General features: G+C 45.4%; 93 protein-coding genes, 1 pseudogene and 1 riboswitch. Of the genes and pseudogenes, 43 read left to right on the top strand and 51 right to left on the bottom strand.

Going from position 1 to position 115,343, the window contains the following annotated elements; translation table 11 throughout:
* Positions 1 to 116 precede the first annotated feature (116 nt).
* From QUA36_RS04010 to QUA36_RS04000, 3 genes are all read left to right on the top strand, one after another.
* Positions 117 to 1,052, top strand: a complete 936-nt coding sequence (locus QUA36_RS04010; RefSeq protein ID WP_333455697.1) for an NAD-dependent epimerase/dehydratase family protein — start codon at positions 117 to 119, stop codon at positions 1,050 to 1,052.
* 155 nt (positions 1,053 to 1,207) lie between these two features.
* On the top strand, positions 1,208 to 2,146 hold the full coding sequence (locus tag QUA36_RS04005; RefSeq protein WP_333455696.1) for an Rpn family recombination-promoting nuclease/putative transposase: 939 nt from the start codon (positions 1,208 to 1,210) through the stop codon (positions 2,144 to 2,146).
* A 75-nt stretch (positions 2,147 to 2,221) separates the two neighbouring features.
* Complete coding sequence (locus tag QUA36_RS04000; protein WP_333455694.1) at positions 2,222 to 4,318, top strand: tetratricopeptide repeat protein; 2,097 nt, start codon at positions 2,222 to 2,224, stop codon at positions 4,316 to 4,318.
* Between the two features lie 67 nt (positions 4,319 to 4,385).
* Here QUA36_RS04000 and QUA36_RS03995 read toward each other — a convergent pair whose 3' ends face one another.
* Positions 4,386 to 5,123 carry a hypothetical protein gene (locus QUA36_RS03995; protein ID WP_333455692.1) on the bottom strand — a complete coding sequence of 246 codons (738 nt, stop codon included), beginning with the start codon at positions 5,121 to 5,123 and terminating at the stop codon, positions 4,386 to 4,388.
* Positions 5,120 to 5,446, bottom strand: coding sequence for an MgPME-cyclase complex family protein (locus tag QUA36_RS03990; RefSeq protein ID WP_333168452.1), 327 nt, complete (start codon positions 5,444 to 5,446; stop codon positions 5,120 to 5,122). Before QUA36_RS03990 ends, QUA36_RS03995 begins: the two co-directional genes overlap by 4 nt.
* Positions 5,447 to 5,560: 114 nt before the next feature.
* Between QUA36_RS03990 and QUA36_RS03985 the strand changes: the two genes are divergently transcribed.
* From QUA36_RS03985 to QUA36_RS03975, 3 genes are all read left to right on the top strand, one after another.
* Positions 5,561 to 5,692 carry a hypothetical protein gene (locus QUA36_RS03985; RefSeq protein ID WP_333455690.1) on the top strand — a complete coding sequence of 44 codons (132 nt, stop codon included), beginning with the start codon at positions 5,561 to 5,563 and terminating at the stop codon, positions 5,690 to 5,692.
* A 278-nt stretch (positions 5,693 to 5,970) separates the two neighbouring features.
* Entirely contained in the window at positions 5,971 to 6,129 is a 159-nt protein-coding gene (locus tag QUA36_RS03980; protein ID WP_333455688.1) for a hypothetical protein, read from the top strand.
* Between the two features lie 28 nt (positions 6,130 to 6,157).
* On the top strand, positions 6,158 to 7,357 hold the full coding sequence (locus tag QUA36_RS03975; protein WP_333455687.1) for a glycosyltransferase: 1,200 nt from the start codon (positions 6,158 to 6,160) through the stop codon (positions 7,355 to 7,357).
* Between the two features lie 165 nt (positions 7,358 to 7,522).
* Here the strand turns inward: QUA36_RS03975 and QUA36_RS03970 are convergent, their stop codons facing one another.
* The 3 genes from QUA36_RS03970 to QUA36_RS03960 all read right to left on the bottom strand — a co-directional run bounded on the left by QUA36_RS03970 (position 7,523) and on the right by QUA36_RS03960 (position 11,131).
* On the bottom strand, positions 7,523 to 8,431 hold the full coding sequence (locus QUA36_RS03970) for a MoxR family ATPase (protein ID WP_333455685.1): 909 nt from the start codon (positions 8,429 to 8,431) through the stop codon (positions 7,523 to 7,525).
* Between the two features lie 178 nt (positions 8,432 to 8,609).
* The gene (locus QUA36_RS03965) at positions 8,610 to 9,824 is read right to left on the bottom strand and encodes a bifunctional riboflavin kinase/FAD synthetase (protein WP_333168444.1); all 1,215 of its coding nucleotides are present in this window, start codon (positions 9,822 to 9,824) and stop codon (positions 8,610 to 8,612) included.
* Positions 9,825 to 10,228: 404 nt separating this feature from the next.
* Positions 10,229 to 11,131, bottom strand: a complete 903-nt coding sequence (locus QUA36_RS03960; protein WP_333168443.1) for an MBL fold metallo-hydrolase — start codon at positions 11,129 to 11,131, stop codon at positions 10,229 to 10,231.
* 1,115 nt (positions 11,132 to 12,246) lie between these two features.
* Between QUA36_RS03960 and QUA36_RS03955 the strand changes: the two genes are divergently transcribed.
* Entirely contained in the window at positions 12,247 to 13,200 is a 954-nt protein-coding gene (locus QUA36_RS03955; RefSeq protein ID WP_333369493.1) for a hypothetical protein, read from the top strand.
* On the opposite strand, the gene QUA36_RS03950 is transcribed toward QUA36_RS03955, so the two are convergent.
* Entirely contained in the window at positions 13,168 to 13,782 is a 615-nt protein-coding gene (locus tag QUA36_RS03950; protein ID WP_333369495.1) for a hypothetical protein, read from the bottom strand. The two genes, QUA36_RS03955 and QUA36_RS03950, sit on opposite strands and share 33 nt — an antisense overlap.
* Positions 13,783 to 14,311: 529 nt before the next feature.
* Between QUA36_RS03950 and QUA36_RS03945 the strand changes: the two genes are divergently transcribed.
* Positions 14,312 to 15,217 carry an alpha/beta hydrolase gene (locus tag QUA36_RS03945; RefSeq protein ID WP_333455682.1) on the top strand — a complete coding sequence of 302 codons (906 nt, stop codon included), beginning with the start codon at positions 14,312 to 14,314 and terminating at the stop codon, positions 15,215 to 15,217.
* Between the two features lie 168 nt (positions 15,218 to 15,385).
* On the opposite strand, the gene QUA36_RS03940 is transcribed toward QUA36_RS03945, so the two are convergent.
* Positions 15,386 to 15,910, bottom strand: a complete 525-nt coding sequence (locus QUA36_RS03940; RefSeq protein ID WP_333165398.1) for a DUF4330 domain-containing protein — start codon at positions 15,908 to 15,910, stop codon at positions 15,386 to 15,388.
* Positions 15,911 to 16,282: 372 nt separating this feature from the next.
* Between QUA36_RS03940 and QUA36_RS03935 the strand changes: the two genes are divergently transcribed.
* The gene (locus QUA36_RS03935) at positions 16,283 to 17,134 is read left to right on the top strand and encodes a M48 family metallopeptidase (RefSeq protein WP_333165395.1); all 852 of its coding nucleotides are present in this window, start codon (positions 16,283 to 16,285) and stop codon (positions 17,132 to 17,134) included.
* Positions 17,135 to 17,450: 316 nt separating this feature from the next.
* On the opposite strand, the gene QUA36_RS03930 is transcribed toward QUA36_RS03935, so the two are convergent.
* From QUA36_RS03930 to rfbF, 5 genes are all read right to left on the bottom strand, one after another.
* Complete coding sequence (locus QUA36_RS03930; protein ID WP_333165392.1) at positions 17,451 to 18,221, bottom strand: metallophosphoesterase family protein; 771 nt, start codon at positions 18,219 to 18,221, stop codon at positions 17,451 to 17,453.
* Positions 18,222 to 18,550: 329 nt separating this feature from the next.
* On the bottom strand, positions 18,551 to 19,297 hold the full coding sequence (locus tag QUA36_RS03925; RefSeq protein WP_333455680.1) for a DUF1995 family protein: 747 nt from the start codon (positions 19,295 to 19,297) through the stop codon (positions 18,551 to 18,553).
* 109 nt (positions 19,298 to 19,406) lie between these two features.
* Complete coding sequence (locus QUA36_RS03920; protein ID WP_333455679.1) at positions 19,407 to 20,138, bottom strand: cyclase family protein; 732 nt, start codon at positions 20,136 to 20,138, stop codon at positions 19,407 to 19,409.
* A gap of 91 nt (positions 20,139 to 20,229) precedes the next feature.
* A complete protein-coding gene (locus tag QUA36_RS03915; RefSeq protein ID WP_333455677.1) occupies positions 20,230 to 21,294 on the bottom strand; it encodes an acyl-CoA dehydrogenase family protein in 1,065 nt (354 codons plus the stop codon).
* Between the two features lie 202 nt (positions 21,295 to 21,496).
* Positions 21,497 to 22,273 (bottom strand): glucose-1-phosphate cytidylyltransferase, encoded by a 777-nt coding sequence (rfbF, locus tag QUA36_RS03910; protein ID WP_333165384.1) that lies wholly within the window; start codon positions 22,271 to 22,273, stop codon positions 21,497 to 21,499.
* Positions 22,274 to 22,629: 356 nt separating this feature from the next.
* Here rfbF and QUA36_RS03905 point away from each other — a divergent pair, with 356 nt between their 5' ends.
* Positions 22,630 to 23,169, top strand: a complete 540-nt coding sequence (locus QUA36_RS03905; RefSeq protein ID WP_333455675.1) for an RNase A-like domain-containing protein — start codon at positions 22,630 to 22,632, stop codon at positions 23,167 to 23,169.
* On the top strand, positions 23,166 to 23,465 hold the full coding sequence (locus QUA36_RS03900; protein ID WP_333455673.1) for a contact-dependent growth inhibition system immunity protein: 300 nt from the start codon (positions 23,166 to 23,168) through the stop codon (positions 23,463 to 23,465). Before QUA36_RS03905 ends, QUA36_RS03900 begins: the two co-directional genes overlap by 4 nt.
* A gap of 95 nt (positions 23,466 to 23,560) precedes the next feature.
* On the opposite strand, the gene QUA36_RS03895 is transcribed toward QUA36_RS03900, so the two are convergent.
* From QUA36_RS03895 to QUA36_RS03885, 3 genes are all read right to left on the bottom strand, one after another.
* Positions 23,561 to 24,889 (bottom strand): GH39 family glycosyl hydrolase, encoded by a 1,329-nt coding sequence (locus QUA36_RS03895; RefSeq protein ID WP_333455671.1) that lies wholly within the window; start codon positions 24,887 to 24,889, stop codon positions 23,561 to 23,563.
* Between the two features lie 73 nt (positions 24,890 to 24,962).
* The gene (locus tag QUA36_RS03890; RefSeq protein WP_333455669.1) at positions 24,963 to 28,469 is read right to left on the bottom strand and encodes a glycosyltransferase; all 3,507 of its coding nucleotides are present in this window, start codon (positions 28,467 to 28,469) and stop codon (positions 24,963 to 24,965) included.
* 136 nt (positions 28,470 to 28,605) lie between these two features.
* Entirely contained in the window at positions 28,606 to 31,173 is a 2,568-nt protein-coding gene (locus QUA36_RS03885) for a glycosyltransferase (RefSeq protein ID WP_333455668.1), read from the bottom strand.
* Between the two features lie 160 nt (positions 31,174 to 31,333).
* On the opposite strand from QUA36_RS03885, the gene QUA36_RS03880 reads away from it, so the two are divergent.
* The 3 genes from QUA36_RS03880 to QUA36_RS03870 all read left to right on the top strand — a co-directional run bounded on the left by QUA36_RS03880 (position 31,334) and on the right by QUA36_RS03870 (position 40,725).
* The gene (locus QUA36_RS03880; RefSeq protein ID WP_333455666.1) at positions 31,334 to 33,652 is read left to right on the top strand and encodes a tetratricopeptide repeat protein; all 2,319 of its coding nucleotides are present in this window, start codon (positions 31,334 to 31,336) and stop codon (positions 33,650 to 33,652) included.
* A 180-nt stretch (positions 33,653 to 33,832) separates the two neighbouring features.
* Positions 33,833 to 35,125, top strand: a complete 1,293-nt coding sequence (locus QUA36_RS03875) for an ATP-binding protein (RefSeq protein WP_333455664.1) — start codon at positions 33,833 to 33,835, stop codon at positions 35,123 to 35,125.
* Positions 35,126 to 35,529: 404 nt separating this feature from the next.
* Positions 35,530 to 40,725 carry a PAS domain S-box protein gene (locus tag QUA36_RS03870; protein ID WP_333455662.1) on the top strand — a complete coding sequence of 1,732 codons (5,196 nt, stop codon included), beginning with the start codon at positions 35,530 to 35,532 and terminating at the stop codon, positions 40,723 to 40,725.
* Between the two features lie 152 nt (positions 40,726 to 40,877).
* Here the strand turns inward: QUA36_RS03870 and QUA36_RS03865 are convergent, their stop codons facing one another.
* Positions 40,878 to 41,441: a Uma2 family endonuclease gene (locus QUA36_RS03865; protein WP_333165364.1), complete on the bottom strand. Its 564-nt coding sequence runs from the start codon at positions 41,439 to 41,441 to the stop codon at positions 40,878 to 40,880.
* A gap of 263 nt (positions 41,442 to 41,704) precedes the next feature.
* On the opposite strand from QUA36_RS03865, the gene QUA36_RS03860 reads away from it, so the two are divergent.
* A complete protein-coding gene (locus tag QUA36_RS03860; RefSeq protein WP_333454156.1) occupies positions 41,705 to 43,090 on the top strand; it encodes a lipid-A-disaccharide synthase-related protein in 1,386 nt (461 codons plus the stop codon).
* A gap of 223 nt (positions 43,091 to 43,313) precedes the next feature.
* Here QUA36_RS03860 and QUA36_RS03855 read toward each other — a convergent pair whose 3' ends face one another.
* Both QUA36_RS03855 and tnpB read right to left on the bottom strand, forming a co-directional pair.
* On the bottom strand, positions 43,314 to 44,105 hold the full coding sequence (locus QUA36_RS03855) for a 2-phosphosulfolactate phosphatase family protein (protein ID WP_333165359.1): 792 nt from the start codon (positions 44,103 to 44,105) through the stop codon (positions 43,314 to 43,316).
* Between the two features lie 89 nt (positions 44,106 to 44,194).
* Positions 44,195 to 45,355: pseudogene (gene tnpB / locus QUA36_RS03850) on the bottom strand (IS200/IS605 family element RNA-guided endonuclease TnpB).
* Positions 45,356 to 45,486: 131 nt separating this feature from the next.
* Between tnpB and QUA36_RS03845 the strand changes: the two are divergent.
* A complete protein-coding gene (locus QUA36_RS03845; protein ID WP_333455660.1) occupies positions 45,487 to 46,380 on the top strand; it encodes an EI24 domain-containing protein in 894 nt (297 codons plus the stop codon).
* A 3-nt stretch (positions 46,381 to 46,383) separates the two neighbouring features.
* On the opposite strand, the gene QUA36_RS03840 is transcribed toward QUA36_RS03845, so the two are convergent.
* A complete protein-coding gene (locus QUA36_RS03840; RefSeq protein ID WP_333455659.1) occupies positions 46,384 to 46,638 on the bottom strand; it encodes a hypothetical protein in 255 nt (84 codons plus the stop codon).
* A 307-nt stretch (positions 46,639 to 46,945) separates the two neighbouring features.
* Here QUA36_RS03840 and QUA36_RS03835 point away from each other — a divergent pair, with 307 nt between their 5' ends.
* The 4 genes from QUA36_RS03835 to QUA36_RS03820 all read left to right on the top strand — a co-directional run bounded on the left by QUA36_RS03835 (position 46,946) and on the right by QUA36_RS03820 (position 52,165).
* Complete coding sequence (locus tag QUA36_RS03835) at positions 46,946 to 48,451, top strand: MBOAT family O-acyltransferase (RefSeq protein WP_333455657.1); 1,506 nt, start codon at positions 46,946 to 46,948, stop codon at positions 48,449 to 48,451.
* 10 nt (positions 48,452 to 48,461) lie between these two features.
* Entirely contained in the window at positions 48,462 to 49,415 is a 954-nt protein-coding gene (locus tag QUA36_RS03830) for a hypothetical protein (protein WP_333455655.1), read from the top strand.
* Between the two features lie 170 nt (positions 49,416 to 49,585).
* Positions 49,586 to 50,317 carry a DUF7873 family protein gene (locus QUA36_RS03825; RefSeq protein WP_333455654.1) on the top strand — a complete coding sequence of 244 codons (732 nt, stop codon included), beginning with the start codon at positions 49,586 to 49,588 and terminating at the stop codon, positions 50,315 to 50,317.
* A gap of 918 nt (positions 50,318 to 51,235) precedes the next feature.
* Positions 51,236 to 52,165, top strand: coding sequence for a serine/threonine-protein kinase (locus QUA36_RS03820; protein ID WP_333165350.1), 930 nt, complete (start codon positions 51,236 to 51,238; stop codon positions 52,163 to 52,165).
* On the opposite strand, the gene QUA36_RS03815 is transcribed toward QUA36_RS03820, so the two are convergent.
* The 3 genes from QUA36_RS03815 to QUA36_RS03805 form a co-directional block, all read right to left on the bottom strand.
* Positions 52,159 to 52,785 (bottom strand): J domain-containing protein, encoded by a 627-nt coding sequence (locus QUA36_RS03815; protein WP_333454160.1) that lies wholly within the window; start codon positions 52,783 to 52,785, stop codon positions 52,159 to 52,161. The two genes, QUA36_RS03820 and QUA36_RS03815, sit on opposite strands and share 7 nt — an antisense overlap.
* A 130-nt stretch (positions 52,786 to 52,915) precedes the next feature.
* A complete protein-coding gene (locus QUA36_RS03810; protein WP_190741966.1) occupies positions 52,916 to 53,509 on the bottom strand; it encodes an ATP-dependent Clp protease proteolytic subunit in 594 nt (197 codons plus the stop codon).
* 262 nt (positions 53,510 to 53,771) lie between these two features.
* On the bottom strand, positions 53,772 to 54,431 hold the full coding sequence (locus tag QUA36_RS03805; RefSeq protein ID WP_333038231.1) for an ATP-dependent Clp protease proteolytic subunit: 660 nt from the start codon (positions 54,429 to 54,431) through the stop codon (positions 53,772 to 53,774).
* A 405-nt stretch (positions 54,432 to 54,836) separates the two neighbouring features.
* Here QUA36_RS03805 and QUA36_RS03800 point away from each other — a divergent pair, with 405 nt between their 5' ends.
* From QUA36_RS03800 to thrB, 4 genes are all read left to right on the top strand, one after another.
* The gene (locus tag QUA36_RS03800) at positions 54,837 to 56,072 is read left to right on the top strand and encodes a VWA domain-containing protein (RefSeq protein ID WP_333165343.1); all 1,236 of its coding nucleotides are present in this window, start codon (positions 54,837 to 54,839) and stop codon (positions 56,070 to 56,072) included.
* 590 nt (positions 56,073 to 56,662) lie between these two features.
* Positions 56,663 to 57,229, top strand: coding sequence for a Uma2 family endonuclease (locus QUA36_RS03795; protein WP_333455652.1), 567 nt, complete (start codon positions 56,663 to 56,665; stop codon positions 57,227 to 57,229).
* Positions 57,230 to 57,232: 3 nt separating this feature from the next.
* Positions 57,233 to 57,724, top strand: a complete 492-nt coding sequence (locus QUA36_RS03790; protein ID WP_333455650.1) for a tetratricopeptide repeat protein — start codon at positions 57,233 to 57,235, stop codon at positions 57,722 to 57,724.
* 89 nt (positions 57,725 to 57,813) lie between these two features.
* Positions 57,814 to 58,746, top strand: a complete 933-nt coding sequence (gene thrB, locus QUA36_RS03785) for a homoserine kinase (protein ID WP_333455648.1) — start codon at positions 57,814 to 57,816, stop codon at positions 58,744 to 58,746.
* A 282-nt stretch (positions 58,747 to 59,028) separates the two neighbouring features.
* Here the strand turns inward: thrB and QUA36_RS03780 are convergent, their stop codons facing one another.
* Positions 59,029 to 60,300: an ATP-binding protein gene (locus QUA36_RS03780; protein WP_333450735.1), complete on the bottom strand. Its 1,272-nt coding sequence runs from the start codon at positions 60,298 to 60,300 to the stop codon at positions 59,029 to 59,031.
* Positions 60,301 to 60,766: 466 nt separating this feature from the next.
* Here QUA36_RS03780 and QUA36_RS03775 point away from each other — a divergent pair, with 466 nt between their 5' ends.
* Both QUA36_RS03775 and QUA36_RS03770 read left to right on the top strand, forming a co-directional pair.
* Positions 60,767 to 63,469: an endonuclease MutS2 gene (locus QUA36_RS03775; RefSeq protein ID WP_333455767.1), complete on the top strand. Its 2,703-nt coding sequence runs from the start codon at positions 60,767 to 60,769 to the stop codon at positions 63,467 to 63,469.
* Between the two features lie 159 nt (positions 63,470 to 63,628).
* Complete coding sequence (locus tag QUA36_RS03770; RefSeq protein WP_333455647.1) at positions 63,629 to 64,570, top strand: DNA methyltransferase; 942 nt, start codon at positions 63,629 to 63,631, stop codon at positions 64,568 to 64,570.
* Here QUA36_RS03770 and QUA36_RS03765 read toward each other — a convergent pair.
* The gene (locus tag QUA36_RS03765; protein WP_333455646.1) at positions 64,533 to 65,081 is read right to left on the bottom strand and encodes a hypothetical protein; all 549 of its coding nucleotides are present in this window, start codon (positions 65,079 to 65,081) and stop codon (positions 64,533 to 64,535) included. The genes QUA36_RS03770 and QUA36_RS03765 overlap by 38 nt on opposite strands.
* Positions 65,074 to 65,286, bottom strand: coding sequence for a helix-turn-helix transcriptional regulator (locus QUA36_RS03760; protein WP_333044298.1), 213 nt, complete (start codon positions 65,284 to 65,286; stop codon positions 65,074 to 65,076). Before QUA36_RS03760 ends, QUA36_RS03765 begins: the two co-directional genes overlap by 8 nt.
* A 384-nt stretch (positions 65,287 to 65,670) precedes the next feature.
* Between QUA36_RS03760 and QUA36_RS03755 the strand changes: the two genes are divergently transcribed.
* Both QUA36_RS03755 and QUA36_RS03750 read left to right on the top strand, forming a co-directional pair.
* Positions 65,671 to 66,276 (top strand): DUF3038 domain-containing protein, encoded by a 606-nt coding sequence (locus tag QUA36_RS03755; protein ID WP_333165329.1) that lies wholly within the window; start codon positions 65,671 to 65,673, stop codon positions 66,274 to 66,276.
* A gap of 66 nt (positions 66,277 to 66,342) precedes the next feature.
* Positions 66,343 to 67,917, top strand: a complete 1,575-nt coding sequence (locus QUA36_RS03750; RefSeq protein WP_333455644.1) for a DUF4335 domain-containing protein — start codon at positions 66,343 to 66,345, stop codon at positions 67,915 to 67,917.
* A 76-nt stretch (positions 67,918 to 67,993) separates the two neighbouring features.
* On the opposite strand, the gene QUA36_RS03745 is transcribed toward QUA36_RS03750, so the two are convergent.
* Together QUA36_RS03745 and QUA36_RS03740 are read right to left on the bottom strand one after the other, a co-directional pair.
* Entirely contained in the window at positions 67,994 to 69,352 is a 1,359-nt protein-coding gene (locus tag QUA36_RS03745) for a DUF3370 domain-containing protein (protein WP_333455642.1), read from the bottom strand.
* A gap of 137 nt (positions 69,353 to 69,489) precedes the next feature.
* Positions 69,490 to 70,413, bottom strand: coding sequence for a nucleoside hydrolase (locus QUA36_RS03740; protein WP_333455640.1), 924 nt, complete (start codon positions 70,411 to 70,413; stop codon positions 69,490 to 69,492).
* A gap of 79 nt (positions 70,414 to 70,492) precedes the next feature.
* Between QUA36_RS03740 and QUA36_RS03735 the strand changes: the two genes are divergently transcribed.
* Positions 70,493 to 72,436: a S9 family peptidase gene (locus tag QUA36_RS03735; protein ID WP_333455638.1), complete on the top strand. Its 1,944-nt coding sequence runs from the start codon at positions 70,493 to 70,495 to the stop codon at positions 72,434 to 72,436.
* 211 nt (positions 72,437 to 72,647) lie between these two features.
* Positions 72,648 to 72,866, top strand: a complete 219-nt coding sequence (locus QUA36_RS03730) for a hypothetical protein (RefSeq protein WP_333154753.1) — start codon at positions 72,648 to 72,650, stop codon at positions 72,864 to 72,866.
* Between the two features lie 211 nt (positions 72,867 to 73,077).
* Here the strand turns inward: QUA36_RS03730 and QUA36_RS03725 are convergent, their stop codons facing one another.
* The 4 genes from QUA36_RS03725 to ntrB form a co-directional block, all read right to left on the bottom strand.
* Positions 73,078 to 73,863, bottom strand: coding sequence for a universal stress protein (locus QUA36_RS03725; protein WP_333455635.1), 786 nt, complete (start codon positions 73,861 to 73,863; stop codon positions 73,078 to 73,080).
* A 46-nt stretch (positions 73,864 to 73,909) separates the two neighbouring features.
* Positions 73,910 to 74,749, bottom strand: coding sequence for a nitrate ABC transporter ATP-binding protein (locus tag QUA36_RS03720; protein WP_333455633.1), 840 nt, complete (start codon positions 74,747 to 74,749; stop codon positions 73,910 to 73,912).
* A 215-nt stretch (positions 74,750 to 74,964) separates the two neighbouring features.
* Entirely contained in the window at positions 74,965 to 76,395 is a 1,431-nt protein-coding gene (locus QUA36_RS03715; protein ID WP_333455631.1) for an ABC transporter substrate-binding protein, read from the bottom strand.
* Between the two features lie 146 nt (positions 76,396 to 76,541).
* Positions 76,542 to 77,390, bottom strand: a complete 849-nt coding sequence (ntrB, locus tag QUA36_RS03710) for a nitrate ABC transporter permease (protein WP_333455629.1) — start codon at positions 77,388 to 77,390, stop codon at positions 76,542 to 76,544.
* 99 nt (positions 77,391 to 77,489) lie between these two features.
* Positions 77,490 to 77,702, bottom strand: a riboswitch (cyclic di-AMP (ydaO/yuaA leader).
* A gap of 169 nt (positions 77,703 to 77,871) precedes the next feature.
* On the opposite strand from ntrB, the gene QUA36_RS03705 reads away from it, so the two are divergent.
* Entirely contained in the window at positions 77,872 to 79,065 is a 1,194-nt protein-coding gene (locus QUA36_RS03705) for a sensor histidine kinase (protein ID WP_333455627.1), read from the top strand.
* A 135-nt stretch (positions 79,066 to 79,200) separates the two neighbouring features.
* Here the strand turns inward: QUA36_RS03705 and QUA36_RS03700 are convergent, their stop codons facing one another.
* On the bottom strand, positions 79,201 to 80,538 hold the full coding sequence (locus QUA36_RS03700; RefSeq protein ID WP_333455625.1) for an ArsB/NhaD family transporter: 1,338 nt from the start codon (positions 80,536 to 80,538) through the stop codon (positions 79,201 to 79,203).
* A gap of 284 nt (positions 80,539 to 80,822) precedes the next feature.
* Here QUA36_RS03700 and QUA36_RS03695 point away from each other — a divergent pair, with 284 nt between their 5' ends.
* A complete protein-coding gene (locus tag QUA36_RS03695; protein ID WP_333455623.1) occupies positions 80,823 to 82,031 on the top strand; it encodes a HAMP domain-containing sensor histidine kinase in 1,209 nt (402 codons plus the stop codon).
* Between the two features lie 34 nt (positions 82,032 to 82,065).
* Complete coding sequence (locus QUA36_RS03690; protein WP_333455622.1) at positions 82,066 to 84,255, top strand: VWA domain-containing protein; 2,190 nt, start codon at positions 82,066 to 82,068, stop codon at positions 84,253 to 84,255.
* 84 nt (positions 84,256 to 84,339) lie between these two features.
* Here the strand turns inward: QUA36_RS03690 and QUA36_RS03685 are convergent, their stop codons facing one another.
* Entirely contained in the window at positions 84,340 to 84,669 is a 330-nt protein-coding gene (locus tag QUA36_RS03685) for a PEP-CTERM sorting domain-containing protein (protein ID WP_333455620.1), read from the bottom strand.
* Between the two features lie 550 nt (positions 84,670 to 85,219).
* Between QUA36_RS03685 and QUA36_RS03680 the strand changes: the two genes are divergently transcribed.
* Together QUA36_RS03680 and QUA36_RS03675 are read left to right on the top strand one after the other, a co-directional pair.
* Positions 85,220 to 85,948 (top strand): Bax inhibitor-1 family protein, encoded by a 729-nt coding sequence (locus QUA36_RS03680; protein ID WP_333166984.1) that lies wholly within the window; start codon positions 85,220 to 85,222, stop codon positions 85,946 to 85,948.
* Positions 85,949 to 86,197: 249 nt separating this feature from the next.
* The gene (locus tag QUA36_RS03675; RefSeq protein WP_333455618.1) at positions 86,198 to 87,781 is read left to right on the top strand and encodes a tetratricopeptide repeat protein; all 1,584 of its coding nucleotides are present in this window, start codon (positions 86,198 to 86,200) and stop codon (positions 87,779 to 87,781) included.
* 98 nt (positions 87,782 to 87,879) lie between these two features.
* Here QUA36_RS03675 and QUA36_RS03670 read toward each other — a convergent pair whose 3' ends face one another.
* Together QUA36_RS03670 and QUA36_RS03665 are read right to left on the bottom strand one after the other, a co-directional pair.
* Positions 87,880 to 88,320: a hypothetical protein gene (locus QUA36_RS03670; protein ID WP_333455616.1), complete on the bottom strand. Its 441-nt coding sequence runs from the start codon at positions 88,318 to 88,320 to the stop codon at positions 87,880 to 87,882.
* Positions 88,308 to 88,616 carry a Uma2 family endonuclease gene (locus tag QUA36_RS03665; RefSeq protein ID WP_333166978.1) on the bottom strand — a complete coding sequence of 103 codons (309 nt, stop codon included), beginning with the start codon at positions 88,614 to 88,616 and terminating at the stop codon, positions 88,308 to 88,310. Before QUA36_RS03665 ends, QUA36_RS03670 begins: the two co-directional genes overlap by 13 nt.
* A gap of 260 nt (positions 88,617 to 88,876) precedes the next feature.
* Here QUA36_RS03665 and QUA36_RS03660 point away from each other — a divergent pair, with 260 nt between their 5' ends.
* Together QUA36_RS03660 and prfB are read left to right on the top strand one after the other, a co-directional pair.
* A complete protein-coding gene (locus tag QUA36_RS03660) occupies positions 88,877 to 89,896 on the top strand; it encodes a PCRF domain-containing protein (protein ID WP_333455765.1) in 1,020 nt (339 codons plus the stop codon).
* Between the two features lie 66 nt (positions 89,897 to 89,962).
* A protein-coding gene (prfB, locus tag QUA36_RS03655; protein WP_333455613.1) for a peptide chain release factor 2 occupies positions 89,963 to 91,079 on the top strand; the annotation gives its coding sequence in 2 pieces (ribosomal slippage) (positions 89,963 to 90,034 and positions 90,036 to 91,079; 1,116 coding nt in all).
* Here prfB and QUA36_RS03650 read toward each other — a convergent pair.
* Positions 91,080 to 91,226, bottom strand: a complete 147-nt coding sequence (locus tag QUA36_RS03650) for a hypothetical protein (RefSeq protein ID WP_333455612.1) — start codon at positions 91,224 to 91,226, stop codon at positions 91,080 to 91,082. It lies immediately after the preceding gene.
* Positions 91,227 to 91,274: 48 nt separating this feature from the next.
* Here QUA36_RS03650 and rpsU point away from each other — a divergent pair, with 48 nt between their 5' ends.
* Positions 91,275 to 91,469: a 30S ribosomal protein S21 gene (gene rpsU, locus QUA36_RS03645; protein WP_006632476.1), complete on the top strand. Its 195-nt coding sequence runs from the start codon at positions 91,275 to 91,277 to the stop codon at positions 91,467 to 91,469.
* Between the two features lie 11 nt (positions 91,470 to 91,480).
* Here the strand turns inward: rpsU and QUA36_RS03640 are convergent, their stop codons facing one another.
* The 13 genes from QUA36_RS03640 to fbp form a co-directional block, all read right to left on the bottom strand.
* Complete coding sequence (locus QUA36_RS03640; RefSeq protein WP_333455610.1) at positions 91,481 to 92,944, bottom strand: AtzE family amidohydrolase; 1,464 nt, start codon at positions 92,942 to 92,944, stop codon at positions 91,481 to 91,483.
* A 24-nt stretch (positions 92,945 to 92,968) separates the two neighbouring features.
* Positions 92,969 to 93,145 (bottom strand): DUF4089 domain-containing protein, encoded by a 177-nt coding sequence (locus QUA36_RS03635; protein WP_333123882.1) that lies wholly within the window; start codon positions 93,143 to 93,145, stop codon positions 92,969 to 92,971.
* A gap of 118 nt (positions 93,146 to 93,263) precedes the next feature.
* On the bottom strand, positions 93,264 to 93,755 hold the full coding sequence (locus QUA36_RS03630) for a KGK domain-containing protein (protein WP_333455608.1): 492 nt from the start codon (positions 93,753 to 93,755) through the stop codon (positions 93,264 to 93,266).
* A gap of 168 nt (positions 93,756 to 93,923) precedes the next feature.
* Positions 93,924 to 94,376 (bottom strand): hypothetical protein, encoded by a 453-nt coding sequence (locus QUA36_RS03625; protein ID WP_333455606.1) that lies wholly within the window; start codon positions 94,374 to 94,376, stop codon positions 93,924 to 93,926.
* An 11-nt stretch (positions 94,377 to 94,387) separates the two neighbouring features.
* Positions 94,388 to 94,696: a hypothetical protein gene (locus QUA36_RS03620; RefSeq protein WP_333455604.1), complete on the bottom strand. Its 309-nt coding sequence runs from the start codon at positions 94,694 to 94,696 to the stop codon at positions 94,388 to 94,390.
* A 26-nt stretch (positions 94,697 to 94,722) separates the two neighbouring features.
* Positions 94,723 to 95,007 carry an amidohydrolase family protein gene (locus QUA36_RS03615; protein ID WP_333455602.1) on the bottom strand — a complete coding sequence of 95 codons (285 nt, stop codon included), beginning with the start codon at positions 95,005 to 95,007 and terminating at the stop codon, positions 94,723 to 94,725.
* Complete coding sequence (locus QUA36_RS03610) at positions 94,992 to 95,912, bottom strand: FkbM family methyltransferase (protein WP_333166962.1); 921 nt, start codon at positions 95,910 to 95,912, stop codon at positions 94,992 to 94,994. The genes QUA36_RS03615 and QUA36_RS03610 overlap by 16 nt, the downstream gene beginning before the upstream one ends.
* 102 nt (positions 95,913 to 96,014) lie before the next feature.
* Positions 96,015 to 96,506, bottom strand: a complete 492-nt coding sequence (locus QUA36_RS03605) for an ureidoglycolate lyase (RefSeq protein ID WP_333455600.1) — start codon at positions 96,504 to 96,506, stop codon at positions 96,015 to 96,017.
* Positions 96,507 to 96,724: 218 nt separating this feature from the next.
* Complete coding sequence (locus QUA36_RS03600) at positions 96,725 to 98,278, bottom strand: cobyrinate a,c-diamide synthase (RefSeq protein ID WP_333455598.1); 1,554 nt, start codon at positions 98,276 to 98,278, stop codon at positions 96,725 to 96,727.
* Positions 98,279 to 98,653: 375 nt separating this feature from the next.
* Entirely contained in the window at positions 98,654 to 100,018 is a 1,365-nt protein-coding gene (gene opcA / locus QUA36_RS03595) for a glucose-6-phosphate dehydrogenase assembly protein OpcA (RefSeq protein ID WP_333455596.1), read from the bottom strand.
* A 177-nt stretch (positions 100,019 to 100,195) separates the two neighbouring features.
* A complete protein-coding gene (zwf, locus tag QUA36_RS03590) occupies positions 100,196 to 101,725 on the bottom strand; it encodes a glucose-6-phosphate dehydrogenase (RefSeq protein ID WP_333166953.1) in 1,530 nt (509 codons plus the stop codon).
* 261 nt (positions 101,726 to 101,986) lie between these two features.
* Entirely contained in the window at positions 101,987 to 103,141 is a 1,155-nt protein-coding gene (tal, locus tag QUA36_RS03585; RefSeq protein WP_333455593.1) for a transaldolase, read from the bottom strand.
* A 189-nt stretch (positions 103,142 to 103,330) separates the two neighbouring features.
* On the bottom strand, positions 103,331 to 104,404 hold the full coding sequence (gene fbp / locus QUA36_RS03580) for a class 1 fructose-bisphosphatase (protein WP_333166999.1): 1,074 nt from the start codon (positions 104,402 to 104,404) through the stop codon (positions 103,331 to 103,333).
* Positions 104,405 to 104,728: 324 nt separating this feature from the next.
* Here fbp and QUA36_RS03575 point away from each other — a divergent pair, with 324 nt between their 5' ends.
* The 5 genes from QUA36_RS03575 (at position 104,729) to QUA36_RS03555 (ending at position 114,410) form a co-directional block, all read left to right on the top strand.
* Entirely contained in the window at positions 104,729 to 104,863 is a 135-nt protein-coding gene (locus QUA36_RS03575; RefSeq protein WP_333455591.1) for a DUF4058 family protein, read from the top strand.
* Positions 104,864 to 105,068: 205 nt separating this feature from the next.
* Positions 105,069 to 107,594 (top strand): ankyrin repeat domain-containing protein, encoded by a 2,526-nt coding sequence (locus tag QUA36_RS03570; RefSeq protein WP_333455590.1) that lies wholly within the window; start codon positions 105,069 to 105,071, stop codon positions 107,592 to 107,594.
* A gap of 29 nt (positions 107,595 to 107,623) precedes the next feature.
* Positions 107,624 to 108,982, top strand: a complete 1,359-nt coding sequence (locus QUA36_RS03565; protein ID WP_333455588.1) for a serine/threonine-protein kinase — start codon at positions 107,624 to 107,626, stop codon at positions 108,980 to 108,982.
* Between the two features lie 416 nt (positions 108,983 to 109,398).
* Positions 109,399 to 111,678 (top strand): AAA-like domain-containing protein, encoded by a 2,280-nt coding sequence (locus tag QUA36_RS03560; protein ID WP_333455586.1) that lies wholly within the window; start codon positions 109,399 to 109,401, stop codon positions 111,676 to 111,678.
* Positions 111,679 to 111,713: 35 nt separating this feature from the next.
* Positions 111,714 to 114,410 (top strand): WD40 domain-containing protein, encoded by a 2,697-nt coding sequence (locus tag QUA36_RS03555; protein ID WP_333455584.1) that lies wholly within the window; start codon positions 111,714 to 111,716, stop codon positions 114,408 to 114,410.
* Here QUA36_RS03555 and QUA36_RS03550 read toward each other — a convergent pair.
* Both QUA36_RS03550 and QUA36_RS03545 read right to left on the bottom strand, forming a co-directional pair.
* Positions 114,383 to 114,559 carry a hypothetical protein gene (locus tag QUA36_RS03550; protein WP_333455583.1) on the bottom strand — a complete coding sequence of 59 codons (177 nt, stop codon included), beginning with the start codon at positions 114,557 to 114,559 and terminating at the stop codon, positions 114,383 to 114,385. The genes QUA36_RS03555 and QUA36_RS03550 overlap by 28 nt on opposite strands.
* Positions 114,560 to 114,636: 77 nt before the next feature.
* Positions 114,637 to 115,176, bottom strand: coding sequence for a hypothetical protein (locus tag QUA36_RS03545; protein WP_333455581.1), 540 nt, complete (start codon positions 115,174 to 115,176; stop codon positions 114,637 to 114,639).
* Positions 115,177 to 115,343: the final 167 nt, after the last annotated feature.

The following is a 115,343-nucleotide window of genomic DNA, read 5'->3' as shown; positions in this document are numbered from 1 at the left end:
TTTTTGTACCAGGGCTGATCGCTGCTAATATGTGTTTTCTTAAAAAGCCAGGTTTCTCCGTAAGGCATAACTTTATTGTAAGATATTTACACTAACTGTAAGGAGCATCGAAAATAATGCGAATTTTAATGATGGGCGGTACTCGGTTTATCGGGGTTTATCTTACTAAGATTTTAGCAGCACAAGGGCATGAAGTGGTGTTGTTTAACCGGGGCAACAAGCCTGTACCGGTTGCGGGCGTGAAACAGATTCAGGGCGATCGCACAAATGTCGAACAACTAAAAGAAAAGTTATCGACGGTCGAGTTTGACGCTGTTTTTGACAACAATGGCCGCGAACTCAGCGATACAAAGCCTTTAGCTGAAATATTTAAAGGGCGGGTGCAGCACTTTGTTTACATGAGCTCTGCGGGGGTTTATTTGAAGTCGGATCAAATGCCTCATATGGAAGGGGACGCTACTGATCCTAAAAGCCGGCATTTGGGTAAATGCGAAACCGAAAATTACTTGGCCACATCGGGTTTGCCTTGGACTTCGATTCGCCCAACTTACATTTACGGCCCCCAAAATTATAACGATTTAGAGGCTTGGTTTTTCGATCGCATTGCGCGCGATCGCCCGATTCCGATTCCCGGTAACGGAATGCACTTCACGCAGTTGGGGCACTGTCAGGATTTGGCTAAAGCAATGGCGGCGGTTTTGGGCAACGAAAGGGCGATCGGGCAAATTTACAACGTTTCGGGCGATCGATTTGTCACCTTTGACGGTTTAGCCCGCGCCTGCATTCAAGCGGCAGGCAAATCCCCTGATGCTATTAAGATTGTACACTACGATCCGAAACAATTTGACTTCGGCAAAAAGAAAGCTTTCCCGATGAGATTACAGCACTTTTTCGCTTCAGTTAATAAAGCTGTCACCGATCTTAACTGGCAGCCGGAATTTGACTTAGTTTCTGGACTAAAAGATTCTTTTCAGAATGATTATGTAGTTTCGGGGCGGGACAAAGCTGAGATAGATTTTTCAGTCGATGACGAGATTTTGAAAGCCGTTTGAAGTTAAGTTATAGTGGGAGCATCTCACTAGCAAAAATCTAGCACCCGCCCTAACCCTCCCCTTAGTAAGGGGAGGGAACAAGAAACATACCAAACAGACTGTCACAGTAAGGTTTGCAGCCGTGTTAATTCCAAATCTCTAAGGAGAAAAATAACATGAGATTTATCAATCCCAAAATAGATTTTGCATTCAAGAAAATATTTGGCTCCAGCCAAAGTACAGAGATTTTGATTAGTTTCTTAAATGCCATACTCTATGAAGAAGAATCGATCATTAAAAGCTTAGAAATCCTCGATCCTTATCTTGGCCCTCAAGTAGCCGGAGCTAAAAATAGTTACTTAGATGTCAAAGCGCTACTTAATGACGGCACATTTGTGATTATTGAAATGCAAGTTTTGAAGGTACAGGCATTTGGCAAGCGAGTTTTGTACAATGCAGCAAAAACCTATGCACTCCAATTAACAAGGGGAGAACTATACAAGCAATTGCGACCTGTGATTGCTTTGACTATCACTGATTTTGAAATGTTTCGCGGCGAGCAAGATGTGATTTCGCATTTTGTCTTCAAAGAAAGAAATCGCTTGTCTGATTATCTACAAAATGACATTGAGTTAGTATTTGTAGAGTTGCCAAAATTTAAGAAAGAATTGGATCGACTGGAAACTCTTACGGACAAGTGGATTTACTTTATCAAAACTACTGGCACTTTGGATGAAGTACCTCAAACAATGGTCACAGTCCCGGAAATTCAGAAAGCCTTTGAAATTGCCAATCAAGTTAGTTTGACACAGGAGGAATTTAACATATTACAACAGCAAGAGTTTTTTGCTCAAGATCAAGAGGGTTCAGTGGCTGTAGGCCGGGAAGAAGGCAGACAAGAAGGCAGACAAGAAGGCAGACAAGAAGGCAGACAAGAAGCACAAATAGAACTGATTACGCTTTCGCTGAATCGCCTTTTAGGTCAAATAAACCCGGATATTGAAAGCCGCATTCAGCAGTTGTCGATTGACCAATTAGATGATTTAGTAACAGCCTTATGGGATTTCTCAAGCTTGGAAGATTTGACAACTTGGTTGGAAGCTAATTCTCAATAAGTTGATAACGCACCCTACCAGTTAAATAAAAGTAAGGTGCGTAGTTCACAGACTAAGAAATATTAGGTAAATTTCATGCTTGGAATCACACTCAGCACGCGCTACAGCATTATCCGTCACTTGGGAGGCGGCGGATTTGCTCAAACTTATTTAGCTGAAGATAAACAGCTACCAGGCAATCACCTCTGTGTCGTCAAGCAGCTTAAACCTCAAGCAACCGATCCGGAAACTCTACAGATAGCCCGACGTTTGTTCGATACTGAAGCACAGGTTTTGTACAAGTTGGGAAATCACGATCGCATTCCCCAACTTTTTGCTTATTTTGAAGAAAATCAAGAGTTTTATCTCGTTCAAGAATTTATCGAAGGTCACGATTTAAGTCAAGAAATTACGCCCGCTTCTCCGGGAAATGCCGGAGGGATGAAGGAAGATCGAGTCATTTGTATATTGGAGGAACTTCTCGAAATCTTAGATTTTGTACACCAGCAAAATGTGATTCACCGCGATGTAAATCCTCGCAATATCCTGCGCCGAGAGCGAGATAATAAGTTAGTGTTAATCGACTTTGGAGCAGTCAAAGAAATCACTACTCAAATTACTAATCCTCAGCCGAAGAATAGCTTAAGTGTGAGCATCGGAACTCCCGGTTATATGCCCAGCGAACAAGCTCACGGCAATCCGAAACTCAGCAGCGATATTTATGCTGCAGGTGCGATCGCAATTCAGTTCCTCACTGGCATAAATCCTCACCAAATGCCAAAAAACCCCGATACAGAGGAAATTATTTGGCAGGACAAAACATCCGTTAGTCCTGAATTTGCAAACATTTTAGATAAGATGGTAAAGTACGATTTTCGGCAACGTTATTCTAGTGCAGGCGAAACGCTGCAAGCTATTAAAGAATTGAAAAATTCTTTCAGCGGTACAGTTCCTGTATTGCCTCCGGTTGCTGCTGCGAATAAGTCGGTAAAATCCCGAAAAAAACTGTATTTAAAAATATTGTCGATCGCGAGTTTGATTGGCATCAGTATTATAGCATCTATTTATGGTGTAAACACTTTTAATTCTGCCAATGCAACTGACCTGTACAACCGAGGCAATACTCTTTACAATTTAAGCCGATTTGAAGAAGCTCTTGCCGCTTACGATCGAGCAATAAATCTCAGGCCAGAGTACGCGGAAGTCTGGCAGGAAAAAGCAAAAACTTTGTACAAATTAAAAAAATACCAAGAATCGCAGGCAGCTTATGATCAAGCCATAGAATTAAAGCCGGAATACTTAGAAGCTTGGACGGGACGCGGTTATGCTTTGGATAAGTTGCAACAGTCTCAAGAGGCGATCGCATCTTTTGATAACGCTTTGAAAATCCAGCCCGACTATGCCGCCGCCTGGGAAGGCAGAGGCGATAGTCTGTTAGATTCGCAGCGGTACGAAGAAGCGATCGCATCCTACGAAAAAGCGGTACAGTTTCAGCCCAATTTGTACGGTGCTTGGTACAATCGGGGACAAGCTTATCAAAAATTAAAACAGTACGATCGAGCCGTAGAATCCTATGAAAAAGCAGTTGAAATTAAATTCGATAATTCTGAAGCTTGGTACAATTTAGGCAATGTTTTCCTCGAATTAAACAAAAACCAAGAAGCTTTTGAAGCCTACGAAAAAGCCGTGCGGTTTCAGCCCAATTTTTATCAAGGCTGGTACAGTAAAGGCATCGCTTTGCTGAAAATGCGGAGGCATGAAGAAGCGGTAGAAGCTTACGAAAAAGCTGTTAAATTAAAACCTGATTATTATCAAGCCTGGTACAATTTAGGTTGGTCGTACCACGAACTACGCAAGTACGAACAAGCAATTCAGTGTTACAGCAGAGCCTTAGATTTAAACCCGAAAGAATCTCAAGCGTGGTACAATAGAGGCAATGCTCAGTACAATTTGCAGCGGTACGAAGATGCGCTAGTCTCTTACAATGAAGCCGTCTATGTCAAGCCTGACTATTCGGAAGCCTGGTACAGCCGTGGCAATGCACTTGTGGCGGTAAAAAGATACGAAGACGCGATCGCCTCCTATGACAAAGCAATTCGCTACAAACCGGATTACGGAGCCGCAATCGAAGCAAAAAAGCGGGCAGAAAGTCAGCTAGGAAGAAGCCCGCTAGAATCCGAACAACAACAATAATTGTTATTAGTTCCCTTAAGCGGACTTTGTTTGACAAGAAGCAATTTTCCTTGCCAACTTTTATCTTTTAGCGAACAGCGGGAGCAATTACGGTAACTCGGCGGCTGTCTACTAACATCGGCCAAAAACCTCGATCGCTCAATGTTTTTACTGCTGCAGTAGCGGCGTTTTGATCCGTTGTATAAGCGACGAATAAAAAGGGACGCTGGCCGTAGGAAGCTAAGCCTACTTGCGTGCCTAATACTTGCCTGACTTGGGCGGCTAATTCCGGTTGGTTGAAGTAATCTACTAACACTGCATAACCAGGGCCTAGGGGTCGGGGATTGAAGGCAAGATTGCCCCTTGAAGAATTGGTGATTGGTTCAAAACCTGGTGCTGGTTGAGGGTTGTAGACTGGTAAATTTTGGGGTAGTGCCACTGCGGGCGATCGTACTACGTAAGCTTGCAATCCGACAACATCTTCGATGTATTTAACCCAATCGCTGGCGATTTGCGAGTCGCGAAAGCCACCAACTCGCGTCACCGTGTCATTGATGTACCGACAAACTGTGTTATTAGTATTTCCAGGGAAAGAGCGTTTTGCTCTTTCTTGCTGTTCGGGTGTTCGGGTGACAATTAACAGTAGATATTCATCGGACTGGGGCGGTTGGCAGCTCGATTGAGCTTTAACAGAACTCGATAAAATTGTCAAGGCAAAAATGGCTATCGAAGTAGAAGAAAATAGGGGTAAAGACAAAATAAATTTGTACAGTTTACCCCTAATTGTTGTTAGTTCTTTTGTCTGGTATTTTGCTATTTTGTTCATGCTGTCTGTAGTGATGCAAGGGCATCTGGAATAGTTGATGATGGTGCTTGGAATTCACCTGTCAGTACATATTCTAATCGCAGTTTCAACCAGGTGATGAAGACTGGATCGGTAGAAATAATAGCGGCGGCTGGCTGAGGGCATTTTGCTTTAACTTCTGCCATTGTCGGTGCTTCTAGGAAAGCAGGCTGTTTGACTAGCCAGAAGTCTATTTGTTTTTCTTGTTCGTTGTAGTTGCGAGTTCTTTCTTTAAACACTTCATCTAGGGCTTCTTCTTCTAGCAAAAAGCGTTGGCTGGCTAAAACGTAGTAGTAGGTTTGCATTTTTCTCGGTTGTTATGGGTTGACGGTTAGCGGTTAATGCCACCTGTATCTGCCAGTTTTGCTGGTCAGGGGCGGGTTTGCTCAGTTGCGGTTGTTGGAGAGTTCTAGACTCTTGTGCCGTTTACTTTACCTTATTTGTTGTCATCTTGGGTAGATGCAGAGCAAGTCGCCTCAGAAAAATCTTTGGTGGTGAGAGTTGGGGGAGTTGTGAGAGTTGCGAGAGTTGCTGGTTTTTTGGGGATTTAGGCGATTATTTTTCGGGCTGGTGATTTTCGGGAAAATTTAGGTGACAATAGGAAATTAGATGGAATTGCACGTTAAATAATTACCAATTATTGAGACAATCTGGGGGCTGTTAAACCTGATTGGGAGTGGTTTGCATATGAAAATACTTCAGACAGTTTTTGATTGCCAACCGTAAAAAAGGCTTTCATGACGATTCGGCGATCGAGCTGCCTGCGTTACAATCAAGGGTTTGTGGCTACTACCTAAAAACTGTCCTGACTATTGTATTTAAATGTAAAATGTGTGGATTGATTTGCTCTGACCCAAATAGCGATCGCCCCGCTGTCACTTCCCCCATCCCACCAAAAGCGATCGCCCTCCGCCCCTGCTCAAATAAGCTCAACAAATCAGCTAAATTTGTTGCCCAGGGAATGCAGCCAAAGGCTAAACTAATCTAAGTTTTACCATAAAATTTTCTCCCCGTTCATGAACATCGCTTATTTAGTCAACCAATATCCCAAAGTCAGCCACAGCTTTGTCCGCAGAGAAGTCCTAGCGGTTGAAAATTGCGGCATGAAAGTCGCACGATTTTCGATCCGATCCTGCGAATCAGAACTCGTTGATGAGGCCGACAAACTAGAGCAACAATTGACTAAAGTAATCTTAGGAGTTGGTGTACAGGGGTTAGCGTGGGGTTTGCTGCGCGTTGCCGCAACTAGACCAATTCGATTCATCGAAGCTGTGCGGTTAATGTTCAAAGTTGGCTGGCACTCGGAACGGGGGATTTTGCTGCATCTAGCTTATTTAGCAGAAGCTTGCATTCTTTTAAATTGGTTTGCAGAATCGGGTATCGCACACGTTCACGCTCACTTCGGGACAAATTCCACAACAGTCGCAATGCTGTGCCGCGTGCTGGGCGGCCCGACTTACAGTTTCACGGTTCACGGCCCTGAAGAATTTGATAAAGCGACTCTTCTTTCCTTAGACGAAAAAATTAAACGATCGACCTTTGTAGCAGCAGTTAGTTCCTTCGGTAAAAGTCAGCTTTTTCGATGGTGCGATCGCACTTTTTGGTCAAAAATTCACGTCATACACTGCGGCGTAGATGCTGCATTTTTAGCTGCACCCTACGTCCCCATACCCGCAGCACCACGCTTAGCTTGCATTGGCCGCCTCAGCGAACAAAAAGGTCATTTGTTATTGCTAGAAGCTGCTAGCAAGTTAGCAGTTCAAGGCTTAGAGTTTAAGTTGGTACTCGTAGGAGACGGGCCGCTGCGATCGGATATTGAACAGCAGATTCAGCAACTCGGCCTGCAAAATCATATAGAAATTACCGGCTGGGCCAGTGGCGATCGAGTTCAGCAAGAGATTTTAGCTTCACGGGCAATGGTATTGCCTAGTTTTGCTGAAGGTTTGCCCGTCGTAATTATGGAAGCCCTCGCTCTCAATCGGCCCGTAATTAGCACTTATGTTGCTGGCATCCCGGAACTCGTAGAACCCGGTGTTTGCGGTTGGTTAGTTCCTCCCGGTTCCGCAGAAGCATTAGCGGTAGCGATGCGCGCGGTATTGGAAGCACCTTTAGAAAAGCTAGAACAAATGGGGCAAATAGGAGCCGAGAGAGTAGCTCAACAACACAATGTTGATTTAGAAGCAAAAAAATTAGTGGCGCTGTTTGAGAGTGCTTGAGAATGGTGCAAAACCTATTGATTAACTGACATCTTGCATCATTATTAATAAGTCTTTCAAGGGCAGGCAGAATGCCCAACCCCTACTCCCCACAGGAAAATTAATTGTTTGTGGAACAGGCATCTTGCCTGTTCCTTTAAATAAAAGAACCTACTTACAAACTTTTTAAGGAATAGGAACTGAACGCAACAACTTGTCAACAATAGTCTTAGCCCTCCTTCCCCCCGCCGGAATCAAACGGTGAGAAAGTACGTGCGGCGCCAAATATTTCACATCGTCAGGAGTCGCATAATCCCGGCCCTCCATAAACGCCAAAGCCTGCGACGCCCGGTGCAAAGCCACCGCGCCCCGGGGACTCACCCCCAGAGTAATCTCCTCATCCTCCCGTGTCGATCGCACCAAATCTACAATATACTGTTTCAAAGAGGCTTCCACCTTCACACCAGCGCACAAACGGCGCAATTCCTGCACTTCTTCCAAAGAAATACAAGGCTGCAAATCTTCAACAGCAAAACTATCAGAAAGCCGTTCCAACATTTGCAACTCTTCCAACGCAGCGGGATAGCCCAAAGTCAAAGACAAAGTAAACCGATCCATCTGCGCTTCCGGCAGCGGAAAAGTGCCTTGATATTCGATCGGGTTCTGAGTCGCAATCACAAAAAACGGCGTCGGAACATTTCGAGAAACTCCATCTACTGTCACCTGCTTTTCTTCCATCACTTCCAGCAAAGCTGACTGAGTTCGCGGCGTCGCCCGATTGATTTCATCGGCAAGCAAAACATTAGCAAAAACTGGTCCTGGCAAAAACTCAAACTCTCCGCTGCGCGGATTCCAAATATTAGTACCGGTGACATCCGTCGGCAACAAATCGGGAGTGCACTGAATCCGCTGAAACTTCCCATCGATCGATCGCGCCAAAGACTTCGCCAGCAGCGTTTTTCCCACACCAGGCACGTCTTCCAGCAGCGCGTGTCCGCCCGAAAGCACCGCTACCAACACCAAGCGAATAGCATCGGCTTTGCCAACAATAGTTTTGCCTAGATTTTGTTTGAGCCGCTCAATATGTTGTCTCATATCCCTGATTTCTAATTGTTAATTGCGAATTGCTAATTGCTAATTGTTGAAAAGATATCAAGATTGCCAAAATCTTGAGTCTTTGCCTTGCGGACTTCGTATTTGTACAACTAGAATTTAGTCTGACTCATCTTGCACCATTTTTAAAAGCGATCGCCTGTTCTAGATCACATAATTATTAGACTTTAGCAGTTAAGAGGCTTCTAGCAATATCGCAATCTGCCTGAATTTGAGTTTTGAGAGATTCCAGAGAAGCGAATTTTTGTTCGGGTCGCAAAAACTCTACCAAACTCGCGCTCAAGGTTTTACCGTACAAATCCCCAGACCAATCTAACAGGTGAACTTCCACAGTGGGTTGTAGGCCGTCTACTGTCGGGCGGCAGCCAACATTCATCACCCCATTGACAAAAGATAAATTTGATGCTGTGCCGGGAATTAGAGATTTGGGATTTTCCTGCTGATAGGAAGAACTTTCCTCATTCATCTTTTCCCATCCATGCTTCACCGAGACTCGCACCGCGTACACGCCAAAACGTGGCAAAAATTTTTCCGGCGGCAGTTCGATATTAGCAGTAGGAAATCCGATCGTCCTGCCCAGCCGCTGTCCGCCCACCACAGTCCCGACTAAACTGTAAGGTCGCCCCAGCAACTGATTCGCTCTTGTGAGGTCGCCGGATGCCAGACCTTCGCGGATTGCAGAACTGCTGATCCGATCGCCCTCACCGCAATTATGCAGCGGTACAAGAGCAACATCAATACCGTAACCAGAGGCGATCGACTGCAAATCCACAGCCGTCCCAGCGCGTCCCCGTCCAAACCGAAAATCAACCCCCACACTAATTCGACTCGCTTTTAGTTGTCGCACCAGAATTTCCTCGACAAACTCAGAAGCAGTCAAAGCCGCCAATTCTCGATCGAACGGCAGCAGCACAAGTTGCTCGACGCCCATTGCTGCGAGCAATTCTACCTTTTCTGCCAGAGGCGTCAGCAGTTTTTTCGGTTGACCCGTAAAAAATTCTTGCGGGTGGGGATCGAATGTCACCACAGTGCTGTAAAGTCGATCGCCCCCATCAGAATCGATCCCAGAGAGGCTGTTGCCCTCTGCCCTAGGGTCTATCAAACCCTCGAAATTATGGCGGCTGTCGGCTCGATCCGGCGGTGCTGCTGAGTCATTTTCGCAGGTCGCCGGAGGTTCGCTTTCCAAATTTTCATCTCTGCCAGCGTTGGAGCGCAAGTGTGGCCCCGACGCAATAACCGTCGCAGAATTTTGCCCAGGCGATCGATTTAAAATTGGCTGCACGACTTGTCGATGCCCTAGGTGCAAACCATCAAAGTTTCCCAAGGCAACAGAAGTTGGAGTCAGAGCAGCGGTACAAGAAGAAGTTACCCACACGCTTAAAATTTTGACATACTTAGCCAGATTGCGATCGCCAGTCGATTTTAGATTTTAGATTTTAGATTTTAGATTTTACTCCACAGATAAATCTGGAAGGTTGAACTTGGGTCTAAAGTTTTTGGTTTTCCACGACAGGAGTACGTGGCACGGTATCCGTCTTTGAGTGAGGTCAATCGATTTTCGATTTTCGATTTTCGATTTTCGATTAAAGAATTGAAGCATTGACCCCACGGATAAATTCGGGGACTCCTCTATCGGATACAGGTTTTTTATTTCTGGGTCCTGAGTCTGCGAAGGAATGAATCCGGGGGCTTGTATCCTGGATGCTTTCGGTCAGGCCTCGCTTAAATTTCCGATTTCACAGATCAAGACTTCAGAACCATCTGGCAATCTCACATCCCTCAGACATGAACTTGAGGCGCTTGCACCGACGCTTCAGACAAATCGTTATCAGGAGGCAGCAATTGTAACGACAAACCTTCCCGCGCCATCAAACTGTTCGGGAACCTTTGAGCCACTTGTTCTCCCACCCTGTCTAAAAACTCGTCATTGTGCAGCGGATCGTGGTGAAAAATCACCAACTTTTTGACATTAGCAGCCTTTGCCACCTTCACCGCTTCCTGCCAAGTCGAATGTCCCCAGCCGACCTTGCTGCTCTTCTCCGCATAATACTCCTCATCGGTATAAGTAGCGTCGTAGATCAGCACATCAGCATTTTGAGCTAAATACAGCACATTTTCGTCTAAACGATCGGGAAAATGTTCGGTATCAGTCACGTAAGCAGCCGAATACCCCCGCCAGTTTACGCGGTAGCCTATAGCTTCGCCTGGATGGTTCAACAAAGCAGTTTCCACCTTAATATCTCCGATTTCCAGCGGTTGGCCCACTTCTATATCGTTAAATTTCAGGTCTGCCCCCATAATTTGCAGGGGTACCGGAAAATTCGGGTGCAGCATCTGGTCGTGGAGGCGCTGCTGGATAGTAGCCTTATTAGGAGCAATAGCCCCATAGATGTGAAAGCAGTTCCCAGGAATAAAAGCTGGGACAAAAAATGGGAATCCTTGAATGTGATCCCAGTGAGAGTGAGTAAAAAACATATGAGCTTTTACGGGCATCTGGGACAGGAGAGTTTGTCCCAAAACCCGCAATCCAGTACCGCCATCGAAAATTAGGCGATTGTCACCCACTCGCATTTCTACACAGGGCGTGTTGCCCCCGTAACGTACTGTTTCTGCCCCGGGAGACGCTATGCTACCTCTAACGCCCCAGAAGTGAACCGTGAATTGGTTTTGCATACTAGACATGGGTTTTCTTGCAAGATTGTTCCAGCGAGTTATCGATAAGGTGTTTACATATTACTAAGGGCTTTACCATCAAACCCAAGCTCTTTGACGGTCGAGTTCCCCACTTGTTGGAAGTGCCAAGAGTCTCGCTCATCGCGAGAATGCAAAACTGTTGGGCTTGACAACTGAGCAATAAATTACAAGGTAGACTAATCAAGTCTCGATCGTAACTATTCTTTTCTTCTCTTCACTAGCCTAACCTCCGCAGACACACTTTGGGGCCGCCGTTGTGTATGAGTTTGGTCAAAAGCCGCTGTTTTTCCAGCCTCCGCACTTGCCGAACCGGATGGCGCGGTCGGTTGTTTGCCTTGCTGGTTTACCGGTTTGAACCCGGATGATGGCTTTCCTGCTATCTAGTCCGGTCGATCGACCATAATATGCAGGTGTCGGGACTTTTTTGCGCCGATATCTGGCTGATATTGCCGATCGGGCGTAAAGGCGCCTCTACAATAATGACGGTTAATTTACCCGACTTGAGATGCTCCCGCCATCGAACCCCTGCCCATGAGCATCAGGGACTCCTTTTTACGAGAACCCAGTTTAATTAACTCAACTGCCATTAATTCAAAAATCTTAGCAGTTTAAGAATGCTTCTGCTATTAATTATCAACCAATACTGTCTGGATTCTGGGTCCGCCCAGAGGCTGCGGTTCGTCCCGCTAGCGGTCAAGCTGAACCCACCCTCATCTGACATCGGGGTAGCAGCGAGAGCCCGGACCTGGGGGCAAAAGGCTAAATTTTCGTCGTGCATTTCTTGGCGGAGGAATTGAATCACTCAAAATACCCCTATTTTCTGAAGTTAAAAAATTTCGATTTTTTGCCATCCTGCCAACTCTGATCCCCCTTGGGTCTCAACAGTGATTCAGAAATATTCCCTGTTAACCTGTGGTGCTTTTCTCAACCATCTTCAATCGATCTATTTTTGGTAAGGATTTCTCGGAATTCAGCGCAGTTGCGGTACTCGCCACGGGTTTGAATTTCGGGTATCATAGAGTCTTAGACTCTTGTTTACCGAGAATCTAAATCAGTGCTAAACAAGCCTGGATAACTTTAAGTTATTTTTCAAAAAAGTCAGTATGAATCAAGTTGAAAAAACTACAACTAAGCTGAATAGATCGCCTGTGAAAGTGTCCGATCGCACTTTGGAACTCGGTAATCTTCCCTTGAGCGACCTGTCTTTAGAAATAACTGATGGTCAAGCTTTGAGGGATTTGAGTTCGGACGATCGCCCGCCGGGAACCCCAACAGCCACAGGCCGGACTGCCGCAACAAGACGCCGGAGGGTAGATGGCAACAGCGATCGGGCCCAATCGCCTGTGGTTTCTACTGCGTTTCTCAAATGGCTGCTAGAGAGTTTGACTCGCTCAAAAGGTTGGCTGGGAATTGTCACCCTGGCAGCAGTTTGGGGGTGGTGGAACAGTCAGTTACTGTTTTCCACAGGCCTGGGGATAGCAGCAATGATGCTGGTTTACCGAGGGCAGTCGTGGGACTGGCAATTGCTGCGGGCAAAAGGCGAGCAATTTTGGGAGGGCCCGAACCGTCGGTTCGTTTTAGCCGTCGGTACGGGCGGGATTGCTACCTTGGGCGCTTACATGAGTTTGGCGATTTGGGCTGACTCAAGCAGCCACTGGATGGCTTTGAGCGTGATTTTGCAGAATTTGGGGACGATCGCGATTGCAGGGCTGTTGCTGCGGCAAGGGTTGAGTCGGAGGGCCGCAAAAGATGAAGTGGCGCTCGATCGCATCTTGGCGGATTTGACTGATGCTGACCCCGTGAAGCGTTTAATTGCAGTGCGGCAAATGACCGATTTGGTGAATCAGGGTGGGTTTGGCCCTGTGAGCTCTGTCAAAAGTTCGTTAGCGAAGCCCTCGCAGAGGATCGCCCGTTCCCGCGCTGCCGAGTGCTTTCGCCTGATGCTGAGTCGGGAACCAGAAGCTTTAGTCCGCAATGCCCTTCTCGAAGGCTTGCAGACTTGGGACGCTACTTATGGCTTTGCTCTAAAATCCAAAAATCAAGTCATCGACTATTAGCTGACCGTCAAAAGCGTAAAAAGTAATTTTATGAATATTCGGAGCTTTTACGCGCAGGGGAGCCCTAGGGGCGATCGGAGAATTAGACCCCACCAGATTGGGCGCCGGCATTTCATCCTGAACAATTGGGTTGCCGTCAATGTCACAAGCAGATAAAACAGTTCGTCGCGAACTGGTGACAAGTCCTGACACCCAGCGAACTGGATACTTAAAAGTTACTTCTATCAGTCCGCTTTTGGGGGCCCCCATTAACACTGTTGCCGCAGAGCCCGTGAAAAATGCTGGGTTTGAAGGTTGGATGGCGACGGCATTGCTAAAAGTCACCCCCCAATGTGCAAACTGGTGTTCTACTACTTCAAAGCATTTCAAGTCTTCTAAAGCTACGCGGACGATCGCAGGTACCGTGGCGCGCGATCGCACCTCTGACCCGACGCCTGAGCGTTCTGGAGTGGCGACCAAAGACTTTTTGCTGTTTAAATCCATGCTTCGATAGGCTGTGTCAAATTCTGCAAACCCGTCTGATTGAAGACTTTTCGCATCAACCATAAAACCCTCGCGATCCCTTTTTCTGAGCAGTTGCATTTTAGTAGACCTCCCTGAGATTAGTTGTTTCTTGTGTTTTGGAATTGATAACGGCGAGGCCCGTGATTGCCAAACCTGCAATTAGGAATCGAAACCCCATCGCCCGCCCTCCAACAAAGACTTTCGACCTCAAAAGCCACTGCTCCGCAAAATATCGTGATTAATGATTTGTGATTTGCCAGCGTCGGCCAACCTGCCTCCTGCCTGAAAGCGAGTTCTAATACTCCTCCTTTCCGAGCGTCTGCTTTCCGGCTTGGCGAACAGACTCTATTTTGTTGAGGGGTCTTACCCATCATTTTGCTATTATCTCCGATCGGCGCTAGTTTGCAAGGGTAAGGATAACTACACAGCCGAATTGCCCAAATCGCAAAACTTACTTGCTGTCTGTAGTTTCACGCTTCACCTGTACTAAAATAGATTTAAATCATTACTCAATCTTTACAAAAACGCCACCAGCTTTGCAAGTTTTTTAAACAAAGACGGGGCGGCTCAAAAGAATCTAAAATATAACAGCGATTAAGGTTAGTTTATGCTTGTACCCCTTGGCTTCGGTCAGCGATCAATAGTTACTTCTCTCGGCAGAATGGTTTACTACACTGCTGAAAAAATGCCTTGGATGGGGTTGCCGACCTCAACTTCGGAAAATAAACCGAACTTAGTATTTTTTCACGGTTTTGGTGGCGGGTCGAGTGCCTACGAATGGTCGAAAGTTTATCCGGCTTTTGCGGCAGAATATCGAATTTTAGCACCCGATTTAATCGGTTGGGGGCGATCGGAACATCCCGCAAGAAATTATCAGGTGGAAGATTATATCACAACTTTGATCGAATTTCTCGAAAAAACTTGCGGCAGTCCGACAGAGGTGATTGCTTCTTCGCTAACAGGGGCGATCGCGATTCGAGCTGCGATCGCACGGCCGGATCTCTTCAAATCCCTAATTTTGACCATACCCAGCGGTTTGTCGGACTTCGGACAAGATTACGGCACAAGTTTCTTCGCTAAGCTAGTCAACACGCCGATATTAGATCGCTTGCTCTACAGTACCGGAATCGCCACAGACGGTGGCATCCGTAGCTTCCTAGAACAACGCCAATTTGCCGATTCGCGTCGCGTTTACCAAGAAATTGTTGATGCTTACCTCGCATCTGCTTTGGAACCAAATGCAGAATATGCCGCCCTGTCTTTTGTGCGGGGAGATTTGTGCTTTGACTTGTCGCTGTACATCACTCAGCTAACAACGCCGACAGCGATCATTTGGGGAGAAAAATCGCAGTTTACCGGGCCCGATATCGGCCAGCGGTTGGCAAACCTCAACCCCGAAGCAATCAAAGTTTTTCAACCTCTGGAAAACGTAGGTTTAACTCCGCAGTTAGAAATTCCCGCGGTCACGATTGGCTTAATTCGGCAATACTTAAAATTGCTTTCGGAAGGGTAAAGAAGTTCGGCAACGGATTTTGTAACGGATGTAACGGATGTCAGTCCGATGTTCGTCGGAAGAAGGAAGAAGGAAGAAGGAAGATGAATTCCCTCTTCCGCATTAGCAATGACTAATGACTACTGACTACTGACTACTGACTACTGACTACTGACTACTGACTACTAATTATTCTTTCACTCGCACGTCGATAACGCTGGCGTTGAAAATGTACTTGTTGCCTTCAAGCTCTAGCGTAGTGCCAATTTTGACTTTCGTATTACCTAAAACCGGGCCATTTTCAGTAAGTTGACCTTTTCCCTCTAAGGTAAACATCATATTTTTGCTGAAGGCTTCTTCTTCTCGGGGATCGGGGAGAGCTTTCAGAGTGCCGTTGGGCTGAGGAACTGCTAGGGTTCTGGTGAGAGTTTTGACAGATTTGATGGTAATCTGACCGGAGGGTTGATTGCGGATCACCACATTGATTTTATCACCTGGTTTGAACAAATCTTGAACATTTGTTCCTTTGAGACCGATCGCAATTGCATCAATCTCTACAGGTTTGATACTGGTGCCGACTTGGGCTACGGAACCGCCAGAAGTGCCGGGAAAGAAGAAGATTCCGACTGCAACTAGCAGTACGATCAGAGCGGCAGCTACGTCTAGAATGCTGAGTTTGCCGAACAGTCGGCCTTGAGAATCTAAAATTTTCATAATCGCCTATTATACTGATAGCGACAGGAGTATGTTTACAAGCTCAGGACTTACGCAGACATCAATGAAAAACAGATGCTGCTATTGCTGAGCTACCGCTGGCAATGACATACTTTATTGATTCGTAAGTCATGAAGCTAAAAGATATTACCACAACGATCGCCCAAAATCCGCATGACTGGGGCACTTAACCCAGAAGGCAGTTGACGGCGGTTGGTTGGCCGACAGGCCGATCGCCCATAAGCTGGTGGCGCCGTTAAAAATTGACAAAAAGCTAGAATAGCAACTAAGCAGCCTCAAATTACGTCTGCCTATTTAGTGACTTTTCGAGTATTTCCTCAAATTTTATCTAACTTCTCCCACGTATCAATCATGTTAAAAAGTTTTTGGTTGACTTGCCGGCGTACTTGTGGCCGGGGGATTTATCTGTTTCTATCCCTGATTGTGGCTGCAGGTATCGGGCTGGTTTCCCCGGAACCGACTCAAGCATTTTCTTTGCCTGAACTGATTTTTCGGGGCATCCAAGTTATTCAATTGTCGAATATGTCCGATCGCCAAGAGGTGACTATTGGCCAACAAATTAATCAGCAGTTAACCAACAGCGAGTTTAAGATTGACCGCGATCGGGACACTACAGAATATATCAACCGCATCGGTCAGCGGCTCGCTCAAGAAAGCACTCGCCCCGATATTCCTTATACTTTTCAAGTGATTGACGACGACAATATTAATGCTTTTGCAACTATGGGCGGTTTTGTTTATGTGAATAAAGGTTTGATGGCGGCGGCGGACAATGAGGCAGAATTGGCAAGTGTGATCGCCCACGAAATAGCTCACATTAATGCTCGCCACGCGATTAAACAAATGCGTCAAATGGCCATCGCTTCAGGTGTAGCTTCGGCGACAGGGCTCGATCGATCTCAGGCGGTTCAGATTGGAGTGGAATTGGCTTTGCGGCGCCCCCACAGTCGCCAAGCTGAGTATGAAGCAGATCAGTTGGGATTGCAAACTATGGGGCGAGCGGGCTACGCTCAATCTGGGATGGTAGATTTTATGAAAAAGTTGCTCAACAAGCCTTCTCCTCCTAGCATTTTGAGCACTCACCCGGCTACTGCCGATCGTATTGCTGCTATTTCACAGGCTATAGATCCGGATCTTGCTAGCGGTGAAGGTTTGAATAATGAGGATTACAGGCTAGAAATCCGCAGGCTTTTGGGCTCGTAGAAATTCTCAATCTGTCAGGGGACTCTATTGTTTTCTCTTCTATTTTCTTCTCTTTTATTACTTCGCGCTCCTCGCGTCTTCGCGGTTCGTTAAAAAATAAATCCAGTTATATCATGTCCCATGGATTAACCATAATAGCCCGGTCGGGGCGGGTTTTTGAGATTGTCAATTATTGGCACGTATTGTTGGTGAACCCGCCCTACAAAAATCGCGGTTCCTCCACCGGACATGATATTACTAGGGTACGTCAGAAGCAGGTTAATTTCGATTTAAGAGATCGGACTTAAGCGGACCTACCCTAAAACTACAAATTGATTTAACACTGCTGTTGAACAACAGAATCGATCGCAGCTTGGGGGGGTGGAATCGGCTGCGGCTTCAATTGCCGGACAACTTCGTCAAAGGGCAAAATTCGGACTTGATTGTTAAATACATTTACTTGATAAACTCTGCGGTAGCTGAGGTCAAATCCTGTCAGCCAGCCGCTTTTGGGATGATAAGCACCCGTGTCAATATCCAACCACCCTTCGCCCCTGACTAATTCGCCCGGTCTGACCCCATGAAAGGTAAAGGTGATCGTGTGACCGGTGATAATTAATTTATTGGGAAAATAGGGTTTCGACATGGTGTGAAATTCCCTGCGAATCCAACACAGTTGTTCGATCGACTGTTCATCGATCGACAGATGGGGGTCAACGCCGGCGTGAACCAGCCAGATGTCCCCTAAGTCCAGGTGCGTGGGGAGCGATCGCAGCCACTCTAAGTGTTTGTACGGCATCATCCCTGTATCTCTGTAGCTCGCTACTGTCGCATCGCCGCCACTGTAGAGCCAAGATTGCCACGCTCGCATATCCATCGGCGTCCCCGACAAAGCCTCCAGCATCAGTTGTTCGTGGTTGCCCAACAGAGTTTGGTAGGGGCTTTGCTGCACAAAATCTAAGACCTGAGCGCTTTTGGGGCCACGATCGATTAAGTCTCCTAAAAAATAGACGCGATCGTTCGAGCTGGGGGCAAGTGCCTCTAGCAGGGTCATTAAGCCGTCGTAATGCCCGTGTACGTCCCCGATAACAATGCGCCGATGCTCCATTGTGTTTATCCGCTTCCCTGACTCAAAAGCCCCATCTCTAGCTTATAGCATCTGATTTTGCTGCTATTTGCCTTCCCTCTTTTACCGTGGAGGGGTGTCACCCATTATAGTGCTTTGTATAAAGATTCTGTAAAGCTCGCCAGTACCTGTTTGCGTAGCTACTGATAGAAACACAGGCAAGCTGTTAATTGTGGTTCTGCCACTGCTGTTACTGAGGCAAAGCTTTGAGTTATTTCACGCTTTAGGGTGCATCAGCGATTAGCCGACGGATTAAGTCGAAAATAATCCTAGCTGACACACCGTAAAATACGATCGAGCCTTAACGATTGTTACTGAGTCAAAGCTTTGAGGAATGTCTGGAGTTCTGCCAAAAAACCTTTCTTTTTTAGAGGTTTTGCAGGTGTGGTGGAGTCAGGATCGGCGCTTGGGAGAGAAGCGGCTAAAATCCGCTCTAAATCGTCTCCGACTGGTTTGTGGGCGGTTTCAGAAATTAGTTCGTATTCGTCGTTTGTTTCCAGCCACACTTGCCAGGATTGGGGGTAGCAGCGGAATAAAGCAGCAGTGTCTAAGGGTCTGATATAGTAGCAGGATTCAATTTTGCTGAGGAATCGATCGCGCAATTGGCGACCCGCATAGCCTATACCTATAGTGGCAACGTCTTCGAGGCGCGGGTTGAGTAGAATTACTGGGCGACCGGCCGCAGCTATATAAATTTTTTCGACTTGGGCCACTTCTACGGCTGCTGGATTGATCAAAAGGAAAAGTTGATCTTCCGGTGATATTTTATCTTCAACAGGGGTGCGACTGCTACCCAAATCAGTGACTTTAAACGGTGTTTCTCCCCAGTCGCGGCGCGCGAGGGCTGCCGCACCAGTGTCGGGAAAAAAGACTTTTACTCCGGCGTAGATTTCCTCAAATTCTGGGAGGAATTCTAGGGTGATAGACTGTGCTTGCAGGGCGATTTCTGGAAATACTAATTCGACTTGCAGTAGAGTTTTACCGTCCGAGAGGGCGGCGGCGGTGGCAATGCGGGATTGGGCGATCGCCTCGTTGAGATCCTTGGGCAGTTCTGTCATTAATCTAATTGTTTTTACTCGACTTCTCTCAATCTAATTTTACCTGAGATATTGCACCATTCTCACTTACCTATTCTTGAGCATGGTACAAGATGTAAGTTTTACCGTCTCAAGCAACAAAAGCTAACACCGACACGGGCGAACCGGAACCTCCCAAAAGGCGCAATATTCCGATAACTAAAGTGATTTTAGCCGCAGGTAACAAGTCGAGATTTGCTAGATTTTCCAGCACTATTCGCTGCTTTTCTAATACCAATTTGTTAACCGCAAAACTTTCATCTCGCCCGGTATCGACTCCGTGGGTGTCGGTTCCAATTCCCGCAATCGAGCGTTCTTCTAGCAAAAATTGAGTGACTGCTTTGCCAAATCCGGGAAAGTGGCAAATTCCGCGATCGTCTCGGTTGAAAAATGCTTTCTCCTCATCCCATTTTTCTTGCCAGCCAGTATACAATAAAACTAGATTTCCCGGTTCTATAAGTTTGTACTGCCGTTCCCAAGTCAATATATCATCAATTGTTAAAGTGTAGTCGGGATTGGCAAGACATTGCTCTCGGATGTCGATCGCAATTGCGGGCACAACGAGCGACTGCGGGGAATAATTATCAATGCTGGCGCCTCCTGCATAAAAGCTGTTGGGTGCGTTGATGTGAGTGCCGCTGTGTTCTCCCATCGAGAATTTTCGCAGGAAATACCCGTCTGTGTCTATTTGAGCTACTGGGGCAATTTCTGTCGCTGGATCTCCTGGCCAAATGGGAATGTTTGGGTGAATTGAATGGGTTAAGTCTACAATTTTGCTGTAGGCGATCGTTTTTAAGTTATTTGACTTAAAGTTGTTTGTCATCAGGTTAAATATATCTATTATTTATTAAACACAGTTGAGTTTTTGACCTTCTGCGAGCTCAATCTAAAATCTAAAATCTAAAATCTAAAATCTAAAATTCGATTAGTCGATCGAGGGTTGCTTCCATCACATCCTTGGTTTGCCCGGAAACAGTATACACCAAAGCTTCTCGATAAACTCTCCCGGCCGGGTGTAGCGTACCGTTAGCAGCACCGCTAGAAACTGCAACCGCAGCGTGCCCGCAACGCATCGCTAAATCAATGGCTTGAGCTCGCAGCGCTAATTGTTCTGCTTTCGAGCTATGTTGAGATTGTGGGAAATTCTGTTTTAGCCGATCGAGCTTTTGCTCCAGTTTTTGACAAGCCGCCGTTATAAAAGGTGAATTCTTAGCAGCCGCCGCTGCTGCAATTACATCCAATCCCGCTCGAATACAACCAAAATTACCCGGAACAAAATTCAGTATATTTTTGGTGTCGTTTTCCGAAATCCAGCCGACAGGTTTAACTGAAATTATTTTCGATTCATGCAGCAACCAATTATCGAGAGTTACTGTCACAGTATTAGTCGAGTTCATGGCGATTAACTGCATGATTTCGCTACAAGCTATTTTACCAGATTCGCGTTCAATATTGGCAAAAGGCACTAAACCGAAAACAGCGCGTTCGTCAGGAAGTACCGCCGCTACAATAAACTTTTGAAACAAGCCAAAACCTGTTACCCAAGGAACTTTTCCTGACAATAAATAACCCGCTTTTGTGGGAGTTGCGGTGACGGCCGGATTGCCCGATCGCCTCAAATGCGAAAACCCAATACCCAAGCGTAACTCTTTTTGGGCGATCGCGGGCAAGTATCTGCTTTTTAACATTTCATTGTCGCTGTTGGCAATCATCGCAGTTGCGCTGTGGTGCTGAGTTTGCAGGAAAGACAAAGCGCCGGAATATCGAGCCGTCAATTCCTGATATTTGTAAAAAATCTCCGGTGCAACTTCGACACCGCCCCATTTTTTGGGAACTCGCAACGCTAAGAGCGATCGATCTTCCAATCCCGCAACTGCTGTTTTCAGCGCTTCCGAGTCGCTGTCGATAATTTCCGCGTAGGGTGAAACGCACTTTTGCAGGTAAGTTTCTGTGTAGTAAAGAATATCTTGAAATTCCATTTTTTATGATAATTTTCTAGTTGTTTTTACCATTACTTTGGAAAGTTTCATTACCCACGCATAGGTAGCGAGAAACCCAGTTATTACGATTTTTGTGGCGAATCACGAGACATCTACGAAAACACCGGGTTTCTGAGATAATTTTATAGTTATTTTTATTCAAAGTTCTATGGGGGGCAGAAAAATCCGCCCCTAAACTAACTCATTCCCAAACTTTCCAAGGAGCCTTCCCTTCATCCCAAAGCTCGTTTAAATACTTGTATTCTCGAAAAGTATCCATCGCAAAGAAGAAGCCCTCATGACGGTAAGCCATCAACTGTCCGTCTGCCGCCAAACGCTGCATCGGCTCTTGTTCTAAAATACAATCATCTCCCCCCAAATACTCAAATACCCGGCGGTTAAATATCATATATCCAACACTGATCCAGCCATCTATTTGAGGTTTCTCCGAAAATTGTACTACGCGGCTATCGCTGTCTACATCCAAAATCCCAAAGCGAGAAATCGGGCGAAATGTAGTGACAGTTGCCAGCTTACCGTGAGACTTGTGAAAATCCATCAAGGCGTCAATATCGACATCAGCAACTCCATCGCCGTATGTCACCATGAAATTATCGTGATCGATATATTTTTCTATCCGTTTTACCCGCCCTCCCGTCATGCTTGCCGCGCCAGTTTCAGCCAGGGTAACATTAAAATCTTGTTCGAGATGTTCCTCATGATAAGTGATGGTATTTTGGCGTCCCAGACAGATAGTAAAGTCATTGTTCATGGCTTCATAATTGAGGAAATATTCTTTAATCATGTTGCCGCGATAGCCCAAGCACACAATAAATTTTTGGAAACCGTAGTGTGCATAGATTTTCATGATGTGCCAAATAATCGGATGCCCCCCCACCTCAACTAAGGGTTTGGGACGAAATTCTGTTTCTTCTCTGAGACGGGTACCGAGACCACCTGCGAGGATAACTACTTGCATTTTGTCACATTTTTAAAGATGATAAATTAATTTATCATCAATCATCAGGGATTTTTTCAAAGAATTATTAACATTTTCTCATAGTGAGTGAAGCTTTGTAAACCAACAAAATCACGAATTATTATAAATAATCGTATGGTGATCCGTGGGCACCGTGTATTTAGGAATAATCCTAGGGTGTTCCGTACACACCATGTATTTAAATGCTGCGCGCAATTTCTAACTAAGAGTAGGGTGGGTACTGCGGACAGTATATTTGAATACAGCGCAATTTCTAACTTATTAATAGTCGATTAAGAAATAGACAAAAAAGCAGCAAAGACCTATACTAAATATAATAAAGACATTCAACAGCAATGAAAAATCAACTCGATCGCCTAAAAAACTTTTTAGGTATCCTATGCGCGATCGCCTCAATAATTATATTATTCCAATCGGCTATACCTGGTGTTTACGCCACGGTTGTTGCACCGAAAATCTCAACCATACCACAAACCAGCGTAGCTTTTGTACCCAACATACCGGGTGGCGGATTAGACTTTCACGAATCAGCAGGAGGACACACTTTAGAGAGACACGTTGCTAAAACAGAAGCACAACTAGCACAGCGACTCGCAAGCGAAACGAGAATTTCTGCAGCATCTTCTTTTACTGACCGTTCCGTCGCCGAAACGGCTATTGCAGAAGCAATGAACAGAAATCAAAGTGCGATCGACTCTTGGGTGAAAAGTCAAGGTAATCGTTATACGATCGACTACAATGCCAACAGAATAATTGGCATTACTCTGCGTCGCCGCGCATCCAAAGCAACTTCAACATCTCGCCTGAGAATCATCCTTCAGCGCAGCGCCAAATTACCTCCCGGATACTTTATTCTCACAGCCTATCCCCAATGATCAATCAATTTCCTCATTTAACCCAATTTTTAAGTTCCTACTTTCACCAAGACTGGCCGTTAGAAGCTGACACTCCCAGCGATGTAGTGAACAACTACCGCAGCAGCGAACCTGCAGCAAGTGTTGAAGCTGCATCACAAGAGCTCAGCAAACTGCTCGCAATGCCGATCGCCCCAGCCGATTTAGAAGCATTCATCATTGATGAATTAGGGTGTTACTACGACCCACAATCCGAAAATCAAACAGTCAGAGAATGGTTGGAATCTGTGCAAAAATCTTTAAAAAATCTCAGCTAAACTTTATATATTTGTAATAAAACGGCTATATATTTGTAAGGACACGGCACTGCCGTGTCCCTACAATTTATTCACAATTTAATAGGGTAGCTAGCTCACTTGCTAACAGTCAATAAGTAGCCTTCGTGGACGTTGAAATTAGGGATAACATAAGCCAAGCTGCCGCTACCCACCGAAAAACTTTCTTCTTTAACTGTGACAAGCTGTGGCACGGCTCCTTCTTGATTGTTGGGAATTTTTTCTAATTTTAGAGTGATTTTCTGACCTCTTTGAATACCTAGCTGCTCCAAATTGCCGAGGGTTAATGTTACCGTTGTTGCTGAGGAAAAATTGGGGTCGAAATAACCTAAAAGTATCTGTGCTTTACCTTCAGGATTTGACTTGCTGGCTAAAGCGACAAGGCGATTGTTATTTGACCAACTCCGCACCCGCGAATTAACTCCGTCAGCATAAGCTTTGTAAGCCCACCAAGCTGCTCTTGGTTCAAAAGTATTAGGCGTGACCATCCCACTCAGCGTATTGTTGAAGCAATTGCTAACTTTATTTGGCCCTTTAGCATCCCAACAAGCTCTGCAAGCACCGTCAGCTTTTGCATACTCTAAGTTATACAAATAACCTAAGATTTCTCCCGGCTGGTACTGCGCTAAGTTCCCGACAATTTCGTTGACGTAAATTTTTTGCAATTTCAGTTCCTTGTAAGAGGGACTTTGCTGAAAATTGCGTTTAGCCTCAATTACGTGATCGTCAACAAATAAAATCATTGCGTCGTTAAGTTCGTGCCATGAGAGGAAGTTTACTTCAAGTTTGTTGGCCTTGCAGTAATCCAAAAAAGCGGCGAGATATTCTTTGCTGTAGCGGCCGAGGCTTGGCCCGCCAATCATTGCTGACGGCCCCAATTCTTCCCGCAAAATTTTGTAAGCTCTTTTGTAAGTTTCAAAGAATTGTTCTCTGCTTCCCTTCCAAAATGGATCTTTCCAATCTGGCTCATTCCATACATCCCAAATAATTTTTTTGCCTTTATTTTGCTGGGCTAACTGTCGGATGAATGCTTCCCACGCGGGGTAGTTTTGATAGGGCCAGCCATTGGGATTAGTACCGTAGCCCCACAAGTCGCTAACTACTAACTGAAACTCGGCTCCGCTGGCGATTATGCGATCGTAAATATCGAGTCTCCCGGCGCGCCAAAGTTTCGGCTGCAAGGGTTTGATAGAACTATCCGGCGGTTTTGTGGTGTCGATTCCGTGCAGGATGCCGCTCATGGAAATTGTACCGGTGGCTGGCTGTCCAAAATCTACTGTAACGTTCGATCGCAGTTGGGCGATCGCTCTTGGCTGTCCCCAATAGGCTATTAACAGAACAGTGACAATAGCTAAACAAATTGTCAGCAGTTTATTAATACGTGGGAATTTGAATGTAAATTGCATATCTTTTGTTTGGTTGATGTTTTGTGGAATGGGCCGGAGATCCCGTTCCTAAGAATGCTGCAAGAACTCAGTTTTAACGAACCGATGAAAACACTTCAAAACCCTGTATGGATTCTATCACTTGTTGCCACGATCGGGAGTTGATCAGCTCGTTGGTATCGAAATTAACTCCTTTTTCGGCAGCAAAAATACCAAAGTTTTTCACCCAATCAAAGATAGTTTCTGTGGTAAAATAAGGCGTGCAAGCCCAAGCCGATTGTAAATTACTAGCCATCTCGGACATATGTCCCCGATCGTAAGCCTCCCAAGCTTTCCACACTAAATAATAGTATTTCACCAGGCTATCCACTTCTTGTACCTGCTTTTTTAGTTTCGGACTAATAGAGAAACTGTCGCTCTCATCCTCACTTACAAATGCCTGTTCAATTATTTCTCCATATTCCCGAAGCATCCGTTCTTCTTTGAATAGTTCTTGGGCTCGCGCTTTGCACGCTTGTCCTGCAAGTCTACGCAATTCGGGATTTTCTGCCCATATTTCCACGGTTTCTACCAACTCTTTTACTGTCCCTTCTGGGTCTATTGTAGGATCGGGGAGCAACTTTCCCGTGTCTCCCAATTCTTCAGGAATCCCGCTGACTGCTGTGGCAATTATCGGCAATCCTTTCGCCATTGCTTCCATAATTGCTAGCGGCATTCCTTCTGCTTGGGAAGATAAAATAAAGATGTCGCTGGCGTCTAGCCAATCGGCAATATCCCAGCGCTGTCCTAAGAATTTAACCTGTTCTTCTACTCCCAATTTGCTCACAGTTGCTCTTAGTTCAGGTTCCAGATTGTCGTGAGTAGTAGACCCAGGCCCGGCCCAAACAAAGTAAATTTGGGGCCAAACTAGACGATTTTTCAATTGGGCGATCGCCTGCAATTGATACTGATATCCTTTAATTGGAGTCAATCTCGCCGCCGTAAAACAAACTATAGCATTTTCGGGGATTCCTTGTTCTTGACGCAGACGTTGGCGAGTAGAAAGATTCGGTTGCTCAAAATAACGATTTGGTCTGCCATAATAGATTACTTTTCCTCGTTCTAGATGCGCTTTAAATAGACTTTGGAACAAGCTTAAATTCTCGTGGGAAACTGCTACTGCTGCTTTTGCTACCATGTACTGGTAGGCAACTGCCTCGAAATAGGGGATTTGATCGCCGCGATCGAAGGTTTCATAATTGCGATTGATATAACCGAGACTGATTATGTACGGTATATTTTGCTCGATCGCAACTTGTTTAGCTGCAAAGTTAGCCATCGGCCAGCCGTCACTAAATATAATTAAATCTGGTCGAGCCTGGGCGTAAATCTTTTGAGCATCATCCAAATTGTAAGCAATTCGCAAAAACTCTTTCATCGTGTCGAACTCTAGCCAAATATGTTCGATACCTAGCTGTTTTTGTTCGGTAATTAAAGGGTTAGAAGCTTGACTTTGAACGCTGGTTACTCGGTAGCCATCGGCAGCTAATTTACACATCAGCGAGTGGTTAAACTGAGCCAATCCGCCGACTCCTGAGTCTTCTGTGTACAGGAGTACGTGCTGTCTTGGCTGCCGAGAAGTCGAACTGGGAGCCGATTGAAACTGATAAGGATTGTTCGCTGCGATCGCCACTATGTCTTGCCATTCCTGTAAATTGGTTAAGGCATAGGCATCAAAGTTGTAGCCGTACTGTTCCGAAACCCCCTTAAAAGTTTCCAGCCAATTAAAAACAGTTTCAGTGCCTGTCAAACGAGTGTAATACAGAGATTTTTCCAGACATTCGACCATTTCTGGCAAATATCCGTCGCGGTACATCCGCCATGCTATCCATACGAAACACTTGTAACGTTCCGCGCGTTTCAACTCGCGGATGCGCTGAGGTAAGTCTGGTCGCGCGAAAAATTCCTCCATCAAAATTTCCGTATTTTTCATTAATTTGGAGCCGTTAGACATGATATTGCTTTCGTGCTGACGATAGCAGGTTAATATCTCTTTTAACCAAACTGACTTGCAGCCTTTTAAACCTAAACGTAGCACAAAATCTAAATCTTCGGTTGGCGGCAAGCGATGATCGAAACCCCCCAAGCGTTCCCACCACTCTCGCCGCAGCATCATGGCGCTGGGACGCACTGATTTGTAGAAAACAAAGGCTTCTAAATCTAATTTTGGTGCTTCTTCCCAAGGCTTTACTCCATAAATGGCTTCGTCGTTGTCGCCAACTATCTGCCAACCTGTTTGCACCAGATCTAATGTGGGGTCAGCATCAAAGCAAGCTACTTGTTTTTCTAGTTTTTCTGGTAGGAAAAAGTCGTCAGCATCTAGAAAAGCTAAAAATTCCCCTTTTGCTAGCTTACAAGCATGATTTCGAGCAATTGCTGCTCCTTGGTTATCTTGATAGATGTATTGAATTAAATCGAGGTAAGGTCCTAAAACTTGGCGAGTGTTGTCAGTTGAACCGTCGTCTATGACGATAATTTCCCAGTTTTGATAAGTCTGGTTGAGAACACTCTCTACGGATTTGACAATGTAGCTATCGCTGTTGTAAGTGGGGATGATGACGCTGACTCTGACTGTTTTTTGGGGAAGTATGCTAACCATTAACTTTTTCCATTCGGGTAAGTTTCTTAAAGATTGAGTGTCGGGGTCAATTCCGTAAGATTTAGAAATTGCAGCCAGACGAGCAAGCCAATCTATTACTGTTTTTTCTGGGGAGTAAGGAGTATAAAGGAAAGATTTTTGGTAATACTCCACTGCTTGCACCGGATAGCCGCTGTAGTAAAGTTGCCACGACATCCATGTTAGAATCTCATAAAAAGCCGGCTTTTCCAATTGACGGATGTCCTCTGGCAAGTCGGATCTGCTGAATAAATTTTGCTTTAATTTAATAGCAAGGTTTGCCTGTTTCAGCGCTCTCTGGATCGACACATTTTGCCCGTGCTGGCGGTAGCATACTGTCACTTGAGGCAACCAAGCAGCTTCGCAGCCAGATAGTGCTAAACGCAAGATTAAGTCGGCATCATCTACTGAATCATACTGAGAATCAAAGCCACCGACTCGTTCCAGCCACTGCCGCGAAAACATCATGGCGCTGGGAAGTAGGGGCATATAAACAATCCAGGTTTTTAAGTCTAGCTGAGGCAAGTATTCCCAGGGTGTGACATCGAAAATACTTTCGCCTTGCTCTTTAACCATTCGCCAGCCACTATTAACAATTCCTAGTGATGGCTGAGCGTCAAATAACGCAACTTGTCCAGCTAACTTATCGGACAAGAAAAAGTCATCTTGATCTAAAAAAGCAATTAATTCACCTCGGGATTCCTGAATTCCTCGGTTGCGGGCGGCAGCTACTCCTTGGTTTTCCTGATAAACATAGCGAATTTTGTCAAAATAAGGCTGCAATGCTTGGCGGGTGTCGTCGGTTGAGCCGTCGTCTACGACGATAATTTCCCAGTTTTTATAGGTTTGGCTGATGACGCTTTCTACGGCTTGCGCGATGTAGCGAGATCCATTATATGCTGGGATAATTACACTTACTCGCGGTGTCGGATTTGCCATTGACATGAGTTTTATCGGTGATAAGGAAGGGTTCGGCCACGGATTCTGAAACGGATGTAACGGATGTAACGGATGTCAGGCAGAAGGTAGATGCAATTATACTGCTGACAGCAATCCGAATTTAAAATGTAAATCTGGTATTTTAGCGTGCATAAAATACAGATTCAATACCCTGTACTTCCTCGAGTAATTGTTGCCATTCTGCTGAATTAATTAGAGAATATGTATCTAATTTCTGCCCTTGGGTTGAGGAAAAATTTGCAAAATATTCAACCCAATTTAATAGAGTTTCTGTAGTCAAAAAAGGTGTGTACTTCAAAGATTCTTGAAGCGACTTCTGCATTCGCCTTAAATCTTCTTGACAGTAAGCCTGCCAAGCATTCCACACTAAAGAGCTGTAGTGCACCCGGTTTTCTATCTTCGCCATTGACCTCTGCACCTTTTTTTGAGTAACAAATGAATCTGTTTGGCGATCGCAAAGTAAAGCTTTTTCGATCGCCTCCATCGACTCTGCCAACATCCGTTCCTCTTTAAACACTTTCTCCGCCCGCTGCTTGCAAGCTTGACCGATTTGATGTCGAAATTCTGAATTCATTGCCCAAGATTCTACAGTTTTCGCCAATTCCCTCGCGGTTCCCTCTGGATCGGTATTCGGATCTGGCAACAATTTCCCAGTCTCGGCAAGCCCTTCAGGAATACCGCCGACAGCCGTTGCAACTACCGGCAATCCCTTAGCCATCGCTTCCATTACTGAAAAAGAAGGCGCTGCATCTGCTAGAGAAGTTAAAATGAATATGTCGCTAGCATCCAGCCAATCAAGGATATCCCAGCGCTGTCCGATCAACTTCACGCGATCGCTCACCCCTAACTCTTTAATAGTTTCCCTCAATTCTACTTCTACATTGTCAGCGCTTCCCTCACCAGTTCCTGCCCACACAAAATACAGTTTAGACCACACAGGAGACTGCAGCAACTGCTTGATTGCTTCGAGCTGATATCGATGCCCTTTAATCGATGCCAATCGAGCCGATGTGAAACAGACAATAGCATCTTCAGGAATTTCTATTTCTTGTCGCAGACGTTGACGGGCCGCAGCATTAGGAGGTGCAAAATATTCAGGAGAACGCCCCAAGTAAATCACTTGTCCTCGCTCTTTTGGCAACTTGAAATGTTGGCCCAATAAATTCAAATGTTCGTAAGCGCCAACAATCAAGGCTCTAGCTTGTAGGCAGTGGTGAAGCACTCCTTCTACATAAGGAACTACATCCCCGCAGGCAAAAGTTGCGTGTTCTGGCATAACTAACCCAATCACCATCATGTATGGTATTCCCATTTCAATAACTACCTGTTTAGCTGCAAAATTGGAAAATGGCCAACCATCGCTAAAAATAATCATATCCGGTTGATTGCTAGCAAAAAGCTCTCGTGCATCCTGAGTATTTCTTAGCACCCGCTGTAAATCTTTATGACCGCTAAAATCCAGCCACAAATGCTCTATACCTAACTCTCGTTCTCGCTTAAGCAAAGGGCTAGAATGTTGGGTTTGCACGCAAGTGACTCGATAGCCTAACAAGGCTAACTGACAAAGAATGGCATGATTGTACTGCGCTAATCCTCCCACGCCCGGATCATCGGTGTTGTAGAGTAGAATGTGCGTTCCCCTACGGGATAGCTTCGCTTCACGCGCTTTTGAAGGTGTGGGAATAGAACTCTGTTGAGATTGGGGTGGATTAGTCATCACCCTCAAAATTATCTCTTGCCATTCCACTAACTTACTCAGCGAATAAGCGTCAAAATTTTCACCGTATTCTTCAGAAGCTATCCTAAAAGTTTCCAGCCAATTCAAGACGGTTTTTGTGGGCGAAAAAGGCGTATATTGCAAGGATTTTTCCAAACACTGGGCCATCTCTGCTAGATGACCGTCGCGGTACATCCGCCATGCCAGCCACTTGAAGCATAGATAGCGTTCCTGGTTTTTTAACTGGCGAATTGACTCAGGCAAATCAGGCCGCTCGAAGAATTGTTCCATCAAAATTTCTGTATTCTTCATTAGCGACAAACCGCTTGACATAATATTAGAATTGTGCTGGCGATAACAGGTAAGAATCTCTTCTAACCAAACTGCTTTGCACCCCTTTAAAGCTAAACGCAAGGCAAAGTCTAAATCTTCAGCCAAGGGAAAATTATCATTGAAACCGCCCAATTTTTCCCACCACTTTCGGCGCAGCATCATCGCACTCGGCCGCACGCATTTAAATATAATAAAGCTTTCTAAATCTAATTTAGGCGCTTGCTGCCAAGGCTTTATTTCAAAAATATCTTTCCCTGTTTCATCGACCATCAGCCAACCTGTTTGCACCATATCTAAGGTGGGGTCAGCGTCAAAGCAAGCTAGTTGTTTCTCTAGCTTGGATGGTAGGAAATAGTCATCGGCATCTAGAAATGCCAAAAACTCGCCTTGGGCTAGTTGGCAACCAATATTTCGGGCGGCTGCTACTCCTTGATTTTCCTGATATATGTAGCGAATTCTGTCAAGATAAGGCTGCAATACTTGCTGCGTGCAATCTGTCGAACCGTCATCTACAACAATAATCTCCAAATCAGTAAAAGTTTGGGACAGCGCGCTCTCCACCGCTTGTACGATGTAGCGATCGCCATTATATACAGGTATAATTACGCTTAATTGCGGTGTTTGAGTAGCTGTTGACATTATTTAGCTCGCTGTTAACCTATGATTATCTAGTTTAGATTAATGTGGCGGACATTCATTATTATTCTGTGTTCGGTTGCTCTACTTACAAAAACTTGAACTTTGGCAAAGTGTAGCATATAATTTTACATGGAATGATAACTCAAAAGGAAAATAAAAAATGAATTCGGAAACGGCGCAGGTGAATTTTCAGCAACAGGCAGAACTTTATTTAGCTACAGGCAACTTCGATCGGGCGATCGCACTTTGCCAACAATTTTTGGCATCTGAACCCAATTCAGCAGAGACTTGCAAGACCTTGGGAAAGGCGCTGCAAGCTCAGGGTAAACTAGAAGACGCAAGGTATTGGTATAAAGTTGCGATCGCCCTCCAACCAGATTTTGCCGAAGCTTTTGCTAACCTCGGCACTCTCTGCGCTACTTTGGAACAGTGGCAAGAGGCGATCGGCTGTTACCAAAAAGCCATCTCCCTGCAACCAAACTTTGCAGGATTTTACCGTAATTTGAGCCGGATATTTACCCAAGTCGGTCAAGCTGAGGAAGCAGCAGACTGTTGGTATCAAGCACTGATCGTGGAACCAATAGAAATAGCAGAAGAATATCTCGATTTAGGTAATACTTTGCTAGTCCAAAATAAGCCAGAAAGGGCGCTAGTTTGTTACCACCGAACCATTTTTTTAAACCCGAGTTGTTGCGAAGCTTATTGCAAAATAGCAGAAGCTGCTAGCGACTTGAAACAGTGGGACGAAGCTATTGTTAACTATCGCAAAGCGATTAAACTCCAGCCGGATATTTCAGAATTTCATTACAAATTAGGAAATGTTTTGCAAGCTAAGGAGCTTTGGCGCGAAGCGGAGGCTGCTTACCGAAAAAGTATTGATTTAAATCCCAATTCTTTTTTCTCATACTACAACTTAGGCAGCGTGCTGCTCAATTTAGAAAAATGGCAAGAAGCTGCGATCGCCTACCGCACGGCTGTTGAAATTAACCCGGATTATTCTTGGTCTTACTACAGCATCGGTGCAGCTTGCGATCGATTAGAAGAATGGTCTGAGTCCGCAGCAGCTTACCAGCGCGCTACTGAAGTAGACCCGAATTTTTTCGCAGCTTTTCACAAGTTAGGAGATGCTCTTTTTCAACTAGAAAAATGGTCAGAAGCTGAGGCTGCATACGAACGGGCGATCGCACTCAATGCGGATTTATTTTGGTCTCATTATAACTTAGCTTTGACTTTAGTTAAACTTCAAAAATTTGCAGAAGCAACGCTCGCTTATCGGCGGGCGATCGCACTCAATCCAGAATTTTCTTGGACTTACCACAATTTAGGAGAAGCACTGTTAAAAACCCAACAGTGGAAAGCCGCAGCTACGGCTTACCAACGTGCTATTGAACTTAATCCCACTATTTCTTGGTCTTATTACAATTTAGGCGATGCTTTGAGTGGAAGTCACGCATGGAACGATGCTGTTTCCGCCTACCTTTGTGCGCTTCAAATCGAGCCGTCTCTACCGAAAATTTACATAAAGTTAGGTGAGGCTCTAATTAAAAGAACTCCGGTAGATTCAGATGTAGCAACTAGCTACTATCACCACCAAATGCAGCCCCTGCACGCTCCTGAATTTTACTGCGAAATAGCCCAAAATTTTGCTGAGAGCGATCGGCGTAACGAAGCCATAATGTTGTACTTGATGGCATTAGAAATTAGACCCAAAGATCCAGAAATTTCCCAAAAATTAGAGGAGATTTTAGAAAAACAGCGTCGAACAGGGGAATCTACTCTATTATTAGAGTTAGAAGCTAAGGATATTCGCGATCGCTATATCGCCCGAGTTGCCAAAGGCAAGACTTTTGCAGAAGTCGGCGGCTTGTGGGGAACTGTCAGTGAAAAAGTATCTGTAGCTAGCAAATACGGTGCAGTTTCTCTGACAATGATTGATGCCATGCCGGCATCCCTCCAGTGGTGGCAAGATTTTCACAATCGCATGACAAGTTTAAATATTGCTAATTATCACTGTATCAATCAAGATATCACTCAGATTCAGGTTGCAGATATTGGCGAGCCTTACGATTTAGTTCACTGTGCAGGAGTTTTGTACCATCACCCCCATCCGTTGCAGATTTTAGTTGCTTTACGTCAGATAACTCGCGAGCATTTAATTTTCACTTCAGCTATCACCCAAGAAGTTATAGAAAATGAGTTGGGACGCTATGAAATTCCCGCTTCTGGAGTAATGTTTATTCCCGCTTTGGACGACGCAGAACGAGCTATTTTAACAGCTTACTGGCGGACATACATCAACAACAACCAACTTATAGGGATAACTGAGAAAGCAGTTTTTGACATGAACAATTTTGCGGCGTGCTGGTGGCTACCTACAGCTACTGCTTTAGAAGCTATGTGCGAAGTCGCGGGATTTAAAGTTTTAGACAAAGGATTGACTTGGGACAATAATGCTTTGACTCTGCTGCTGGGTATTTGAGGATTGGTAACAAAGAATAACAGGACTTGCTTGTGCACAAACAGCTAAACACCCGGTTTATGAGCTGATTTCTTGTTGTTTTTCTCATATTTCTACTAAAAACCGGGTGTTTTCCGTAAGTCATAAATAAAATAGCTACAAACATTTTTTGTGAAGAAAAGAGCAACAGGGAAATAATTAATGAACAATCACCAACCAGGGACGCCGTTAGGAAACATTTTAGTAGTAGACGATACACCAGAAAACCTCCGTCTGTTGTCTACGATGTTGACTCAGAGGGGGTACACTCCCCGCTGCGTGATTAACGGAAAAATGGCTTTGAGAGCCTGCAATTCTAATCCACCAGATTTGATTTTGCTCGACATAATGATGCCGGAAATGAACGGCTACGAAGTCTGTCAGCACTTGAAACTAGAAGCAAAAACTCGCGAAATCCCGGTAATTTTTATCAGCGCTAAAGATGAAGTCTTTGACAAAGTAAACGCATTTGCTGTGGGAGCTGTTGACTATATCAGCAAGCCATTTCAGTTTGAAGAAGTGCTCGCACGCATCGAAAGTCACCTCAGCCTGCGGAATTTACAAAAGCAGCTAAAAGAACAAAATATGCTGCTGCAAGAAGAAATCACGAGCCGCTTAGCAGTAGAAAAAACTCTTCAGGAAAAAAACCAAATTTTGCAACAAGAAATCAGCAGCCGTCGCGCTGTTGAAAAAGCTCTGCAAGAGCAAAATTTGGTACTCCAACAAGAGATATCCCACCGCCAGCGCGCCGAATCTGCTCTATTAAAATCTAACCAAGAATTGGCGCGTTCAAATGCAGAACTAGAACAATTTGCTTATGTCGCTTCTCATGACTTGCAAGCGCCTTTAGCAACCATTGCCAGTTACGCTCAACTTTTAGAAAAACGCTACAAAGACCAACTCGACAGCCAAGGTAGTAAGTTTATCGGCAATATCGTTCAGGGCTGCACCAGAATGCAAACTTTAATTGACGATTTACTCGAATATTCGCGCGTTGGCCGGAGTCGGAAACCTTTTGAACTGACAGATTGCAATCATGCAGTCGAGCAAGCACTCGCGAACCTGCAAGGGGCGATCCGCGAGACTAAAGCCGTTGTCACCTACAGCGAATTACCCGCGGTAATGGGGGATATTTCTCAACTCGTACAGCTATTTCAAAATTTAGTCAGCAATGCGATTAAATATCGCCACGATGCACCGCCTGTGGTTCATATTACCGCTTGCAAACAGGAGGAAAACTGGTTAATTTCTGTCTCAGATAATGGAATTGGTATTGCTCCGCAGCATCAAACACGCATCTTTCAAATTTTCCAGCGCTTGCACACTCAAAGAGAATATTCTGGGACAGGTATTGGTTTAGCAATTTGTCAAAAGATTGTGGAACTTCACGGCGGATGTATCTGGGTGGAATCGGAACCGGATCAAGGTTCAACTTTTTACTTTACTCTCGCTTAATCGAGACATACTTCAAAAGGTATAAGCTCTAAAGTAGGTAAAATGTATTATTTTATAAACTTTCACTCCTAACCTAGAAGCTACAATGTAGAAGTTAATACTGTTTAATAGTTTAGATGAAAGCATTGAATAATTGGGAATGACTGTGACTATCGGGTTGGGGAGAGGGGCTACAGTTGGATTCTTTTTTAAATGGTATAAATGGCAAGTTAGAATAAAAATTCTTTTCCGTTGACAGTATACTTAGTGCGTGATATAATTTTAATTATTAAACATAAATTTTGTAGCGCTTGCTTACCCCCCCAATCTGACAGTTGATGTAGGTGTACGTGCAATTGAATGACTTCCATAAAAATACCAGGTAAAATTTAAGTTAGTTTAACAGTTTATTGATTATAGATATTATGAAAGCAGTTTTTAACTTAGCTTTGCCTCCTATCTGCTTTAAAGTTTTGTTAGTAGAAGACAACCCTCAGGAAGCTGAGCTGATTGAATATTTGCTGTCAGAAATTGGCGGCGCGCAGCGTATAGTGCTGACGAAAGTAGAGCGCCTCAGCGAAGCGCAGCAGCTATTGAATCAAGAAACTTTTGACATAATTTTATTAGACCTTTCACTGCCAGATAGTCTGGGAATCGAGACGGTGGCTCGGGTACAAGAGTACGGGGTAAATGTGCCGATCGTAGTTCTGACCGCCCAAAACGACGAAGAACTTGCCCTGCGGTTGATTTCGGTCGGCGTACAGGATTATTTGGTAAAAAGAAAAATCGACAGCGAACTGTTAATTCGATCGCTCCGTTACGCCATAGAACGCCAGAACAGTCAAGATGCTTTGCGAAAAAGTGAAGAAAAATATCGCTCGGTGGTGGAAAATTCCCTGATCGGCATTGCCATCATCGCTCCAATTATTGACAGCGAAATTCCTCTAAATTGCCACTGGATAGAAGTTAACGATGCCCTGTGCAATTTACTGGGCTATGAGCGCTACGAACTCGTGCAAAAGAATTGGCTAGAGTTGACTCATCCAGAGGATTTGGAGGCTAATTGTGAAAATTTTTCTCAGATGTTAGCAGGTAGGCTCGACGGTTACATCTCAGACAAAAGGTGGCTCAAACAAGACGGCGAAATAGTTCATACGCGAGTTTCCCTGCGCTGCATCCGTCGCCTGGACGGGTCTATCGACCGGATAATCGAAGTAGTGTTGGACGTGAGCGATCGTTACCGCTACGAAGCCAAACTGAAAGCGTCAGAAGAATTTTTAAACCACACCATAAATGCTACGCCAGACCCAATTTTTGTCAAAGACGAGCAACACCGCTGGATGATATTAAATGATGCTTTTTGTCAGTTGATCGGCAAATCGCGGCAAGAACTGATCGGCAAATCAGATTATGACTTTTTCCCAAAATCAGAATCTGCTGTTTTTTGGACAAAAGATGAAGAAGTGTTGACAACTGGTGTCTGCTTAGAAACCGAAGAAAAATTTACAGACTCGGCAGGGAAAGAACACATAATTTCTACAAAAAAAAGCGTCTTCAAGATAGCAGACGGCAGTAAAGTAATAGTGGGTACAATTAGAGATTTTACCCAATACAGACAGCAACAAAAAGCCCTGGAACAAAGCGAAGCTCGCTTTCAAAAATTGGTAGCTAATCTGCCGGGAATAATTTATCAATTACGAATGTCAGCCACTGGAAAAATGTCTTTCCCCTACATCTCTTCAGGCAGTCGGCAACTCTACGAATTAGAGGCAGAAGCAATAGAGCAAAATGCGGAACTGATTTCCAATGGAATTCACCCAGACGACCTCTTAGATTTAAAAGCATCGATCGCAATTTCAGCCACTACGCTGGAACCTTGGCAGCAGCAGTGGCGGCAGACTTTACCATCTGGAAAAGTTAAGTGGATGCAAGGAGCTGCGAGACCAGAAAGGCTCAATAATGAAAGCAAATTTGGCAGCGAAGGCGATATTCTCTGGGACGGTTTAGTGATGGATATCACTGAATTAAAGCAGGCACAAACAGAGCGCGATCGTTTTTTTACCATCTCCTTAGACTTGCTTTGTATTGTAGGTTTTGACGGGAATTTTAAACGTTTAAACCCAGCTTGGTCAACAGCTTTAGGCTACAGTATTAGTGAATTGTTTACCAAGCCAATGATCGAATTTGTTCATCCAGACGATCGAAAAGCTACCGCAGCCGAAGGAGTAAAACTAATAGCGGGTACGTCCAGTATCTCCTTTGAAAACCGCTACATCTGCAAAGACGGTTCTTACAAATACTTCCTGTGGACGGCATCGCCATTTAGCGAAGAAGGTTTAATCTACTCAGTCGGTCACGACATTACCTCTCGTAAACAAGCAGAGTCCCAACTCCAGCGCCAAGCAGTAGCAATGGCCGCTGCTTATGACGGAATCGCCATTTTTAATAATAATAAAGAATGTATTTATTCCAACGACGCTTATCTCAAAATGTACGGTTTGGTCAGCCCTAGCGAACTGTATGGGAAGAAATGGAAAATGCTCTACAGCAAAGCCGAAAACTTATTTTTTGAACTACAAATAATGCCGATGCTCCTGCAAAAAGGGTACTGCAATATAGAAGCAATCGGTCAGCGCCGTGACGGTACTAAGTTCCCTCAAGAATTGTCGCTGACGATGCTTGTCGGTGGCGAAATCATTTCTATAGTCCGCGATATAACTAATAGAAAACAGGTAGAATCAGCCCTGCGATCGAGCCAGCGCCGCTACCAAACTTTAGCAGAAGCATCGCCAGTTTGCATATTTCACACCGACACCTTGGGAAATTGTCTTTATGTCAATAAACGGTGGAGCGAAATTACGGGATTAAACGCCGAATTAGCAGCAGAAATTGGCTGGATGAATGCCATACATCCCGATGATGTGGAACGGGTAAAAAATGAGTGGCATCGAGCAATTATTGAGAAAATTCCCTTTAAATCAGAATACCGCTTTCAGCGTCCAGACGGTCGGGTAATTTGGGTGATCGGTCAGGCAATTGCAGAAATCGGAGACAAGCAGGAAATTAAAGGCTATATCGGCACTATTACTGATATTAGCGATCGCAAACAAGCAGAATTAGATTTGCTACGAGTTACTCAAGCGGTGGAAAGCACCAGCGATGCGATCGGCATTGCTGACTTGACAGGGCGATCGCTCTACCACAATCAAGCCTTTGTTCAACAGTACGGTTACACCGCAGAAGAACTAAACACAGCAGGCGGATTAACAGCAATTTACCCCCAAACTAAAGTGCTGCTAGAAATGTTTAAAACGATCCGTAAAGGCAAATCTTGGCAAGGGGAACTCAAAATCAATACTAAAAACAACGAACTGGTAACAACTTTATTTCGCGCCGACGGCATTAAAGATGAAACTGGTCATTTAATCGGGTTAGTGGGAGTAATTACCGACATCACCGAACGCAAACAAGCGGAGATGGTTCTGCAGCAGCAATTAAGGCGAGAACGGCTAGTAGTTGCCATGCTTGATCGCATTCGCTCCTCCCTAAATTTAGAAGAAGTCCTGACAACTGCTGTCGAACAAGTGCGGCAATTTTTGCAAACAGACCGCACAGTTATTTACCGTTTCAATCCCGACTGGAGCGGCTTTGTCGTTGTGGAATCCGTGGCAAAAGATAGAGTTTCGCTGCTAAATTTTAACAATATTGATGGCTGTTTTAGAGAAAAATTTGTTGAATTGTATCAGCAAGGCTGTATTAGATCTATGGAAGATATTTACCGGGAAAATTTGACGGAATGCCACATGAAATTTCTCGAAAAAATTGAAGTAAAAGCTAACTTAATAGTACCGATCTTAAAAGCACGAGAAAGCATTTCCCAGACCCAACCGACGGCAGAAAATCAGCTCTGGGGACTGCTGATCGCCCAGGATTGCAGTGGCCCCCGTCCCTGGGATTCCTCAGAAATAGAATCCCTCCGGCAATTGTGCGTGCAATTGGCGATCGCGATCCAGCAATCGACGCTATTTCAACAAGCACAAACGGAAATTGTCGATCGCAAACTTGCAGAATCTGCCCTCCAACAAGCTGCATTAGCCGCAGAAAGCGCCAACCGCGCCAAAAGCGAATTTCTTGCCAACATGAGCCACGAACTACGCACGCCTTTAAACGGGGTTTTAGGTTACGCTCAAATCCTCAAAACCGACAAAGACTTAAACTCAGATCACCAAGAAAGTCTCAGCAATATTCAACAGTGCGGTCAACACCTGCTAATGTTAATCAACGATGTGTTAGATCTTTCCAAAATTGAAGCTAGAAAAATGGAACTCTACCCGGAAGAGTTGAATTTTCTAAATTTTACGAAAAATCTTGCTGATCTGTTTCAGATGCGGGCCTCTCAAAAAGAAATTTTATTCCATTACGAACAAGTCTCTCCCCTGCCTAGCTGCGTTCGTGTCGATCCAAAAAGATTGCGCCAAATTCTCATAAATTTACTCAGCAATGCCGTTAAATTTACTAACAGCGGCGGTGTGACTTTCAAAGTCGGCTATGTCGGCACAGGGGCCTGGAGTCAAGGGCAAGGAGAAAATTATCAGTTCTCGACTTTGAGTTCGGAACTGAAACAAAATTATATGCGCTTCGCCCACAATCCGATCGCAGCCAAACACGCTTTAAAAATCCGCTTTCAAGTCGAGGATACCGGCACAGGAATAGAGCAAAGCAAGTTAGAAGAAATATTTTTGCCTTTCCACCAAGTAGGAGGCAATACGTTTGTTGAAGGTACAGGTCTCGGACTCTCGATTAGCCAGAAATTAGCGAAACTAATGGGTGCCGAAATTCGCGTCCACAGCACTTTGGGAAAAGGCAGCACTTTTTGGGTAGATTTAGAATTGCCAGCAGCTAAACGGTACTTGGAGGTGTCTCCTTTGCAGGAAAAACGCTGGCTTGTCGGTTTTATCGGCAACAAGCGGAAAGTGCTAATCGTGGATGACAATCAACTGGATCGCGATTTGTTGTGCAGGCTGCTGCTGCGTTTGGGATTTGAGGTTGCAGAGGCCCAAAATGGGCAAGAATGCCTCTGGAAAACAGTTGAATTTCAACCGGATGTGATTTTAATGGACTTGCGGATGCCTGTAATGGATGGCTTAGAAAGTGCAAGAAAACTGCGGCAGTTGCCGGAAGTAAAAGATGTTGTGTTAATCGCTATGTCAGCTAGCGTTTTCGAGGCTACGCAGCAAGATAGCATCCTCGCAGGGTACGATGCTTTTCTACCCAAACCGATCGAAGCAAATCACTTTTTGGAACAGTTGCGCGTGCATTTGGGACTAGAATGGATTTATGGGGAATCTTCGGAAAACAACAAGCGCAAAACTCCCAGTTTGTCACCAGCCTCTGATTTTCCTGCTTATTCTTCTCTGTTACCTGCGGCTTCTGAGTCAGTAGCAAAACTTTTGAAACTCGCAGCTATGGGCGACATTGAAGAAATTTTTGAGGAGAGTGCTAAGCTGGAGAATTTAGAACCTAATTTAGTGCCGTTTGTCTCGAAGCTGCGCCAACTTGCTAAGGGATTTCAGCTCAAACAAATTCGGAATACTTTAAAGCAATATATCGATGGTCAGTAGTCAGTGGTTATACCAATTCACTATGAAGATACACTAAATGAGGCTGATGTCTTTCTTGTTGGGACTATATTTTTAGCGTTAATTAAATGCAGCTTCATAGTGAATTGGTATTAGTAGTGATATCATGTGCGGTCGCTCGCTCGGACATGATATCACTCTAATAGCCAACCAAATAATTCTCCTACTGTCAGTTGCAATTCCCTGGCAAAAGATGGCATGGGCAATAACTGTTCCGGTTCGTCAAACACCTCCGTTGATTGAGTCGGCCGATATACAAAAACCGAGCGATCCTCTGGATCGATTAACCAACCCATTTGAGTTCCATGTTGGAGACAATATAAAATATTTTTAGTAACTTTAGTTTGGCTTTGGTCGGGGGAGAGGATTTCAATTGTCCAATCCGGGGCGATCGCAAACACATTTGCCACACCACCATTTTCTTTACGGGGAATGCGCTCCCAAGTGAATACACTCACGTCTGGAACGATCGCTCGACCGCCAAAAATGCACCGTAGTTCTGGAAATGCTCGCGCCACCTTTTGAGGTTTGAGAGTAGCATTAGCAGCACTTGTCAACTCGCCTTGAATGACACTATGTTCTCCTTGAGGCATGGGTTTTTGAATGATTGCACCGTCAATGTACTCGCTGGCTGGTTTGGTTTCTGGCAACTTCAGAAACTCTTGGAGAGTCAAAGATTTTGGCAGGGTTTGTACCATCCGATTTTACCTATAAAATAGAGTTTCATCTGCTATTTTACCAAAAAGTTCCGGACTCGTGCGATCGGCGATCCACTTACTTCTTGCTTCGGCTATACCACCTTGCATCCTGCGGCTAATCTTGCTTCTATCTAGCAATCCTAAATGAGTCGTAAATTTTTGACCCCACCCCAACCCTCCCCTTATCAAGGGGAGGGAGTAAGAAATTCACAAATGATTTAGGATGGCTATATATTCAGAGACAGTTTTTGAGAGAGTTGGGATTGAAATTACTTTGCCTCAGTAACGGCCACGGAGAAGACGCGATCGCCCTTCGCATCTTGCAGGAACTACAACAGCACCCGCATCCGCCAGAATTAGCCGTGTTTCCGCTAGTGGGTGAAGGGCAAGCTTTCGCTCAACTAGAAAACGCCCGCATCATCGGCCCGGTGCAGCGGATGCCTTCGGGCGGCTTTATTTACATGGACGGGAGGGAATTTTTGCGCGATGTCAAAGGCGGCCTGCTTCAGTTAACCATCGCTCAGTTTAAAGCCATCCGCGCTTGGGTGCGGACCCAACAACAGTCTGGGAATCAAGACGGCGTTATTTTAGCCTGCGGGGATATTGTACCGCTGCTGTTTGCTTGGCTCAGCGGCGCGCCCTATGCCTTTGTCGGTACTGCTAAGTCCGAGTATTATTTGCGGGACGAGGATGGGCCTCTGGCTCGCAAATCTAGGGTCTTTGGTGGGTGGGGCTTACCACGATCGGTTTATTTGCCTTGGGAGCGCTGGTTGATGACTCGATCGCGCTGTCGAGCCGTTTTTGCCAGGGACGCGCTGACGGCCGAGACTTTACAAAAGCTGGAAATTCCCGCTTACAATCTCGGAAATCCGATGATGGACGGACTCGAACCGGAAAACCCAGCCGGTTTTTACGGCCCTGACGCAGAGTTTCGGGAAATGGAGCGATCGCTCATCATCACCTTACTCCCCGGTTCTAGAGCGCCGGAAGCCTATGCTAATTGGCTGCTAATAGTAGAGGCTGTAGCCGGAATTTTATCGCTGTTTGCCGATCGCAAATTGTTATTTTTCGGAGCCATTTCTCCAGAGTTAAACTTAGAAGCTTTGCGACCTAGTTTAGATTTTTTCGGCTGGCGACAAGACGGCGAAATTAGAACGCAGCGGCGTGAAGGAAGTATTTTGCGACCTCCTGTTTCTAGTGCTCAAGAAATTCGGAAAGAATCTCCTAATTTGTTATTGCCCTTGACATTTGTGCAGAGAAACGCCACGATGATTTTGACTCAGCAAAGTTTTAACGATTGTTTGTACGAAGCCGATTTAGCAATAGCAATGGCCGGAACGGCTACAGAACAATTTGTAGGTTTAGGAAAACCGGCGATCGCCATTCCCGGAAGCGGCCCGCAATTTACTTTCGCTTTTGCAGAAGCTCAAAGTCGCCTGTTAGGCCCGTCATTAATTTTAGTCAAACATCCCGCCGAAGTTGCCGGAGCCGTGCAGTCTTTGCTCCGCGACCCCGACAGGCTGCAGCTAATCGCTGAAAATGGCTGGCGACGCATGGGAGAACCCGGTGCAGCAGCCAGAATTGCCGAGTGTTTAATTCAGCGGTTCGGCGGTGAAGACAGCAATTCTCAATTGCCGACCATACACTAGGGACACAACATTAGTTATGCCCCTACCCAATATCTTTACTTTTACTTTTTAAACAAAAATCTCGTTGGCTAACTACTAACTACCGTTGTCTGTAGTGAGGAATGCAAGTCCTCTGATTTTTATGAGGACTTGCATTCCGATGCTGCAAACCAATTTTATTGTGGTTGTTAGAGTAGGGTGTGCTCGGCCGCGCACCTTACTAATACACCACTCGCAGAAAAATTTAATTCACCGTTTTTTCCGAAGATTGATCCCAGAAATTAGCTTGAGGAATTTTAAAATCCGACTTAACCAAAACTCCCGGTTCTCGCTGCACCGGCAGCACATCTAAAGTATCCGTTTGCGCGCAATATTTTAAATCTTCAATAACGCCTAAACCGAGGAGGCGCTGGCCGTGGCTGGCTCTTTCCAACAATTCGTGCAACCTATCTTGCCAGTGCAAATAAAGAGCAATAGCCCCAAATACTTCATCGTTACCAGCAAAATCGCTCGCAGGAATACCGCTTTCTGCTAGGAGAGTTTGGGCGATCGCACCAGCACAAACCGTATCTTCCAACGAATAACTTCCTTCCCAACCAGAACCCACAATCCAAATAGTTTCCGGCTGTTTATTTAACAAAAACTGCACCACAGATTTGCGGTTAATCAAAGCCGCCGTTAACACAGTTGCAGCAGCTTGCACTCGCTGCAGAGCCCGAGTACCGTTAGTTGTGCTGATAAAAATTCGCTTCCCAGCCACCTTTTCTGGCGTGCAGTCGAGGGGGGAATTCCCCATGTCAAATCCGTCAACTTTGCCGCCGCCGCGCTCTCCAGCGCGAATCCGCTTATCTGCAGGCCATTTTTCGCTCTCGGCCATGAGCTTATCTAAGTCGCTGAAAACTTGGACAGCTTCCGCCCCATTATTCAGGGCCGTTGCCATTGTCGTAGTCGCCCGCAGCACATCAACTGCGATCGCGCAAGCCGGCATTTTGTCGGCTGGCGTAAGTTCCGGGGTATGGTAAATAAAAAGCTTCACTTTGGGGCTACCTGCGATAAATCCTCATCAGCAATAATAATGGAAAGTGGTTGACAACTCCCCGCCGTAAAACGGCCGAGATTCTTCCTTCATCCAACGTTGCCTCTAAAAGCAGTGCCTTTAGATGGTCTTACACGTCGTCTGGAAGCGTTAGCGAGATGCCCTCCCGCCAAAAGTCGTAAACCTTCATCGCGGATATTCATGGCGGCGTTAATGTCTCTGTCATGTACCGTTTGACATTTGGGACATTGCCAGCTACGAATATCTAAACTCAGGTTATCTAGTTGATGTAAACAGTTACTACAAGTTTTTGAACTGGGGAAAAATCTATCGATTTCGATATAGATTCTTCCCTCCCACTCTGACTTATACTTCAACATGGTACAAAATTGACCCCATCCAGCATCACTGATTGATTTAGCTAGTTAGGAATTTTTTACCATGTTTCTAACTGCCAGATCTTCTACAATTATAACTTGGTTTTCGTCAACTAATTTACGACTTAGTTTTTGTAGAAAATCTTCACGACATCTGGTGATTTTTGAATGCACTTTGGCAACTTTAATCCGTGCTTTTTTCCGATTGCTAGACCCTTTTTGTTTGCGACTAAGTTGCTTTTGTCTCTTGGCTAGTTTAACTTCATATTTACGGTAATATTTGGGGTTGCTATGCTTAGTCCCGTCGGACGTAATTGCATAATGATTTATCCCCATGTCTATACCAATAGCTTTTCCCTCTGATGATGAAACAGGCTTATCTTTACCATCATCGTAGAGACAAGCGGCGTAGTATTCACCTGATGGATTTAGCGATACGGTAACAGATTTTAACTTCCCTTCGAGCAATCGAGATACTTTGCAGTAAACCTTACCTAGTTTTGGCAAGGTGAGATAGTCGCCCTCTAATTTAATTCCTTGTGGGAATCGGATAGATTGCTTTTGTCCCTTTTTCTTAAAATTTGGGTATTTAGCCCGTTTCTCAAAAAAGTTCAAAAAACCACTAGACAAATCCAATGCTACTTGCTGTAAACATTGTGAAGGTGGTTCTGTTAACCATTCATATTCTTTTTTTAGCGAAGGTAACAAATTAATGATGTCGTTTCGACTTAAACCCTTACCTGTTGCTTTGTAAGTTTCACTGGTTAGGTTAAGCGCAAAATTGTAAAACCACCGTACACATCCAAACGACTTACCAAGCAATATAGATTGCTCTTGAGTCGGATATATTCTGTACTTGCAGGCTTTTAACATTGCACTTAGCAAACTATATTTGCTATGGTAAGCTAAAGTGAAACCAAAGTAAAGTCCCCCTAGAAGGGGGAGGTTTTAGACCAAATTTTTCGATAATAAAAAATAGAGTCAAGTCCTCAAAAGCAGAAAATATGTCAAAACAGCTCAATTCAAACCCCGCCCACGCCGCCATTACCGCACCAATTGGACTCCTGGCAGGTTTCACCTATCCTTTGCGAGCTTTTACGCTGATTTTGCAAACTCCCAAGCTGTGGACTTATGTATTAGTTCCCGTGGTGCTAAATTTTATAATTGGTATTGGTCTTTATTTAAGCTTGCTATTTCCCAGTTTGGCAGGGATAGATGTTTTGGTTGCCGATTTGTCCGTCCGATTTAATACTTTAATTGCGAGTTTTCCAGCTTGGCTGAGCTTTCTCGGTGTGTTAACAGTTGCTTTCGGCTGGCTGCTGCGCGTACTCCTAGTGTCAGGACTTTTGCTGATAATTGGATTTTTGTTAGTGCAATTTGGTGTGATTTTAGGTTCGCCTTGGTACGGCAAACTTTCCGAACAATTGGAACTCCTGCGGAACGGTCAATTGCCCGCAGAAGCACCAATGAATTTGGCGAGTAGTTTTAGGGATATTCAAAGGGCGATCGCCTTTGAACTGCGAAAACTACAAATTTTGTTGAGCATCGGTATACCCCTGCTGCTGCTAAATTTTATCCCTGGTGTCGGCTCTATTCTTAGCAGTTTGGGTGGCGTAGCTTTGGGCGCGACTATTGTCTGTTTGGACTTTTTAGATGCACCTTTGGAGAGGCGGAGGCGACCTTTTCAGGAGAAGTTGGAGATAATTTGGGCGAGTTTACCCGCTAGCGGGAGTTTTGGTGTGGTTTGTTTGGGTTTGGTGAGCATTCCGCTGTTGAATCTGTTGGCGATTCCGCTGTGCGTGACGGCGGGAACTTTGTTTTTTTGCGATCGCATTTGGCCGGCCCGCTTTGCCCCAGAAGAAACTCATAGCGATCGAGAAACTAACATTACAACTTAAAAACTAGGGAGATGCTTCTTCCTTCGGCTGACTCTGGGAGTTAATACCCAAAAACGGGCTTAACAACAGCCAACTAACGAAGAAAAAGGATGCTGTAAATAGCTGGACAATATCCACCGCCGACAAATATCCGTCAGATAATAGTGCAATAGTTCTATCTGTCAGCCCGAATATCCAAGAGAGAATCCCAAACAGCCAAATGCCTTTTTGGAGCATGGGCAAAAATGCTGAAACTTCGGAGTTTTGCTGCTGGTTCATTGATTTAGCCCTTGTTTGCGAAAAGTCTGATTAACCGGGGCACCCCAAGGGCTTAAGGATTTTTGGTGTCTCCTCGGATTCCCTTTGTTATCTATATGTTAAGAAATATTTCCCGACATGACAACGCGCCCTGAGAGGGATTTCCGCATCTATCTCCCGAAGTAGTTGGAGCGCTGACAAAGAGTTATATTTGCTACACTTTGGTAGGATGCGCGATCGCGATCGGGTTGTGGGCCACTCTTGCCATGAGTGTCAGGCGCTTGATATAGTGGGTCACAGGCTACGTAAAAGAGCAAAATCATAAATTATGTTATTTAACAGTATTGAATTTTTAGTATTTTTTGCGATTGTTTTCGCCATATATTATTTCCCTCCGTTGCAAAAAGTGCAGGTTCCCATCCTGATAATTGCCAGCTTTATTTTTTACAGTTGGAGCGCTCCCGCACTGTTGCTGATCCTGCTACTTTCCATTATTATCAACGCTACAGTAAGCTTTCAAGTTGCCAGAATTTCTGACAAAAAACAGCGCTTTTTTTGGGCTTTATCGGGAGTCGTTCTCAATGTATTAATTTTGAGCTTGTTTAAATACGCTGGTTTGGTAACTAACTTTGTTACTGATGTTTTTAATATAGCTCGTTCCGAAGGCAGCATTGCTTATTTATTTTTAAAACTGCCTCTACCAATTGGCATTTCTTTCTACACCTTTGAAGGCATAAGTTTAATCGTAGACGTACTGACTCAAAAAAACAAAAGCGAAAATGCAGCAAACGCTTACGTCTCGCCAAACTTCACCCAACACTTGCTAAATACTTCATTTTTTATTAGCTTTTTTCCCAATTTACTGTCAGGTCCGATTTTAAAATCCAAGACTTTTTATCCCCAGATTATTCCTAAATATTTTAAAGATATTCCTTGGAGTTTCATTTTTCGCTCGCTCGTTGTCGGCTACTTCCTAAAAATGGTCATCGCCGACAACTTGAAAGACTATACCTTTTGGATCAGCTTTCCCTACTATCAAGGATTTGGAACTATTACCAACCTGACACTGCTGTTTGGCTACTCAATACAAATTTTCGCGGATTTTGCCGGTTACTCCTTAATTGCGATCGGTTTTGCAGCCGCTTTGGGCTACAAAATTCCTGACAACTTCGACTTTCCTTACATCTCTCGTTCCCTCTCCGAATTCTGGAGAAGGTGGCACATTTCCCTATCAACTTGGCTCCGAGATTATCTATACTTTCCCCTCGGCGGAAACCGCAAAGGAAAGATCAGAACTTATGTTAACTTAATGATAGTAATGACCTTAGGAGGATTATGGCATGGAGCTGCTTGGAGTTATGCAGTTTGGGGAATTTATCACGGCTTGGGTTTAGCAGTAGAACGCTTTTTTGGGTTCAACCAATCCAAAAACAAATTGCAAGAACCAAATCAAGCAAAAACCCCACCAATCTGGCAGCAATTATTATTGGACAGCCTTAGCGTTTTAGGAATTTTCTCTTTTGTTTCCGTGGGATGGCTGCTTTTCAAACTGCCTCGATTTGAAGAAGCGGTTGACTTCGTAGTTACTTTAGTTCGCAACTATAAAGTCAAGCCCGGTTGGAGTCACATTATTCCGACGCTAATTTTTTCGCTACCAGTAGTGATTTATCACATTCCCCATTTTCCCACTTGGCAAAATCGCATGAAACAGGATTCAAATAAAAATAGCCAAAAAGTCTGGAGCCTTTATCAAGATTTAGCTTTAGGAATTATGCTAGCAATGATCTTTCTCAACAGCGGTAGCTCGAAACAATTTATTTATTTCCAATTCTAGAAGGTGTTCTATGTTTGTCAAATTCCAGTTACGACCAATTTTGCGCCCGGTACTAATTTTTCTGTTTATAATGACTTTTTATCAAGTGCTCGTCAGCGGCGGAGTTTTGCCGGCTTCCGACGGAGTTAGCCTGCTTCAAAACAATATTGTTAAAACTCAAAGGTATGTATATCAGGATAATTCCGATCTAAAAATGGTAATGGTAGGTAGTTCGCTAGCTGCAAACCTTAATATTAAAGACATTGGAGAGGGCGTAAAGAGCATAGCTTTGGGGGGAGGAGCGAGCCAAACAGGTTTAGAAATAGTTAAAAGAAGTAAAAACAAGCCTCCTATTGTTTTGGTAGAAATTAACGATACTATTGTTCGCAAAATAGATACAGAATTAATTGATTCTTTGTATTATCCTATTTTTTATTGGTTACGCCACTATCTACCGATGATTAGAGAGGAATACCGTCCGATTAGCATTTTTGTAGATTTTTTTAAAAGTCGCTCGAAGTCGAATCAAAAAGTGACGCGAGAGGCTCTAGACAAATTAGAAGGTCGATATCTTACTCCCGAATTATCGCAAAAAGCTATCCAAACGGTAGTTGATATTCAAAGTCAACCTTTGTCTGAAAAAGATGCCGAAGCTATAAAAAAAGAAGCAGATTTTATTAAAAGTCAAATCGCAGAAATCAAAAAAAATAGCGGGGCGAAAGTAGTTTTATTTGACATACCGCAAGAGTCGCGAGTTAACGCTGCAATCAGGAAAAAACAAGTCCAAGAATTGGTTAAAAAGCTGTTTCCGTCCGATCGTTTTGAGTGGCTGCCACCCCCGAAAAAGCGAGAATGGCGTACCAATGACGGGGTTCACTTGATTCGCAGCGACGCTAGTGATTTTGCTGAGTTTTTGAGAGATAAATTGCTGAGTACGGTAGCGACGGGCTCTCTTGCCACCGCGCCTAGAAAAGAAAGCTTGTAATTTATTTTGAAGTGTGTAATGCTACATTATGAGCAAGTTTGGTTAAAGAACGATCGTGAGTTTTGTACTGAGGACTGAAGTCCTCAAAGCCCTAAAAGCCACAGGACAAACAATTTGATTATCAAAATCAACCGGACTTGATGTGAGTTCAGCGTCAATAAAATCGAACAATGCCACGCTTAAATCAGATTATTGCGATCGAAAAAGGCATCAAAAGCCGCTCGGTTCAAGAACTGGCAGAAGCTCAAAAAGCTCTCCAGAAGCCCGCTGTGCTTTCTGGAATCTCCCGCACTTACCGTCCCAAATACGAAGAAGGCGAACAACTGCCGCCAGAGTCCAAAAAGGTTGAAGTCAAAGCCGAAGAGATCATCCGCAAAACGACTGAAGTTTTGACCAAACTCTTCGACGTAACTGCAACCAAAGATTGGACAAATTGTAGGGCTCGTGCTGACGTAACTGTAGACGGAAACGTGCTTTTGAGCCAAGTTCCTGTCAGCTATTTGCTATTCATTGAAAAGCAGTTAGCAGATTTGCAAGCATTCATCAAAAAACTTCCAGTCTTAGATGCTTCCGAGACTTGGAACTTCGATGCTTCGGCAGACTGCTGGGCAACTGAACCGATGCAAACTCTCAAGACTTTTAAAACTCCGCGTAATCACGTTAAAGCTGAAGCTACCGAACACCATCCGGCTCAAGTCGATGTTTATTACGAAGATATTACGATCGGCTATTGGCGGACTGTCAAGTTTTCTGGAGCTTTGCCAGCGCGCCGGATCAATGAGTTGCTGCAAAGGGTGGAAATTTTGCAGCAAGCTGTTATGTTCGCCCGCGAAGAAGCTAACAATTCGGAAGTTGAGGAACAGAGAGTAGGCGAGCGAATTTTTCAGTTTATTTTCCGCTAAATGCTTGCTTTTTTGATAGTTATGGTTTAAGATATAAACAGAGTACAATCTCAATCTAAAACTTCAACTTAAACCGTACAAATGTGATAGTACAGGTTCGACTCCTGTTCCTTCTACCCAAAATAGAAGGGTAGCCCAATTGGCAGAGGCAGCATGGCGTACAAATTCAACAGCAAGTTATCGGGAAATAGCGTTTAAAACCCCGTCCTTCTAGGACGGCTTGAATTCCTTAAACACATTCCAAAAATTTAGAGAATTGCTGGTTTTTGTGGTTGACTATAAAAGTCAAGGTTAAACTCCTTCGCCATCGTGAAACAGGGACTCAGACACACTTTTAGGCGTAAACCGGGGGACAAAGAGCGGCGAAAACTCTTAAAACAGCTAGGGGCTTAATACAGCCTCATAACCAGAAAAACAAACAATTCACTTTTTGTTAGGTAGGGTAGGGCATACCCGAACTCTAGGTCAATATCCTAGTACGCTTTTGGAGATAGACCCTCTGGGGTGACAGCGAATCAGGCTCGTTAATTGGTAGGATTTCTACGGTTAAAAGGTCTGAGTATTGCCGCAAGGACGTAGCACTTAAAGGTCAGTCGCTGAATTAAGAATACCCACACCTTTAGGTTGGGGAGTGTCAATACTCTAAACTCAGCATTCACCGCCGATCGCTAAAACGAATGTCAGGAAAATCACATCATCGAGGTTGCTGGCTCATATCCAGCCCCCTCTACCAAACGCAGGGGGGTAGCTCAATCGGTAGAGCGCGATGCTATTAATCTTAAATCCTTGACTTAAATGTGATAGTGTGCCCAAATGGGCGGTAAATATAAACCCAGTAGTAAGGTCAGAACTGCTGGGTTTTATGCTAATAATTGAATCAATTTGTTAAATTCGTCTGTCGTGGACGTATAAAGGCCGATGATTTACTGCATCAACCCTCAATGCGAACAACGCGAAAATCCTGCTGCTGCTCAAAATTGTCAGGCTTGTGGCACGGATTTGTTAATTGGCGATCGCTATCGTATCCTTAAACCAGTGCGATCGCCCAATCCCGCACGCCCCACAGACATCTTTGAAGTTGAAGATTTGGGAACCGGGGAAAACGAATGGGGCACTGTCAAAATTTTAAAAGTCTTGAAACACACACACAATCCCGATTTAGTTCGCGTGTTCAAGCAAGAAGCGCGAGTTTTGATTTGGCTGGCCGGAAAGGGCTCAGTTCCTCAAGTCGAACCTGACGGTTATTTCCAAATTAAACTCCCTAATAATTTCCAGAAATTGTCTTGTTTGGTGATGGAAAAAATTAGCGGAGAAAACTTGGCAGAATTCTTAACTAAAAAACAGTACGTTTCTCAAAAGCTCGCTCTTGATTGGCTGCAACAAATGACCAATATTTTGCAGGAAATCCACAAATATCATGTAGTGCATCGGGATATTAAGCCATCTAACCTGATGCTTGAAGCCAATGGGAAATTAAGATTAATTGACTTCGGCGCCGCCACAGAAGCAGAGATAGAGACCGCACCCATAGGTTCTGCGGGATACGCCGCACCGGAACAAATTGCAGGTAAAGCAGGCGTGCGATCGGACTTTTTTGCCCTAGGGCGTACTTTTGTACATTTATTAACAGGCATAGAGCCGATCGACTTTCCCGTTAATGGAAAAACTGGTAAAATTAATTGGAGGAACCAGGCTGTAGATATTGACCCGTTACTCCTAGACTCGATCGACGAATTGATCGAACCGCTACCAGAAAACCGACCTGAAAATACCCAAGTTATTTTAGAAAAATTAAAAATTCACGACGCCGACCCCCTGAAAGAGGGGGACGCAACATCGCTTCAATAAATCTGTTCCAGCCTGCGAAAATCCCGCTCAACTTCCGCCCACAAAGCCCGATTGTGAGGGTCAGTTTTCACAGCCTTTTTCAAATAAATTCTCGCCTTATCAACCTGCTTTTCTCCGATCAAATGCCGTCCCCAGCGCTGATAGGCGATCGCCTGCCACTGACGCACCTCCAAATCTTCGGGAACCCGCTGGGCCAAACCCTCAATCAAGGCGATCGCCCGTGGAAACCTCTGATATTTCAGCAACTGCTGCAATTCAACATAAGCATCTTGCTTTAACTTTTCTTCCGCAGCCGACAAATCCGCATGAGATTGATCGGGCGGGTCTTTTCGAGTCACTTTCACTGCCTGCGGTTGAGCTTTCACCTCCTGATCCGGCGGTGTCCAGCTAGGCGGCACAGTTGAATTGGCAACTTTCGACTCCGCAACATGGTGAGGGGCAACCTCCACCAGGAACTTATAAGCCTCAGTAATAGCAATAAACTTATTCTTAGCCTGTTCGTTTCCCGGATTCACATCGGGGTGATACTGTCTGGCTAACTGCCGATAAGAGGCTTTAACTTGCGATAAACTCGCACCAGACCTCAATCCTAACTGTCGGTAATAATCTGCAATATCCATTTAGCATGAATGAGCGTTGATAATTCCATTAAATATGGCAGAATCCTTAAATGTAAAGATTCTGCCAAAATTTACTGCGAACTAGGTTTTAGTGCGAGGGTTGCCCGCACTACGGTCGCGAAAAAACAACTTACGGACGCTCTTCGATCACTCTGTCAATCAAGCCGTATTCCTTGGCTTCCTCAGCGGACATGAAATAGTCGCGATCCATGTCCTTCTCGATTTTCTCGATCGGCTTGCCAGTATTCTTAGCATAGATATTATTGAGTTCGTGGCGCAGCCGCAGAATCTCTTTCGCCTCAATCTGAATATCCGTTGCTTGTCCCCGCGTGCCCCCAGAAGGCTGGTGAATCATGATTCGCGAGTGAGGCAAAGCTAACCGTTTTCCTTTCGCACCGGCAGCTAACAGGAAAGAACCCATCGAAGCAGCCAAGCCCACACAAATCGTCACCACGTCCGATTTAATGTGCTGCATGGTATCAAAAATAGCCATGCCTGCCGACACCATTCCGCCTGGGGAATTGATGTACAAAATAATGTCCTTACCTGAATCTTCCGAATCGAGGTAGAGCATCACAGCGATGATTTGATTGGCAATTTCATCGTCAACGTCCCTGCCCAAGAAAATAATTCGTTCCCGGTAGAGGCGATCGTAGATATTAATCCACTGAGTATCATAACCCCCCGGCATCTTGTAGGGAACTTTTGGCACACCGATAGGCATAATTCGGAACTCCGTTTAGTTGGTAGTTGGTAATTGGTAATTGGTAATTGGTAATTGGTAATTGGTAATTGGTAATTGGTGATTGGGAATCGGTAATTGGGAATCGGTAATTGGGAATTGTTAGTCATAAAAAGACTATTGAATAACTAACCAGGGTAGAAACTACTAGCCATTAACCCTTAATTATTACTCATGCCCATTCCCCATTTCCTATTACCCATTCCCCATTCCCCATTCCCCATTCCCCATTTCCAATTCCCCGTTAGATGACTCCAGCCGGCAGCGGTTTCGGCAATTCTTCAGAACTTTCAAGAACGCGATCGATCAAACCGTATTCTTTAGCTTCCTGGGGCGTCATGTACAGCAACCGATCCATATCTTTAGTAATCTTTTCGATCGGTTGGCCAGTACAGCTTGCAAAAATCTCAAGCATCGTCGCTTTATTTGCCAGCACTTCCTTAGCCCGAATTTGAATGTCGCTTGCTTGACCCCGCGTGTAAGCCTTGGGTTGGTGCAACACAATCGAAGCGTGCGGCAAACTCGCCCGAAAGCCTTTTGTACCAGCCGCTAACAGCATCGCAGACATCCCCATTGCCGAACCGAGGCAAATAGTGTGCACAGGCGGCTTAATGTACCTGATCGTATCGCAGATAGCGAAGGCTTCTGTTTCAAAGCCGACGGGTTCGCCACTGTAACCAGAAGTGCCGGTCGAGTTGATGTAGATTTTGATCGGCTTATCCGGGTCTTCGTACTGCAAGAACAACAGTTCAGCGATAATCAGTTCTGTTACCGCAGGCACCAGAGGCATCCCTAGATAAACGATCCGCTCCTTCAGCAACAGGGATGGCAAATCGGGAGGTGGCGTCCGAGAGTTCCCTTCCCCGTAGTATGGCGATTGCACTGCTTTAATGGGTGTGTTCATCAGAAAAATGAGTCTGAAACCCCGTCCTTCTAGGACGGCTTTACATTGGATTGGGGTGGAGGGGTATGGTTGCCCCTCCGTGGAGATGTGGTCTTCTCCAAAACTCCCTTACGGGTAAAGTTAGCTTCGCCAATGTTTTGAGAGCTTGTTAAACTTGCAGCACTGTTTCAGTGACCTTAAAACTGTTTAACTGCAAATGACAGGGCAGGGGACTAGCTTCGCATCCCAGGGTGTCATGACTCAAAAAACGTAGACCTCGAAAGTCTTAGGCTGGTCAGGACGGCTCGCAAGAATCTCTTACAAGCCTCATGCACTTAGGCTGAGGTTCCTGACATAACCGAAATGTTGCCTGAACTGATGGAGCTATTCTTAAAGAAATACTAACGCAATCTTTAGGTATCCCGCATGAAAGTTAGTTTGCTCCCGGTTTTAAACGACCCTAACCTTGACGCTGCTGCGCCCTCAACGCAGCGCCAGCTAGCGATTTCGGTGTCTGCGATGGCAAGCTCGATCGACTCCAGCGTACCCTTAAACCTGTGCCTGATTCTCGACCACAGCGGTTCGATGGGCGGACGCCCTTTGGAAACCGTCAAACAAGCCGCCGGACGGTTGCTAGACAGGTTGAAGCCCGGGGATCGCTTTTGCGCGGTGGCTTTCGACCACAAAGCCAAAGTCCTCGTCCCCAATCAAATTGTGGGAGACGCCAGTAGCATTAAACGGCAAATTGAGCAATTGCGCCCGGCCGGCGGCACAGCAATTGATGAGGGCATTAAGTTAGGTATTGAAGAGTTGGGCAAAGGCAAAAAAGAAGCTATATCTCAGGCGTTTTTGCTGACTGACGGCGAAAACGAACATGGCGACGACAGCCGTTGTTTGAAGTTAGCGAAACTGGCCGCCGAGTATAATATGACTTTAAATTCTCTGGGATTTGGCGATAACTGGAACCAGGATATTTTGGAAAAGATTGCTGATGCAGGCGGCGGTGCTCTGGCTCATATTCAGCGTCCTGAAGATGCGGTTGACGAGTTTGGTAAACTGTTTAGCCGCGTCCAAGGTGTAGGTTTGACTAATGCTTATTTGCTATTTTCCCTAATGCCAAAAGTGCGGTTAGCCGAACTCAAACCGATCGCCCAAGTTGCCCCGGATACGATCGAATTACCGGTACAGCAAGAGGGCGATCGTTTTATGGTGCGCCTGGGAGATTTAATGAAGGATATAGAGCGAGTAGTTTTGGCTAATATTTATATTGGACAGTTGCCCGAAGGTACACAGGCGATCGGGCAATTGCAAATTCGCTACGACGATCCGACTGTCGGGCAAGGTTTGCTTTCCGATCCTGTTGCAGTTTCTGCTAATGTCTTGAAAGTTTATCAGCCGGCACTTAACCCAATGGTGCAGCAGCACATTTTAGCTTTGGCTAAATACCGCCAAACTCAACTCGCAGAAACTAGATTGCAACAGGGCGATCGAGCCGGCGCGGCAACCATGCTGCAAACTGCCGCTAAAACTGCTCTGCAAATGGGCGATAAAAGTGCCGCAACTGTGCTGCAAACCTCTGCTACTCGTTTGCAGTCTGGTGAACAATTGAGTGAAGCCGATCGCAAGAAAACTCGGATTGCTTCTAAAACTATTTTGAAGTAATCGCGCAATTTGAAATTTTAAAGAATTTTAAATTGGGCGATCAGACAATTTGGTGATGCGAAATCGCCTCTACAAAAACGAAACCCGCGCCCAGGCGGGTTTCAATATTCTGAGTTACGCCTGCAAAAAGCGAGAGTCAGTGTAGCCCGATTGTGTCAAGCCGTGGAGCGTGTAGAAGCTCGATCGTTTAGAATGTTTGTATCACCTATCAAGAGTGCTTGTGTCAGTAACTCAGCCCTAAAGGGACTGAGCTTGTAAGAGAAATCGAACCAAGCTGTACTGACCCGCCTAAGTCTTCACTGACTACGTTATTTAGGTCACGACACCGGAGAATGCGACGCTAGTTTTCCGCTCTGTCGCTTGTAGTTAAACAGTTTTAAAGTCACTGAAACAGTGCTGCAAGCGCAAAAAGCCTTTATAACCTTGGCAAAGCGAACTTTACTCCTTCATGAGAACGAGGCAACCATACCTCACCAGAGGGGCAACCATACCCCTCTACCCCGTAAGGGGATTCAAGGCGATTGAAATCGCCGAGTCGTTTTCCTCTCTAGGCTCAAGCCTCGCTCGTTTCCCACTTACCGAGTTTTCTTATGAACCAGACAATATCTGATAAAGTACGCTGGACTACCGCCGATTTAGAACTATTGCCCGATAACGGCGATCGTTACGAAATTATTGATGGAGAGTTATTTGTGACTAGATCACCGCATTGGGGTCATCAACAGACTTGTGGCAGATTTTTTTCTTGCCTTGATACTTGGTCGATGTCTACTGGTTTGGGACGAGCCGCCATCAATCCGGGTCTTATTTTTACGGACGCTGATAACGTCATTCCAGATGTAGTTTGGGCCAGCAATGAACGCTTGGCTATCTTGCTAGACGAAGCCGGCCATTTAACCGCCGCACCCGAGTTAATTGTTGAAGTATTATCCCCCGGTGCAGACAATCAGAGACGCGATCGAGATTTGAAACTCAGACTCTATTCAGTGCGAGGAGTCCAGGAATACTGGGTTGTGAATTGGCAATTGCAGCAAATAGAAGTTTATCGCAGGGAACAAGCAAGTTTAAGGCTCATTGCTACGTTGTTGAGCAATGATGAACTAACTTCCCCTTTGTTACCCGGTTTTAGTTGTTCTGTCGCTCAAATTTTTGCCTAAATTATGAAATCATCATTTTACAATTTAATTGCTACTATAGGAATCTTGACTATTTTGGGTAATGTATCCCCTGCTGTTTCTGCTGAATTTTCAGCTTTAATAGTTCAAAGAACTATTGTTCAAAATACCGCTGAAGACTTATTCAATAGCGCTTTAAAAAAATCAGAAGCAGGAGACATTCAAGGGGCGATCGCCGATTACACCGAAGCCATCCGCCTCAACCCCAACTACGCCAAAGCCTACAACAAACGCGGCATCATCCACGGCCGCAATCTCAAAGACTATCAAACAGCTAAAGCGGATTTCGATCGCGCAATTGAAATTAACCCCAACTACGGCGACGCCTACTACAACCGCGCCAGAGTCCGCGAGTTCTTAGAAGACAAAGACGGGGCGATCGCCGATTATCATAAAGCAGCCGAACTCTATCAAAAAGATGGCAATACCAACGATTATCAAGATGCCATCAAGCATCTTGAAATGCTGCAAGAATAGAGTGCTTTTGAAAACATAGTATAATACCTGCGATCGGCGTTCCTCCGCATTCATCTGCGGTTAAACATTCCAAATCCACCATTCAAAAAATGCCCGAAACTTCCACCGTCACCGTTACCGTACCCGCTACAACCGCCAACTTAGGCCCCGGCTTCGACTGCATCGGCGCAGCTTTAAGCCTCTACAACCGCTTCCAATTCTCCCGACTCGAACCCTCAGCAACAGAGAAACTAAAAATTACTGTTACAGGCCAAGAAGCCGCCAAAGTCAAGACAGATGACAGCAATCTCGCTTATCAAGCTTTTCTTAAGTTATACGATCGCCTCAACCAATCGCCGCCCCCTGTAGCGATACATATAGATATGCAAGTTCCGCTGGCTAGAGGTTTGGGGAGTTCCGCCACAGCTATTGTCGGTGGGTTAGTCGGTGCAAATGAGTTAGCCGGTGCGCCTTTGAGTCAGGTGGAAGTGATGCAATTGGCGATCGAACTTGAAGGACATCCCGACAACGTTGTCCCCGCTTTACTGGGAGGATGTCGCCTCGCTGCTAGCAATACACCAAGCGGTTCCTGGGAAATTTGCGATATTCCCTGGCATCCAAATATTGTGCCCGTGGTAGCCATCCCCGATTTTGAACTGTCTACAGCCGAAGCCCGCAAAGTTTTGCCAGCAGATTACAGCAAGGCTGACGCGATTTTTAATGCTGCACACCTCGGTTTGCTAGTGCGGGCTTTGGAAACTGGCAATGAAAACTGGCTGCGCTGTGCCCTCCAAGACAAAATTCACCAACCTTATCGGCAATCTCTGATTAAGGGATATGAAGCGGTGCAACAAGCTGCCCTGAATGCAGGGGCCTATGAAATGGTAATTAGCGGTGCCGGGCCAACGCTTTTAGCTTTAACGGATGTGGCTAACGCCGTTGCTGTTGAGAAAGCGATGGCGGCTGCTTGGATGGAATTTGGGGTAAAGGCTGAGGTAAGGGCGATCGGTCTTGATACTCAAGGCGCGCAAGTCTCCCTTTAGTTATTCCACTCCTGGATACCCAACATCTACATAACCATGTTTTGTAGGGGTAATCTTCCGTGGTTGCCCCTCTCCATGGAAATATTGATATTTCTATTCTCTTCCTCTCTCCTTCAAATCTCTTGAATATCAACTCAAGTCTCTTGTCGATAACTTCTGCCATTCCCTCTACAAAATTTTACCTTAAAAAAAATGCAGTCATTGTAGGGGCGGATTCAGCATAATCTCAGGCTAAAACCAACAATTTCAAAACCCGCCCCCACCAACGGTAAATACTGTTAATTAACTGTGACGCAGCGGAATCTCTATCTGAATTTTAGTGCCTTTACCCGGTTCGGAAAAACACTTAAACTCTCCTTTGTGCTGTTCTACAATTATCTGATAGCTGAGAGCAAGTCCCGATGATATGGGTGGTTCCGCAGGCTTTGCTCCCAAAAAGGGATCAGAAATTTGGGCTGTGATATCTTTGCTATGTGCGATGTCGTTATCAGCAATCTCAATCGAAATTCGCTGAGCATCGACCACCTGAGTGGTAATCAAAATCACAGGCTTAAATTTGATGGATTCCAACTCTTCCAAGTCTTGAGCCGACTCTTCCAAACCATCGATCGCGTGATTGATGATATTCAGAAAAGCTTGATTGAGCAGACCTGCATAGCACTCAATCTGTGGCAAATTGCCGAATTGTTTCATCACCTTGATGTCTCGCCTTCCCTCGCGAGCCGGCAAGCGGTGCTGCAACAACAACAGAGTATTTTCTAAACCGTCGGAAACATCAAATAACTGCCAGCCCGATCGATCGCTGCGGGAAAAATCCTGTAGCGACAAGGTTATTTGGCGGATGCGATCGCTCCCAGTACGCATGGAACTCACAATTTTCAATAAATCGTCGAGTACGAATTCCACATCCATATCTTGCTGCTTTTGCAGAATTTCCGATCCGGGATTGACTAGCTCTTTTTGATACAGTCGCAGCAGTTCAATTAAATCGGTCGCGTAGCTTTGGACGTGAGTTAGATTGCTGTAAATAAAAGTAATAGGGTTGTTAATTTCGTGGGCTATCCCAGACACCAATTCGCCCAAACTAGACATTTTTTCATTTTGCAGCATTCGATCGCGCGACAGATCCAATTCTTGCTGGGTTAACTCGAACCGCGCCCTCAACTCGTGCGATCGCTTAGAGGCGCGCACCCGCGCCAATAATTCCTGCTTAACTATCGGTTTAAACAGAAAATCGTCAAAGGACGCATCCAATTCTTGAATTTCATCAAATTGCTCCGGTGTTGTCAGCAGAATAAAATAGGCTGCCGCCAATTCTCGTGAAGCGAAGCTATCCCGTAGGGAATCGGCTTTCACCAGCCGGCACACCTCCAAAAAGTTGATTTGAGGGGAAGTCCCGTCGCAAATTATCGCATCGGGGGAAAATTCCCTCGCCAAGTCTAAACCCTCCTTGTCGTCGGGAACGACTCTCACCTGATGTCCCTCTTGGCTGAGTAACTCTTGGACAACTTGAAAAGTCACAGTATCCCCGATGATCGCCAGAATCTTTGCCATACTTCTACCAACTCTACAAATTACTTTTTAGGATACAACCGCCAGAATTGCGCTGACAGATTTAAAATTCCAAAATAGTTCAATTCCATCAAAAAACAACCGATGCCCGCTTCCTCAAAACCAAAAATAGCTCATACCATTTTAGATTTTATATTTTAGAGTAAAAAATGGGGAATGACTTACTGTATAATAATAGTTGGGAGCTTACCTAAAGTTGCATATTTTTTGGGGACTGGTATCACGAGAATGTATAATTTTAGACGGGTAATGCAAAAATGCAAATTTTCTCCTTCGTAATTAATGTTACATCAGAGCTTTCGGCCGAAAGACTGCTGAGGGCGATCGCAGATACTTTCTCAAATTGCGCCAGGAAACAATAAAAAACTTTAAAATCAATTAATAGTATCGTTAAATTCACCTTCTCGGTCAGCGCCTGAGAATGCCAATTACCAACACCACCTCAACTTTGATTCAAGCCGAAACACTAGAACTATTAGAATGGCCGCGCCTGTGTCAGCACTTGGCTACCTTCGCGGCCACCAAACTCGGCGTCGCCGCCGCCCTTGACCTCGCAATCCCGGCAACTCAAGCTCAAACAGCCGAACTCCTAGCCCAAACTCAGGAAACTTATCAGTTAGAGAGCCGCGCTGGCGGTGCTTTGAGTTTTGAAGGAATCCAAGACATCGGCACTTCTCTGCAGCGAGCCGAACTGCAAGGTTTGCTCAGCGGCGAAGAATTGCTGGCAATTGCTACTACCCTCGCCGGAGCAAGGCAATTGCGCCGGATAATTGACTCTCAGGCTGATGTGCCGACGCTCAAAGAACTGGCAGCTCAATTGCGGACTTATCCCGAACTAGAGCAAGAAATCCATCGCTGTATAGACGATCGCGCTCAAGTAGCAGACAGAGCCACTCCTAAATTAGCAGGAATTAGAGTTCAAATGCGACAGTTGCGCGATCGCATTTATCAAATATTGCAGGGGATTTTGCAGCGCCAATCCAACGCCGTACAAGAACAGCTAATTACCCAAAGAAGCGGACGCTTTGTAATTCCCGTCAAAGCTCCCCAAAAAGATGCCATACCGGGCATCGTTCACGACTCCTCGGCCAGCGGCGCGACACTCTACGTAGAACCCCACAGCACAGTCAATCTTAACAACCAAATGCGGCAGTTGCTCAGGCAAGAACAAGCCGAAGAAGAAGCAGTCCGCCGCGCCCTCACCGAGCAAGTCGCAGCAGTAAAACCCGATTTAGACAGATTGGTGGTGGTAGTTACAACTTTAGATTTAGCCGCCGCTAAAGCGCGTTATAGTTATTGGTTGCAAGCAAATCCGCCGAAATTTATCGAATTGGGAGAGCCAGAATTAGCACCAAAAAATCCCGAAACAGAAGATGAGGAAAAAGAGGAAAAAGAAGATGAGGAAAACTCAGAAAACACTCAATTATTAATTCGCAACCTGCGATCGCAAATTACCTTGCGCCAGTTGCGCCATCCTTTATTAGTTTGGCAGCAACAGCACGAGCAAGGTTTTCCAGTCGTGCCGGTCGATTTAACGATCGGGCCGCACATCCGCGTCGTCGCCATCACCGGCCCCAACACTGGCGGCAAAACTGTCACCCTCAAAACCTTGGGATTGGCAGCTTTAATGGCGAAAGCAGGAATGTTTGTTGCCGCGCGTGAACCCGTAGAATTGCCTTGGTTCGACAATATTTTGGCTGATATTGGTGACGAACAATCTTTGCAGCAAAGTTTGTCTACTTTCTCCGGCCATATCCGCCGCATCAGCCGCATTTTAGAAGTTTTAGGCAATAAATCGCAGGCTGAAGGGGAAGAAAATTCAAACCTAACAATTACTAATTCCCAACAGCAAGACGAAGAAGTCACAGATACACAGAGCACAGTTTCTGCTCTCCCAATTCTCAAACCTAAATTACAAATTCCCCAACCCCAAATCCCAAATACTAATTCCCAATTACCAATTCCCAAATCTTTAGTTTTGTTAGACGAAGTAGGAGCCGGTACAGACCCCTCAGAAGGCAGTGCATTGGCGATCGCCCTGTTGCAATACCTCGCCCAACATTCCCTATTAACAGTTGCAACTACCCACTTTGGCGAACTCAAAGCCCTTAAATATCAAGACTCCCGCTTTGAAAATGCCTCAGTAGAATTTGACGACAATTCCATGCAGCCAACCTATCGCTTGCTGTGGGGAATTCCCGGACGTTCCAACGCCCTCACCATTGCCAAAAGACTCGGTTTGCTAGCAGAAATTGTCGAAGAAGCTCAAACCTATGTCGGGGGAGCGTCTCAAGATGTCAATCAAGTGATTGCTGGACTCGAAGCACAGCGCCGAAAACAGGAAACCAAGGCCAGAGAAGCAACTCAACTGCTACACCAAACCGAAAAACTGCACAGAGAAGTTTCTCAAAAAGCAGCCGCTTTGCAAGAGCGGGAGCGAGAACTAAAAATAGCTCAGGAAGTGGCAGTAAATGAGGCGATAGGCTCGGCAAAATCAGAAATTGCTCAAATCATTCGTCGCTTGCAGTCGGGCAACCAGACGGCTCAAAATGCCCAACAAGCGACAGAAACCTTAAATCAAATTTCCCAAAAACACCTGCCTTCTCGGCAACAACCGGCTAAACCCAAACCGAGTTTTATGCCGAAAGTGGGCGATCGCATCCGCATTCCCAGTTTGGGTCAAACCGCCGAAGTCCTCAGCGGCCCCGACGCTAACGAAGAGTTGAGCGTTCGGTTTGGGATTATGAAAATGACTGTGAAACTGGGAGAAATTGAATCTCTCGACGGTCAAAAACCGGAAACCAAAGCTCAATTAGCCAAGGCGGCCGCCCAAGCACAAGCACTCGCTACGGCTAAAGCTAAGCAAGCAGCGTCGGAACCTGCAAAACCCAATCCCGAAATCGCCATTCGCACTGCTAATAATTCGATCGACCTACGGGGTGCGAGAGTCTCAGACGCGGAAATCGAAATAGACAGAGCTCTTTCCAAAGCAGTGGAATACGGAGTGCTGTGGATAATTCACGGCAAAGGTACGGGACAGTTGCGGCGCGGGGTTCACGAGTTCCTCGCTTCTCACCCGCAGGTTTCCCGCTTTGAGCTCGCCAGTCAAAAAGAAGGAGGTGCAGGTGTGACGGTGGTTTATTTGAAATAATCAAAATTTACGCATTTCCGGTTGACTCGTAATTATATAGTTGTCTGCAGCAAAACAAGTCGCAAGGAACATATTATACTGATGCAACCGGAATGGATACTATACTGCAAATGTGGAATAATTAAGAGTTGCTTTCCCACTTTAGTAACTGCCTGACTAATGAAAAAAACTCCCTCAAATGAAGTTTTGGTTGGCGACTGTCGTGAAGTGATGAAGACATTGCCAGAAAATTATATTTCTGCCTGTATCACTGACCCACCTTATAATTATGAATTTATTGGTCATAAATGGGATGACTCAGAAATTCAAAGGCGTATTGAAAGAGTCAATGGCAAGGGAAATAAAACCCTTGTTAAAAACATTCCCTATGGCAGTGGTTTAGCAGGTGGAGTCAGAAACGAAAAATGGTATCAAAGGAATCGTAACAACACTCTGGATTATGAAAAGTGGTGCTTTGAGTGGGGTGAGCAGCTTTTTCGGATCTGCAAACCGGGTGCGACAGTTTTAGTTTTCAACAGCACGCGGACTGTTGCTCACGTACAAGTTGCACTTGAAAGTGCTGGTTTCTATGCGAGAGATATTCTTGTTTATAAAAGATCGAGTGGTATTCCTAAAGGTGTCAATATCAAACAACAGTTGGAGAAGAAAGGATATGAAAATTCTGAACAATGGGATGGTTGGCACAGTTGTCTGAGGAACGAATGGGAAGCAATCTGCGTACTTCAAAAACCACTGGTCAATAATTACTTGGAAACTCTACAGGAGTATGGTACTGGTCTATTTTATACTAAAGATCAGTTCGGTGGTTTTCAGTCAAATATTTTAGAAGGTATACAGCGTGAGAAAACTGAGGAGTTTAACGTCCACTGCACAGTTAAACCAATCGCTCTAATGAGAAAGCTGGTCGAAATATTTGTACCGCGTTTGGAAAATTCTATTCTAATCGATCCTTTTGCAGGATCTGGAACCACATTGCTTGCGGCGCAAGAATTTGGCATTAGGTATGTTGGCATTGAAATAGTATCGGACTACATAGAGATTATCAACAAGCGCCTTGATAGTTTCAGCGGTATACAGGGAATTCTCCCACTTTTCCAATAAGAAATGACTTTAAATCAAACCCGCTTATTGTTTGTATAAACTCAAACGAATCGTCCCCCGTGTAAACTTTCCAAGTCCCTACTTTGCACGCTGTAATAGCTGCGGGCAAATTATCTTGTCTGAGAATTAAAAAAATGGGTTCGTAATTATAAGTACGAAGTAGTGGGCCATAAGATTTGAACTTTTTCAGTGTTCCAGAGTCTCCTGAGCCAATACGATATTTTGTATCGATTGCGTACCCATCAACAATCAGATCGCACGGCTCATCGCTTCCAACTTTAAATGCTGGCTGAAAGCTACGGCAATAGGTTTTACACGTTTCAGTAACTAACAATTGCCAACACATACCTAACTCACGTCCCCAATATTGCCTATTTTCTTTTTTTATTAGGGGAGAAAGACCAAACACATCCATTAAAATATCGTGTTCTTCATTCTCTTCTGCATAAATTTTTTCTGTAAATGAGTTTTGGTATCTTGCTAAAATTTGCTCTAGTCTTCTTTCAGTCATCAGCAGTTACCAGTTCAGCTAGACTAACGGATAATGCCTTGGCTATTTTGCTGGCATTAAGCAGCGTTATATTCCTTTCACCTCGTTCAACTGAACCAATATAGGTGCGATGTAATTCAGATAGTTCTGCAAGCTGATCTTGGGAAAGATTTCTGAGCTTTCTGAAATGTCTAACTTTTTTACCAAATTGCTCCGTAATATCCATAGATCGCGCCAGATGAAGCAATGACAACTATAATCTGACAGACTATAAGTAGCGACAGACTATAAGTAGCATTCGAGAGCGCTAGGATGTTGGCATTGATATAAGTCCCGATCGTTTCAAAGCACTGATTTGATTTCGGTCACTCTGTGGCGTAGGATGGTTAGGGGTAAAAATATATGGGTTTTGCGGATTGCGATCGATCGAACTTGAAACCGCAACTTTTCACCCGCAACTCCGTCCAGCAGTTAGGATTGCCGGAATCAAAGCAACGAGCTATGGAGACAAATTAACAGATGTGCTGTTGCCCACAGGCCGCAAAGCTTTAATCACTGCATACTGTTTGATATCCTGCCTCAACCAGTCTTAATTTCCCGTGCTGAAGCCATGCGCTCGACCGTAAAGCCCTCCGCTCCCACAAACGAAACGGGCCAATCTCCCAACTGGGAAGAATTGACCCAAAAAGCACCAGAACCTACCCAGTTGGACAACATTAAAGCCCAACTGGATTTAGTCCTGTTAGCCCTAGAAGCACTGGCAGAAATTGGCTCAGAGGCGATGCTCAAGGTAGCAGCCGAACTGAATTTAGAGCCAATGGTAGCCGATCGGGTAGCTTTGTGGCGGCTGCGCCAATCTAACCCGCTGCGGAAAGGCCACGGAGGGCGCAAAAAACTAGATGTGGAGGAAGCTCGATCGCTCGTTTTGATAAGCTGTCATTTGGCAAAACAGCACCAAGCTTTAATCCGCCGCGCTGTTGCTTTGCTCGAACAAATGGCAGAGCAAAACCGCGAACCTCACACAATCGCTTTGCTGGGAGATTATATTGACAGGTTCAGCAACACTTATGGCTCGCGCATGGAAGATGCAGAAAATTTATCGGCCCGAGAGTTGACTGATTTGGCACTCAAACTCCTGATCGATTTGCTATTTTACAGCAGTCCCGGCGGCCACCGCCGCCTCTGGCTGGCTCTTCTAGACCGCGCTAAAAATTAAACAACAGCCAACAGTCAACAGTCAACAGCCAACAGTCAACAGCCAACAGTCAACAGACTTTCTGCTATGGTTCTCAAACGGTACACGCCCCCCACTTGCACGCTGGAAATTACAGCCAAAAGTTCGCCTCTATCTCGCTGGGCGGGCCAACCGGTGTTTAAATCTTTAAGTTTCGAGCTGCGACTCGATGACCCCAGGCTGCCAGATACCGAACACGTTACTCTCAGGGGCGATCGAATTCAACTCGAAACCCTCCACGAAGCTGTTAGCAATTACGTCCAAAACTTGCTCGGCGAATCCCGCGATTGGGAAAGCAACCTCAACTCTCAAATCGGCAGTACCGCTGCAGGGCCAGACTCGCCAGAAGTCGCGCGTAATGCCCTTATATTCGATCGAGCCGTCCACACTTCCGAACTAGCAACATCCGCCCCGAACACAGCCTACCTTCCGGTTCCCCCCCGCTTAGAGCCCCGCGGCTTGCTTGCCCACAACTTGTTTTTAGGCTCTTTGAGCGCCGCAGAATCCGGGCCAGTAGTTTCCTTGAGCACCCTGCAACTGTTTGACTTGGCCACAGCACTAGATGACTGCGCCGCCGAAGTGATGGCGCTTCCCAACCTCAACCGTGAGTCCCGACAACCGCTGTCCTCACCCTGGCTCAAGGTGGCAGCATTGCTGGTCGCCAGCGCCGGCCTGACGACAGGAACTATCAAAATGCTCGATCGAACCGCCACCTCCCCGCAAACCGCCACAGCCCCCGATCTAGGACAGCCCCAGCTAGCTCCAGGCGTCTCCCCCAGTCCAGTTCCCGCCCTACCGACACCCCCAGCACCAACACCCGCAGCCAAACCCGGTTTACCACCGCTGCCGCCCCCGCCCATCAACACTGCGGCCTCCCCCAGCCCCAGCTTGCCTCCCATCGCCCTCGCCCCAACTTCCCCCACCAACAAACCCAGCCCCATCCAGCAGCCACCCCTGCTATTTCCCGCCAATGGCAGCGCAGCCAGCGCCCCACAGAGCGCCCCACAGAGCGCCCCAGCATTCCCTCAAGGGTCAACAATCACTATTCCCGCCCCCGAAGAAGCGCCCATTTCCGCCCCCCAAGCACCCGCACCAGTACCCTACGTGCTGCCCCCCCTACCGCCGAGACTAGCTCCCGCCGTACCGCCCCCCCTGCCGCCCTCCCTGTCTGCTTCCCGATTTCCCGTTCCCCCGCCGCAGCCCTTCCCCAGCCCCATCGAGCCGATTGTCCCCCCCGCCAGTACCGAACTCCCAGCTCTTGAGGACGCTCAACCGCCAGCGGAGTCTGAGGATAACAACCAGGTGGCGGCCAGCAGAAAAAACCGCACTTTATTTGATACAATTCCTCAAGTTTCAGAAGCTAGAACTTACTTTGAGGAACGCTGGAAGCCTCCTGAAGGAATGGAACAAACTTTGGAATACAGCGTGCTGATCGATGAAAATGGATCAGTTCAAAGTATTATGCCGATGGGAAAAGCAGCAGCAGATTATATCGAGCAAACTAATATGCCATTAGCCGGCGAGCCGTTTGTTTCTGCCGTTTCTAATGGGAAAAACCCGAAAATTCGAGTTGTTTTGAGACCAAACGGTCGAGTACAAACCTTTTTGGAAGAGAGTGATTAAACGCTCTCAAACACATTGTCGAAATGGGAAATCCCGGTTAATTGCTAATCTCAAACAAGTTCAAATAAAATCAAATTTAATTTGTTTTCACTGTCAAAACTTGCGGCGGCGACGCATCGGGTGGATAAATAAAATCCACTTCTACAAGTCGCTTTTCTCCCGATTTCATCTCTAATTTTACCAACGGTTCCCCCTGCTGTCCCCGCCGCTGGACTAAATGCACGTAGCGAGTTTGAGGCACTTTATTGTCGTCAGTATAGCGCACTCTGACAGTCCCCCTAAAAAAAGTTTGAGGTGCCGGAGGTTCTAAAAAACTAAGTCCTCCTGAAGTTAATTTGTCTGTCTTAATTGGAGTTTGAATTGCGACAGTTACAGTTTGATTTTTGCTGGTAGAATTGTACAGTGGCAAGCTGAGACTGTATTGAATTCCGTAATTGCCGTGGGCGCGGTATGCTGTATCTGGGTAGCGGACTAGCATCCTCGCACTTTGCACTTGATTTGTTCCCAGCATTCCGCGCGGGAGACTGCTTAATGGGTAGGAAAATGCTGTTCCGGGTTGGGGAATTGCTAGGCTTGATGTGGCGGGGTTGTCTGAGATAAGTGCTCGCCATTCTGAACCTAATGCTACACCGGCAACTCGGCCGTAAATTATTTGACCTTCGGTGATTTCGGGCGGTGTGGGAGTTCGATCGCGCGGCCCGGCTATATTACTATTGTCTAATAAGTTTTGCCATTCTGCTAAATTGGGCGATCGCTCGTTTCCCTGTCCGTTTCCCTGTGCATCAACTCTGGCAAACATCGCCAGACTGGCAACATAGACTATACCATCGCTCCGCAACCGCATCAAGGTCGATCGACCGTTTAGCGGCGGTACCAATTCCCGCACCGGTATCGGATGATTCATCAACAGTTGGCTTTTTCCCGGTGGAATAATTAACCGCGGCTCAAAGTCAGACTGTCTCCTTCCTCTGAGAATATCATTCACAGCGCGACTTCCCGGCCCTGCGTAAATATTACTGTTTGAATTATCGACTTGCGGCGGCAATTCAATAAAAGGTGCATCGGGTTGACTGAGATAACTCGCAGCTTGCAATATATCTAATGTTACAGGTTTATTGCCAGGATTATAAACAATTACTCCTTGATACAATGTTCGCAAATCTTCCGGGGAAGGTGCGCGGGCTATGTGGTGGGCAAATATGTCGAAACGTCCTTGAAACGGAAAGTTTAAATGTGCCGCCGGAAATCTTTTACCATCTGGGGGAAATGTCGAAAGCAAAATTCCTTCTTGCAGCACTAATTCGGGACTGTTGCTGTTAAATACTGGTATGTTGTCTAACTGTCCGGGGAGTGGTCGCACTTCTTGGATTTGGAGGATTTCTTGAGGTGCGGAAGGGGTTTGGGCTAAGGGGATGATTGATAGAATTGGCAGCATTTTTTAGAGGAGTTTTTTTACCGCAGAGGGCGCAGAGGGCGCAGAGGAAGAGAGGGAAGATAAGAACCCGTAAATATTGGCGTCTGGGCGGGTTTTGTACGGAGATTTTGCTCGCTTATAGCAGATATTGTGATTTTTTACCTCGCCCACTGTTCTAATATGTAATTGTAAAATTTGGCGGTGTCTACTTTATCCATTGCTTGAATTTTTCGCCCTCCTATTTTAACTTTTGTGCGTCCTTGGCTGATGCCTTCGGTAATAATTTCGGTTTCCCATTCTCGCAGTTGGTAAAAGTCTGGATGCGCTAAATAAGCAGTTGCCAAAATGTCCCAAAAATAGTAATCTTGAGATATTGCTAGGGCATAACACTGTCCTGCTAAGTCGGAAATTGGATATTTGCGCTGTCTTGCTAAGAGATTGGAAAATTCTACATTCAGCGGTACATTATTCGTGATGTCTAAAGGACACATGACAACGGGAATTTGGGTTTGCCAAATTCTCTCGATTGCTATCGGGTCCCAGTAAGCATTCCATTCCGCCGACATATCTTGTCCGGGTTCCATATCTTTGCTAACATTGCCGATAACATTGAGGGCGCCTCCCATCCACACAATTTCTTGAATTTTGCTTTCAATTTCTGGCGCGATATCTAAAGCTTGCGCTACTGTTGTTAACGGCCCAGTTACTATTAATGTGACTGGTACGGCTGCGTCTTGCAAAACTCGCACCATAAAGTTTTGTCCGGGTTCTGATATTAACGGCGTGTCAATGGTTCCTTTTTCATTTAGAATGGGAAGTCGATCGACTGCAAAGGAATCTCGCCGAAATAACACCGGAAATGGATTTAGTCCCCGCACCGTACTCGCCGCTACCGGAACTTCTGAACGCCCCATTAAATCGAGAATTTTGCGCGTTGCACTCACCGCCGGTTGAATGTAGCAGTCCGCAGGAGTTACAATTACTCCCAGAGTTTCGACTTCCTCCATTGTCATCAGCAACACGACGGAGAGATAGTCGTCAACTGCACCGTCGTGATCCATTAGTACGAGTTTTTTGGACATTTTGCTTCCCCGGTGACTGAATTAGTGTAAAGTACAAATATTAATTTTTTTGTGCCAGAAACACAACTGCCTCAACTATATGAATACAGTATCACCTTACGGCTCTTGGAAATCACCTATTTCTTCCGATTTAATTGTTTCTGGAACTGTCGGGCTCGGACAAATTGCTATTGACGGCGATGATATTTACTGGGTTGAGGGAAGGCCTTCGGAAGCGGGAAGAAGCGTCCTCGTGCGGCGCACTCCTGACGGTACAATCAACGACGTGACACCGCATCCTTTTAATGTTCGCACTCGCGTTCACGAATACGGCGGCGCTGCTTTTGCAGTTGGTGGCGGTGTTGTCTATTTTTCTCATTTTGCCGACCAACGTATTTATTCTCAAACATTAGATTCTCAACCCGAACCTCTGACTCCTGCTGCTAATTGTCGCTATGCAGATGTGATAATTGACAAGCAGAGAAATCGCCTGATTTGCGTGCGCGAAGACTATGCAGGCGAGGGCGAACCTGTCAATACTATTGTTAGCATTAATTTAGATAACGGCGAAGATATTCAAATCTTAACTCAGGGCAATGATTTTTATGCTTCCCCTCGTTTGAGTCCTGATGCTTCTCTACTTTCCTGGATTTGTTGGAACCATCCAAATATGCCGTGGGATGGCACAGAATTGTGGGTAGCAGAAATTAATTCTGACGGTTCTTTAGGTGAAAAATATTTAGTTGCTGGCGGGGTTGATGAGTCGATTTTTCAACCGGAATGGGCGCCCGATGGAGTTTTGTATTTTGTTTCTGACAAGTCGAACTGGTGGAATTTCTATAGAACCGTCAATCCCCGCTTGCCGAGGGAACAGCAAGAGGTTGAACCTCTGTGCGAAATGGCGGCTGAATTCGGGCTTCCCCAGTGGGTTTTTGGAATGTCTACTTATGCTGTCGTCTCGGAAAGCAAAATTATTTGCACCTACACTCAGCAAGGCCTGTGGTATTTAGCGAGTCTTGATTTAACGACAAAGCATTTGACAACAATTGACACGCCTTACACTGATATTTCGTCGGTCAAAGCGCGGGGAAAAACTGTTATTTTTCTGGCAAGTTCGCCGACTGCATCTACTGCTATTGTACAACTAAATCTAGCAACAAACAAACTAGAAATCTTGCGTCAATCGAGCAATTTAAGCATCAATCCGGGTTATCTTTCAGTACCGGAACCTATCGAATTTCCCACGGAAAACAATTTGACTGCTTTCGGTTTCTTCTATCCCCCGAAAAATCAAGATTTCGCAGCACCTGCGGGTGAAAAACCGCCGCTTGTCGTCAAAAGTCACGGTGGCCCAACTGCTGCTACTTCTAGCAGCATGAATTTGAAAATTCAATATTGGACGAGTCGCGGTTTTGCCGTGCTCGATGTTAATTACGGCGGCAGCACTGGTTACGGCCGAGAATACAGAAAAAGACTGCAAGATAGTTGGGGAATTGTCGATGTTGACGACTGCGCTAACGGTGCTAAATATTTAGCTCAGAAAGGTTTAGTTGATGGCGAAAGAATGGCGATCGCCGGAGGCAGTGCAGGGGGGTACACCACTCTGTGCGCTCTTACTTTCCGCGATGTGTTTAAGGCCGGTGCGAGCTATTATGGAGTTAGCGATTTGGAAGCTTTGGCAACGGATACTCACAAGTTTGAAGCGCGCTATCTGGATGGATTGATTGGGCCTTATCCTGAAAGAAAAGATTTGTATGTAGCTCGTTCGCCGATTCATTCCGCCGAACGTTTATCTTGTCCCGTTATCTTCTTTCAAGGATTAGAAGATAAAGTGGTTCCGCCTAATCAAGCGGAAATGATGGTAGAGATATTGAAAGCTAAAGGTTTGCCGGTTGCTTATGTTGCTTATGAAGGGGAACAGCACGGTTTTCGCCGCGCTGAAAATATCAAAAGAACTCTTGACGGCGAATTCTATTTCTATTCGCGGGTGTTTAAGTTTGAGTTAGCTGAACCTGTGGAGGAAGTGGTGATTTTCAATCTTTAGAAAACATTAGTTTGCAGTTGCTCGGTTTTCCCTAAAACGCACCTGCAAGCTATATCATAATTCACAAAATTTTACTGTGATTTTGTTCACAAATTTTGCTGTTTACTATCACATCTTGAAAGGCAATACAGCTTAAAATTTTATAGTGCGATCGCCTTTTTTAATGCAGAAACGCCCGATCGCGCGATCGTCGAGTAGAGAGTCAATTACTATGCAAACTCCTGTCCACCTGATTCCATCTGCTTTGGGCGAGCTGTTTGCCGAAGTGAATCAAAATGGCTACATTACTCTAGCCGATAGGTACGGTTTGATGGCTGCTATTTTTGACGAAACTTTGACTGAGGAAGACAAACGCTCCATCGATCGCCTGCTGCGCTCTGTGTGCCGGGGAAAGATTAAATTAGTTAACGAATTGTCTATGATCAGGTAAGTGCCGATAATTTTATTTTACGACCATTTTAAAAATATCAACAATCAAAAAAAGTCCTAATTGTCTCATCATTAGGACTTCGAGCGAGGAAACTATTTTTAATTTTTGATCGATACAGAATTTACGCAAAAAAAGGTTGGGCGCGCGAATTATAGTCGTAGGGTGCGCTGCACCTTACATAATTAGATTCTGGCCCAACGAGTGAACAAGTTTAACGTGCAGGTATAGTTGTCGCCAACTGTAACTTGCTCAAACTTTCTTCAGGCTGAACATCCATGTGATAGCTGAGTGCCGAAGGAATCCCAAGTACGCAGCACGGAAAATTATTGCCTAGTTCCCTAACCAGCCGATGGTTGCCAGAACAACAGCCCAAAAACAGTAAATTTGCTGATTCTAATTCAACCACATTTCTCAGTTCTGTAGCAACCCGCCCGATGCGTAAATGAGCTTTGAATAAACCGCGCCATTCCTCAGCCAAACAGCGCGCTTGCCACAGCAACTTATCTGCTACCTCGTACTCATTATTTTGACCATAAATTGCTGGGAAATAATCCGGCTCTATCCAATTTTTTGGCTGGGATACCGATGGAATTTCGGTTGGTAAAGCGATCGCAGGTACTGTACAATTAAGGGCGAATGTTTCCTCTAAATCCGACACTTTCTGCTGTGCAGCCAAGGCATTTCCCACAGCAACTTTGCAAGTATCTTCGCGATAACTTTTTTGCGATTCGTCGATTACGTAGACAACTTGAACCGTGACTTCCTTCGTTGTTACTAAACGAGTTTGATGCGCCATCCAAAGGGTAATGTCCAGAGCTGTTTGACTTTTGGGAGAACTGTTGTAACCGACAATAAAATTGATACTTTTTGCCTGTTTTGTAACTTTTGATTTCTTAGAACCTTGCACTTGTGGCTCCGGCAGCAACACCATTTCTTCTGCTAAATTTTGGCATCCCAATGCACTTTCAAAACGCGCTAACATTGTTTTGAGATTCACAGGCTTGACCTCTCTTAAGTGAATTGTTTGGTCTGTCCGTCGGGCGTTATTCGTCTTGGGTAAAGTAGCGATCGAGAAAATTCAAAGCATAGTTGCGGAGTTCGTAATACTCCTGGGATTCCCGCAACTCTTGGCGATCGCGCGGGCGCGCAAACGGCACTGACAAAATTTCACCTATCGTCGCAGCCGGGCCGTTTGTCATCAGCACAATGCGATCGGACATATAGATAGCTTCATCCACATCGTGAGTAATCATCATTGCAGCTTGTCTATGATTTTCCCAGATATCCAGCACCTGTTTCTGCAACTTGCCGCGAGTCAGAGCATCCAGCGCTCCAAACGGTTCGTCCATTAATAACATTTTCGGTCGAATCGCCAAAGCTCGTGCAATCCCAACCCGCTGTTTCATGCCTCCTGAAATTTCGTCTGGATATTTATCGGCTGCTGCCGTTAAGTTTACCATTGCTAGGTGTTCGTTGACAAGGCTAATCTTCTCAGGACGGCTAAGACTTTGCAAAACTTCATCAACTGCCAGCCGAATATTTTCCCGCACCGTCAGCCAAGGCAGCAATCCGTAGTGCTGAAATACCATCATGCGATCGGCTCCCGGTTTGCGAATTTCTTTTCCTTCCAGTGTCACCATTCCCCCGCTCTGTTTTTCCAAACCTGCCACTATTTTTAGCAGCGTAGATTTACCACATCCAGAGTGACCGATAACCGAAATAAATTCGTTTTCTCCAATACTTAAATTGATATTTTCCAAGACGCTAAATTCTGTACCGTCAGCATTTTTATACGACTTGAACAAATTGTCTATTTCCAGAAATTCAGAGGAGTTGGGGTTTTGGCTATTGGTGTTGATTGAAGCAGCAGTATATTGAGTCATCTGACGTTCCTGGTAATTGTTTATGGGTTATTGTATATCTCGCTTGTAGCTGAGTCTCGATCCCCCTAAATCCCCCTTAATAAGGGGAGTAGGGGTTGACTTTGAACGCTCCGGTTCCCCCCTTATTAAGGGGGAGTAGGGGGCAAGCTAAGGGGGGATCGAGGAGCTAGGGGGGAACGCGAGGAATGTAGAAGGAAGACAGCAAATCTCAAAGATTAAGACTGAAAAAAAGACTGAGGGCGGTTGGCTCGAATTTCAAAACTATTCACATAACCCACCGGATCGCTCGGATCGAAAGCCTTTTTATCAATGAAAAGTTCCGCAGGTTCCACCTGGTAATCCTCCTGGGGACAATCGATCGCCATTTCGGCAACAATCTTGCGGTAAAGGTCGGTTCTCCAAGCTTTTTTAGCTAATTCCTCAGCATTTTTTGGAACTTCTTTAATCTGTCCCCAGCGAGCGGCTTGAGTCATCAACCAAATACTCTGAGATTGCCACATAAATGTTGAATGATTTCCCGGTATTTGAGGCAAATTCTTAGGAATGTCATAGAAAATAGTTGCATCTTCCGATTGTAGGGTGCGGTCTTTTTCGTCAAACCCTCCATAGTTGTAGTTGCCAACTATTGCCGGTCGCGTAAATTTGTCGATCGCCCCTTTTTTCGGTTTCGCCCCCGTAAAAGATCGCTCAGTCAGCAGCGCCGATATTTCACTGCGATTTTCCGGCTTGCTGCAATACTGACAAGCTTCCACCATTGCCTTAACCAGCGAGTAATAAGTTTTCGGATTTTCCTCAATGAATGATTGCATTACTCCCAAAAGGCGATCGGGATGTCCCAGCCAAACTTCCTTGCCTTGCACGAAGGTAAAACCCACTCCCAAATTGCCTTGAATTGCCCGCGTATTCCAAGGCTCTGCCACCATGTAAGCCTGCATCGCGCCAATCCTGATATTAGTTACCATCTGCGGCGGCGGCACAATAATTACCCGAAATTCTTTGAACGGATCGACACCCGCAGCCGCCGATATGTAGCGGACAAAGTATTCGTAAATCGCAGAACTCAGAACCACAGCCCAAACTCTTTTTTCCGGCGGCTGACTGTCAAAAAAGGCTCGAAATTGTTTGCCAAATTCTTCAAAATTGCCGTTGTATTCGTGCCACGGGCGCAAACCGAAATCCCACATAGCTTTGTTCATCGTCATGGCGTTGCCGTGGCGGTGAATTGTCATTGCCGCGCACAGGTGTGCCTGCCGCGCTCCTTCCGCGCCAATTCGGGCGTTTGTGACGGCGCCGGATACGACTGGGGAGGCGTCGAGGCGGCCGAAGATTAGGCCGTCGCGGGAGGTTGCCCAGCTTGCTTCGCGGTTGAGTTGGACGTTTAAACCGTATTTGCGGAAAAAACCTTTTTTCCAGGCGATCGCAAATGGTGCACAATCGTTAACCGGCACGTATCCTACGGTTAAATTTGGTTTTTCTAATGTTCGGGAATCGACAACCGGCTTTACGGCTGAGGCTTCTTCTGTGAGTCCTTTTGCCGATCGATCCGCGCTAATTCCACAACTAGATAAAGCCATTCCCGCCGCCGCCGCTCCCATTCCTTGCAAAAACTCTCGGCGGTTCCATTCATGGGCAAACTTGTCACTCATACCATTTTAGATTAAAGAATTGGCCATGACTAATAGACGAGCAATTGCCTAAATCTTCGCTCGATAGAGCAACCGCAGATTTAAGGCAGATAAACACAGATAAACGCAGATAATGTCAAGAGATGAGGATGACTGATGACTGATGACTAATGACTCTGGATCGATCGATGCGTTACTAATTCCTGAACTTTGTCAACAGCAGCGTCGAGCAACAATCCAGTTATGCCAATTACAAACACCGCTAAAAATACTGAACTCAGATTCAAACGGCTCCACTCATCCCAGACAAAAAAGCCAATTCCCACGCCGCCTGTCAGCATTTCCACTGCCACAATCACCAGCCAAGCAATCCCCAAACTAATCCGCAAACCTGTAAAAATATATGGCAAACTTGCAGGCCAAATTATCTTGGTAATCCGCCTCCAGCGCGGCATTTCCAACACTCGCGCCACATCCAGATAATCCTTGGAAACGCTAGAAACTCCCAAAGCTGTGTTGATAATTGTCGGCCACAAAGACGTAATGAATATGACAAAAATTGCCGACGGATCTGCTAAATTAAAAATTGATAGAGCTATGGGCAGCCAAGCTAGCGGCGACACTGGTTTGAAGATTTGAATCAGCGGATTGAGCGCCATCATTGCTGGTTTCGACATCCCGATGAGAAATCCCACGGGAATCGCAACTGCTGCACCCAGAAAAAATCCCACCAACACCCTACGCAAACTTGCTAGCAGCAGCCAGCCAATGCCTAAATCTCCAGGCCCGCGCTGGTAAAATGGATGCAATATGTAATCTAAATTAGCGACTAACGCCTGATACGGAGTGGGAATCAAATCGCTTTTGAAGCTGGCAACAATCCACCACACACCAAGAATTCCCAAAAAACCAGCCGCCGGCAACAAAACTGCATCTCGGATGACAACGGGTTTTACCCGCTTCCACGTTGCAACTCCTGCAACTGCGATCGCAGATAAATTAAGCTGTATGAACATTTCAAACTCCTTCAGAGTCAGGGCAGGTACAAGAATCTTGAACAATACCAACCTGAGACACTGACGAAGCCAAACTATCTTGTTCAGAAAGTTGGCTTTTCAGTCTCTTCTCAATGCCTGCGAAGTTAGCTGACGGGCTAGGACTGAGAGATGTCCTTCTCTAAAGATTTCAAAATCCAAAATTACACTCTAATTTGGCAATTTTTAACTTTGCTTTTTAATTCTCTAGAGATTCGCCCCGAAAATTGGTTCCTCCGCTCCAGCCACACGCTTGGTTCGATCGCGCAGTGCTGAATTAGGCTTGACTTTTTAAGCCAATTTAACATAACGTATCACGAGCTTATTCTATTGTCAATATGTCTTTAGGAGTAGCTATTTGAGTGCGGCAGAACCCAAAAGTTGAGAGAAAATTCAAAAAGTTAATTATTAAAGTAATCTAGAAATATAAAATACGATCACTTACTTGATTTCTATAAAAGCAATGATAGATTTTAGCCAATCCCTACAAGATAAAATTGATATAATTACCGAAAACTGGATCGAAGCTGTTCGGGGCGACGAGAAAATCGGCACCGCCAAGCAACTCACCTACGATTCCGTGCGCGACAGCCTTCCCATCGTACTGCAAGCGATCGTAACTATGCTGTCCGAATCAGAAGACAGCGACTTTCGGGCAGTCATACAAGAAAGTTTTGACCACGGGAGTGTCAGGGCACAACAAGGCTACGATGCCGAAGAAATTGCGCGGGAATACCGCTTGCTGCGGAGGGTAATTTTCGATGCTTTAGAGCCAGAATTGCTAAAAGGCTCAGGCGCTGAAGTGAACCGAGCTTATCGCTTAATTGACACTGCCCTCGACGAAGCAATTGCTGACTGTTTCCAAACTTATACGCAGGCAAGATTTCAAGAACTACAGGAGTTGCAAAACCAATTGCAACTTACAAATCAAGAGCTGAGTCGCTTACTTCGCGCCAGTCAAGAGAATATATCTCACTTAGCTCACGAATTGAAAACCCCCCTCACCTCTATTATTGGCTACTCACAATTGTTTTTGCGCCAAATAAACAATCCTAGAGTTAAAGATTCGGCTCCCAATTTGGCACATATTGATAAAGTCCTCAACAACGGCAGACTATTACTTAGATTAATTAACGATACTCTCGAAATCTCGCGGTACGACACGGGACGCATAAAATTGCAGCTAACTGCGACAAATGTGCAATCGGCGATCGGCACTGTTGTCGAAATAATCGAGCCTTTGGCCAAAGCAAAAAATTTAGAGATCGCCCTTGAGTGCGATCCGGTTCTCGATCAAGTTATGACAGATTACTTGCGCTTGCAGCAAATTATCACCAACTTGGTGAGCAACGCCATTCGCTACACCCAAGCTGGTACTATTACCATAAAAACCGAATTATTGCCAGACCAACATTGGAGTATCTGCATCACCGATACAGGCATTGGCATTGCTTCAGAAGACTGCGATCGGATTTTTCAGCCATTTGTTCGGGCAAACAACTCCCTGGGTTCTGTGATGCCTGACAGTACCGGCTTAGGGCTAGCAATTGTCGCTCGATTAGTCAACCTCTTGCAAGGTAAAATCGAATTAGTTTCTGAAGTAGGAGTTGGCACCTCCTTCACTGTAATTTTCCCCTTAGAATTGGATGGAGTTTAGATTACTGTTAACTGTTGACTGTTGACTGTTGACTGTTGACTGTTGACTGTTGACTGTTGACTGTTGACTGTTGACTGTTGACTAATAACTAATGACTAATGACTAATGACTAATAACTAATGACTAATGACTTCTTCAAATCAGAAACCGAATAGTTACATAAACAGCCGCAGCCACCAATTGCAACGCCATCACAGGCAGCCCGTAACGCAGAAAAGTTTGAAAAGAAATCCGGCGCCCGTGCAGTTCAGAAATTCCCGCCGCCACTATATTAGAAGAAGCTCCTGCCAAAGTGCCGTTTCCGCCTAAAGTTGCTCCGTACATCATCGCATAAAACAGTGGCAGCACAGCAGGTGGAAACTGCCCTGCAAAATCCGGAGCCAGCACCTCTGCTGGTGCCATCCCGATATTGACAACATACTGTTTTAGCAGCGGCACCATCGCCACTACCAGCGGAATATTTGGCACCACGCTCGACATCAAACCCACAAAAAATAACAAAACTAAAGAACCCAGAAAAATATTTTTACCTAAAATTACTGCTAATATTCCAGATATATTGCCGATTACTCCGGTTTTTTCCAAACCGCCAATCAGCACAAAGATAGACATAAAAAATAGCAACGTGCTCCAATCTAAATCCCGCAAAATATTATTAACAGAATCAAGTTGGGAATGGTGAGCTAAGAGCATTGCCAAAGCAGCCCCCAACAAAGCAATCGCTGCCGGTGAAATAGGCACCGGCAGCGACTCTCCTATTACAAAAAATGTCAGCACGAAAGCTATAATTACACCGCCCACTGCTAAGACTCGCGGGTGATTGATTTTTGGGTGCGGCAAGTGTTCCAAATCGTCTAATTTTTTGTTCCAAATTTCTCGGAACAGCCAAGGCAACATAACTAATATAACTGCTACGGCAATTACCCCGCCCAAACTTAACTTTACCAGGTAATCTGCAAAGCTCATGTTAATAGCATCGCCGACAATGAATGTCGCCGGATCGCCCACGAGTGTCAGCAGTCCCGAACTGTTAGCCACAAATACCATTAAAATCAGTAACGGCACAAAATCTACACCGACTTCTTCTGCCATTGGCGGAATTAATGGTGCTAGCAGCATGACTGTCGTGGCATTGGGCAAAACTGCACAAAGTGGCGTAGTAATCGCGACAATACCCAGCAAGAGATTTTTGCCTTTGCCTTTTGCTAAAAGCACCATTTGAGTTGCCAAGTAGTCGAATACTTTGGTAGGCTCAAAGGCTCTCACCATTACCATGACTCCGAAGAACAAGCCCAGGGTGGCGTGACTTCGACCGATATATTCGATCGCGTTGTTTAACGTCATCACGTGGGTAAAAACCAGAATCACCGCTCCCAGAAATGCCGCAACTGTGAGGTGTATCCATTCTGTAATTATTAAGAAAATTACACATATAAATGTTGCCGTAGCGATCGCAGCTTGCACGTTTTCCATTTATTTACCTAAACAAATTAAAACTTAAAATTAAAAACTATTAGTGTGAGGCACTCTACTACTTTATGGCTCTTCTGTCAATAGGTTAAACGGCTGATTATCCTAGCAACAAGCTGGGATCAACCCCTAGAGAGAGATCCGGCACAGGCAAAAAATTACCTCAAAACTACTTCTTTTGGGAGGGTCGCGATCGCCAGAAGTTTGGTATGGCGATCGGGCGATCGCTCAACTAGAATGAAGCATGGGCAATCTCTGCCAAACTCAACCCCCACGACGCAGAAATCATGGACTACAGCCAAGTGCTCGCCGAAAAAACCGATACTATCGTCCAAAACTGGATTGAAGCAGTTCGTCAGGATCGGAAAATTGAAAGCGCTGACGCCTTACCGCACTCAGCAATCGAGAATCACATACCTCACCTGCTGACGGCGATGGCCACAGTGCTTTCCCAATATCAACACAGCGAAATAAAAGTAATAATAGAAGCCAGTTTAGATCACGGATTTCTCAGAGCCGAACAAGGCTACGACGCCGCAGAAGTAGCCCGCGAATACCACTTATTGCGTCAAGTAATATTCTCCCAATTAGAAGCAGATTTGCTAGCAGGAACCACCACCGACGTATTCAGAGCTTTTCGGCTGATAGATGCCGTAGTAGACGAAGCAATTGCCCAGTGTTTTAATAGCTACGTTGCTCAGAGGCTGCTGGAACTTCAACAAATTCAAACTCAGTTACAACTCACCAATCAAGAACTCTCTCGCCTTGTCAGCGTCCATCAAGAAAACGTCTACCATTTGGCTCACGAACTCAAAACTCCTCTCAACTCAATTATTGGTTATTCCGAACTATTCCTGCGAAAAGAAAAATGGCAATCAGAAGTCAAAGATACCCTCCCCGGCATCGAACACATCGAGCGAGTATTGCGTAACGGGAGACAGTTGCTTCGCATGATTAATGACACACTAGAACTTTCTCGCGCCGATGCCGGAAAAATTAAACTTAACCTGCAGCGAACTAATGTACGATCGGTAATTAACACCGTAGTAGAAATGATGCAGCCAATTGCTGATGCTAAAGGACTAAAGCTCGCTGTTACCAGCGACTGCGGCCCAACACAAGTAATCTCCGACGGACAGAGGCTGCAACAAATTCTGATCAACCTGCTGAGCAATGCCATTCGCTATACAGAATCTGGTAGCATCGAATTAAGTTGCTACCCTGCTGAAGAAGGAAATTGGGCGATCGCAATTACAGATACCGGCATTGGCATCGCCCCCGAAGATACAAACCGCATCTTTGACCCCTTCTTTCAAGCAGGAGAAGCAGGCAAACAGCTCTTTCCCACCGAAAGCACTGGCCTGGGATTAGCAATAGTATCGCGGCTCGTCACGCTGCTGCAAGGCAAAATCGAGCTAGTATCAGAAATAGGAGTCGGCTCAACTTTTACCGTGATTCTGCCGCAAGAAGTTAAAATACTCCAAGAAGTAAGCTAAACATTAAGTTCAAATTTTTACATCCGAAAATCCTATGCCCGCAGCCAACCTTAGCCCTTCCACCACAGCCTTTCCCCTCACCGCCGTAGTCGGGCAAGAAGCAATCAAATTGGCCCTGCTGTTAGCAGCAGTCGATCCCGGATTGGGAGGAGTTGCGATCGCAGGCCGCCGCGGCACAGCAAAATCAGTAATGGCTCGCGCCTTGCACTCCTTACTGCCACCCATTGAAATTGTTAAAGATTCTTTTTGCAACGCCGAACCTAATGAAAATATTGCCCAACAGGCATCAGGCTTGTTACCAGAAAATGGCGGGCAAGATGTCCACACCACCGATAGTAATTCCCCAACTACTGAAATAATTCCCACACCATTTATTCAAATTCCTTTGGGTGTCACCGAAGACAGACTTTTAGGTTCCGTCGATGTCGAACAATCAGTAAAATTCGGTCAAACTGTATTTCAACCAGGACTCTTGGCCCAAGCAAATCGAGGCGTACTTTATGTAGACGAAATTAACCTCCTGGATGACAATATTTCCAACCAATTGCTAACAGTATTAACCGAAGGACGCAACCAAATAGAGCGCGAAGGCATTAGCTTTCAACACCCCTGCAAACCTCTATTTATCGCCACCTACAACCCCGAAGAAGGGCCGCTGAGAGAACATTTGCTCGATCGCATCGCGATCGTACTTTCAGCCGACGCAGCACTCGAACTAGAAGAAAGAGTCTATGCAGTAGAACAAGCTTTATCCTACTCCAGCTCCCCCCAAGAATTTCTCAATCAATACAGCGAAGACACCGACAACCTCAAAACCCAAATCATCCTAGCCCGAGAATGGCTCAAAGATGTCAGCATTAAACGCGAACAAATTGCCTACCTAGTAGAAGAAGCCATCCGGGGTGGCGTTCAAGGACACCGCGCCGAAATATTCGCAGTCCGCGTCGCCAAAGCCGCCGCCGCCATCGAAGGACGCACAGAAGTTAACGCCGAAGACCTGCGCCGCGCCGTAGAATTAGTCATCGTACCCCGCGCCACCATCATCCAAACTCCCCCAGACGAAAACTCTCCTCCTCCTCCCCCCCCACCGCCTCCCCAAAAGCAGTCAGAACAAGAACAAGACGAACCAGAAAACGAACAAGAAGACGAAGAAGACCAAGAGGATGAAGACAACCCGGAACCTGAAGAAGAACCAGAAAAAGATACCATTCCCGAAGAATTTCTATTCGACCCCGAAGGCGTAATTCTCGACCCCAGCGTGCTTTTATTCGCCCAACAATCCGCCAACAAACAAGGCAAATCCGGCAGCCGCAGCACCATTTTCTCGGAAGATAGAGGCCGTTACGTCAAGCCAGTTTTACCCAAAGGCCCCGTCCGCCGCATCGCCGTTGACGCCACCCTCAGAGCCGCCGCACCCTACCAAAAAGCCCGCCGCGACAGGAATTCTAACCCCCCCCAACCCCCCCTTGCCAAGGGGGGGCAACAGGCGAGTCAACCCCCTCTTGCTAACGGGGGGCAACAGGCGAGTCAACCCCCCCTTAGCAAGGGGGGGCAAGAGGGGGTTCAGCGCCGTGTATTTGTGGAGCAGGGAGACATTCGGGCGAAGCGCTTGGCCAGAAAAGCTGGAGCTTTAGTCGTATTTGTCGTCGATGCTTCGGGTTCGATGGCCCTCAACCGGATGCAGTCCGCCAAAGGTGCAGTCATGCAGCTACTCACAGAAGCTTATCAAAGCCGCGACCAAGTTGCTCTCATTCCCTTTCGCGGAGAACAAGCAGAAGTGCTGCTACCGCCGACTCGCTCGATAGCCTTAGCCCGCAAGCGTTTGGAACGGTTGCCCTGCGGAGGCGGTTCCCCCCTGGCCCACGGTTTGACTCAAGCAGTGCGGGTGGGAGTCAACGCGCGTCAGTCTGGAGATATCGGTCAAGTGGCGATTGTCGCCATTACTGACGGACGCGGTAATATTCCTTTGGCTCGTTCTTTGGGCGAACCGATTGTAGATGGAGAAAAGCCTGATATTAAGAAAGAATTGTTAGAAATTGCTGCCAAAATTCGTGGGTTGGGAATGCAGTTGCTGGTGATTGATACCGAGAGCAAGTTTATTTCGACTGGCTTTGCAAAGGAATTGGCCAAGACTTCTGGAGGGAAATACTATCACTTGCCGAAAGCTACCGAACAGTCGATCGCAGCTATGACTAAAAATGCTCTGCGCGACGCGATCGGCTAAAATCCTGATAGCCACATTTATCTGCGTTTATTCGCGTTTATCTGCTGTTAAAAATCCAAAAATTAGACTTTTTGCCAAAAAAGTCTAATTTTTAACTCTCACTCTCCGGCGACTCAGCGCCAGCGAACCCGCAACTAAACCCAACCCTACCACCGCCGAAGGCTCAGGAATTCTTACGGGCAGAGGCACGCGGTTTGCCGTCCCCCGGTTCGGGGTTGAAGAAGTTGTACTTTGGGGGAGTTGACCGCTATTCTGGGCCAGGAGCAAATATTCTGAACCCTGCCCTGAAGTAGCGGTAGAAACGGCTCCGACATTATCTGCAACGGCAGCTTGACCGCCGCAAATAACGGCGGCGGCAGCCAATAAAATTCCGGCTGTAGGTGGCAATAATTTGCGTTCAAAAAATGTGGGCATTGGAAATTACCTATTTAGCAGTTTGTCTATAGAACTCGATCTATTTATTAAGTTTCTGGGTAGGCTCTGTATGAGCTACCTTAGCAATTAACGGAACCGATTTTAGATTTTAGATTTTAGATTTTATATTTATTTTATATTATTGAAGTTTCTAGTCCCTACTTTCAACTAAGTCGCAAATCAAAAACCTAAAATCAACTGTGGCCCCTGCCTCTAGCATATACTGCTTAATCCCCAATCGTAAATCCCCCATCCAAAATTGATTGACTTTAGCTATATCTGCGATTTGATGGACTTTAAGCTGGCCCCTGGCCACATATAGCGCCGGCCCTTTAACCTCAATTATAGCTTTGCCGCAACGCGCAACGGTGCGAGACAGCGACACGGCACAGACCTGTACGCAGTCGATTATAAACAATCGATCCGTGCTTTGGAGTGATTTCACCCCTGTTCTTTATCAAATCTTTAAACTCTTTCAGGTTTTGCAAACACAGTGTAAAGCTGTCAAAATGATAGATAGCAATTCTCAGTCAAAATTAGGTAAATCCTCGTGAGTAACACTAGCAATTTCCGCGAAGCCGTGCGCGAGGCCAAAAACCACGCGCTAGTAGGCCCCAACGTCATCTCCAACGCTCTCCCCTTCGTGGGCGGCGGACTTGTCTTAACTGCTGTCGGCACCTACGGGGGCCTGGGAGTGATTCGTAACTATCCCGCGATCTTCTTTCCCACATTCATTGCCGCGATCGTCGTAGAATTAATTCTCTTCTTCATCGCCCGCGGTGCCGCCGAACAAGGCAACAAAAACACCGCTTTGCCCCTGCTGGCAACCTACAGTCTGCTTTCCGGCTACACCCTCAGCGGATTGGTATTTACAGCCCTCAGAACCCAAGGCGTCGGCATCTCCGGCATCGCTTTTGCCGCCCTCGGATGTGGCATTACCTTTATCGCTGCCCGCCAAATTGGCTCCAACCTTTCTGAACAAGACGGCATGGCCCTCACCAAAACTATCAGTTTAGGTGTGATTGCTTTGTTAGTCGTCGTTGGCGGTCAGTTTCTGCTCGCTCTCTTTGGCGTCTACACCCCAACCTGGTTGGAAATTGGCATTTCTGGCATCGGCGTGTTTATATTTGCCGGCGCTGCGATCGTCGATTTTTACATATTACCCCGCAGCTACCGCGACGACCAGTATTTGCCCGCTGCTCTGTCGATGTACTTGACCTACATCAACTTGTTCATCTTTATTCTCCGCCTGCTGATTGCTCTCAACGGCCGGGATTAATTGAAACTTTAGCTTATTAAAAAAAACTGCGGCTCGATAGACATCCGGCCGCGGTTTTTTTTATTAAGATTTGGAATCAAGATAGTCGTCCTCGTTTCCTCTGTCCCTCATACAAAAAACTTATATCATGTTCACAGCCGACAGACATAAGGTATAATTTTAATCTTTAATCACTCAATCAAAACTCTTGCTATCTAATTGTGTCGATCGCGATTTCAATATTAATCACAAATTAATTGGGGAAAACTCATGTACTTAAAATATGAAGATATCAGGAGAGTCAGCGTAGAAATTACCTCCCGGTGCAATGCAGCTTGTCCCCAGTGTCCCCGCACCGGCAACCCGATTTTGCCGGGGGCGGAATTAAAGATGGAGGATATTGAGAGAATTTTCCCACAAGAGTTTTGCTCTCAGTTGGATTTGGTGTATATGTGCGGCAACTACGGCGATGCTATGACTAGCAATACCACAATTCCGGCGATCGAGTATTTGCACCGCATGGGAGTTCCTCATATCTCCCTGTACACCAACGGTAGCGGACGCAATCCAGACTGGTGGCAAGCCCTGGCAAAGGCGATGACAGGAGAACACGATCGCGTAATTTTTAGTATCGACGGGTTGGCTGATACTAACAGCATCTACCGCCAAAATACCAACTGGGACAGGATAATGCAGTCTGTTAATGCCTTTATCCAAGCAGGTGGAAAAGCTGTATGGCATTACTTGATATTTGAACACAACCAGCACCAAGTAGAAGCAGCGCGGGATTTAGCCCAACAATTAGGATTTGTCGAGTTTGTACCGAAAGCAACCTCTCGTTTTGTGGCGAAAGAGATTTATGACAAAGAGTCCGCAAGTCAACAGCCCCAGAAGGCAGAAAACTCTCAGGTAGATGCCAAGAGCGATCGCCCCAACCAACCAGTAACAGCTAATTTAGCAGACCCTCAGCATCAAGAACAGGCCGCGCTTCAGTTCCACCGACAAGCTGAGGAATTCTTGAAACAAGGAAAGCTATCAGAGGCGATCGCAGCCAGCCAACAAGCCCTAAAAATTCAACCTAATTTTGCAGCAGCCTGGAAAACTTTAGGCAATGCTGTTCAAGGTTTGGGGAAGATGCAAGCAGCAGCAGATTGTTACGCCAAGGCACTTAAAATTCAGCCTAATTTTCCAGAAGTTTATGCTAATGTCGGCAGTCTTTATGCTCAACAGCAACAGTGGCAGCCAGCTAGTGCTTATTACCAAAAGGCGATCGAGCTTAAACCCAATTTTGCCGGAGCTTATCGCAATTTAGCTCAAGTGTTGACGCAGTTGGGGCAACCAGAAAAAGCCAATTATGCTTGGTATCAAGCTATAGCTATCGAAACCTCTCAAGCACCAGAAACAACTCCTTCTGTCCCATCAAAGCCAGCCAGCGAAGAACTCCAACCCCCATCGTTGGAACAATATAAAAATCCCCAGGGAGACCAATTTATCCAAGCTGTAGAAAAATTTGGTAGCCTAAACAATTACTACCGAAATGTAGAAATTAGCTGCCAAACTCAAGCCAGCCAAGAGATTTTCATCAGTTTTGAAGCGGAACTCTGGCCTTGCTGTTGGGTAAGCCACACTAAATACGCTATTTATAACCACACTTACAGACCGCAAATGCTGGCTTTAATTGAAAAGTACGGAAATGGCTTTAATTCTCTCAGAACTCAATCGGTGAAAGATGCGATCGCCAGAGATTGGTTTCGCGAAGACCTCACAAAAAGTTTTTCCTGTTCTAAAAGGTTGGACGTATGTGCTCACGAATGCGGTAAAACTTTCAATTCAACAGGTTCGCAGTATATCTAAGAAGTCAGTTGACTGTTGACTGTTGACTGTTGACTGTTGACTGTTGTCACAAGAAAGAAGGAAGAATGCGGTGAAGCCGATCGCATTTCATGTCACGATTAAGGCAGGTTATCGGGATCGATCCCTTGCGATCGCAAATACTCAGCTAGGCGATCGGCTCGTTGCTGTTGAACCTCAGCTCGCTGTCGTTCTACCCTCAACTGTTCGCGCATCTGCTCCGCCGCTGCATCCGGCAAGGGATAGGCATTTCCCGACTCGTCGTACCACACCAAAATTTCTTGCTCGATCCCCCCAATAACTTGCTGAGATCGCCCTAGGCCCAGTTTCACTTCTGGCATCCAATAGGGTTCGCCAATCTGCTGCCGGTACTGGCCGTCAATCAGCTTGTAGGCTTCAAACGGTTGATGTCGATCGCGCCGCCAAAATTCGGGGTTGTAAATAATGTAGTACAAAACTCCTAACCCGGCATAAATCGACATTTTCTCGTCGTACTCTCCACCGGGTTTGTGAGACACCATTTCCAATGCTACGATCGGCACAACCTCGTTTTCTTCCCAAACAGCATAGCTGCGGCGAGATTTGCCTCCTTTTCGGCGCTCCACCCCCAAACTGAGAAACCCGTCGGAACAGGCACTTTGGGACTGATTCCTGTGGTGTGATACACCGCCATATCCACCCCAAAGTACCAATCCATGCGAGCCGACCAAATGCTAGTCAGGACAAACAACAATAGGTTGGGTAGCAGATTCTGGTCTTCGTTATCCACAGCCGTATCATCCGAACAGGGCAGGTCTTCGGTGGACGGCAAGCTTAATTTTAGTTCTGGGGAAATCATAGCAGTTAACTTCCATCGAGATCGTTAACCTGATTTTAGATTATAGCAACTTTTTTTTAATTTTTAATGCTGTAAAATTTTCAATTCAACAGGTTCGCAGGATATCTAATTACGAAGAAACAATAACATTTTGTTGAATTATCCTAATTTCAGCTACAATTTGTAAAAGACTTCAAAACCATGAGGACTAACCGTGGAAATTCTACACATAAAACACAACATCGAAACATTGTCCGATCGCCTAACGGGTCTACAAGACTATCTTTAGCTCAGCATTAACCGCCGAGAGCCAAAAGTTACAACAGCTAGCAGCACAACCCAAATCGGGCAAAAGCATCAATACAGGCGAACGGCTACTCCAAGAACTAGACGCACTCCAATCCTACCAGGCAAAACTCAACCAGTGCCAAACAATTTTGGCAGATGCTACAGCAGCACTGGAATTACTCGACTTTCAAGCAGACGAGGAATTAGAGCAAGAACTTCAAACTAATTTAGCTCAACTTAACTGCTCTCTCGAAGAGTGTGAATTAGAGCAATTGTTGAGCGGGCCTTGCGACAAAAATGGAGCCTACCTGATAATTAATGCAGCAATAGATGACCTAGATGCTCCAGACTGGGCACTAATGCTGCTGAAAATGTACTGTTGTTGGGGACACAACCAAGGCTATAGAGTTAGGTTAGTTGAAGAGTCGCCATCGACAGATAGAGGAATTAATTCTGCAACTTTGGCAATAGACGGACGTTGCGCTTACGGCTATCTAAAGTCAGAAACCGGAGTGCATCTACTGAAACGTACATCGCCTTTTAATATTACCAGAAAGCAGGCGAGTTTAGCGACGGTGGAAGTGGTGCCCATGTATGTGGAACTGGAGATTCCACAGCAGGATTTAGAATTAATAATCTTGCCTTCTCCCTACCTGCTTTCTGTGAAAGTCTCAGATTGGGTGAAGATTGTTCATGTTCCTACTGGTATTTCTGCAATATCTGGGGAGGGGCGGAGTCGATTGCAAAATAGAGAAATGGCTTTGCCCGTTCTCACCAGCAAACTGTTTGCTATTATGCAAAGACAAGGAGTTCAACAGCTTGCAGATATTCAGGGCGAGATCCTAAAAACAGCCCTTAACCAACCAATTCGGGAATATCAATTTGTCAGCGACAGCGCGAACCAGGGCAAAGTTTTGGATCTGCGTACAGGAATCCAAACAACAGCCGTCGCCGAGGTGCTCGATGGCAAACTTGACTCGTTTATCAAAGCTGGTGTGCTGCTGAAAAATTGATTTGCACATTTAGAGCAACATTTCAGCTAAACTCAAAAATACAGCCCACAAGTAGGAGAACTCACAGTGGAAGTTCTAGACATCAAACACAATATCGCAACTTTGTCCGATCGACTGGGTGCAACCCAGGACTATCTTTGACATCCCCGCACTCACAGCCAAAATTCAAGACTTAGAGCAAATCAGCGCCCAACCAGCATTTTGGGACGACCAAGATCGAGCTCAAGAAACCCTCCAAGAACTTAATGACTTCAAATCTCATTTAGACCAATATCGCGGCTGGCAAACTAGCTTGGAAGATGCTAAAGCTATTTTAGAACTGCTGGAGTTAGAAGCCGACGAGTCCCTGTTCCAAGAAGCCTCATCGAGTCTTTCTCAGTTAACCCGCGAACTCGACCAGTGGGAACTGCAACAATTACTATCTGGGCCCTACGACGAAGGCGGCGCTGTTTTGACGATTAACGCCGGCGCCGGCGGCACAGATGCTCAAGATTGGGCAGAAATGCTGCTGCGGATGTACACCCGCTGGGGGGAAAGTCAAGGTTACAAAGTACATTTAATGGAAATTTCCGAGGGAGAGGAAGCAGGTGTTAAATCGGCTTCTTTGGAAATTGTCGGCCGTTACGCTTACGGTTATATGCGATCGGAAAAAGGCACTCACCGCTTGGTCAGAATTTCGCCTTTTAATGCTAACGACAAGCGTCAAACCAGTTTTGCAGGCGTTGAAGTGATGCCAATTCTCGATCGATCCGTCAAGTTGGACATTCCAGAAAAAGATTTGGAAATCACGACTTCCCGCGCTGGCGGCAAGGGCGGGCAAAACGTTAACAAGGTAGAAACCGCAGTCCGCATCGTTCACCTTCCTACCGGTTTGGCCGTCCGCTGTACTGAAGAACGCAGTCAGTTGCAAAATAAGGAAAAAGCTCTGGCATTACTCAAGGCTAGACTGTTGGTGGTTGCTAAGGAACAGCGGGCTTCGGAAATTGCCGAGATTCGCGGCGATATGGTGGAGGCGGCTTGGGGGAACCAAATTCGCAATTATGTTTTTCACCCATACCAAATGGTCAAGGATTTGCGTACTGGAGTGGAAACAACCGCCATCGCAGATGTGATGAACGGCGAATTAGAGCCGTTTATTCAAGCTTACCTGCGGCAGGAAAATCAGTTGGTCAGTAGTCAGTAGTCAGTAGTCAGTAGTCAGTTGACAGTAGTCAATGAGGACTTCAGTCCGCAAAAAAGCAGGACTTGCATTCCTCACTACGAACCAATTTTCTGGTATGATTTTTGGGTTTTGGTCGATCGCCCGACCTCCAACAGGTCGCGCGGTCAAAAAGCTTGATATGATAAAACTTGATCTGACAAACACTAAGGAGAAATAATGACCCAAGTTGTAATAGGCGAAAATGAAGGGATTGAGTCAGCCCTACGACGGTTTAAGCGACAAGTTTCCAAAGCGGGTATTTTCCCCGACATGAGAAAGCACCGCCACTTTGAAACCCCGTTGGAAAAGCAGAAGCGCAAAGCTATTGCCAGAAGGACTAAGAGACGCTTCCACCGCAACAACAAACCCTAGAATTATTAGCACTAAATTGATTCGGCACATATAATGCCTTGCGATTCTAGTACCGCAGCGACTCGGAGAATCACCGCTTCGCTGTAGGGAGCACCAATAATTTGTACCCCCAAGGGCAAAGCGCCGGGCCGCTGTATGGGCACGCAAAGAACGGGCAAGCCAATAAATGATAGGGGTTGGGTGAACAGTCCGAGATTGGGACGCACTAAGATTTCTTGTCCGGCTATTACCATTTTCTCGATGCCAATTTCAGGGGCTGCTATCGGGGTGGCGGGTGCGAGGATGATGTCTGTTTGTTGGAATATTTCGCGAATTCGATCGCGGTACCACTGTCTGAACCTCTGCGCTTGCAAGTACCAAGTCGCAGGGATCAGGGTTCCCGCTAAAAAGCGATCGCGCGTCGCCGGATCGAAGTCTTGAGGGCGCGATCGCAAATTGTCTAAATGCAAGTTTCCCCCCTCGCAGGCGGTAATGATAAATGCAGCAGCCCGGGCGCGATCGGATTCCGGTATGCTGACAGTCGCAAGCCCCCCTATTTTTGGGGGGTTTGTTGTTTGTTCTGTGCTTATACCACAATCCAAGACATTTGTCAAGGCTTTAGCCACTATTTCTACAGCATCCATTGCTTCCGGTTCGGCCCCTGTAGCGAAATACCCGTCAGCAACAGCAATTCGCAATCCTTCGATGCCTTGATTTAACTGCGGCGAACAAAGTTCTGGCGGGCGTTGAGTGCAAACTGGGTCACGAGAATCAGGGCCTTGCAGAATATCGTACAGCAGCGCCATATCTCTGATCGATCGCCCAAACGGCCCCACACAATCCAAACTACCCGAAAATAAATAAGCGCCAGCCCTGGACAAACGGCCGTAAGTAGGCTTAAACCCAAAGACACCGCACAAAGCAGCCGGTACCCGGATGGAACCGTTAGTATCAGAACCGAGGGTGATGGGTACAAAACCGGCGGCGACTGCTGCTGCGGAACCGCCGCTGGAACCGCCAGCGATGCGCGTAGTATCGCGGGGATTGCGAGTCGGGCCGTAGTGGCTGTTTTCCGTCACAAAACCGTAGGCGTACTCATCCATGTTTAGCGTACCCACGAGCACAGCCCCGGCTTGTTTGAGTCGGGCGACCACGGCCGCGTCCTGGGTAGCCGGAGGATTGTCAGCGTTGATTTTTGACCCTGCTAGAGTAGTAATTCCGGCGATATCGAACAGGTTTTTAACAGCGAAGGGAATGCCTGCTAAAGGGCCTGGGTTTTGGTTATTTGCGATCGAATTATCTATATTTTCGGCTGCTGCGAGTGCGCTGGATGCAGTGATTGCAGTAAAGCAATTAAAAGCTTTATCCTTAACAGCAATCCGTTCCAAAGCAGCACTTACCGCCTCTGTAGCCGTAACCTTACCACATTTAACAGCCGCTGCCGTAGCAACCGCATCAGCCTTATCTAAAAAACATCTGCGTTCATCTGCGTTCATCTGCCCTCATCTGCGGTTAAAAATCTAAGGTTCAAACACCGGCGCGACTTCTACTTCTGGGGGTAAAGGGAATTCAGTAACGAGTCGGGCGATCGCAGCTATTCTCTCGAAGTTTACCACAACGCCTGGACGATGTTCCGGGTCTAAGGGTAAGTTTATCAGTTCAGCGGTGCGATCGACATATTCTTCTATATTTGTCATTAGTCCATCCCAAACAACATCAGCGTTAATCCGCGTACATCTGCCCTCATCTGCGGTTGAAAATCTAAGGTTCAGATATAGGTGCGATGATTATTGTATTGTAATCGCGATCGGGCAGTCAGTTATTATTGCTCAGCTTTTTATATTCCTCAGATTGTCTGATATCATCTAAAGGCGATATAGGTTCAGTTGGGCGATCGGGACTGAATTCTATACATATATCAAGAACAGCTTTATTATACTTTTTATAATCATCATTTTCGTAATATGAATTTACGACTTTTGCCTGCATTCTCAATTTTCCTTCCTGCCATCCTCCAGAACCCACTTTAAGAAGTTTACAATTTACTGCTTTTATACATTTCCATTGAATCTCACTGCATATAAAACTTCCTGAATCAAATGGAATAGTGCTTAAATCTGATTTGATATCAGTACGTTCTTCATGACTATCACCACGATAAGCTGGTCTCTTTTGATAACTTATTAAAAATTTTTCCTGAAATTGTTTACTCATTAAATCCTTAAACTTGCCAACTGTAAATGTATTATTGTTATCGAACAACAAAACATCATCATCGCGCTCTATTGGTTGAAATTTATCATTCATAAAATTTGATTCTGTCATGTATCTTTGAAGATCATACGTGTAGAAGCAGGAGTTACCAATGTTCTCGTGGGAGTGTCCACCCTAGGAATACAATTATCTTAACCTTTTTTTTTTCTGCTTGTTTAGCAGATTTCATGAACTAAGCCCGGTTCGATGTTTGTTCCTAACTCAAACACTGACCGTTTCCCGCAACTTCTTAACGGCAACATCCAGCGGAGGCAAAGCAAAATCCTCAGCATCCATCAATTCCTTAACCTTCTCAAAAATCTCAACCTCTGCCTCTTCCTGATCCGTCAGCTTATCATAAAAACAAGGGTCAGTAAACCACTGCTCAAAAGCAAACCTTAACACCCCATTCGGGTCAAGCATAAACTGCCAATACTTAGAAACTCGGTTATCAACTACTTCAAACAGCGGTGCCGGAGTCTGTATGGGATAATAAGTGTAATTATCATCACAAATATAGTACCAAACTATTCCCTGCCACGATCGGATGGCATAAACAACATATTCCTTGCCAACTGTCAAAGGTAATTCAACCTTTTTAGTATAACCTCTTGCCGGATCGATATAATTTTCCGGTAAAAATTCCCCACTATTAGCAATACAGCGAACAATCATAACTTGTCTACCTATAAATTCTTAGGTGCTATTTTAGGATATTGTCGTTTAAACTTTAATTCAACTTGTTGGAAAATTTTTGCATTTTCAAACCAGTGCACTTGTACGGAAGCTCCATTAATTGTAAAAGCCTGAATGCTAGTTATTTTGTACCAGTCTTCGGGATTACCTCCATAGATGGCAACCAGTCTGGAAACATCCCCTAGTATATCGTCAGGCCCGCCCTGAATTGCTCTACAATTACCAGCCTTAGCATCTTGCAGTAGCAGTTGCTCCTGCAAATTTCTCGGACTATCATCGGGAACAGCACCTTGATTCACAATTTAACAGCTTCAAATATTGTTGGTCAAATACCATAAAAACTCATCTTAGCAGGTGCAGTTTCCGCCAACAACTTACCCCGCGAAATCACATACCGAACCGCAGCGCGCTTCCTAATTGCATCATAACAATCCTCAGCATCCAACACAATCAAATTTGCAGGTTTCCCCGCATCTATCCCATAATTATCATCTCCCAGATTGAGAGTTTTAGCACCGTTGACAGTGACCATATTACAACAAAGGGAAATCAGCGTAGATTTCCCTGCACTTGCAATTCTTATCCTCTGCAATATCAGTGTGTCATCCACTGTTGCAGTCGAGAAAATAAAGGACTCTCAGAATGCAGCCAAACCACATCATCAGTCATATTTCCCTCTTTCGCCTTGGACAATTGTAGCCGAGCGCCCAAACCTTCCCGTTTCGCCTCCAAGTTAAAAGCTTCATAACCAAATTCGCCCATCAGAGAGCAAAGTTCTGCTACACTGGAACCGGCCCGTTCCAGATGGCCAGCTACAACTTCTGTCAACACCGCAGGGCGAAGCTTTTGCAGCGTTTGGGAGAAACCTTTAATCACATTCACCTCAAACCCCTCCACATCAATTTTAATAAAAGTAGCACCAGGAAGATTATCTGGGAGCATTTCATCTCCGCGATACACAGGCACTTGATACTGATTAGAAATCAGCCTTCGATCTTTTTCGGGAAGTTGAGCGAAAGTACCCAAACCACTAACATCTGTAGGCACTGTCAGTGTCAGTTCATTTCGCTCGTTAGAAAGGCCGCACTGGTGCAGAGAAACTTTATGCAATTCATTGTCTGTTACCGCAGCTTTTAATTTTTGAAACGCCAGAGGATTTGGTTCAAAAGAGTGTACGCATCCTGTTGTTCCTGTATGATAAGCAGCCAAAAGAGTAATCATGCCCGTATTTGCCCCCGCATCAATAAAGCTGTCCCCAGGCTGTACAGAATTTTGGACGAAGAGTTGTGTCGGTAAGTCATAATAACGGCCTAAAAAATAGCTCATGCGATCGTTCCACTTGGAAAGATCCATCGCCATCCGATAACCGTGGAACTTCCCTCGCATCTCCCGTATAGGAGCATTTTTCCACAAATCTTCCCGGTACACACCTGTGAGTGTCATCAGTTTTCCCCATCCTGGGAGTTCCTGGCGCGTATAGGGTAAAATCAAAAGAGTATAGAGTGGATAATTCATAATTATTAGACCTCTCCCAAAACTATTAAACACGGTTAAGCAGCTATAATCAGCCTAGTTGATATACTATCAAAGTTCTACAACAAATTTTTATTAAATAAATCAGACTATCTCAAACTCCAGATTGTGATTTTTTACCAAATCAAAGGTAAAATGGTCAACCACATTAGTATTGCTCAACTCCAGATTGTAAAAATCAACAAAATCCGCATCAAAATAAGGCCCAGCGTGCCAAGTCCCCACATCTAACTTAATAAAACAATTGCCCGGAATCCGAAAAGCAGCCATATCTTCTAAACTCGGTTTATAGCTATCCCCAGGAGGCGCAACCGCCATCAACCAATCCTTCCCATCCAAAGAACCCAAACACTGAGTACATTGAACGTGTCGTGTAATTTTGCCAAACTTGCGACCTTCCTTCTGGAGCCGCATAATGTAAAATCTAGGAACACCATTTTGCAAATTTAACTGAGCATCCTCAGCATCGAAAGACTTGCCATCAACAGCCGCAAAGATAACTTGACCGTAACTCCGAAAATTCTCCGGTGTCACCCATTGTGCAAACAACTGCTTAGTTGAAATTGATTCGCTCATAAATCCCCACATCCCTAGCTGTCTCCGTCATAAATATTCTAATATAAATAGTAAGACCACTTTATTTCTACCTTGAGGGCAGCTAAAAACCAACCTTTCGACTCATCCCACAAGAAAATAAACAAGATTGCTTTCATTCGATCGCCCTTCTTGAAATTAATCTGCGTTAATCTGTGTTTATCTGCCTGACATCTGCGGTTTCAGTATCAACCTTACAATCACGCATCAGCACACTGCTGCAAAAAACGAGCCGGAATATCAGGCCGAGCACCCCAATGCAAATGCAAGTAAGAAGCGTGCACCTGACAAACTCCCCAACCTTCAGCAACCGCCTCAACTTCCCCCCGCTTCCCATACCTCCAACTGTGATAAACTGGATTACTCGGTTCCACAGTTAAATGCGATCGATGAAACTCATGTCCCCAAACCTGATCAAGAGCAGTTAACACCGAACTATCCCTCACCGCCACAGCTTCTCGGTATCCCAGCGTCAAACGCTTTCCCATCGCAGCATTAGTTTTCAACACTCCCACCCCTGGCCAAGAATTGCCATCGAAGTCTACAATAGAATCACACAAATACATCAAACCGCCGCACTCCGCATAAGTCGGCATTCCCGAAAAAATAGCACTTCTTACAGCATCCCGAATTAAAACATTACCGCTCAATTTTTGAGCAAACACTTCGGGAAAACCACCACCAAAATATAACCCTTGCACATTGTCAGGAAAAACCGAGTCATCAAGCGGGCTCCAAAATACTAACTCCGCACCCAACTCTTCCAACAAATCAAGATTGTCCTGATAGTAAAAATTAAAAGCCCGATCGCGCGCAACTGCAATCCTCACTCCAAATTGTTTTCCCAAACTGTTGACAACATCATCTTTTTGAGTGATAATAACCGAAGGGAGACTGTGCCTACACGAAAGTTGCTCAGACCCCTCACCCCCCCCATTTCGAGTTGCAGCCAACAAAGGCAAAAGTTGCTCCCAGTCAAAACTAACAGCAGCCAAATCAGCCAGTTTATCGATCGCAGCATGAAGATTCGGCAACTCCTCAGCAGGAATCAAACCCAAATGTCGATCGGGAATAGTAACAGCCTCATCCCTACGCAAAACGCCCAAAATAGGTAAATTGAGCGGTTTGAGAGCATCTTGAAGCAACTCCAAATGTCGATCGCTCGCCACCCGATTCAGCACCAAACCAGCGAATTTAAGGTCTGGGTTAAAAGAACGAAAACCGTGCGCGATCGCAGCCACAGAACCAGAGAGCCTGCTGCAATCTATCACAAACAATACCGGCAAATTCAGCAAATGAGCAACATGAGCCGTAGAAGCAAAGGAAATAGAATAGTGTTGTTTTCCTTCTGGCTTCCTTAAATCCGTTAAATCATTTACATCATTTACATCTCGTACAATCGTTGCCGAACTTCTATCCGTTACATCCGTTACGAAATCCGTTGCCGAACTTTCTTCTTCTTTCTTCCGAGAAACCCCATCAAATAAACCCATTACCCCTTCAACCAAGGCATAATCGACATCTGGAATATGACGAGAAAAACACTTTTTTACATAAGATTCAGACGTTAATACCGGGTCTAAATTTCGACAGGGGCGACCAGTAACAAAAGCATGAAACATCGGGTCAATGTAATCCGGGCCAACCTTAAAAGATTGAACATTCAAGCCGCGACGGATTAAATAAGCTAAAAGGGCGATCGTCACAGTCGTCTTTCCCGCACCGCTGCGTTCGCCAGCAATTACTAAAGTCATAGTTCTAGATTAGTTACAAAAAATACTGAAAATAGATCGGTTATAAAGTTATGAGTATTGCTCTCGAACTTCTCAAATAATACATACATATTTAACGAACCGCGAAGACGCGAAGACCGCGAAGGAAGAATGAGAAGAAGAATATAGGTAATTTCGTTGCTTTTTAGAAGTAATTTATAGTTTTGAGTCAAAGAAAATTATTAATTCAAAACTCATAAATTCTAACTCATAACTCCTAAAAAAGTAGGGCAGACATTGCCTGCCCCACTGAATATTAACTCAATCCTTATTCCTTCTTCCTTATTCCGACGGACATCGAACTGACATCCGTTACATCCGTTACATCCGTTACACAATCCGTTGCCGAACTTCTCTTTACCGCTTAGCCAACTTCAGCATTTGAGCCGTCACTGCCAAACTTTCTTCGTAAAGCACATCTCGGCCCCAACTCTGCAAGTGCTGGCCCAGCAACTGTTCCGTCACCTGATCGAACAGAGGACTCACCTGGTTAAACCGATCGGTTTGAGCGCCGCCCTTAGTTTCCATCCGCATACAGCCACCGACTTCCGAACACAGAACCGTACCGCAGTCAGCCTTTTCGTTCGTCGAATTCAAACGCAGAGCAATCAAATCGCCCGGAACATCGCCCGTATCAGCAGTAGGAATAGCAGCCAACTCCGCTTCGACAACCCGTTCGTCCGGCCCCGCGAATTTAATTCGCTTGATTTGGTAATCGCCCTCTTCCTGTTTGAAAGCAACCGGACGCCACTGAAGCCGACTCGCCAGCCAACCCAAATACATCAGCGCTTGAGTAGAATTGTCCTGTTCGTAATCGATCGTCACCCGATCGATTTCCCGAATCGCAGCGCGGCGTTCCGGGGCGTCAAAAGCCTCAGCAGCCAACTCCTGCCACGCCGCCAGCCGACGCCAATTGAGATCCGCGATCGGAATACCCTCTTCGATCAGACTTTGCATCAACAGCAATTCCGCTTCACACTCGGCAAAGCTGCTAGAGTCAACAATCACAGAACTGCTAATTGTCGCCAACCGCTGGAACAAACCTCGATCGGCATCAGGATTCGCTTTCCACCACAGTAGCGTCGGCAACTCCGGGATCGTCAACGCCGTCACGATGCCGCTCACCCGTTCCAGAGCAGCTTCCGTACCCCGCAGCGTAATGTACTCGCAGCAGATCAGATTGCCAGTGGTGCGCTTGTGAACCGGACAATAAGCAGCCACTTGAGCCTGCACGCCCGTATCTTCCCCCGCCGTCGGGCACAGAGCAATAATCCGGCAGGGATTGGCAGCCACGATCGCGTCAGCCACGCCCGAACCCCCCGAACCCAAACCACTCGATCCCATCTCCTCGCCATTTGAATTTTTGCGAGCCACTTCTTCCCGCAAAGTCGCCAGCAATTCAGCATTAGGTTTGCCAGTTCTCGGCAACCCGTAAGCTTTTTGAGCCGCCCTGATGCTAGATGCCGTCATCGGCCCGGTAATACCGTCCACCGGCCCGTCGTAAAATCCCAGATCCGCTAATAACCGCTGAGTTTCTTCCGGTTCGTAGACTACAAAAGTAAAAGTTGTTGCCCTACTAGCGATCGGAACATCGCCCTTTGACCCCGATTCTCTGTAACTTTCCCAAATTTGACTCAATTCGGCTTCTATTTGGTCGAGCGACACATCTTTAGGATTTTGCAGCGAAACCAGAGGCGGAGCTTTCATCGGTGTCATCGTCATAAATCTTCTCTCCTTTGTTATTAGTCATTAGTTATTAGTCATTGGTCATTGGTTCTTAGTCATTGGTTCTTAGTCATTAAGTTATTAGTTAGTAGTTATGAGTTAGCAGCTCTTAGCTAATCACTAATACTAATGCTGACCAATAACTAATGACTAATGACTGCTGACTAATGGCTTTTAAAGTCTGCGCCACTTGCGGCCGTCTCTGTTAATTAGCAGTTCTGCTTCCGTCGGTTCCCAAGTACCCGCTTCGTATTTAGGAACCAAATCTGGGTCGTTAGACGATTCCCACTCCATCAGCGCCGGCGTTACCACCCGCCAAGCTTCTTCCACTTCATCAGAACGGGTAAACAAAGTTTGGTCGCCCAGCATACAATCAATTAACAGGCGATCGTAAGCATCCGAAGATGTCACCCCAAAAGAAGAACCGTAACTGAAATCCATATCCACCGTCCGCGTCCGCAAATCCGGCCCCGGCATTTTCGCCTCAAACCTCAGCGAAATCCCCTCATTGGGATGCACGCGCATAGTCAAAACGTTAGGAGTAGTTTGTTGGGCCGCAGACTGAAAAATTAACAGCGGCACTTCGCGGAACTGAATAGCAATTTCGCTAACTTTTTTCGGCAACCGCTTGCCGGTTCGCAGGTAAAAAGGCACTCCCTGCCAGCGCCAGTTGTCAATCATAAACTTCATCGCCACAAAAGTCGGCGTTGTCGAGTTGGGAGCAACCCCCGGTTCTTCGTGATATCCTGGCACCTGTTTGCCCTTCATCCAACCTGCGGAATATTGACCGCGAATCGCTGAGAACTCCAAGTTATGCAAATCTGCCAAGCGAGTTGCTTGCAGAACTTTCATCTTTTCGGTGCGGATGCTGTCAGCGTCCAATGAATTCGGTGGTTCCATCGCCGTCAGACAGAAAATCTGCATCAAGTGGTTTTGCAGCATATCCCGCAACGCCCCAGAGGATTCGTAGTAACCTGCCCTGTCTTCTACGCCTACTGTTTCTGCCACTGTAATTTGTACGTGATCGACAAATTGCCGATTCCATAGCGGTTCAAAAATCGCGTTAGCAAACCGGAACACCATTAAATTCTGAACAGTTTCTTTACCCAAATAGTGGTCGATCCGGTAAACTTGCTGTTCTTGGCAAACCTTCTGCACGACTCGGTTGAGAGCTTTTGCTGAACTCAAGTCGCGGCCGAAGGGTTTTTCAATTACCAAGCGGTGTTTTACTGGATCGACCAGCATTTGAGCCTCGCCCAGTTGCCTAATTGCTTCTGGGAAAAAGTTCGGGGAAACTGATAGATAAAATATGTGATTGCCACGAGTTCTCCTTTCTTCGTCGAGTTCCGCTAAGAAGGCTTTGAGTTTTTGATAGCTTTCCGGGTTGTCAATGTCGCCCGGACAGTAGTACAAACCTTGAGCGAAATCTTGCCAAAATTCTTCGTTGCCAATGCCCCCGCCAAATTCTTCAATGCCTTCGCGCATTTGCTCTCGGAAGTAATCGTGACTCCAAGGGCGGCGGGCTACTCCCACCACGGTAGTTTCTGGTGGCAAGCGTCGATCGCGCTTCATCTGATAAATTGCAGGTACCAGTTTGCGCTGGGTGAGATCCCCAGAAGCTCCGAAGATTACCAGAATTTGTGGTTCCGGCACCCGTTCTTTTCGCAAACCGACCCGCAGTGGATTTTCAAGTAGCGTTACCATTATTTATTTTCCTTGTTCTAGTGGTGTTAACCCTGCCAAGACACCATGATAGTTTGCGGTCATTTCTGCTAGTTAGTGGGTGAGAGAGTTAATCGGTTCTTAATACTGCTAGAGGAGGCAGATGATTTTGCTCTCTAGGAACTCTGAGAGCCATTAATCTGAAAATCCCTAGAGAGGATTTAAGACTCAGCATTTAAGAACCCAAATAATTATCTATTCCGATTCCTAAATGCTTCTGCCTTTCAGGATACAGATATCTGCCTAAGCGACGGGTGACAACTTCTGGACTTTCTCTTGCAAGGAATCCATCAGGGATTGGAACGGGGTGACGAATTTATCAATCCCGTCGAGGAGCAAGTCTGCCATCACTTGGTCCAAGTTGATGTCGATGTCGGGATCTTTGAGACTTTCGATCAGCGTGTAAGCTTCTTCAACGTTGTTCTCAATCCGGGGTGCGACATCGCAGTGATCGAAACAAGCTTCAACGGTGTTCGGCGGCAAAGTGTTAACGGTTTCGGGGCCGATTAGTTCATCGACGTACATGACATCGCTGTAGTTGGGGTTTTTGGTGCTGGTGGAAGCCCACAGCAAGCGCTGTACTTTCGCTCCCTTAGCCGCTAATGCTTGCCAGCGATCGCTCGCTACGATCTCTTTATACTTCTGGTAAGCTACCTTCGCATTGGCGATCGCCACTTTCCCCTTCACTGCTTCCAGTCTAGCTTTTGTGGAAATATCTGTGACATTTTTGAGTTTCTCGTCAATCTTGCCATCGATATTGATGTCGATCCGGCTCAAGAAGAAACTGGCAACAGAAGCAATATTGCTCACATCCAAACCTTTAGCCACCCGCGCTTCCAAACCGCGAATGTAAGCCCAGAAGGTTTCGACGTAGCTGTCAACCGAGAACAGTAAAGTCACGTTAACGTTAATGCCTTCGCTGATGACTCGCTCGACTGCGGGCAAACCTTGAGCAGTTCCCGGAATCTTAATCATCACGTTTTCTTTGCCGAGGGCTTGGTAATAGCGCATGGCTTCGCTAATCGTGCTTTCTGTGTCGTTGGCGATCGTCGGTGGCACTTCAATACTGATATAACCGTCCAAACCCTTCGACTCTGCGTAAACTGGGGCGAAGATGTCGCAAGCGTTGCGGATATCTTCAAATACCAGAGATTCGTAAATCTCCATAACAGATTTGCCCGCCCGGATGCCCGCTTCGATATCCGCGTCGTAAATCACATTACCTGCGATCGCTTTCTCAAAAATAGCCGGATTAGATGTAATCCCGCGCAGTCCCCGACTTTCAATCATCTTTTTGAGTTCGCCGGACTCGATCAGATCGCGAGTCAAATTGTCCATCCAGATACTTTGGCCAATTTCTTTGATTTCTAACAGGTGATTCGTTGGTGTTGCTGTCATTACTGTAACTCCTACAATTTGATAGCTGTTAATTGGGACTTGGAAATTGGAAATTGAAAATTGAAAATTGGTAATTGAAAATTGGCAATGGGGAATTGGTAATTGGGAGTCGAAAGTTATAAGTTAAAACCCTCTTCCTTCTTCCTGACATCCGTTACATCCGTTACACAATCCGTTGCCGAACTTCCTTCACTCTTGGACAGTTCTAGGATTGCGCGATCGATCTTGAATAAAAGACTCGACCATCGCTACATTTTCTTTACTGCCGATAATCAAGGGCGATCGCTCGTGCAGTTTGGTCGGCACAACGTCTAAAATGTCTTGAATGCCCGTACTGGCGCGCCCGCCGGCTTGCTCCATCAAAAACGCCAAAGGAGCCGATTCGTAGAGCAAACGCAATTTGCCTTCCGGGTTTTTCACCGTTCCGGGGTACAAAAACACGCCTCCCTGGAACAAAATCCGGTGGAAATCTCCCACCAAAGCCCCACCGTAACGGGCGGTGTAGCCTTCGCTGCGGTGTACGTAGCGAATGTAGTCTCTCAAAGATTCCTCCCACTGCCAGAAGTTGCCTTCATTAACGCTGTAAATCGGGCCGCGATCGGGAACCTTAATGTTTTCGTTAGCTAGAATAAACTCGCCCAAACTGGGGTCGAGGGTAAAGGAATGAACACCCTGACCGATCGAATAAACCAGCATGGTACTGGGGCCGTAGAGCACATAACCAGCGGCAATTTGTTTGTGTCCATGTTGCAGCAAGTCGGAAGCAGAGCCATCTGCATCGTCTCCCTCTTGCTTGCGGATGCTGAATATGGAGCCTACATTGAGATTGATGTCAAGATTGGAAGAACCGTCTATGGGGTCGTAGAGCAGACTGTAACGCCCGATCGGACAATTTTCGGGAATGTAGTAGGGTTTTTCCATTTCCTCCGAAGCCAAGCGGCAGACAAGTCCGCTTTGCTGGAATACCGAGATAAAGACTTCATTGGCATAGATATCCATCTTTTTGACGGATTCTCCCTGCACGTTCGTAGCCCCTGTAAACCCCAAGGCATCTGCCATTAATCCGGCTCTGCTGAGCCGCCTCGCGATCAGCTTGGCCGCCAGCCCGATGCGATTCATCAGCGCGCTGAGATCCTGAGCATCTGCTGAAAAGCTGTGAAGTTGCTGGAGTACGTGACGAGATAGGGTTGTGCAATCGCGGTCTAAGGCTTGCACCTGATCTGTCGGGCCCAGGCGGGTTTCCCCTGTCGGCGCGTTTACCATGATTTTGATGTCCTCCCTGTCTTGCTGCTCTAGATTTGGGTTCGATGGAGTCCTTGACACTTGCTCCTGAATCGGCTACGAGACCGATCGTCCCCCAACTTCTATCTTAGGGAGGGTTTTGCCAAAGGGCGTCGAACTTTAGGTGAATTTTAGATCCCCACCGAAAATTGAGGAGTTCGATCGACTGTTTGGTGGGGAATTGTATCCAAAATCACTAAATTTTTTAAATTAACCGCAGAAGACGCAGAGGGCGCTGAGAGAAAAAGTGGCGATAGAGAAGCCTACGAACGTTGGCTAGCATCTCAAAAAGACCGACAACTTCCTTTGCGCGAAGAAGATGTAGAACCTATTGTTAATTTGCCGGAATTGCTTGCAGGCATTTACGATCGCATCGGCTATGATTATCGGCTCGATTACGATCAATATCCCGTACGTAAATTTTCGCCAAAGGTGATATGACACTCCAAAATTCTGGGTAAGTTATCCATAGAAATACGGTAATTGAAATTTAAGCAAATATACAGAGTCAGTCATTGACTTTTCTATTGACTTGTTTGAAATATACTCAAACACTCAACTTACCTTGCATAAATTTTTCAAGACTTGGGTTACAAAAACCCAAATATAAAATGTTTCTTGGTACTCATCACCCCAAAATAATGCTATGGATATTATTTCACAAATTCCCCATAACTTAGTCAACCACTATCAGATTAAAAATCTGCTTGGAGAAGGCGGTAGTAGCACAACTTACGAAGCCATTGACCTCAAAACCAATCAGCGAGTCGCACTCAAAGCTTTGTCTTTACAGAAGATGAATGACTGGAAAGTCCTGGAACTATTTGAACGAGAAGCCAATGTTTTATCAAAATTGAATCATCCGGGAATTCCGCGTTATTTGGATTATTTTTATGTCGATACTCCCGATAACCGTTGTTTTTATATAGTACAAGAACTGGCCCAAGGGCAATCTCTAGCCAGTTTAGTCGAAAATGGCTGGCACGCTAGTGAACCTGAAATTCAACGCATTGCAACACAAATTTTGGAGATTTTAGTTTATCTCCATTCACAGACACCACCTGTTATCCACCGGGATATTAAACCAGAGAATATTGTTTTCAAATCGCCCATCAATTCGCACAAACAAAAAGACTGGGAAGTCTGCTTGGTAGATTTTGGAGCCGTGCAAAACACTTATAACAATACTTTAATGCGAGGAAGTACCGTAGTTGGAACCTATGGTTATATGGCTCCAGAACAATTTCTCGGACAAGCCGTACCTGCAACAGATTTATATGGTTTAGGAGCGACCTTGTTGTATTTACTAACCCACCGTTCCCCCGCCGAATTACCAACAAATATACTAGAGAAAGATTTTCGCTCTCAAATTCCGATTTCTTCAGCATTTGCCGATTGGTTAGGAAAAACGATCGCGCCAGATTTAGAAAACCGCTTTCAATCGGCACAAGAAGCGCTTGAATCTCTTCGCAATCCTCGAATAGTTAACGTTAAATCCAATCCGACGCAATGGAAAAAGCGCCTCAAAATAGGAATTGCTGCTATCGCTACTGTTGCTGTTTTCAATCACTTTAAATATCCCATCCTCAACCGGATTGGATTTACCCCCAATGCAGTTGTCCAGGCTGTTGAACGGGGAGATACTAAAACTGTTAGGCATTATCTGGATCTTGGCATTAATGCTAATAGCAGGGTAAATAATCAGAATTTACTACACTTTGCTGGGTCAAAAGAGGTGGCAGAATTGTTAATTGCCAAAGGTGCAGATGTCAACGCTAAGAGTGCATATGGCTGGACCCCATTACACATGGCTGCTGTGTACGATCACATAAAAGTGGCACAGACGCTAATTGCTAAAGGTGCAGATATTAACGCCTGGGGAGAAGATCAATTTGGGGCGTGTAATAGTATATGTACAACTCCTCTGTTCTGGGCCCGATCGCCTGAAATGGCAAAGTTGCTGATTGCTAAAGGTGCGGATGTCAATGCCAAAAACAAAAATGGCTTGACTCCTCTACATAGGGCGCGATCGAAGGCGATCGCACAAATACTACTCTCTGCGGGCGCAAAAATTAACATCAAAGAAGACAATGCCCGAAATGGCAAGGGTACAGCTTTATTACATACCGCAGCCAAAATAGGCTTTAAGGAGTTGGTACAACAGCTAATTAAAGACGGTGCAAATGTGGCGATTCGGGACAGTTACAAAAGAACTCCACTGCACTATGCAACCACAAAAGAAGTTGCTGCTTTGCTCATGCTCGATATCAACGCTATAGACCAATCTGGAAATACTCCGTTACACCTAGCTGTCGATCGAGGATCTCAAGATATCGCTGAACTGCTAATTGCTAATGGCGCAAGGGTTAACGTTAGAAATGCGAACGGTCAAACTCCATTGTATCGAGCGATCGCGATCGGACACAATGAGATTGCTGCACTGCTAATTAACAACGGTACAGATGTCAATAATATAGATGGATCTGGCACAACTCCACTGCACAAAGCCGCACATTATGGCACGGTAAAAATCTTAAAATTGCTGATTGCTAAAGGTGCAGAAATTAATATCCAGGATAATCAAAGAAAAACTCCACTGGATATCGCCGTAGACCTGAAACTTCAGGATACAGTGGCGCTGCTAATTAGTAAAAACCCAGATGTTAATAGTGAAGACAAAGAAGGCAGAACTTTACTGCATATCGCTGTCGATTTCAAACTTAAGGATGTAGCCAAACAACTCATTGCCAAAGGTGCATTCGTTAATGCCAAAAATAATTTTCTTCAAACTCCCCTGGATCTTGCTGTTGCTCAAGGCTCTCAAGATATCGCTGAACTGCTAATTGCTAATGGTGCAAGGGTTAACGCTAGAAATGAGAACGGTCAAACTCCATTGTATCAAGCGATCGCGATCGGACACAATGAGATTGCTGCCCTGCTAATTAACAACGGTGCAGATGTTAATAATAGAGATATGTGTAACACAACTCCACTCCACAAAGCAGCACATTATGGCACTGTAAAAATCTTAAAATTACTGATTGCTAAAGGTGCAAAAATTGACGCTACAAACTGCGATGGCGACACGCCGCTCAAGATAGCACAAACCAACTGGAACCCCGACAGAGAAGCAGCAGCCCAAATACTCAGATCTCACGGCGCAACAGACTAATTATCCAAAACAAACCCAGGCAGAAAAATATGGAAACACTACAACACTCGGAAAAAATCATTGCTGAAAGATATCGCATAATCGGCAAATTAGGACAGGGCGGAGTTGGAATCACCTATGCTGCTGTAGATTTAAACAGCAATCAAAAAGTTGCACTCAAAGCTTTATCCCTGCGTCTGACAACTGAATGGAAGAAAATCGAGTTATTTGAACGAGAAGCAAAAACTTTATCGGGATTGAATCATCCGGGAATTCCTCGCTACATTGACTACTTTCAAGTGGATACTTCCCAAGATCGTTGTTTTTATATCGCCCAACAACTCGCACCGGGAAAATCTCTCGCACAGTGGATAGAAAATGGCTGGAAACCAAATGAAGCTCAAGTTCGTCATATCGCCTATCAATTGCTAGAAATTCTAGCTTATCTGCAATCGCTGTTACCTCCTGCAATCCACCGAGATATTAAACCCCAAAATATTATTCTGCAAAAAAATGGGCGAGTCTTCCTAGTTGATTTTGGCGCAGTTCAAAATACTTACCATCATACCGTTACTGGAGGCAGTACCGTTGTCGGGACCTACGGTTACATGGCACCAGAACAATTCCGAGGAAAAGCTGTATTATCAACAGATTTGTATGGATTAGGAACAACGCTGCTTTTCCTGTTAACCCAGAAATTTCCATCGGATTTACCCAGAGAAAAGCTGAAGGTAAAATTCCGCGATCGCGTCTCTATTTCTCCAGAGTTTGCCGACTGGTTAGAGAAGATAAGTGAAGCCGCAATTGAAGATCGATTTCACTCAGCAAAAGATGCTTTATCAGCACTGCGAGGGGAACAGCAAAGCGGGATTAATCCCGAAAAAACGTTTAAGCGATCGCCCCAATCCCGAATTACTTTAATTGACACTAAACGGTGGTTATTAATCAAGATACACCCCGATCGTTCACCTAGCAAACTCAAGTGGTTTTTCCAGTTCATTCATCTGAGTTATAAATTTTTACTTCCATTCTCTTTGATTCTGGGATTTTTTCTATTTAGCTTGGGTGAATACACTACAACTTACTGGCTAAGTATATTATCCTTAAAATTTTTCTTGATATCGATCCTGGCTATAACAACATTTACCCTATTTTATGCTTTGATATGGTTGTGTAGGTGCTTGTGTTGGACTGATTATCGTCAATTCACTAGACCAATTCAAATCCGTCCTCAAGATATCCAGCGGGTAAAGTTGAGGGGAATTCATCTGCCATTGCTCAAAAAATCGATTACTTTTTGCGGGATTCGCGCCAAGCCGCGTAACTATTGTTTTGGCTTATTTTTGCCGCAAGCTGAGAAAGAATGGTTGGTAGGGGAATTGAATGATTGTTTAAGTAAACTAAAATAAATCATTGTTGTTATCCACAGATTTGATAAAAAAACCGTTTTTTTTTCTGAGTGCGTGGATTAAATAAATGCGGAAGTATAGAATATTTTATGTACTAATTTAGGCAATAATAATCATCAAGAAATCCTGGATCTGGCATGAGAATAAAACTATAAAGAATTTCGATATTTATGAAATAGGACTGCAAAAGGGGAAGGCGATCGCACTTCTTGAATACGTAGCTAAAAGATTAGTTGAGAGTCGCGATCGCCTTTTCGATTGGTTATGCTTGACTCAGGGCGATCGTTTCTGTCAGTTTACTGACCAACACAAATAAAGATGTTTGTGCTTAAATACCGTCAAGGCAAGAAATATCTCGCCCTGACTGGGGTAGTGTCCTTAAGCTCCTGTATCTCCTAAGCGTGAAGGTTCGATTGATGAGTATTTCTACTCGAAATAAAAAAACTATCCTGTTTTTGGCAGCCAACCCCAAAAATACCACCCCTGTGGACTTACAGAAAGAGGCGAAGGAAATTGCAGAGGGGTTGCAACGCTCTAAAAAGGCCGACAAGTTCCAACTGGAGCAACAGTGGGCGGTGACACCCAGAGAAATGCAGCGAGCCATATTAGATTATAAACCAGAGATTGTGCATTTCTCTGGGCATGGTGCAGGAGAAGGGGGTTTAGCCCTAGAAGATGATATGGGGCAGATTAAGCTGGTAAATGCCAAAGCTTTGGCAGCTTTGTTTGAGGCGTTTAAGGAGTACGTGGAGTGCGTAATACTCAACGCTTGCTATTCAGAAGTGCAAGCGGCTGCGATCGCACGTCACATTCCATACGTGATCGGCATGAAGCAAACGGTGGGAGATCAAGCCGCACGAGAATTTGCTGTAGGTTTTTACGATACCTTGGCGGCGGGGGAGTCGATCGAACGTGCCTATAAGTTGGGTTGCGTTAGCATCAGCATGGCAGGAATTTCCGAAGAACTTACTCCGGTATTGAAGAAGAAGTCGGATTTTTCGGAGTTGGATGCAGCAGGGCGATCGCGCGATGCTTCTGTTAGCGATATCGTTGAGGAGTCGTCGCCTGTGGTGGAAAATGCGCGATCGATCGCCGCACCTCCCCTTTCTCTTCTCAATTTAGATAACCCAGAAGGTTCAGTTAGTTTAGATTCACCCCTATATATTGAGCGTCCTCCCATCGAATCGGACTGCTACCAAACTATTGTCAAACCCGGAGCTTTAATCCGAATCAAAGCCCCCCGGCAAATGGGAAAAACTTCCTTAGTGCAGCGAATTTTATACCGCGCTAAGGAACAGGGATATCAAACAGCGTATTTAAACTTTCAATGGGCTGATGGCAGTTTTCTTACCCATCTTGATGAATTATTGCAGTGGTTTTGTGGTGAAATTACCAGTGAATTAAATTTAGAAGATAGGTTAGGGGAATATTGGAAAGGCGTTCTCGGCAGTAAAAATAAAACTACGAAGTATTTCCAACGCTATCTACTATCTGACAGCGATCGGCCTCTTGTTTTAGGGTTAGATGAAGTCGATCGGATTTTTCAGCATTCCGAAATAGCCACGGACTTCTTTGGATTATTACGAGCTTGGCACGAGCGGGGCAAAAATGAGGAAATTTGGAAAAAGCTGAGGTTAGTCATTTCTCACTCTCAAGAAGTTTATATTCCTCTTAATATTAATCAGTCGCCATTTAACGTGGGATTGCCCATAGAATTACCTGAACTCAATCAGAGACAGGTAACAGATTTAGTGAATCGACACCGATTAAATTGGTCAAATCAAGAGATTTGTGACCTGATGGAAATGGTGGGCGGTCATCCTTATTTAGTTCGAGTTGCTCTCTACCAAGTTGCCAGGGGGAGAATTAGCTTAGAGCGCTTGCTAAAAGTCGCTCCTACTGAAGAAGGCCCTTACTACGATCATTTACGACGGCATTTAGTTAACTTGGAACAAGATGCAGAACTAGCAGCAACAATTAGACAAGTGATTAACAGCGAACAACCTGTAGAAATTAATACCGGAGAGGCTTTTAAATTGCGAAGCATGGGGTTGATCAAATTTCAGGGAAATGCTGTCATGCCATTGTGTGGTTTGTATCGTCAATATTTTAGCCATCGCCTAGCCTCTCCCCAACCGAATATGACTGCTGGGCAACAAACGAATAGCCAATCAAGTTTGGAGCTAGAGAGTAATTTAGGAACTATAATTTTCTCCGATGTTGTTAATTCCACCGCTTTATCAGTTGCCAACCAAAAGCTGACACTAGAATTAGTGAATCGAGATTTCAACATCATCCGAGGCATCTGCGCTAAACATCAAGGCAAAGTGCTTAAAGAAATGGGCGATGGTTTATTAATTTGCTTTCCAGAAAGTGCCGTAAAAGCAGTAGCCTGTGCGCTAGAAATACAACGAAGTTTCGCCGAAGCTGCTACAAGCTTACCTCCGAGTCATGTACTCCAACACCGGATTGGTATTCACTTGGGGGAAATATTCTTTCTTAATAATGATATCAGGGGGGCTGGTGTAAATTTAGCGGCTCGTTTAGAAGGGAAAGCAGAGCCAGGTGGAATCTGTATTTCTGAGACAGTTTATCAAGTCGTTAAAACCCATTTATCTTTAAATGTGATTGACTTAGGAATGCAACAGTTAAAGGGAATTTCTGAACCTGTACGGCTGTACAAATTGATTCCTTGATTCTCGGATTTTCACCTATAAATTAACAATGACCTATGAAAGATTATCAATATCAAGTTGGAGGGAGCCTGCCTGCAAACGCCCCAACTTATGTCACTCGAAAGGCAGATGAAGAACTTTATCAAGCTTTAAAAGCCGGAGAATTCTGCTATGTTCTCAATGCTCGACAAATGGGGAAATCATCACTGCGAGTGCGGACAATGCAGCGGTTACAAGCAGAGGGAATCGCCTGTAGTAGCATTGATATCACAGAAATTGGCACTTCCGATATTACGCCAGAAGAGTGGTATGCAGGCGTGATTGATAGCATCGTCAGCCGATTAGATTTGTATGACATTTTTGATTTAGATGAATGGTGGGAGCAGAATAGATTACTATCGAACGTTAAACGATTTAGTAAATTCGTTGAAGAAGTATTACTCAAGAATATCTCAGCAAATATAGTAATTTTTGTCGATGAATCGGACAGCTTAATCAGCTTAAAGTTTAAAATAGAAGATTTTTTTGCTGTGATTCGTGATTGCTATAATAATCGAGCCGATAAACCCGAATATCGTCGATTAACATTTACAATGTTAGGGGTGGCAACTCCCTCGGATTTAATTCAAGACAAGCGACGAACTCCTTTTAATATTGGTCGAGGGATAGAGTTAACCGGGTTTCAATTAGCAGAAGCGCAACCTTTGGCAGTTGGGTTAGAAAGTCAAGCAGAAAATTCGCAAGCATTGTTAGAAGCGGTGTTATATTGGACGGGTGGACAGCCATTTTTGACGCAAAAAGTTTGTAAATTACTGCTCAATCATGCCAACTCTGCCTCAATCCAAAATCTTGCTGAGTGGGTGGGAGATTTAGTCCGAGAAAAGGTGATTGAGTATTGGGAAGGACAGGATGAGCCAGAGCATTTAAAGACGATTCGCGATCGCATTTTACGCAGCGAACAACGGGCAAGTCGGTTATTGGGACTATATCAGCAAATTTTGCAGCACAATGAGATAGCGACTGATGATAGTCCCGAACAAATGGAACTAAGATTAACTGGGTTGGTGGTTAAGCAGTTTGGCAAACTTAAAGTTTATAACCGGATTTATCAATCGGTTTTTAACCTGGATTGGGTGGAAAAAAAATTAGCGGAACTCCGCCCTTACAGCCAAAGTTTTAAAGCTTGGATAGAGTCTGATTGCCAAGATGAATCGCGACTGTTGCGGGGTCAAGCCTTGCAAGATGCTCAAAATTGGGCAGCCGATAAAAGTTTGAGCGATTTGGATTATCAGTTTTTAAATGCCAGTCGGGAATTACAACAACGGGAAGTTGAACGAGAGTTAGAAGCTCAGAAACAAGCTAATCAAATTTTGACTGAAGCGAATCAGACGCTAATCAAGGCACAGCAATTTGCTATGTATCAAGTCACTCAAGCCAAGAATTTAGCAAATGCAATCCAGGAAACTGCTTTTTCTAATGAATCATTTCGTTCAGGACAGATATTTCAAGCACTGTTGGAAGCATTGAAGGCAGGGCAGGCATTCCAACAACTAGATGCTTCAGCCGAGACTACAAAAGACATCAAAGGACAAGTGATGGGTGCGCTGCAACAAGCAGTTTACGAAGTAAAAGAGCGCAATAGTTTGGAAGGGCATAGTGATTCGGTCAGAAGCGTCGCCTTTAGTCCAGATGGCAAGACATTGGCTTCTGCGAGCAATGACAACAGCATCAAACTGTGGAACCTCCACACCCAAAAACCCATCGCTACCCTCACCGGGCATAGCCGTGGGGTCAATAGCGTCGCATGGAGTCCTGATGGCTTAACTTTGGCTTCTGCTAGCGATGACCAGACCATCAAACTGTGGAACCTCCACACCCAAAAACACATCGCTACCCTCACCGGGCATAGCTATTCGGTCATAAGCATCGCCTTTAGTCCAGATGGTAAGACATTGGCTTCTGCTAGCGATGACAAGACCATCAAACTGTGGAACTTCCAAACCCAAACAGAGATCAAAACCCTCACCGGGCATAGCAGTTTGGTCATAAGCGTCGCCTTTAGTCCAGATGGTAAGACTTTGGCTTCTGCTAGTTATGACAACAGCATCAAACTGTGGAACCTCCACACCCAAAAACTGATCGCTACCCTCACCGAACATAGCAGTTTGGTCATAAGCGTCGTCTTTAGTCCAGATGGTAAGACTTTGGCTTCTGCTAGCGATGACAACATCATCAAACTGTGGAACCTCCACACCCCAAAAGCGATTGCTACCCTCACCGGACATAGCAATGCGGTCTATAGCGTTGCCTTTAGTCCAGATGGCAAGAAATTGGCTTCTGCTAGCTATGACAACACCATCAAACTGTGGAACCTCCACACCCAAAAAGTGATCGCCACCCTCACCGGGCATAGCAATTGGGTCAATAGCGTCGCATGGAGTCCCGATGCCAAGACATTAGCTTCTGCAAGCCATGACAAGACGATCAAACTGTGGAACCTGCAAACTCAAAAACCGATCAAAACCCTCAGAGGGCATAGTGATCGGGTCAGAAGCGTCGCATTTAGTCCAGATGGCAAGACATTGGCTTCTGCAAGCGATGACAAGACCATCAAACTGTGGACTTGGGATTTCGATACACTGATGGCATTAGGCTGCGAGTCAATAAGCGATTATCTCAGAACCAACCCGAAAGTGACAGCAGAGGATAAACAGATGTGTGCTGATTACCTCAACCAAGAGTCAATCAAATAGGATTTAGGCAAAAACAGCCAGCAAGCCAGATTTTCGCTACATTTTTTTACCACTACTTCCACTTTTTCCGTTGTCCATTCCTCACTCGCATCAGTCACAACCCTAATATTTCGCTGCGACGAAGCTTCATCCACAACCGGCACCAGCATCGGATTATTAAATCTTGCTATTTAATTTTCACTTTTGTAGTTACTCGAGGTTTGGGGAACTCAAAAGGCGGTAGGTGCTAACTCTGAGGGATATTACACTGATGTCCCTTTGAATATAAAGTGTAAAACTCCTGGAGTGCTGACATTTGTTCTCTCAATCTAGATATTTCTAGATCCAAGGGAGTGAGTAGTTTCTCAAGGTGGCGCACCTCACTAAACCACAGTCGTAACTCTGGTTTGAGAGTTGCATAGAGCGTTTCGGGGCACGACAGTAATATAGCTGTTATTATCTCTGCTACGAATGGCTGTTGCGACCACTTCCCTACAACAGACATTGCATCCCAGTCATCGCTTGACAAGCATTGGTGAACAATATCAAACAGTGAATTTAACTCAATAGCTGCCCGTAATTTCTCAAGTTTCTCTGGCGTCTCTGACGAGGTATGCAGCATGGTTGTGAATTCAACAGGCAAATTGTGCAGGATGGTACTGACAAATGAAGCAATTGAATCAGGTTGCTCTTTTCTCACAATGTCGGGAAGTATTTCTGCAAAGTAAGGAGCAACACTACGCCACTGATGTAAATCACAAGCAACATGAAAAAAGGTTTCTGGCAACCTTTCACTCTTCTGCAAGGAAATATAACCTCGACATTGATTAGTGACGGGATCGACAGGTTCAAATGCTTGCCATAACAAAGGCAGAGAGGGAGCATCCCGCTTTTTAACTAAGCATACCTACCCATTTTAATCTCATTATTTAAATATGCACATCTGAGTCTTAA

Source organism: Microcoleus sp. Pol10D4 (assembly GCF_036701555.1).
Lineage (GTDB): Bacteria > Cyanobacteriota > Cyanobacteriia > Cyanobacteriales > Microcoleaceae > Microcoleus.
Note: the sequence above shows the minus strand (reverse complement) of the source record. Positions and strands in the feature narration are given on the sequence as shown.

What these genes read in the sequence shown, in the direction of transcription:
- QUA36_RS04010 (WP_333455697.1), top strand. Translation starts at nt 117, where the DNA reads ATGCGAATTTTAATGATGGGCGGTACTCGGTTTATCGGGGTTTATCTT.
- QUA36_RS04005 (WP_333455696.1), top strand. Translation starts at nt 1,208, where the DNA reads ATGAGATTTATCAATCCCAAAATAGATTTTGCATTCAAGAAAATATTT.
- QUA36_RS04000 (WP_333455694.1), top strand. Translation starts at nt 2,222, where the DNA reads ATGCTTGGAATCACACTCAGCACGCGCTACAGCATTATCCGTCACTTG.
- QUA36_RS03995 (WP_333455692.1), bottom strand. Translation starts at nt 5,123, where the DNA reads ATGAACAAAATAGCAAAATACCAGACAAAAGAACTAACAACAATTAGG.
- QUA36_RS03990 (WP_333168452.1), bottom strand. Translation starts at nt 5,446, where the DNA reads ATGCAAACCTACTACTACGTTTTAGCCAGCCAACGCTTTTTGCTAGAA.
- QUA36_RS03980 (WP_333455688.1), top strand. Translation starts at nt 5,971, where the DNA reads ATGTGTGGATTGATTTGCTCTGACCCAAATAGCGATCGCCCCGCTGTC.
- QUA36_RS03975 (WP_333455687.1), top strand. Translation starts at nt 6,158, where the DNA reads ATGAACATCGCTTATTTAGTCAACCAATATCCCAAAGTCAGCCACAGC.
- QUA36_RS03970 (WP_333455685.1), bottom strand. Translation starts at nt 8,431, where the DNA reads ATGAGACAACATATTGAGCGGCTCAAACAAAATCTAGGCAAAACTATT.
- QUA36_RS03960 (WP_333168443.1), bottom strand. Translation starts at nt 11,131, where the DNA reads ATGTCTAGTATGCAAAACCAATTCACGGTTCACTTCTGGGGCGTTAGA.
- QUA36_RS03955 (WP_333369493.1), top strand. Translation starts at nt 12,247, where the DNA reads ATGAATCAAGTTGAAAAAACTACAACTAAGCTGAATAGATCGCCTGTG.
- QUA36_RS03950 (WP_333369495.1), bottom strand. Translation starts at nt 13,782, where the DNA reads ATGCAACTGCTCAGAAAAAGGGATCGCGAGGGTTTTATGGTTGATGCG.
- QUA36_RS03945 (WP_333455682.1), top strand. Translation starts at nt 14,312, where the DNA reads ATGCTTGTACCCCTTGGCTTCGGTCAGCGATCAATAGTTACTTCTCTC.
- QUA36_RS03940 (WP_333165398.1), bottom strand. Translation starts at nt 15,910, where the DNA reads ATGAAAATTTTAGATTCTCAAGGCCGACTGTTCGGCAAACTCAGCATT.
- QUA36_RS03935 (WP_333165395.1), top strand. Translation starts at nt 16,283, where the DNA reads ATGTTAAAAAGTTTTTGGTTGACTTGCCGGCGTACTTGTGGCCGGGGG.
- QUA36_RS03930 (WP_333165392.1), bottom strand. Translation starts at nt 18,221, where the DNA reads ATGGAGCATCGGCGCATTGTTATCGGGGACGTACACGGGCATTACGAC.
- QUA36_RS03925 (WP_333455680.1), bottom strand. Translation starts at nt 19,297, where the DNA reads ATGACAGAACTGCCCAAGGATCTCAACGAGGCGATCGCCCAATCCCGC.
- QUA36_RS03920 (WP_333455679.1), bottom strand. Translation starts at nt 20,138, where the DNA reads ATGACAAACAACTTTAAGTCAAATAACTTAAAAACGATCGCCTACAGC.
- QUA36_RS03915 (WP_333455677.1), bottom strand. Translation starts at nt 21,294, where the DNA reads ATGGAATTTCAAGATATTCTTTACTACACAGAAACTTACCTGCAAAAG.
- rfbF (WP_333165384.1), bottom strand. Translation starts at nt 22,273, where the DNA reads ATGCAAGTAGTTATCCTCGCAGGTGGTCTCGGTACCCGTCTCAGAGAA.
- QUA36_RS03905 (WP_333455675.1), top strand. Translation starts at nt 22,630, where the DNA reads ATGAAAAATCAACTCGATCGCCTAAAAAACTTTTTAGGTATCCTATGC.
- QUA36_RS03900 (WP_333455673.1), top strand. Translation starts at nt 23,166, where the DNA reads ATGATCAATCAATTTCCTCATTTAACCCAATTTTTAAGTTCCTACTTT.
- QUA36_RS03895 (WP_333455671.1), bottom strand. Translation starts at nt 24,889, where the DNA reads ATGCAATTTACATTCAAATTCCCACGTATTAATAAACTGCTGACAATT.
- QUA36_RS03890 (WP_333455669.1), bottom strand. Translation starts at nt 28,469, where the DNA reads ATGTCAATGGCAAATCCGACACCGCGAGTAAGTGTAATTATCCCAGCA.
- QUA36_RS03885 (WP_333455668.1), bottom strand. Translation starts at nt 31,173, where the DNA reads ATGTCAACAGCTACTCAAACACCGCAATTAAGCGTAATTATACCTGTA.
- QUA36_RS03880 (WP_333455666.1), top strand. Translation starts at nt 31,334, where the DNA reads ATGAATTCGGAAACGGCGCAGGTGAATTTTCAGCAACAGGCAGAACTT.
- QUA36_RS03875 (WP_333455664.1), top strand. Translation starts at nt 33,833, where the DNA reads ATGAACAATCACCAACCAGGGACGCCGTTAGGAAACATTTTAGTAGTA.
- QUA36_RS03870 (WP_333455662.1), top strand. Translation starts at nt 35,530, where the DNA reads ATGAAAGCAGTTTTTAACTTAGCTTTGCCTCCTATCTGCTTTAAAGTT.
- QUA36_RS03865 (WP_333165364.1), bottom strand. Translation starts at nt 41,441, where the DNA reads ATGGTACAAACCCTGCCAAAATCTTTGACTCTCCAAGAGTTTCTGAAG.
- QUA36_RS03845 (WP_333455660.1), top strand. Translation starts at nt 45,487, where the DNA reads ATGTCAAAACAGCTCAATTCAAACCCCGCCCACGCCGCCATTACCGCA.
- QUA36_RS03840 (WP_333455659.1), bottom strand. Translation starts at nt 46,638, where the DNA reads ATGAACCAGCAGCAAAACTCCGAAGTTTCAGCATTTTTGCCCATGCTC.
- QUA36_RS03835 (WP_333455657.1), top strand. Translation starts at nt 46,946, where the DNA reads ATGTTATTTAACAGTATTGAATTTTTAGTATTTTTTGCGATTGTTTTC.
- QUA36_RS03830 (WP_333455655.1), top strand. Translation starts at nt 48,462, where the DNA reads ATGTTTGTCAAATTCCAGTTACGACCAATTTTGCGCCCGGTACTAATT.
- QUA36_RS03825 (WP_333455654.1), top strand. Translation starts at nt 49,586, where the DNA reads ATGCCACGCTTAAATCAGATTATTGCGATCGAAAAAGGCATCAAAAGC.
- QUA36_RS03820 (WP_333165350.1), top strand. Translation starts at nt 51,236, where the DNA reads ATGATTTACTGCATCAACCCTCAATGCGAACAACGCGAAAATCCTGCT.
- QUA36_RS03815 (WP_333454160.1), bottom strand. Translation starts at nt 52,785, where the DNA reads ATGGATATTGCAGATTATTACCGACAGTTAGGATTGAGGTCTGGTGCG.
- QUA36_RS03810 (WP_190741966.1), bottom strand. Translation starts at nt 53,509, where the DNA reads ATGCCTATCGGTGTGCCAAAAGTTCCCTACAAGATGCCGGGGGGTTAT.
- QUA36_RS03805 (WP_333038231.1), bottom strand. Translation starts at nt 54,431, where the DNA reads ATGAACACACCCATTAAAGCAGTGCAATCGCCATACTACGGGGAAGGG.
- QUA36_RS03800 (WP_333165343.1), top strand. Translation starts at nt 54,837, where the DNA reads ATGAAAGTTAGTTTGCTCCCGGTTTTAAACGACCCTAACCTTGACGCT.
- QUA36_RS03795 (WP_333455652.1), top strand. Translation starts at nt 56,663, where the DNA reads ATGAACCAGACAATATCTGATAAAGTACGCTGGACTACCGCCGATTTA.
- QUA36_RS03790 (WP_333455650.1), top strand. Translation starts at nt 57,233, where the DNA reads ATGAAATCATCATTTTACAATTTAATTGCTACTATAGGAATCTTGACT.
- thrB (WP_333455648.1), top strand. Translation starts at nt 57,814, where the DNA reads ATGCCCGAAACTTCCACCGTCACCGTTACCGTACCCGCTACAACCGCC.
- QUA36_RS03780 (WP_333450735.1), bottom strand. Translation starts at nt 60,300, where the DNA reads ATGGCAAAGATTCTGGCGATCATCGGGGATACTGTGACTTTTCAAGTT.
- QUA36_RS03770 (WP_333455647.1), top strand. Translation starts at nt 63,629, where the DNA reads ATGAAAAAAACTCCCTCAAATGAAGTTTTGGTTGGCGACTGTCGTGAA.
- QUA36_RS03765 (WP_333455646.1), bottom strand. Translation starts at nt 65,081, where the DNA reads ATGACTGAAAGAAGACTAGAGCAAATTTTAGCAAGATACCAAAACTCA.
- QUA36_RS03760 (WP_333044298.1), bottom strand. Translation starts at nt 65,286, where the DNA reads ATGGATATTACGGAGCAATTTGGTAAAAAAGTTAGACATTTCAGAAAG.
- QUA36_RS03755 (WP_333165329.1), top strand. Translation starts at nt 65,671, where the DNA reads ATGCGCTCGACCGTAAAGCCCTCCGCTCCCACAAACGAAACGGGCCAA.
- QUA36_RS03750 (WP_333455644.1), top strand. Translation starts at nt 66,343, where the DNA reads ATGGTTCTCAAACGGTACACGCCCCCCACTTGCACGCTGGAAATTACA.
- QUA36_RS03745 (WP_333455642.1), bottom strand. Translation starts at nt 69,352, where the DNA reads ATGCTGCCAATTCTATCAATCATCCCCTTAGCCCAAACCCCTTCCGCA.
- QUA36_RS03740 (WP_333455640.1), bottom strand. Translation starts at nt 70,413, where the DNA reads ATGTCCAAAAAACTCGTACTAATGGATCACGACGGTGCAGTTGACGAC.
- QUA36_RS03735 (WP_333455638.1), top strand. Translation starts at nt 70,493, where the DNA reads ATGAATACAGTATCACCTTACGGCTCTTGGAAATCACCTATTTCTTCC.
- QUA36_RS03730 (WP_333154753.1), top strand. Translation starts at nt 72,648, where the DNA reads ATGCAAACTCCTGTCCACCTGATTCCATCTGCTTTGGGCGAGCTGTTT.
- QUA36_RS03720 (WP_333455633.1), bottom strand. Translation starts at nt 74,749, where the DNA reads ATGACTCAATATACTGCTGCTTCAATCAACACCAATAGCCAAAACCCC.
- QUA36_RS03715 (WP_333455631.1), bottom strand. Translation starts at nt 76,395, where the DNA reads ATGAGTGACAAGTTTGCCCATGAATGGAACCGCCGAGAGTTTTTGCAA.
- ntrB (WP_333455629.1), bottom strand. Translation starts at nt 77,390, where the DNA reads ATGTTCATACAGCTTAATTTATCTGCGATCGCAGTTGCAGGAGTTGCA.
- QUA36_RS03705 (WP_333455627.1), top strand. Translation starts at nt 77,872, where the DNA reads ATGATAGATTTTAGCCAATCCCTACAAGATAAAATTGATATAATTACC.
- QUA36_RS03700 (WP_333455625.1), bottom strand. Translation starts at nt 80,538, where the DNA reads ATGGAAAACGTGCAAGCTGCGATCGCTACGGCAACATTTATATGTGTA.
- QUA36_RS03695 (WP_333455623.1), top strand. Translation starts at nt 80,823, where the DNA reads ATGGACTACAGCCAAGTGCTCGCCGAAAAAACCGATACTATCGTCCAA.
- QUA36_RS03690 (WP_333455622.1), top strand. Translation starts at nt 82,066, where the DNA reads ATGCCCGCAGCCAACCTTAGCCCTTCCACCACAGCCTTTCCCCTCACC.
- QUA36_RS03685 (WP_333455620.1), bottom strand. Translation starts at nt 84,669, where the DNA reads ATGCCCACATTTTTTGAACGCAAATTATTGCCACCTACAGCCGGAATT.
- QUA36_RS03675 (WP_333455618.1), top strand. Translation starts at nt 86,198, where the DNA reads ATGTACTTAAAATATGAAGATATCAGGAGAGTCAGCGTAGAAATTACC.
- QUA36_RS03665 (WP_333166978.1), bottom strand. Translation starts at nt 88,616, where the DNA reads ATGATTTCCCCAGAACTAAAATTAAGCTTGCCGTCCACCGAAGACCTG.
- rpsU (WP_006632476.1), top strand. Translation starts at nt 91,275, where the DNA reads ATGACCCAAGTTGTAATAGGCGAAAATGAAGGGATTGAGTCAGCCCTA.
- QUA36_RS03640 (WP_333455610.1), bottom strand. Translation starts at nt 92,944, where the DNA reads ATGAACGCAGATGAACGCAGATGTTTTTTAGATAAGGCTGATGCGGTT.
- QUA36_RS03635 (WP_333123882.1), bottom strand. Translation starts at nt 93,145, where the DNA reads ATGACAAATATAGAAGAATATGTCGATCGCACCGCTGAACTGATAAAC.
- QUA36_RS03630 (WP_333455608.1), bottom strand. Translation starts at nt 93,755, where the DNA reads ATGAATGATAAATTTCAACCAATAGAGCGCGATGATGATGTTTTGTTG.
- QUA36_RS03625 (WP_333455606.1), bottom strand. Translation starts at nt 94,376, where the DNA reads ATGATTGTTCGCTGTATTGCTAATAGTGGGGAATTTTTACCGGAAAAT.
- QUA36_RS03610 (WP_333166962.1), bottom strand. Translation starts at nt 95,912, where the DNA reads ATGAATTATCCACTCTATACTCTTTTGATTTTACCCTATACGCGCCAG.
- QUA36_RS03605 (WP_333455600.1), bottom strand. Translation starts at nt 96,506, where the DNA reads ATGAGCGAATCAATTTCAACTAAGCAGTTGTTTGCACAATGGGTGACA.
- QUA36_RS03600 (WP_333455598.1), bottom strand. Translation starts at nt 98,278, where the DNA reads ATGACTTTAGTAATTGCTGGCGAACGCAGCGGTGCGGGAAAGACGACT.
- opcA (WP_333455596.1), bottom strand. Translation starts at nt 100,018, where the DNA reads ATGACGATGACACCGATGAAAGCTCCGCCTCTGGTTTCGCTGCAAAAT.
- zwf (WP_333166953.1), bottom strand. Translation starts at nt 101,725, where the DNA reads ATGGTAACGCTACTTGAAAATCCACTGCGGGTCGGTTTGCGAAAAGAA.
- tal (WP_333455593.1), bottom strand. Translation starts at nt 103,141, where the DNA reads ATGACAGCAACACCAACGAATCACCTGTTAGAAATCAAAGAAATTGGC.
- fbp (WP_333166999.1), bottom strand. Translation starts at nt 104,404, where the DNA reads ATGGTAAACGCGCCGACAGGGGAAACCCGCCTGGGCCCGACAGATCAG.
- QUA36_RS03570 (WP_333455590.1), top strand. Translation starts at nt 105,069, where the DNA reads ATGGATATTATTTCACAAATTCCCCATAACTTAGTCAACCACTATCAG.
- QUA36_RS03565 (WP_333455588.1), top strand. Translation starts at nt 107,624, where the DNA reads ATGGAAACACTACAACACTCGGAAAAAATCATTGCTGAAAGATATCGC.
- QUA36_RS03560 (WP_333455586.1), top strand. Translation starts at nt 109,399, where the DNA reads ATGAGTATTTCTACTCGAAATAAAAAAACTATCCTGTTTTTGGCAGCC.
- QUA36_RS03555 (WP_333455584.1), top strand. Translation starts at nt 111,714, where the DNA reads ATGAAAGATTATCAATATCAAGTTGGAGGGAGCCTGCCTGCAAACGCC.
- QUA36_RS03550 (WP_333455583.1), bottom strand. Translation starts at nt 114,559, where the DNA reads ATGCTGGTGCCGGTTGTGGATGAAGCTTCGTCGCAGCGAAATATTAGG.